This window comes from Caulobacter sp. GW821-FHT09H08, assembly GCF_059415885.1.
Window position 1 is genome coordinate 536,993 of the sequence record NZ_JBWKOC010000003.1, and the last position, 109,293, is coordinate 646,285.

The window sequence follows — 109,293 nt, forward strand, 5'->3', positions numbered from 1 at the left end:
GGGCGTAGCTCAGTGGTAGAGCACAACCTTGCCAAGGTTGGGGTCGAGAGTTCGAATCTCTTCGCCCGCTCCATTCTTCCGGACTTCTGGGGGAATGGAGCGACTATATATCTCGCGAATGGGCGGGCGTAGCTCAGTGGTAGAGCACAACCTTGCCAAGGTTGGGGTCGAGAGTTCGAATCTCTTCGCCCGCTCCATTCTCGAAAACCTTCCGAACATTTGAAGCGTCCGACAGTCGGCCCCGCCAGGGTCCGATCGACGATTCGCGTGTCGATCCCCGCCGGAGCTTCGCCTAAGCTCCGCCGCATGACTCGCATCGCATCCTGGCGCGCTGGCATGGCTGGCGTCTGTTTGGCCACGCTCATGGTCTCGGCCGCCTGGGCCGGCACGCCTTCGCCGGCGGTCCTGGCCAATCTGGTCATCCGCTACGAAGCCCTGGGCGACCCGGGCGAGGATCCCGATTCCGGTGGCGCGGCCGATGCGCGCTGGCGCCTGCCGGACGTCTCGCCGGCCGCCGACGCCGATCGCACCGCCAAGCTGAAGAAGATCCAGGCCGAACTGACGGCCATGGACATCAAGGGCCTCAACGACGACGAGCGCCTGACCCGCGACCTGCTGCTGTTCAGCCTACGCGATCGGATCGAGGCCGCCGGCTACGACGAGGCGCGGATGCCCTTCAGCAGCGACGGCGGCTTCGACGTCATGATGCTGTACCGGGCCAGCGGCATGAAGCTGCGCAACGAGGGCGAGGCCAGGCGCTGGATCGCCCTCCTGAACGGCATGCCGGGCTGGTACGCCTCGAACACCGCCAACGCCCGCCGGGGCGTGAGCACAGGCTTTGTCCAGGCGATCTCCACCGCCCAGGCCGTGCAGGAACGCGCCCAACGCGCCGTCACGACGCCCTTGGTCGACGATCCGCTGATGGCGCCGCTGCGCGCGTTGCCCGACAGCATCCCCGCCGCCACCCGCGCCGCCCTGGTCGCCGAGGGCGAGAAGGCGATGACGGACAAGGTCGCCCCGGCCCGCGCCGGCTTCGTCAAGTTCATGACCGAGGAGTACGTCCCACACGCCGCCAAGAGCCTGGCGGCCTCAGACCTGCCAAACGGCAAGACCTACTACGCGTTCCTGGCTCGTCGGCACACGACCACCGACCTGACGCCGGACCAGATTCACGACATCGGCCAGGCCGAGGTGGCCCGCATCCGCGCCCGCATGCAGGAGACCATGAAGGCCGCCGGCTTCCAGGGCGACCTGACGGCATTCATCGCCATGCTGCGCAAGGACACGCGCTTCTACGCCACCAGCCGCCAGCAACTGCTGGAGAAGTCCAGCGAGATCGCCAAGCGCGCCGACGACCAGCTGCCGGCCCATTTCGGCGTCCTGCCGCGCCTGACCTATGGTGTGCGCCCGGTGCCGGCCAGCATCGAGCAGGGCTACACGACCGGCCGCTATTTCGGCGGCGACGCCAAGGTCGGCCGGGCCGGCGGGCTGATGATCAACACCTCGGAGCTCGACCAGCGGCCGCTCTACGAGCTGCCCGCCCTGGTGCTGCACGAGGGCGCGCCGGGCCACCACATCCAGACCGCCCTGGCCGCCGAGCAGGTCAACGTGCCGGAGTTCCGTCGCAACCTCTACTTCACGGCCTTCGGCGAGGGCTGGGGCCTCTATTCGGAGTGGCTGGGCGAGGAGATGGGGATCTATCGCGATCCCTACGAACTGTTCGGCCGGCTGTCCTACGAGATGTGGCGCGCCTGCCGCCTGGTGGCCGACACCGGCATGCACTGGAAGGGCTGGAGCCTGGAACAGGCCCGCGCCTGCTTCACCGACAACACCGCCCTGTCGCCGGTGAACATCGAGGTCGAGCTGAAGCGCTACGTTTCCTGGCCAGGCCAGGCCCTGGCCTACAAGATGGGCGAGCTGAAGCTGATCGAGCTGCGCCAGCGCGCCGAAAAGAAGCTGGGCGACAAGTTCGACGAGCGGGGTTTCCACGACGCTGTGCTGCTGCATGGTTCGCTGCCGTTGTCGGTGCTGGAGACCCGCATCGACGCCTGGATCGCCCAGCAGGCCCAGCAATCGACCAAGACCAAGAAGAAGGGCTGACCATGGCCAAGATCACCGTCCTCGGCGAATGCATGGTCGAGCTGTCGCCGGAAGCCCCCCATGGGGCTCACGACGGCGGCCCGCCGCTGTACCGGATGGGCTATGCTGGCGACACCTTCAACACGGCGATCTACATGGCCCGCTTGGGCGACGAGGTCGCCTATTGCACGGCGCTGGGGCAGGGGGATCCCTTCAGCGAGGGCGTGCTGTCGACCATGCGCCGCGAGGTCATGGACACCCGCCTGGTCCGTCAGGTCGAGAACCGGCTGCCGGGCCTCTACGCCATCGTTCTGGACGATCAGGGCGAGCGGAAGTTCCACTACTGGCGTGAACGCGCCCCGATCCGTGACCTGTTCTCGGCCCACACCGCCGACCAACTGATCGAGGCGGCCAAGGCCAGCGACCTCGTCTATCTGTCGGGCGTCACCCTGGCGGTGATCGGCGACATCGGCCGGGCGCGCTTGCGGGATATCCTGACCTATGTCCACTCGCACGGCGTGGCCGTGGCCCTGGACTTCAACTACCGCCCGGCCCTGTGGCCCAATCCCGAAGCGGCCCGCGCGGCGCTGGACGGCGTCGTGCCGGCCTGCCGCTACATCTCGCTGAGCAGCGAGGACAGCCGCCCCCTCTACGGCCGCGAGGCCGAGGACCTGGCCGCCGAGTGGGCCGCCGCCGGGGCCGAGGTGGTGGCGCGCGACGAGAGCCACGCGGTCAATGTCCACCGCGCCGACGGCCGCACCGCGACGCCCGCGCCCGGTCGCGTGAAGGCCGTCGACACCACGGGGGCGGGGGACAGCTTCAACGCCGCCTATCTGTCGTCGCGCCTAGCCGGTCTTCCGATCGATGAGGCGGTTCGTCGCGCCCACGCCATGGCAGCGCTTGTGGTATCCCATCGCGGCGCGATTCTGCCCGCCGAGACTTCCCTTGAGGGCGTGCGCACAGCCTGAAGACAGTATGCTTGATTTCACTGAAAGCCTGGAGGTCGATCGCCTTCAGGCCGCTCTGACCCGACAGTTCCTGGTCCCCGCCTTGCCGGCCCTGGAAGCCATGTTCCTGGAGCTGCGCGCGCAGGCCGACCAGGCGCTGAGCGCCGAGACGGACGGCGGCTACGCCAAGGCCTATCCCAAGGGGCGCTGCATGGAGATCACCGCCGACGTCCTGGGACGCCTGCAGGGTCGCCTGGCGCGCCCGGTCTCGGCCGGCGAGAAGGCCTTGAGCGCCTTCATCAAGCGCGGCGGTCGCGTCAATTCGATGTGGGGCATCCTGCGGGAGCGCTACTTCCAGAACGCCATCCAGCTGGGCGCGCTCTATGTCGACGTCGCCAACGACACGGTCGACATCCGCAAGCCCAAGGTCGAGATCCTGCCGGTCGCCGATTCCGGCATGGCGCTGGTGCGCGACGCCGCTCACTTCGCCCAGATCGGTGAAAGCTACTGGGACGCGACCTTCTACGCCAACACGGCGCTGCCGGAGCTGGCGCCCTACTTCCCGATGATCCTGCTCCACCCGAAGGGCTATCTGCTGCTGGCGTCGCGCAACGCCTTCATGGTGCGCCTGTTCGCCCGTAACGGCTTCCGCCTGGCCGAGCAGTGGCTGAGCGAAGGGCCCCAGCTGTCGGCGGCGTCGATCGAGGCGCTGCGGGCGGCCTGCCCGCCGGACCTGCTGGGCGCCGATCTTGGGCCGGACGCGGCGCTGAACGCCTGCCGCCGGGCGCGGGGACGCAAGTGGGTGATGAACGCGGCTTCGGTGGCGAATCTCTTCGCGGCTTTCGACCGGATCCCACCGGTGAAGGCGCCGGCGGAAGACATCGCGAACGCCCGTCCGGCCGCGAGCGTAGTCATGGCTGCCGAGTAGGAAAATCAAAGGCTTAGGCCTTGGAGTGGTGAGGGGTATAGGAATATCTTCCTCTCATTGGGAAAATAAACCTATAGTCGTGTTCGCCGGTCGCACTCGCGGCCCGGAGGAGAGCACGCCATGCTGGTTCAAGCCCTTGAGGATATCTGGGCCATCTCGCCCGATCCCCGACGCGACCGCCTGACCGTCGGCTTCGTCACCCACCTGGTTTCCCTGGCCACCGGCGTTCCGGCGGCCGAGATCGCCGCCCCGAGGCGGGCCTCGCAGGCCGCCGTCCGCGCGCGGCAGTTGGCGATCTACCTGACCCACATCACCTTTCACTGGTCGCTGGCTCGCGTGGCCTTCGCCTTCGGTCGCGACCGGACCACCTGCGGCCATGCCTGCCGCAAGATCGAGGACATGCGCGAGGATGCGATCTTCGACCGCCGCCTCGCCGACCTGGAGGCTTGCTTGCGCCAGGCCCCGGCCCGCGCCGAGGATATCCCGCAATGAGCGTGGCGAGCGTCGATCAGGAGGTGGAGGCGCATCGTCTGGCCGAGCGCGCCATGCGGCTGCTGGCGAGGCCCGGCGCGGTGGTCGAGGCGCAGGGCCTGGGCTACGGCGTACGCCTGGGCGCCAGCCGCCGGCGCAGCGTGATGGTGACCCTGGATGAGGCGGCCTTCCAGGCCTTGGCGCGTGAAGCGACGCTGAAGCCGCGTCCGCAAGGCGGCTGGACCATGGCCGCGAGACCCGAACCTGTCTCTTCGCCGCCGCCGGGGCGGCCGGGCGTGATCGAGGAAGAGATCGTCCTGCCCGGAGGCGGAACGGCGAAGCGCAATCTTGGCGAGTCGCCGATCGCCTGGCTGGCCCGCCGCCGCGACGCCGAGGGCAAGCCCTGGCTGACGCCGGTCGAGGCTGCCGCCGGTGAACGCTTGCGCGAGGAGTTCGAGACCCTGGGAACCCAGGGCCGCACGACCATGCGCTGGGACCTGACGCCGCGCGTGTCCGGCGGCCGTCCGGGACTGGCCCCGGCCGAACGCGACCACGCCACGCGCGAGCGGATCGTCAGGGCCTTGCAGGCGGTCGGTCCGGGCCTGCGCGAGATCCTGGAGCGGGTCTGCCTGATGGGCTCGGCCCTGGAGACGGCCGAGCGCTCGCTGAAACTGCCGCGCCGGGCGGGCAAGACGGTCCTTAAACTCGCCCTGCAGCGCCTGGCGCAGCACTATCGGATGGCTTGAAGAGGTTAGCGGTTGCCGCCGGCCACGGCGATGATCTCGCCGGTGATCCAGAAGCTGTCCGGCGAGGCCAGGAAGGTCGCCACCGGCGCGATGTCCGAGGGCTGGCCCAGGCGGCCAAGCGGGGTCTGGGCGACCATCTGGGCTTCGAAGTCGGTGCCGACGATGCCCATGGCGTGGGTGCCTTCGGTCTCGACGCCGCCGGGCGAGATGGCGTTGACGCGGATCTTGCGCGGACCCAGCTCCTTGGCCAGCACGCGGGTGATCGAGTCCACGGCGGCCTTGGTCCCGGTGTAGACCGAAGCGGTCGGGATATCGACCGTGGTGGCCGCCGAGCTGATGTTGATGATGCTGCCGCCGTCCGGACCGAAGCGCTTGGCCGCTTCGCTGCTGGTCAGCAGCACGCCCAGGACGTTGGTGTCGAACTGGCGACGGTATTCGACTTCGCTGAACTCTTCGATCGGCGCGAAGGCGTAGACGCCGGCGTTATTGACCAGGATGTCCACGCCGCCGAAGGCCTTGGCGGTCTCGTCGAACAGGCGGGTGACATCGGCGCCGTCGGACACCGAGCCCTGGACCGCGATGGCCTTGCCGCCGGCGGCGACGATCTCGGCCACCACCTTGTCGGCGCCCTCGCGGCTGGAGGCGTAGTTGACCGTGACGGCGGCGCCGTCGGCGGCCAGGGCCTTGGCGATGGCCGCGCCGATGCCCTTCGAGGCGCCGGTGACGATGGCGGTCTTGCCCGTAAGCTTGCTCATGAATCTCTCTCCGTTCGGCCCAGGGCCGGTCGCCGTGATCGGCGTATGGTTCGACATTTAGATAATCATCGAAGTGATTCAATGAGCGGAGGGCGAGAGAATTTTTCGGCGACGTTCGATGGGTTCTATCGGCGACGCACGTTCTCGCTCCCATATGGGCGGGGAAGAGTTCGAAGGAGATGCGCAATGTCGACGACGGAACGTGCGGTGCTGGCCGGCGGCTGCTTTTGGGGGATGCAGGATCTGATCCGCAAGCGTCCGGGCGTGGTCTCCACGCGGGTCGGCTATTCGGGCGGTGACGTGCCGAACGCCACCTATCGCAACCACGGCACGCACGCCGAGGCGATCGAGATCGTCTTCGACCCGGCGGTGACCAGCTATCGCGAACTGCTGGAATTCTTCTTCCAGATCCACGACCCGTCGACCGCCAACCGTCAGGGCAACGACATCGGGCTGAGCTATCGTTCGGCGATCTACTACGAGAACGAGGCGCAGCGCGCCGTCGCGGTCGATACGATCGCCGACGTCGACGCCTCCGGGCTGTGGCCGGGCAAGGTCGTCACCGAGGTCGAGCCGGTCGGCGACTTCTGGGAAGCCGAGCCCGAGCATCAGGATTATCTGGAGCGGATCCCCAACGGCTATACCTGCCACTTCGCCCGGCCGGGCTGGCGGCTGCCGAAGCGGGCGATCGCCTAGATCTCGGCCAACTGCGCCAGGTAGGCGTTCAGCACGTCGCGCTGCAGCGACAAATAGGCGAACTTGCCCTGGCGGCAGATACGGATCAGCCCAGCGATCTCGAGCTCTTTCAGGTGATGCGACATGGTCGCGGCGGTGATCTCGTAGCCGGCGGTCAGCACGCCGCAGGGCGTGGGCTCGGCGGCGGCGCCGACGTCCCTGAGGATCTGGCGACGGCGCGGCTCGGCCAGGGCCTTGGCGATCAGGTTGATCTGCTTCTCGTCGAGAACGGGGCGGAGCGCGGCTTCCATGACCTTCATATGCGGTGGAGCGAGCACTGACGCAAACCGCGCTGCGAAAACCCCGCCCTTCGACAGGCTCAGGGTGAGGTTTTCGACTGAACGGCCCTGGCAGTAGTCCTCACCCTGAGCCTGTCGAAGGGCGGGGACGGGCCAAGATTCCTAGTGCTTCAGCATGTGCTTGATGTCGCGCATCTGGTCGTGGCCGGACTTCACCGAAGCCCAGGCCTTTTCGATCACCGCCCGGGTCTGGGGTTCGACGTCGGTGTCCTTCAGGGCCTTTTCGTACTTGGCCTTGATGTGGTCCTCGCCGGCCTCGACCTCGCTGACGACGGCCTCGTCGCCCTTGGTCACGGCGTCCTTCAGGTTCAGGAAGGCGCGGTGGGCGGCGGCCAGGAGGGTGCCGTCGTCCTTGGGCTCGCCGCCCAGGCGCCGGACCTCGTCCTGCAGTTCCGAAGCGACCGAGCGGCGCTCCTGGGCCCGGCGCTGGAACAGGTCCTGATAGCGCGAGGCGTCGGCGTCCTTGGCGGCCTCGGCATAGCCGTCGGCGCTGTCGATGGTGGTCTCGACCAGGCCGTTGACGAGCTTGATGTGGTCTTCGTTCGTATGCATCGCGCGGACTCCGCGTTGAGGAAGGGGAGCCGGGTCAACGCGGGGCGGGGGCGAACGGTTCAGCCGTCCTTGGCGGGTAGCTGGGCGCCGACATGGTCGATGCCCAGGGCCTCGCAGTGCAGGGCCTGGCGGTGGCGCTCGGCGGCGCTGGCCTTCTGTGCTTCCGTGCGCTGGTCATGGCAGGCCGGGCACGAAACGCCCTCGACATAGAGCTCCGAGGCCTGGCCCTCGGGGCTCACCGGCATCCGGCAGCCCCGGCACAGGACGTGGGTTCCGGGCGTCAGGCCGTGACCGACCGCGACGCGCTCGTCGAACACGAAGCACTCGCCGCGCCACAGGCTTTCCGGTTCCGGCACCTGCTCCAGATAGTCGAGAATGCCGCCCTTCAGGTGGAAGACGTCCTCGACGCCCTCGGCCTTCAGGAAGGCGGTCGACTTCTCGCAGCGGATGCCGCCGGTGCAGTACATGGCGACCTTCAGCGGCGCGGCGTCGGGGCCGCGCTCGGCTTCCAGGCCCTGGCGATAGCCGCGGAACCAGGCTGGGAAGTCCGAGAAGCTGGCCGTCCTGGGATCGATCGCGCCTTCGAACTGGCCGACGGCGACCTCGTAGTCGTTGCGGGTGTCGATCACCACGACGTCCGGATCGGCGATCAGGGCGTTCCAATCGGCGGGCGCGACGTAAGTCCCTGCGTCGGTCGGATCCAGGTCCGGCTCGCCCAGGGTGACGATCTCTTTCTTCAGCCGGACCTTCATCCGATAGAACGGCATGCGCTCGGCCCAGGCGGTCTTGGGCGCGAGATCGGCGCAGCCGGGCAGGGCGCGGATGTGGGCCAGCACCGCCTCGATGGCGGCGTCACCGCCGGCGATGGTGCCGTTGATCCCCTCGGGGGCCAGCAGCAGGGTGCCCTTCACGCCCAGCCCGCAGCACAGCGCCGCCAACGGCCCCTGGATCGCCGCCGGGTCGGGAAACCGCGTGAAGCGGTACAGCGCGGCGACGCGAACCTCAGCCAAGGCGAACTTTCGCGTCGTGCTGGATGCGGGCGACCATCGACTTCAGGCCATTGGAGCGCTGCGAGGACAGGGCGCCGGACAGGCCCAGCTTGTCCATCGCGCCCTTGGCGTCGAAGGCGGCGATGTCGGCGGGCATGCGGCCCGAATAGAGACGCAGCATGATGGCCACCAGGCCGCTGACGATGTGGGCGTCGCTGTCGCCCCGGAACTTCAGCGTACCGTCGGCTTGAGGTTCGGTGACCAGCCAAACCTGGCTGGCGCAGCCGCGCACCTTGTTCTCTTCCGAGCGCTCGGCGTCAGTGAGAGGCTCGAGCTCCTTGCCCAGCTCGATCACGTAGCGATAGCGCTCTTCCCAGTCGCCCAGGAGCTCGAACTCGTCGGCGAGGTCGTTGAGGGCGATGTCGATGGCGCTGGTCATGGCGGGCCAATTAGGGGGCGGTTTGCTGTATGGCAAGCGCAGCGGGTCCGTCCCCGCCCTTCGACAGGCTCAGGGTGAGGACCACTGTTGAAGCGCTTCAGTAGAAAACCTCACCCAGAGCTTGTCGAAGGGCGAGGTTTGCGGTCCTCAAGCCGCAGGCAGGATCAACCGCGCCAGGAAGCCCGCGCCCAGGCTTGACGACAGCTTCAACTGCCCGCCCATGGCGCGCGACAGCAGGTCGACGATCGGCAGGCCCAGACCCGCGCCCTCGTGGGCCCGCGTGAGGGTGGAGCCGCCCTGTTCGAACGGCTGCAGCAGACGGGGCAGTTCCGAACTCTCGACGCCCGGACCCTGGTCGCGAACGGTGATCTCCACCTCGCGTCCGATACGGGCTGCGGCAATGTGTACAACTCCCCCGGCGGGCGAGTGCGTAACGGCGTTCTGCAATAGGTTGGTGAGCATGGTCCGCAGGCCACGGCTGTCGGCCGCGACCGGGGGCAGGGCGCCTTGGCCGACCACGTGGACGATGACCTCGCGCCGGGCGATCTCGGCGCTCAGGCTCTCGATCACGTCCTCCAGCGCCTCGTCGACGGACTCCGGCGCGACCTCGATATCGGTGACGTGGCCTTCCAGTCGGGCGATCTCGACGATCTGGTTCACGAGCTTCAGCAGCTTCATGCCGCTCTCGTGCACGATGCCCGCATACTCCTTGTATTGCGGGCTTCCCAGCGGTCCGTAGAGCTCCTGGGAGAGGATCTCGGAGAAGCCGATCACGGCGTTCAGCGGGGTGCGAAGTTCGTGGCTGACCATGCGCAGGAACGAGCGCTTGCGCTCGTCCAGGGCCATGCGTCGACGCTCGGCCGCGGCCACCCGGCGCTCGGCCGGGGTGGGGTCCGCGAACGCGGGGTCGATCGAAGCGTCCATGGACGCCGGTTCTGGCATGGTGGGCTCCCGGACCTTCTGTCCGTGATGGCTTGAGCCCGGAACATGACCGACGGCGCTTACGAATCCGTTTCCGTCCACAACGAAGTGCATGGCGGGAGGTCGCTTAACGATTGTGCGGCCTTGGAGGGAACGGCCCCGCCGCGTTAAGGTTTGACGACGGTGAAACTTGTCCACCGCGCTGAAGTCGACCGGCCTTGGAAATCGAAACACTTCCAGACCCGATCCGACGCCCCGCCCCCCCGGCGGGGTTCGACCCCGCGCATGTCTGGCGCATGGGGTGGCTGGCGTTCATCTGTCTGGGCGGCGCGGCCGCGGCCTTCGCCCAGAACCCCGGCGGTTGGCCCGTCTGGGCCGCGCTGAGCGTCGGCGCGGTTCCGGCCATCGCCTCCCTGATCTTCACGCGCCAGGACGAGCGCACCCAGTCGCTTCTGCTGGTCCTGTGGGCCGTCGGCGGTTCGCTGGCGGCGGTGCTGACCGGGGGCGTCTCCGGCGCGATGGCCGCCTGGTGCCTAGCCCCGGTCGCGGCGGCCTCGATCCTGGACCAGCCCCGGCGTCTGGCCGAGGGCGCGGCCCTGGCCCTGATCGGCGGCTGCATCGCGGCCCTGGCCCAGCTTTCCGGCCTGGCCCCGCCGGCCCCGATCGGCCCGCTGGCCTTCGTCCTGGGCTTCCTGGCCCTGGTCACCACGGGCCTGGGCCTGGCCGCCGGACTGCTGATCGGCCGTCGCCGCCAGGGCGCGCGCGACGACCGCAACGCCACCGAGATCCTTTACCTGGAAACCCTGCTGGACGGTCTGCCTCATCTGGCGATCGCGGTGCGAGGCCAGGGCCAGATCACCGCCGCCCGAGGCGCGCCGCCGCCCGGGATCACGGTCGTCGATCTCGTCAACAAGGGCCTGATCGCCGCCGCCGCGCCGGGAGACCGCGCGCGCCTGACGGCCGCCATCGCCCAGGCCCAGCGCGACGGCGAGGCCTCGCTGATCTTCAATCCGGTGCTGGGCGTCGAGCGCTCGGTCGCCATCGACTTGCACCGCGTGGCCCCCAGCCAGCTGGTCGGCGTGCTGCGCGACGTCACCGTCGAGCGCAATCGCGAGACCGCCCTGGACCAGGCCCGCGCCGACGCCGAGGCCCTGGCCGCCGGCCGCGCCCGCTTCCTGGCCAATATGAGCCACGAGCTGCGCACGCCGCTGAACGCCATCATGGGCTTCTCGGACATCATGCGCGCCAAGATGTTCGGCACGCTCAGCGATCGTTATGCCGAATATGCCGAGCTTATCCACGAAAGCGGCGGCCACCTGCTGGACCTGATCAACGACGTGCTGGACATGTCCAAGATCGAGGCCGAGCGCTTCGAGCTGCAGCGCGGCGTCTTCGACGCCCGCGAGGCGGTGCAGGCGGCCATGCGCCTGCTGCGCGTCCAGGCCGACACCGCCAGCGTCCAGCTGCGCGGCGTGCTGCCGCCGGGCGATCTGGAGGTCGACGCCGACCGCCGCGCCCTGAAGCAGATCGTGCTGAACCTCGTCTCCAACGCCCTGAAGTTCACCCCGCGCGGCGGCCAGGTGACGGTCACGGCGCACGGCTATGACGGGGTGCTGGAGATCGTCGTCGCCGACACCGGCGTCGGCATCAGCCCGGAAGATCTCGAGCGCCTGGGCCGTCCCTACGAGCAGGCCGGCGGCGCCGAGCAGCGCTCGCGTGGCACGGGCCTTGGCCTGTCGCTGGTGCGGGCCTTCGCCAAGCTGCACGGCGGCGAGATGGTCATCGAGAGCCGCCTGGGCGCGGGCACCACCGTCTCGGTGCGCCTGCCGGTGCTGCTGGCCCCGCCGGCCGTCGAGGCGCCGGTCGCGCCGCCGATCGCCGTGCCGGTTCCGCCGACCATTCAGCAGGTCGCGGTGTCGCCGACGACCCTGGGCGACAACATCATCGCCTTCTCGCCGCGCGCCAGTGGCGAGCTCTGATCCGACCGCCTCGGCGCGGCCTTTCCTGCCCGCCAAGGACTTCGCGGTCAGCCGCGCCTTCTACCAGGCCCTGGGCTTTGAGACCTTGCTGGACGGCGAGGTGGCGATCTTCGGCATGGGCCAGACCGGCTTCATCCTGCAGCGCTACTACCAGCAGCAGTGGGCCGAGAACTTCATGATGCAGCTGATGGTCGACGACCTGGACGCCTGGTGGGCGCGTATCCAGAGCCTCGACCTGCCGGGCCGCTTCGACGTCCAGCCGCCCAAGGCTCCGGCCCTGCAGCCCTGGGGGCTGAAGGTCGCCTATGTCTACGATCCGGCCGGGGTGCTGTGGCACGTGTGCCAGCGCCGGCCCGGCGCGGTGCAGGACTAGCGTAGACTAGATCTACCGCAAGAAAGCCCGGCCGGCCGCGAAGTCGCCGACCTCGACATAGGCCTTGCGGGTCACCTCGTCGCCGCGACCGGCGAAGGCGAACTCCACCGTCACCGCCTCGCGCGGATCCAGCTGCGAGATCGCGTCGGCCACGGCCGGCGGGAAGCGGAAGGCCAGGCCCGTCTTGGCGCCGGTCGGCAGCAGGGTGAGGGGAGCCTCTTCCCGGGTCTCGGCCGTGAACACCAGGCTGGCGCTACGCGGCGCGACCTTGCCCGACAGGTTCCGGCCCGAGCGGGCGTCGATATAGGGACCCAGCGTGCGGTTGGTGTCGCGCACCACGATCCGGGCGACATAGGGCCGCTGGCCGTTTTCGAAGGTCGCGACGGCGGTCACCGCCTTGGCGCGGCCCGCGAGGCCGAACATCAGGCGGTCGGCGCCGAAGCTGGCCGGTTGCGACAGCCGCCATACGGGGATGGTCGCCGAGACCGAGCGCTCGGCCTTCCACGCGGCGACGTCGCCCGGATAGTTCATCGCCATCAGCTGCGAGTAGCCGTCGAAGGCCTTCTTCACGCGGCTGGCGGCCAGGGTCAGGTCCTTGGAGTCGCAGGCCGCGCCGGCGGCCTTGCCGCGCGCGCGTTGCTCCAGGGCGGTGACCTGCTGCTCGCTGGCGCCCGAGCGCAGCGTCGCGCCCCGGGCCTGGGCGCGGGAGGCGTCGAGCGCGGCCGAGATCGTGGGCGTGAACAGCCGGCAGCGGCCATCGGCCGCCGTCATCAGCGTGCGTTCGTAGAGCTGGTCGGCGGCGTTGGCGGCAAGCAGCGCGGTGGGAGCGGCCATGGCCACGAGCCCAATCGACACCCCGATCCATCGCGCCACGCGACCTTTCTGGTCGTTATTCGGCGTCATTTTCTCGTATGCTTCGAGACTTGAAGGGCGAGCTATGCGCCCCTTGTGGTTGCGGTTCGGTTAGCGATGCTTCTTTCGACGGATATCTGGGTCGGCGCTCTGATCCGCCGCGCCGAGCTGGGTGGCGCCTTCGCCATGGTGGCCCGCAAGGGCGATGCGCGGGCCGGGGCGGTGCTGGTCAAGATCGTGGACCGTCGAGCCAACACCGCCCGTCTCTACAGCGAGGCCATGCGCGGCGATGGCGAGCGCTTCTGGATGCAGCCGGTCCGCTCGGAGTTCGAGCCGGACCTCGACGCCTATGCCGAGCGCGCCGCCCGCATCGATCCCGATGTCTGGGTAGTCGAAATCGAGGACCGCGAGGGGCGGCATTTCCTGACGGAGCCGGTCGAGGCCTGAATCTCGATAGGCGGCTTGAATCTTATAAGTGGAGCGCGTGTGGACAACTCGACTCCTGGGCTACGTTAACCCTGCTCCTAAACCGGACCTAAAGCGTGTTGGCGGCATGGTGCGCGGGCTTTCGAACCCCATCGAACCCAGTAGCCGCCATGCTTTTCCTGATGAACGACGTCGTCCTGAGCTTCGAAGCGGCCGAACTGGCGCCGCCGATGACGCGCGACCGTTTCGCGGCGCTGTCGCTGAACTATGTCGGGGAACTGGGCAAGGAGCTCTTCGCCGAAGAGCCGCTGCTGCACCGCAAGGACCTGGAGCGCGTCCAGCGCCTGGCGGCCCTGATCATCGCCAAGGCCCCCGACGTCAATGCGGCTCTGTTCGTGGCGCCGGCGCGCGGGTGCCGGGTGGCCGATGTGCAGGTGCGTTACGCTCAGCTGAGCGTGGAAGTCATGGGTGCGCTGCTGCAGCGCCAGAAGGCCGGCGGTCTCACCAATGTCGAAGCCGACCGTCAGGTCTGGCGTCGCCTGGCCGCCTAGCCTCTCTTTTTTGGCGCACGTCCGGGCGGCGAACCGCCCACACTTCGCCTGACGTGCTTGTCAGCCAACCAGACTGATCAACCAGCTCAATGTCACCGCCAGGACGACTAGTCCGGCCAGGGTGACGCCGAAGCACAGCGCGCTGGTGGCCGGGTGCTGCCGGCTCGTGGCGCGATGATGATGGTCAAGCAGAGCCATCTTTCGATTTCCTCCATCCGCCCATCGATCTGACGTCGATAGTGCGTGATTGGGGAAGCATGACTCCAAACCCATTGTTCGAATAGGGGTATTTTGACGCAGTTCCGGGCAGGTCAAGTCGCCATACGGACTGGTTTGCCTTGCTAAGCGCGGGTCCCGCCGCCTAGCTTCAATTCGGGGTTGTGAATTGGGGGCGAGATGGTTTCGGGATTCGGCCGCGCGGTTCTGGGCGCGGCGCTCGGCGTGGTGATGCTGGGCGGAGCGGGCGCGGCCCATGCCGAGTGGCAGAAGGCAGAGAGCGCCCACTTCGTGGTCTATAGCGACGGCGGCGAAGGCGGCCTGCGCGACTTCACCGCCAAGCTAGAGGATTTCGACGCCCTGCTGCGCCTGTTCCACGGCCGGGCGGCCGACCAGGACGACGGCGCGCGCAAGCTGGACATCTATCTGGTGCGCAGCGCCGACCAGCTGCGCCGCGCCTTCCCGGAGGTCGAACATGCCGCGGGCGTCTATACGGCGGGGACGGGGGACATCTTCGCGGTGGCGATCCGCAAGTCGGACGGCCTGGCCGACGACTCCGTGCTGCACGAATACGTCCACCACTTCATGCTGCAGCACTATCCGGGCGTCTATCCGGCCTGGCTGGTCGAGGGCTACGCCGAGTACTTCATGACGGCGAACTTCGAGGACAAGAAGGTCCTGGTCGGCGCGCCGAACGGGGCGCGGGTGTCCAACCTGCTGAACGGGTCCTGGGTGTCGTCGCGCGACCTGCTGACCAAGCGCTCCAGCCAGCTGACCGACCGGCAGAGCGCCCTCTACTATGGCCAGGCCTGGCTGCTGGCCCACTACATGCTGTCGGACCCCGAGCGGAAGAAGCAGCTGTCGGCCTTTGTCGCTGCCACGGCGCGGGGCGACGATCCCCTGACCGTCTGGCCCAAGGCGACCGGGATCGCGGTCAACGATCTCGAGACCGTCATGCGCGGCTATCTGCGCAGCGCCATCCCCAACAAGACGTTGGTCCGTGACAAGCAGCCCGACTTCCCGATGACGGTCGCGACGCTGCCGGCCTCGGCGGGCGATCTGCTGCTGGAGAACCAACTGGCCAAGCGCGGTCCGCCCAAGGAGCTGGGCGAGCGCCTGCTGAAGACGGTCCGCGCCGACGCCGCCCGGTATCCGGGCGACCGCCTGGCGACCCTGGCCCTGGCGCGGGTCGAGGCCGGCTATGGCGATCGAGCGGTGGCGGACAAGCTGCTGGATGACTGGATCGCCGGCCACGCCGACGACGCCGAAGCCCTGCGGCTGGCCGGCGAAAGCCGCCTGGATGCGGCCAAGGCGTTGGAGGGCAAGCCGGAGAGCAAGGTCCTGGTCGCCGAGGCGGCCCGTTTCTTCGGTCGCGCCAACAAGGCCCAGCCGGACACCTACCAGACGCTCTACGACTTCGCCCGGACGCGCATGGGCGAGCCAGGCTATCCGACCGACAACACCCTGAACGTGCTGGAGCTGTCCTCGCAGCTGGCGCCCCAGGTGCTGACGATCCGCTTCACCGCCGGCCAGGCCCTTGCGGCGCGGGGACGCTATGGCGATGCGGTGCGGATGTTGGAGCCGGTCGCCAACAACCCCCACGGCGGCAAGAGCGCGGACGCGGCGGCCGAGCTGCTGAAGGCGATCCACGAAAAGACCGGCGCGGCGGCGAAGTAGGGCGGGCTGTCACAAAACGGCGCTTGAAGTCGCTCCAGAAAGCCGCATAGCCTCAATTTAAGATTGCGGTTGGGGTGGCGTGATGCGTCGGGGCGTGAAGATGGGTTGGCTCGCGGGTCTTCTGGCGGGCGCGGCGATGGTGCTTCCGGCGACCGCCCACGCCGAATGGAAGCGGGCCGAGAGCCAGCACTTCATCGTCTACGGACACGGCGAGCGATCCGTCCGCGAATACGCCGTGATGCTGGAGGACTTCGACGACCTGCTGCGCCGCCTGCACGGGCGACCCAAGGACGACGCGGCCGCGCGCAAGCTGCCGGTCTATCTGGTCTCGGACCTGTCGGACGTCCAGCGGGTCAATCCGAAGCTGGAGCGTGTGGCGGGCGTCTATTTCTCGGCCCCGGGCGAGGTGTTCGCCATGGCCATCCGCGACGTGGTCGGCGGCGACAACGACCAGAACCGCGGCGATGACGCGGTACTGCACGAGTACGTCCACCACTTCATGATGCGCTACTACCCCAGCGCCTATCCGGCCTGGCTCGTCGAGGGCTACGCCGAGTACTACATGACCGCCGATCTCGGGAAGCAACGGCTGACGGTCGGGGGCTTCAACGCAGGCCGCGCCCGCACCCTGACCCGTCCGGGCAGCTGGATTCCGATGGAAGACGTGCTGGGCAAGACCACCCAGCAGCTGAAGAAGGACGAGGGCGCGTCGTACTACGCCCAGGCCTGGCTGCTGACCCACTACATCGTCTCGGACCCGGACCGGTACCGCAAGCTCAAGCCCTACCTGGAGGCGGCGCGTACGACCCAAGACCCGGTGGGCGCCTGGAAGACGGTCTATGGCGACGACGCCGAGGGCCTGGGCCGCAAGCTGAAGAGCTACATGGGCAAGCCGATCGCCGCCGGGGCCCTGCCGCGCAACCCGGGCGACGAGGCTGGGATCACGGTGACCAGCCTGTCGCCGGGCGCCGACGACCTGCTGCTGGAGTGGCAGCGCCTGAAGCTGGGCGTGCCCGAGGCCGACCGGGAGGGATTCCTGGCCAATGTCCGCAAGCGCGCCGCGCGCCAGCCGGACGACCGCTTCTCGCGCCTGGTGCTGGCGCGGGCCGAGACCCGCTATGGCGATCGCGCGGCGGGGGAGGCGACGCTGAACGCCCTGCTGACCGCCGATCCCAAAGACCTGGACGCCCTGATCGTGCTGGGCGAGAGCCGCCTGAGCGCCGGCCGCGTCGACCAGGCCGCCCGGCCAGCCGCCTTCGCCGACGCCGGCAAGTTGTTCGCCCGCGCCTTCAAGATCGACCCGGACGACCCGGTGGTGCTACGCGGCTATGCCGACTCCCAAGCCTTGAAACCGATCGACGAGAACATCGTCAATGTGCGACTCAAGGCCCTGCGGGTCTCGCCACAGGTGGCGGCGTACCGGCTGGAGGCTGCCAAGGCGCTGATCGCCTTCAACGACCTGGACCTCGCCCGCAACGTCCTGACGCCGCTGGCGGCCAGCCCGCACGGCGGCGACAAGGCCGCGGCGGCCCAGGCCATGTTGAAGTCGATGCCGGAAGCCAAGCCGGCCGCGGAGAAGAAGGGTTGAGCATGCGTCGATCGATGTCGCGGCGGACATTCGCGGTCAGCGCCGCGATGGCGCCCCTGGCGCTTTCGACGGGCGCACGCGCCCAGACGACCGGCGACTGGCTGCATACCAGCACGCCGTCGTTCTCGCTCTATGGCCGGGTCAGCCAGAAGACCCTGGTCGAGATGGCCAACGACCTTGAGGACTTCGCGGGCCTGCTGCGCGCCCTGCACGGTCTGAGCGGCCCCGGCGACGAGCGGCCCCTGCCGATCTATGTGACGCCGCGACAGTCGGATCTTCTGCGCATCCGGCCGGACCTGGCTCCCTATATCGCCGGCTATTACAGCGCCTCGGTCGGCGATGTGTTCGCCGCGCTGAGCCTGGAGGGCGACGACGAACGCGGTCGGCAGGTGCTGTTCCACGAATACACCCACCACTTCATGAAGCAGCATGCGCCGGCCGCCTACGCCTCGTGGCTGGTCGAAGGCTATGCCGAGTACTTCATGACGGCGCGCTTCAAGCCGGATGTCGTGGAGGTGGGCGTCACCAGCCGGCGGGTCGCCTGGCTACGCGGCACCAACACCTGGACGCCGTTCGAGGAGATCCTGGGGCGGCGGGCCCTGACGGGGCGCCGGACCGACATCGCCGCCTTCTACGCCCAGTCCTGGATCCTGACCCACTACATGATGTCGGATCCCGAGCGCCTGGTCCGGCTGACCCGCTACGCCCAGGCCGTGGCCGACGGCGGCGATCCGGTGGCCCTGGCGCCCGAGGCGGTCGGCATGCCGCTGGCGGACCTGGAGCGCGTCCTCCAGCGCTACATGGGCTCGTTGCCGGGGCGGCGCATGGCGCGTCCGCCGTCGAGCGCCCGGCAGTTGACGGTCACGCGCCTGTCGGCCTCGGCGGACGACCTCCTGCTGGAGAACCAGCGGCTGAAGATGGGCGTGCCCAGGGAGAAGCGTCCCGAGGTCCTGGCCATGATCCGCGAGCGCGCGGCCCGCTATCCCGGCGATCGCCTGGCCGAGCTGACCCTGGCGCGGGCCGAGAACGACTTCGGCGATCGGAGCAAGGCCCAGGCCCTGCTGAAGCATCGCGTCGAGGCCGATCCGCGCGACGTGGAGGCGATCCAGACCCTGGGTTGGTCGTACATGCTGGAGGCCCGGGCCAATCCCGCCCAGGCGCCGCAGCTGCTGAAGGAGGCGCGCGACTGGTTCGGCAAGGGTTTCGCCGTCGACGCCAACAACGCGCTGCTGCTCTACGACTACGCCATCAGCCGCAACCGGGAGCCGGGCTATCCCAACGACAACGCCGTCAACGTGCTGCTGCGCGCCCAGCAGTTGGCGCCGCAGGTGGCGCAGTTCCGCATCGCCGCCGCCGACGCCCTGATGCGGCGCGACCGTTTCGACGAAGCCGCGGCCATGGTCGAGCCGGTGTTCAACGATCCGCACGCCGGACCCCAGGCGGCCGAGGCCAGGCGGCGTTTCGAGGAGGCCATCGCCCGGCGACGGCCGACCGGAGCCGCCGTGGAAGGTGACAAGGACGCTCCGGAGGGGTAGTCCCCCGCCATGAGCTCTTCTCCCGCCGCTGAAGCCGCCCGTCGGCGCACCTTCGCCATCATCAGCCACCCCGACGCCGGCAAGACCACGCTGACGGAAAACCTGCTGCTGGCCGGCGGGGCGATCCGGGCCGCCGGCGCCGTGCGCGCGCGCGGCCAGACGCGCCGGACCCAGTCGGACTGGATGAAGATCGAACGCGAGCGCGGGATCTCGGTCTCGGCCTCGGTCATGACGTTCGACCACGATGGCCTGATGTTCAACCTGCTGGACACCCCGGGCCACGAAGACTTCTCGGAAGACACCTACCGCACCCTGACGGCCGCCGACGCGGCGATCATGGTGCTGGACGCCGCCAAGGGCATCGAGCCCCAGACCCTGAAGCTGTTCGAGGTGTGCCGCCTGCGCGACATCCCGATCATCACCTTCATCAACAAGATGGACCGCGAGGCCCAGGACCCGTTCGAGCTCTTGGACGAGGTCTCGTCCAAGCTGGCCCTGGACCCCGCGCCGCTGTACTGGCCGGCCGGTTCGGGCGGCCGCTTCAAGGGCATGCTGGACCTGCGCAACGACAAGTTCATCCCCTACGCCAAGAAGAGCTCGACCGACGAGGAGGGGCATCCGGACCCGATCGCCTTTAAGGGCAATGCGGTGGTCCAGTACCTCGACCCCGATGAGCGGGCCGAGCTGGAAGACAACGCCATGTTGGTCACCGAGGCCGGCAAGCCGTTCGATGTCCAGAGCTTCCTGGAAGGCCACATGACGCCGGTGTTCTTCGGCTCGGCCCTGCGCCACTTCGGCGTGTCGGAGCTGCTGGGCGGCATCGGCGCCTATGCCCCGCCGCCGCATCCGGCCAAGGTCAGCAAGGGCGGCGTCGACACCCATGTCGCGCCCGGCGACAACGAGGTTTCGGGCTTCGTCTTCAAGGTCCAGGCGAACATGGACCCCAACCACCGCGACCGGATCGCCTTCCTGCGCCTGACCAGCGGCCGCTTCACGCGCGGCATGAAGCTGAAGGCCCAGAACACCGGCAAGGCCATGAGCGTCAACGCGCCGATCATGTTCTTCGCCAGCGACCGCGAACTGGCCGAGGACGCCTTCGCCGGCGACGTGATCGGCATCCCCAACCACGGCGTCCTGCGGGTGGGCGACAGCCTGTCCGAGAGCGGGACGATGCGCTTCGCTGGCCTGCCCAACTTCGCGCCGGAAATCCTGCGTCGCGTGCGGGTCAAGGATCCGCTGAAGGCCAAGCACCTGAAGAAAGCGCTGGAAGGCCTGGCCGAGGAGGGGGTCACCCAGTTGTTCCGGCCGATGATCGGCAGCGACTTCATCGTCGGCGCCGTCGGCCAGCTGCAGTTCGAGGTCATGGCCGACCGCCTGGCCAACGAGTACCAACTGGACTGCATCTTCGAGGCCAGCCCCTATGCCGAGGCGCGTTGGCTGGTCGGCGAGCGGGCCGACGTCGAGGACTTCATCAGCAAGCACAAGTCGGCCATGGGCCAGGACATCGACGAACAGCCGGTGTTCCTGGGCAAGTCGTCCTGGGAAATCGGCTACGTCGCCGAGCGCTACCCGAAGGTCCGCTTCGAGCGGACGAAGGAACGGGCGTAGGTCTGGGCTAAAGCCCCGCCAGGTCCCGGTCCATCGCCGCGCCGTCGAACGGCACGACGATGATCTTGCTGCCGTGGCCGTTGCCGCCGGTCTGGGCGTCCTTGGGGATGTCGACCACGGCGAAGGTCATGGCCACGACGTGGCCCTTCTCCATGACCACGCCGGGGCGCTCGAGCTTGTTCCAGTGGTTCGTGGCGCCGTTGGCGTAGCGGATGAAGTCGGCGCCGGGCTCGTAGGCCAGGCCCTGGACCTTCCACTGCGTGACCCCGTCGCGCGAGATCAGGTGATAGGCGCGGCGCTCGCGCCAGTGATTGACGACGATGTGGTACCAGCCGCCGCTGAACCACACGACGGGGTCCTCGAACGCCCGCATGTCGCGCTGGGGTATCCCGGCGACGTCCCGATAGACGCTGTCGCCCATGACGGCGTAGGGGCCGAGGATCCCGGTCTTGCTGATCAGGATCTGTCCTGAGCGGGGGACGATCTGATAGGCCCCGTCGGGTCGCAGCAGGACGCTGAAATTGGCCGCCTTCGCGGGCGTCGCCGTCGGCGTGTCCCGGATCGCGACGTCGCCCGGCGTCTTGACCAGCTGGAAGCGGCTCTGGTCGTAGCTGATCGTCCCCAGCTGGCTCCACGGGCCGTCGATCCTGTTCGAGACGAAGACGTCGCCGCCGCGCGTCTCGCTGACGACGGCGGCATAGCTCCCGTCATCCAGCCTGAGGGCGGTGACGTTGTGGCCCCGGCCGCCCTGGTTGTCGGGCCAGGTCAGGCCTTGGTCGCGATAGGGTCCGAGCAGGGTGTCGCTGATCGCAAGGGTCGCCAGGGAGTCGCCCCAGCCCTTGTGACCGCGCGCCTGGTCCCAGCGGCTGGCGAACATGCGGTACTTGCCATCGGTCCCTTTTAGGATCTGGCCGTCCCAGTAGTTCCACTGGGTCATCGCCGTGTCTTCGAGACCGTTGCGCGGGTCGCGCGGACCGACCTCCGCCGCGCCCCAGGCCGTCATGGACAGCTTCGCGGCCGGCATCGGCTTGAAGTAGTCGATGAACGCCTTCGGCCCCAGCGTCGGCGGCTTTTCGGCGGCGACCTCGGTCGGGGCCTGCGCCGCCCGGGAAGGGGCCGGGCCGACGAGGAGGCAAGTCAGCGCCGCGGCGGCGGCGAATCTGAGACGCACAGACATCGTCATCTCCCTTTCCCGGCCGACCTAGGCTTTCCGCAGTCCGTAGTCCCGCGCCATGCCGCGATAGAGGTCCAGCAAGGCGTTGGCGTCGTAGCGGCCGCCGTGGGTGCGTCTCGCGGGGCGCGGCGAGGGGGCGGCTTGAACGGCGCCTGGGGCCTCGGCGGCGTTGATGCCTTGCGAGAGCAGGTTCGGGCGCGGGCCCTCGCCGGCGTTGTGACCGTCCTGGTCGAAGACGGCCTCCTGGTGGCGCGTCGGCTCCCAGATGAAGGTCCCCCAGCCGCGCTGGTTTGGCGCGTTGTAGACGAGGTCGTTCAGGCAGCGCTTCCGGCTGGAATACTCCGCCGCGTAGAAGCCATGGTCGCGGTAGCGGGACGTGAAGCCGTTGAAGGTCTTCTCCCAGTCGCCCTCGGCCGCCTGCTGGTAGCAGGAGAAGCCCAGGGCATCGAAGCGCACCCCGCGCGAGAGCAGGCTGTCGGTCCAGTGCTGGACGATCGGCCAGTGGCGGCCCAGGTGGTTGTGCAGGCTGGTCTTGGTCTTCGGCGAAACCTGGCGCGTGGCGTCGAGGCCGCTGCTCAGCAGAGCCGCCAGCCTGTCGAAGCCGCCGGCGTCCGGAACGTTCAGGTGGACGGCGTCGGTGCTGGGATTGCCGGTCTTCATCGGCAGCGGCACGCGGCCGTCGGGCCACAGCAGGCCGAAGGTGATCTCGTTGCCGATGACCACCATGTCCGGCGTCGCCCCGGCCTTGTTCAGAGCCGAGAGCACGTCCCGGGTGTGGTCGCCGACGGCCTTCACGAGGCCGTCGAACGGCAGGTCCTTCCAGGCGGCGGGTTTCACCTGCTTCTGCGGGTCGGCCCAGTCGTCGCTGTAGTGGAAGCTGACCGTCAGGTGCATGCCGGCGGCCTTGACCCGCCTGGCCATGGTCACGGTCTGGTCCTTGCCGCACCAGGGATCGACGGCCCGGGCGCGGGAGTAGCCGTTGGCCGGATCGACGAAGACCCGCAGCTTGATGGCGTTCATGCCGGCGTCGGCCAGGATCGCCAGGATGTCCCGTTGCTGGCCGCCGACGGAGTAGGTCGCGCCGTCGGCCTCGTCCTGCGGGATCCACGAGATGTCGGCGCCCAACAGGAACGGGCCGGGCCGCGTCCCCTTCTGGGCCGCAAGAGCGCCGGGCGCGGCCGCCAGCAGGGGCAGGCCGGCCAGCAGGGCGCGGCGATCGAGCTGGAGCATGGTCGTTCCTCCCGCACCCGTTGTTCGGGCGCCTGTCTCATAAAATGAGACATCATTTCATTTTGTGAGTTTAGCCATGGGCGCCCGGCGAAGGGAAGGGCCTCGCACTGGCGGCGGCGCGACGAGTCGCTATACGGAGCCGGAAAACGCCGTTCGGGAACGCATCATGACCGCCCCTCTCGCCATCGGACTGGTCGCTCACGACGACAAGAAGGCCGAGCTGGTTGCCTGGTCCGTGGCCCATGCCGACTTCCTGAAGGACAAGGCGCTGTTCGCCACCGGCACCACGGGCGGCCGGATCCTGGAGGCGCTGCCGACGCTGAACCTGGTGCGGCTGAAGAGCGGCCCGCTGGGCGGCGACCAGCAGTTGGGCGCGATGATCGCCGAGGGCCGACTGGACGTGCTGATCTTCTTCGTCGACCCGCTGTCGCCCCAGCCGCACGACGTCGACGTCAAGGCGCTGATCCGCCTGGCGACCCTGGCCAATATCCCGTTCGCCTGTAACCCGGCGACGGCGGACCTGATCGTGGGTTGCCGGCCGGAATAGGCCAGCTTCTCGCCTCCTCTGCGGGAGGAGAGATCAGCGTGCTTACCCCCCGAACTTCATCAGGTTCGGCTTGGGGATCGCGGCCTTGAAGCTGCCGCGCGACTTCGCGGTATCCAGCCCGAACTCGGCCCAGGCGGCCAGGAAGCCGCTGGCGGCGTCGCCGGGCGTCGCGGGGACCAGGTTCAGGACGGGGCGGGCGGCGAGGGCCGCGCGGGCGGCGGCCCAGGCGTCGGGCTCGGCCGTGGCGTAGACGCCGTCCGAGGCGACCAACTGGCCGGCCAGGCCGGGATCCAGGAACTTCAGCGTGACGGAGGCATCGGTCGGCAGGTCAGACAGGCTGCCCAGGGCCTCGGCCAGGGCGGTCAGGCTCATCGCCGCGCCGGTGGTGCGCCGCTCGCCGCCGGCCGCGCCCTTGATCGCGGTCGGGTCGGTCCCGCCGTCCAGCTTCCGCACGAAAGCCCAGCCGCCATAGCCCGGATCGGGACGGCAGAGGCTGGCGATCCAGACGGTGACGGCGGCCATGGGCGGGCTCCAGAGAGACGACGATGTGGCCGTCTTCTAGCCTGCTTCGCCTAGGCGGGGAGAGGGGAGCGGCATATCGCCCGTGAACGAAAAGTAAACTGGGGATTAAATCTTAGGGTTAACGTCATTTTAAGTTCAGTGAACAATGTTCTAACAGGATGCGTTACCGCCCACCTCGCTGTGTATTCGCTAAAGCAAGAAGTGTGCCAATTCACTACATAATCGCCCATTTTGGTCGAAATTTAGATAAAGGTGTAAAAACATAGGAAATATTTATGGTTAACGCCGCATAAACACAGGTTAACCACTTGTTAAAGTCGTTGGCTCCGGTTTTGCTAATTACGCGTTGAACCTCCGTCGGTCTGTCCCGACGTGGGACGATCCGTAGGCGGAGTGCGCGAGGGATGTTCGAGTTCGGGCGGGATCTGAAGCGGTTGTTCGGCGTCGACGCCGAGGCTGGCTTCAAAGGAGCGTGGCGTGAGGGGCTGACCGGGGGCGATACGTCGCTGCTGGAGCTGCTGGACGTTCGCCTGCTGACCAATGAAGCCCGTTCGGCCGACGTGGTCGCCGGGCGTATCGGGGCCAAGGACCGCGGCGCGCGCCTTCTGGAGGCCGCCGTGATCTGGCGCGAACTGGCTCGCCGCAGCGGCGACGCCGCGGCTCTAAGGAAGGGCGCGGCTCAGGCCGAGGCCGCCGTGAAGATCTTCGAGACCGAGCGTCGTCATGACGCCCTGGCCGCCGCCCGCTGCGAGCAGGCGGTCCTGGCCATGCTGGGCTCGGACCTGTTCGGCGACGAGGGCCTAGTCGCCGCCGCCTCGGCGACCCTGGCCCGCACGCCCGTCAACCAGCGCACCGCGCTGTGTGGGGCGCTCTCCGCCGGCCTGGAAGGCCGGACGGCCCTGTCCCAGAATGATATCGACCGTGCCCTGGCCGCCGTGCAGGCCTATGAAGCGCCCCTGCGCGCCCTGGCGGCCGCCAAGCGCGTGAAGGGCGGGCCGGCGCGCCTGCTGCTGGCCGATCAGCGCGCCGCGCGCATCGAGCTGGTCCTGACCTGCGGCGAACGCATGAAGGATCGATCGCTGGCCGAACTGGCCGTGTCGGAGGCCAAGGCCGCCGCCGCCGTGCTGGATCCCGATTTCGAACCGCTGGCCTGGGCGCGGCTGGAAGGCCTGCGCGGCTCGGCCCTCGTCCTGCTGGGCGAGCTGGACGGCGAGCTGACCCACATCACCGCCGGCGCTGAAGCCCTGTTCGCCGCCGTCGAGGTTCTCTCTTCGGAACACAGTCCGATGGACTGGGCCCGTGCGGGCGCTTCGCTGGGCGCGGCCCTGCAGGCGCTGGGTGAGGCCTCGACCAACGAGCGCGCCTTCGAGCAGGCCGTCTCGGCCTACGATCGCGCCACCATGGTGCTGAAGGCCCAGCCGGCCCTGGCCCTGCGGGCCGTGGTCGCCAACAACCGCGCCCTGTGCCTGGCCCGCTGCGCCGAGCTGACCGCCGACCTGGCCGTGCTGGACGCCGCCGAACTGGCTTTCAAGGCCGAGCTCTCGGCCGCGCCGGGCGCGCGCGATCCGGCCAGCTGGGCCGTGGCCCAGATGAACCTGGCCCGTCTGTACGAAGCCCGTGTCGAGATCACCGGTCGCGACGACGGCCGTCTGGCCCGGGCCGGCGCGGCCCTGGCCTGCGCCTTCGACGTCTTCTCGGAACTGGGCCTGCGGTCGCTGACCGAGCTGGCGGCACAAAGCCTGCAACGACTGAAACAGGCCCACGCCGCCTGATCCGAAATGGAACACCGGCGGTAAGGGCCGCCGAAAAAGACAAGTACAAGAGGGATGAACACGTGATCGCTTCGCTCGCTCTGGCCGCCGCCCTGTCCAACGCCGCTCCGGCGAAGGGCGCGTCCGACATGCTCATCCCGGCTTCGGAGCCGCGCATGGCGGTGGCCGTGCTGAACTGCCTGGTCAAGAACGACGGTCGCCTGACGGCCTGCACCGTTCAGGACGAGACCCCGGGCGACCTCGGCGTCGGCCAGGCCGCGCTGTCGATGGCGTCGCAGTTCCAGGTCGACCTGCTGGGTCCGGACGGCAAGAGCCGCGCCGGCTCGTACATCCAAGTCCCGGTGCGCATTCGCATCCGGTAGTCGCCTAACAGTAATCTCCCAGAGGCGGGGAGCGACGACTGTCTTGTGGTGGGACAGAGCGTCGCGCCCCGCCTCTTCCCACTTCCCAAATCGCAAGTCCTAACGCCCTGTTAACCATAACGGGCGCATTTTCACGCCTCGAAACAACGCGGCCAGTACGGCCGAATCCGACGAGGCTTTGCATGACGGGCGCCGAGGTTCTTGATGTCGGTCGCGATGCGATCTGGCTGACGATCCAACTGGTCGCGCCCTGCCTGATCGTCGGCCTGGTGGTCGGCGTCGCCATCGGCCTTTTCCAAGCCCTGACCCAGATCCAGGAACAGACCCTGGTCTATGCGCCGAAGATCGTCGCCATCTTCGTGTCCCTGCTGATCTTCCTGCCGCTGATGGGCTCGCTGATGAGCGGCTTCATGCGCCAGATCGCCGCCCGCATCGCCGGCATGTAGGGAAGGGCGAGCGCTCCGTGAATTCCTTCGCCACGGCGTTTCAGGTCTATGTCGCCGCCCTCGTGTTCGCACGGGTGGGCTCCATGGTCATGACCATGCCCGGCATTGGCGAGCAGTCGGTGCCGCCGCGCATCCGCCTGTCCTTCGCCCTGCTGATGGCGCTCGTTTTGGGACCGCTGGTCTCCAACACCGTGCCGCCGATCCCCAACACCCTGGGCGGGCTGGTCGGCGCGGTGATCCACGAGATCCTGATCGGCCTGATGGTCGGCTCGGTCCTGCGCCTGTTCATGAGCTCGCTGACGACGGCGGGCGAAATCATCTCGATGCAGACCACCCTGTCGTTCGCCCAGAGCACCAACCCCTCGATGCAGGGCTCGAGCACGGCGGTGGCCACCTTCCTGTCGATGATGGGCCTGACCCTGGTGATGGCCACGGGCCTGCATCACCTGTTCATCGGCGCGATCGTCAAGTCCTACACCCTGTTCCCGTTCACTCGCCCGGTGCCGATCAACGACGCCGTCACCCTGGCGGTGCAGACCGTGGCGCAGTCGTTCACGCTGGGCGTCCAACTGGCCGCGCCGGTGATCGTGTTCTCTCTGGTCTTCAACCTCGCCACGGGCCTGGTCGGCCGGGTCATGCCCGCCTTCCAGATCTTCTTCGTGGCCTCGCCGCTCAGCGTGATCCTGGGCCTGTCTCTGCTGGCGCTGTCCCTGGGCGGCATCGCCATGGTCTGGACCGACCGCTACCGCGAACTCCTGAACGTGTTCAGCTAGGAGGCGCGCATGGCGGACGACACAGATCCAGAGTCGAAAACAGAAGATCCATCAGCCAAGAAGCTTTCGGATGCGCGCGCCAAGGGCGACGTCGTCAAGTCGGCCGACATCCCGCAACTGGCCTCGCTGGCCGGCGCGGTGTCGGTGATCCTGATAGCCGGCGGCTGGCTGACGCGCGACCTGGCCTCGGCCCTCTATCCCTTCATCGCCCATGCCGGGACGATCGACGTGTCCAGTGGCGGGGCGATGGTCGTGATGAAGCAGGCGACCCTGGCCGCCATGCCGCCGCTGCTGCTGGTGATGATCGTCACGGCCGTCATGGGCGTGGTGGCCAATATCAGCCAGACGGGCTTCATGCTGACGCCCGAAAAGCTGAAGCCTGACTTCAACAAGCTGGACCTGATGAAGGGCCTGGGCCGCATCTTCGGCATCGACGGCATGGTCCAGTTCGCCAAGTCGGTGGTGAAGTTCAGCGTCACCGGCATCATCGCCTGGATGGTGCTGAAGCCGCATATCGGCGAGGTGCGCAACCTGGTCGGCATGGACGTCGCGGTGATCCTGCCCGAGGCGATGAAGCTGTCGAAGAGCCTGTTCATCGCGGTGATCATCTTCCTCATCGGCACCGCGGCCTTCGACTACTTCTGGCAGCGCATGCGCTTCATGAACCGCATGCGCATGACCCTCCAGGAGGTCAAGGAAGAGTACAAGCAGTCGGACGGCGACCCGCACATCAAGGGCAAGCGCAAGCAAATCCAGATGCAGCGCTCGCGCCAGCGGATGATGCAGGCGGTGCCCAAGGCGACCGTGGTCGTCATGAACCCGACCCACTACGCCGTCGCGCTGAAGTACGAACCCGGCGAGACGCCGGCCCCGATGTGCGTGGCCAAGGGCGTCGACGAGCTGGCCCTGAAGATCCGCGCCATCGCCGAGGAGCACGGCGTGCCGGTGTTGGAAGATCCGCCCCTGGCGCGCGCCCTGCACGCCAGTGTCGAGGTCGATGAAGAGATCCCCGTCGAGCACTTCGAAGCCGTGGCCAAGGTCATCAGCTTCATCATGAACGGGAAGAAGCCGCAGGCTCGCGAGCAGGCCCGCGCGCGTCCGATGTGACGCTGACTCCACAAAAATGACCTACAGCGCGGGAAACGCTATGGTTTCCTCGATTGCGGGTGAGTCGCAGCCTCACCGTAGAAGGTAACATTGCCGCCCATGGCCGATTTCCAGCTCCAGGACAAAGCCTCCACCGGCGCATCGCGTCGGCGCTTCGATCCGTGGCTGATGGGCGCGGCGGTGTTCTTCGTGGCAGCGGCGGCGTTCTCGGCCGCCCCGGCGCTGAAGGCCGGGCCGACCACTCTGGCGGGTCTGCTGCTGCTGCTGGGCGTGGCCGGCGTGTCGATCCTGGGCCTGGTGGCCATTCGCGGCTCGGCCGCGTCGGGCAACGACGCCGACCAGGCCGAGGGTTTTATCGAGGCCCTGAGCGAACCCGCCGCCCTGGCCGCCGCCGACGGCCGCCTGCTGGCCGCCAATCCGACCTGGCGCGAGATGATGGGCGACAGCCGACGCCTGCCCAAGGGCGTGGCCGGCTCCAGCCTGTTCGCCGCCCTGGTCCAGGCCCGCAAGGGCGAGATGGCCGAGGGCGTCCTGCGCGCCGGCGAGGCCGACCACACCGCCAAGGTCTCGCGCCTTGCCGGCGGACGCCTGCTGATCCGCCTGACCCCGATCGTTGTCGCCGAGCCGGTGGTCGAGGTCGCGGCGCCCGCGCCCGTGGCCGAACGCGCCGCCCCGCCGCCCAGCTCGCTGGACGCCTTCGCCGGCGCCTCGCCGTTCGGCGCGGCCCTGCTGGAAGGCAGCGAGCCCTTCAAGTCCAAGGTGCTGGAAGCCAACCCGGCCCTGAACGCCATGACCGGCGCCAAGGCCGGCATGGTCTTCGGCGACCTGATCGACCCGGCCTCGCGCACCGAGGCCGAGACCCGCATGAACGAGGGCCGCGCCGGTCCGTTCGAGGTCCGCCTGGCCCGCGATCCCAGCCGGATCGTCCACCTCTATCTCTACCGCGCCGAGGACCGCGTGGTGGCCTACATGATCGACGTGTCCGAGCAGAAGCAGATGGAGCTTCAGTTGGCCCAGTCGCAGAAGATGCAGGCCATCGGCCAACTGGCCGGCGGCGTCGCCCACGACTTCAACAACCTGCTGACCGCCATCCAGCTGCGCCTGGACGAGCTGTTGCACCGTCACCCCGTCGGCGACCCGTCGTACGAGGGCCTCAACGAGATCCGCCAGACGGGCGTTCGCGCCGCCGACCTGGTCCGCAAGCTGCTGGCCTTCTCGCGCAAGCAGACCGTCCAGCGCGAGGTGCTGGACCTGGGCGAGCTGATCTCCGAGTTCGAGGTTTTGCTGCGCCGCCTGCTGCGCGAAGACGTCAAGTTGATCACCGACTACGGTCGCGACCTGCCGCAGGTCCGCGCCGACAAGAGCCAGCTCGAGACGGCGGTCATGAACCTGGCCGTCAACGCCCGCGACGCCGTGCGCGCGGCCAAGGGCGGCGGTATCGTGCGCATCCGCACCGCCCGCCTGACCCGCGACGAGGCCATCGGCCTGGGCTTCCCGGCGGCCGAGAGCGACTGCGCCTTCATCGAGGTCAGCGACGACGGCCCCGGCATCCCGCCCGACGTCATGGGCAAGATCTTCGACCCGTTCTTCACCACCAAGCCGGTGGGCGAGGGCACGGGCCTGGGCCTGGCCACGGTCTACGGCATCGTCAAGCAGAGCGACGGCTGGATCCACGTCCACAGCCGTCCGGGCGAGGGCGCGGCGTTCCGCATCTTCCTGCCGATCTACGAGGCCCCGGCCGGCGTCATCGCCGCCCAGCAGGCCGCCGCCGCCGAGCCGGTCAAGCCACGCGCCGCCCGCGACCTGTCGGGCGCCGGCCGCATCCTGTTCGTCGAGGACGAGGACGCCGTCCGCAGCGTCGCCGCCCGCCTGCTGCGCGCGCGTGGCTACGAGGTGTTGGAGGCCGCCGACGGCGAGGAAGCGTTGATCATCGCCGAGGAAAACGCCGGCACGATCGACCTCCTGATCTCCGACGTGATCATGCCCGGCATCGACGGCCCGACCCTGCTGAAGAAGGCCCGCGTCTATCTGGGCGCCGCGCCGGTGATGTTCATCTCCGGCTATGCCGAAGCCGAGTTCAGCGACCTGCTGGAAGGCGAGACCGGCGTGACCTTCCTGCCCAAGCCGATCGACATCAAAACCCTGGCCGAGCGGGTCAAGCAGCAGCTGCAGGCGGCTTAGGGCCGTCTAATCCTCCCCCTTGGGGGGAGGATTGTGAATCAGCGCTTCGCCTGCGCTACTTCCCTCATGTCGACGTTACCGCTAACTCGCCGCGCCGCCACAGGCCTCGGCCTCGCCTTTCTCGCCACGCCGGTCCCGATCTCAAGAGGTTGGGCCGCCGGCTCGACCGCCCCGCGTTGGGGCGTTCACGAGATCGCGCTGAAGGCGGCCGCCCCCGGCAATCCGTTCGACGTCGCGCTGTCCGCCACGTTCACCGACGGCAAGACCACCCTGAAGATCCGGGGCTTCTTCGACGGTGACGGGACCTGGCGCATCCGCTTCAGCCCGCCGACCGAAGGCCTATGGCGCTGGACGACAGCGAGCCCTGTCAAGGCGCTGAACGGCAAGACCGGGACGGTCACCGCCGTCGCGCCGCGCCCAGGCGACCACGGCCCGCTGCACGTCGTGGGCGGCTATCACTTCGCCCACGCGGACGGGACGCCGTACCGCCAGGTCGGCACAACCGCCTATGCCTGGGCGCAGCAGTCCGACGCGCTCTGCGACCAGACTCTGGCCACGCTGAAGGCCTCGCCGTTCAACAAGGTGCGGATGTGCGTCTTCCCGAACGTGGCGGCCGAGCCGATCCATCCGTTCGGGAAGGCCGGTGAGAGCTGGAACTACGACCGCCTGAACCCGGCCTATTTCCGTCGCCTGGAAGACCGCGTCCGGCGGCTGGGTGAGCAGGGGATCCAGGCCGACCTGATCCTGTTCCACCCCTACGACGCCAAGAGCGGCTGGCACGCCATGACCCCGGCGCGGGACGACCGCTACGTCCGCTACATGGTCGCCCGGTTTGCCAGCTTCTCGAACGTCTGGTGGTCGCTGGCCAACGAGTATGACCTGGTGAAGCCGAAATCCGTCGCCGACTTCGAGCGGATCGGCCAGTTGATCCAGCGCGAAGACCCGTACGGTCGCCTGCGCTCGATCCACAACTGGCGGGAGCTCTACGACAACGGCCGGCAGTGGATCACCCACGCCAGCATCCAGAACGGCTCGGCCGTGCTGGACGACACCAGCGCCGAGATCCTGCGCAGCGTGTGGCGCAAGCCGGTAGTCTATGACGAGGTCCGCTACGAGGGCGACATCGATCAGCGCTGGGGCAATCTCACGCCCCAGGGCATGGTCGAGCGCTTCTGGCACGGCCTGGTCGCCGGGACCTATGTCGGCCACGGCGAGATCTATAAAGGTCCCACTGGGGGCGGCGACGGCTGGACCGCCAAGGGCGGCAAGCTGCATGGCGAAAGCACGCCGCGCCTGGCCTTCCTGAAGTCGGTCATGGAGGCGGGGCCCAAGCCCGGCTTCGAGCCGATCGACAAGTGGTGGGACCAGCATCTGGGCGGCCAGGCGGGCTCGTACTACCTGCGCTACTTCGGCCAGGCCGCGCCGACGGAATGGGCCTTGGCCCTGCCCAAGGACGAGCTGAAAGGTGGCGAGCGGTTCCAGGTCGATATCCTCGACACCTGGAACATGACCGTGACGCCGGTCGAGGGCGCCTTCGTCATGGCCAAGAAGGATGCCTACTTCCTGCACGACCCCAACCGGCCGACTGTGGCGCTGCCCGGCCGGCCGTGGATGGCGGTGCGAGTGCGGCGGGTTTGAACGTCGAAACCCCGCCCTTCGACAAGCTCAGGGTGAGGGTTCGATTGAGGCGCCGCAAAAAGTAGACCTCACCCTGAGCTTGTCGAAGGGCGAGGGCGGCCCCTCACGCCTTCGCCGGCAGGAACTTCGGATTCCGCAGCAGGGCCGCGCTGACCAGAGCCACCAGCAGGCCGACCGGGAAGATCTCGGCGAAGGTCATCGGCATCCGGAACAGCGGGTTGGCGTATTGCACCTTCATGGTCTGCATCTCGGCCGCCAGCTTGGCGTAGTCGGCGGCGGAGATGCCCGCGGCCTTCTTCTGGGCCAGCATGCTGGCCGTGTACTCGTCCATGAAGCGGTAGTGGGTGAGGGCCAGATAACCCTCCCAGATCAGCACATAGGCGACGCCGGCGACCACCGCGACGCCCAGGCCGATCAGGAAGGCCGGCCAGAACTTGATCACCCCGCCCAGCACCTTGTCGCGGTGCTGCTTGATGGCCAGCAGGATCGCCGACAGGCCCACCAGCATGATCAGATAGCCAAGGAACAGGCTGTGCTTGGCGGACATGACGATGGTGGCGATCATGCCCAGGATGATGATCACGCCCGAGATCAGGCCGTAGGTCAGGATGGTGCGCTTCATGGTGTTCCTCCTCCGCGCCGCCCCCTGCGACGCGCCCTCAAGCTGCCCGTTCTCGTCGCCGGAACGGTATCGCCCAAACGGGTGAATTCGACCGTTTCGCGTCTTGGGGTGACGGTCAAGCTCGGCAAGGGGAGCCTAGGGGATCAGCGCCAGCTCGCGCGCCTTGCCGACCGCCTGGGTGCGGCGGCTGACCTCCAGCTTGCCATAGAGGTTGGCGACGTGGGTTTTCACGGTGTTGGGCGAGAGGCCAAGGTCGCGAGCGATCTCCTTGTTGGAGAGTCCGGCGGCCAGGCGCTCCAGCACCTTCACCTCCTGGCCGGTCAGGCCGAGCGACGCCAGGGCGGCGTCGTTGCGCGCGAAGGTCTCGGGCCGCGCCCGCGCCGCCAGCTTGAAGCCGACCCAGACCCCGCCTGCCGCGAAGGCCACGCCGACCAGGCCGACATAGGCTCGCCAGGGGAAGGCTTTCAGCAGGAACTGCTGCTCCAGCCATTGCAGGGCAAAGGCCCCGACGGCCAGGACCAGCGCCCAGACGAGGATGGTGCGGATCATCGGGGAAGGGTGCGTGATCGCAGCCCCGCGTCAACCAGGCTCAGCCCAGCCGCGCCTTGGCCTCGGGCGGGGCGACCTGGTCGAACAGGATGCGCAGGTGCTGGTCCTTGGCGTGGTCGTTGTGCAGCTCCCACGACAGCGAGACCGGCAGGCGCAGGCGGCCGCCGTCGGGCAGACGGGCGATCAGCACGCGCCACGAGTAACCATCGCCCGGATCGCCCAGCGGATCCTTGAACTCGACCGGCGCGGGGTCGCGCAGGCGGAACAGGCGCTCGGGATTGGCCTCGAACCAGACGCGGTCGGCCTCGGCGGCGGGATCTTTAATGACCTTGGCGGTGAGTTTACGAGCCATGAGGGCGTCCTAGCATCAAGCGCGCCGACTTCCCATCCGCCAGCGGCGGATGAGAAGCCGGTCAAACGCGTGATGGTCGCCTAGCGCCAGCGCGCGCCGGGACCGCTGAAATAGGTCCGGATCACGTGCCCCCAGGGGATGATGACCGGGAAGATCACGACCATCAGGCAGGCGAAGGTCACCGACCAGGTATTGGCGTCCATCTGGCCCGACAGCTGCTTGGGCAGGGCCACGGTGGTCAGCCAGATCACCTTCCAGGCGACCTCGAACATCAGCAGCGGCAACATGCGCAGCGGATGGCGCAGGCCCATGAACGCCACCAGCGACAGCGCCCCCAGCATGCACTGGACGACGCCTTGCATCAGCTTCCAGGACGCGTGGTCCTGAACGATGCCGGGCCAGACCTGGGCGCCCAGGGCGAAGGCGATCAGCGCGTAGCCCACGCGCAGCAGGTTGAGCCGCCAGGCGGGCAGGCCGCCGTTGACGGTGTCCGGGGCGGGATCGGTCCAGGCCTTGGCGGTGTCGACGGCGGCCATTATTCGACCTCCTTCAGGATCTTCTCGATGCCGGCCAGGCGAGCCTTGATCTCGTTCAGGCCGTCCAGCAGTTCCTGCTGCTTGTTGGCGTCCTGCAGCCGGGCTCGGGCCTGCACGACGGCCGCGCCGTAGCGCATGCCGAAGACCAGCAGGATGGTCAGCAGCGGCAGGGCAAGCGTCAGAAGAAATATAGGCTCGCGCATTCAACGCCCCTCTTTCTCGGGTTTGTGGGACAGCGTGACGACCGCCGCCGCGATGCTTTCGGGCGTCAGTTCGACGTGGAAGGGCTGGGCTTCGAAGTAGTTCAGCGCCTTGCCGTCGGCTGACAGTTCCAACTGGCTGGAGACCAGGCCGGCCTCTTCCAGCTTGTTCAGGTGCAGGTGGAGCAGGGGGCGGCTGATGCCGATCTCCCGCGCCAGCTGGCTGACATAGTTGCGTCCGCCGACCTTGAGCGCCGCGAGGATGCGGAGCCGATGCGGGTTGTCGAGCGCCGCCAGGATGGCGGCCAGCTCGTCTCCCGAGATCGCTGTCGGTTCAGATTTCATATGTCAGTTATTTCTGACATGTGAAAGTGAGTCAATGGGCGTCCGCGAAGCCTTTCAGCGGGAGGGCAGGGACGCTACCTCGCCACGACCCTTGGCAGGGCGGTGATCGGCTCCAGCACGATGTCGCGGAAGAAGGTCTCGGCGCCCTCCGACTGCAGCTGGATCGCGCCGTGAGTCAGGGGCTTACCGTCGGCGGTCAGGTCGCGGACCTCCATCACCGGCACGCCGTTGACGACATGGACCGCGCGGTCGCCCAAGACATAGAGGTCCAGGGTGTTCCACTCGCCGGCGGGCTTTTCGGCGTCGCTATGGGCCTCGACGTTCCAGTTCGCCGTGCCGCCCTTCGCGGCGAGGGCGCGGCCGCCGGGGGCGTAGCGCAGCTTCGGCGCGATCAGCGAGGCGTCGTCGACGCCGTCGGTCACGACCGCGATGGCCTCGCCGACAGGGACGACCATGCCGACCGAGCCGGTCATGATCTCGAACTCGACCGACTGGCTCCAGGTGCCCCAGACCACGCCCGGCGCGCCGTGTGTGTGGTATAGTAGGCCGTTGTTGGGCGCCTGGTCCTGGCGCGGCGCCCAGCGGCCCTTGCCCCACTTGTATTGCAGGCGCAGGTGGTAGTCTCGGAAGTCGCCCTTGTGGACCAGGCTGCCCCAGGTCTTGCCGTTGACGTAGAGGGCGGGGCGGCCGTCCTCGACCACGACCTTGAACATCTCCGCGCTCTGCACGGTCGCGCCGATCGGAGCGATGGGCGGGCGCTTGTAGGTCACGGCGGGATCGGCGTAGCCGAGCCAGGCGTCCCAGGCCTTGAGGTCCTTGCCGTTGAACAGCGAGACCGCCGGGCCGGTCGCCTGGGGAACGTCCGTCAGCGACAGCACGGCGCGGGGCTCGGCCAGGGCGGAGCCGGCGACGGCCAAGGTCAGGGCGAAGGTCAGGGTCTTCAACATGCGTCCTCCCGCGCCCACTCCGGGACGGCGCCTCACCGTATCTGGCAGCGCTGTCATATCAAGCCTCAAGCGGCGCGATGGGGACGCTCAGCGCCGACGTTCCATCACCACGATGGGCGCGCCCTTGAAGGTGGCATGGGTCTTCAGGGTGAAGCCGACCTTGGTCGCCAGGGCGATCGAGGGGGTGTTCTCGACGTCGATGATGCAGGGCACGACCGGCGGCGCGTGGACTTCGTCGATCCAGGCTAGGCCCGCGCAAACCGCCTCGGTCCCGAAGCCTTGGCCATGCGACCAGGCCGCCAGCACCCAGCCCATCTCGGGCAGGCCGTACAGGCTGGGCTGCAGCTCGCGGCGCAGGTCGGCGAAGCCCACCTCGCCGACATAGCGGCCGGTCGAGGTCTCGCGCACCGCCCAGTAGCCGAAGCCTAGGACTTCCCACAGGCCACGAGCCCGCATCAGGCGGGTCCAGCTCTCCTCCTCGGTGAAGGCCCGGCCGCCCACGTGCCTGACCACCAGCGGGTCGGCCCACATGGCGCGACTGTCCTCGAAGTCGGACAGCTGCGGCGGGCTCATGGTCAGGCGGGCGGTGGTCAGGGTCGGAGCAGGCATGACGACTCGGGTTTGCGAGTTGAGCGCGGGGCAAGCTACACCGGCTCGCCGATCAAAGAAGACCCAGGGCCTCATGACCACGCCGCAAGACGCCATCGCCGCCCGCCGCAAGCTGACCAACAAGCTGATCGCCGCCAAGGACGCCGCGCGCCTGCGGCCGTTCTTCGACCCGCGCGTGACGCTGATCGCCGGCGACGGCTCGCTGCTGCTGGGCGCCGAGGACGTGCTGGCCGCCTTCGCCAGCCAGTTCGCGGAGAAGGGTTTCGGCGCCTATGTCCGGACGACCGAGGAGATCTCACTGAACAGCGAGGGGACCCGCGCCGCCGAGCGTGGCCGCTGGGTCGGCTCCTGGAAGGACGCGCCCGAGCAGTCGGGGACCTATCTGGCGACCTGGAAGAAGGTGACCGGGCAGTGGATCATCGAGAACGAACTGTTCGTGACGCTGGCGTGAGCAACGGGCCGAGCGGGCGTTAGATGACAGGGAATTAATTTTTCCGTCCGGGAGAGCAGCCCTACGGCTTCGTCCTCCAATACGGTTCCCGGGAGGAACAGCCTTGCTCAATCGTCGCCATATGATGTTCGCCACCGCCGCCGCGGGCTTCGCCGCCACGGGCGGTCTGCCGACCCTGGCCCTGGCCCGCGAGGGTGAAGTCGCCAAGCTCAACGCCTTGTTCGACGACATCATGGCCAAGCAGCTGCGCCAGTCGCCCGAGACGGCGACGGGCCTGGGCCTGGACAGCGGCGACCTGGCCTGGACCAAGAGCCTGCTCAGCGACCGCTCGTCGGCCGCCATCAAGGCCGGCGCGGCCCAGACCAGCGATCAGCTGGCCGCCCTGCGCGGCATCGACCGTCGCGCCCTGAAGGGCATGGACGCCGTGAACTACGATACCGTCGAGTTCGTGCTGGCCGTCCAGGACGAGGGCAACAAGAAGTTCAGCTACGGCGGCGGCGGTTCGGGCGCGCCCTACATCCTCAGCCAGCTGACCGGCAGCTACCAGTCGATGCCGGACTTCCTGGACACCCAGCACGCCATCGAGACCAAGGCCGATGCCGACGCCTATCTGTCGCGCATGGAGGGCTTCGCACGCCTGATGGACCAGGAAACCGCCCTGGCCAAGCAGGACATGGCCGACGGCGTGATCCCGCCGGACTTCGTCATCGACAAGACCCTGATCCAGATGAAGGCCTTCGCCGACACCCCGACGGCCGAGGCGCCGCTGGTCAAGTCGATCGCCCGCCGGACCAAGGAGAAGAACATCGCCGGTGACTGGGCGGGCGAAGCGACCAAGGTCTACCTGAACTCGGTCCTGCCGGCCCTGAAGCGCCAGATCGCGCTGCTGGAATGGGCGCGTCCCAAGGCCGTGCACGACGCCGGCTGCTGGCGGCTGAAGGACGGTGGCGACTACTACGTCACGTCGCTGAAGAACTACACGACCTCGACCCTGACCCCCGACGAGATCCACCAACTGGGCTTGGACCTGGTGAAATCGATCTCGGCCGAGGCCGACAAGCTGTTCAAGAGCATCGGCATGAAGACCGGCACGGTCGGCGAGCGCATGCGCGAACTTGGCAAGGACGTTTATCCGAACACCGATGCGGCCAAGGAACAGCTGATCGCCGACCTCAACGTCAAGGCCAAGTGGATCGAGAAGCAGCTGCCGGCCTATTTCGGCGCGCTGCCGAAGGCCCCGCTGGAAATCCGCCGCGTGCCCAAGGCCATCGAGGCCGGCCAGCCGGCGGGCTACTACAATTCGCCGTCGCTGGATGGAAAGCGCCCCGGCATCTACTGGATCAATCTGCGTGACACCAAGGAACAGCCGAAGTTCTACCTGACCACCCTGACGGTGCACGAGGGCGTCCCGGGCCACCATCTGCAGCTTTCGCTGTCGAACGAGGCCCAAGGGCTTCCGATGCTGCGCAAGACCATCGGCTTCGCGGGCTACAGCGAGGGCTGGGCGCTCTATTCCGAGCAGCTGGCCGTCGAAATGGGCATCTACAAGACCGACCCGCGCGGCCAGATCGGCATGCTGCACGACGCCCTGTTCCGCGCGGTGCGCCTGGTGGTCGACACCGGCATGCACCACAAGAAGTGGAGCCGCGAGCAGGCCGTGAGGTACATGGCCGAGACCATGGGCGACGAGGAAAGCGGCTCGATCACCGAGATCGAACGCTACGTCGTGTGGCCGGGCCAGGCCTGCAGCTACATGATCGGCAAGATCGTCTGGCTGCGCGCCCGGGCCAAGGCCCAGAAGGCGCTGGGCAAGAAGTTCGACATCCGCGAATTCCACGACGCGGGCCTGCTCTCGGGCATGACCCCGCTGACCGTGCTGGAACGCGCGATCGACGACTACATCGTCGCCAAGGGCGGCAAGGCGTAGTCGTTCAAACACTGCCGTCATCCCGCGCTTTATGCGCGGGACCCATGGTTCAGCTTAGGTATGCACCTCACGTGCAGCGGACAAATGGGTCCCGCGAACAAGTCGCGGGATGACGGTGAGATTTTGAGAAGCTCGGGGAGCCCTAGCTCCAGCTGTCCGAAACGCCCGCGCGCCGCGCCACGCCCTTGACCGGCGCGCTGGGCCGCAGGGCCGCCGCGGGCTTGTCGCCCGGCTTGCCGTAGAGCCAGCCCTGGGCGAAGTCGACGCCGGCCTGGCGGACGATCTCCTCGACCTCCACGGTCTCGACCATCTCGGCCACCGTGCGGATGTTGAGGTCCTTGCACAGCTCCACGAGGCGACGCACCAGCGCGCCGTCGCGGCCGTTGTCGGCCAGCTCGCGGACGTAGCGGCCGTCGATCTTCACGATGTCCAGGTTCAGCTGCTGCAGATAGGCGAACGAGGACGAGCCGGCCCCGAAGTCGTCCAGGCAGACCATCGAGCCCATGGCGCGCAGGCTCTGGATGTGCTGGTTGGCGACCGTCAGGTTGTCGATGGCGCAGGTCTCGGTGACCTCGAAGATCAGCCGGTTCTTGGCCTCGTCGAACTTCGACAGCAGGCGGCCGACATGGTCGACGAAGGCCTCGTTGCCGATGGTCCGGCCCGAGACGTTCACCGCCAGGCGCAGCTTGCGCTCCTGGTCGTTGGCCAGCTTCTTGACCGCCTGCTCGACGATCGCGTGGTCCAGTTCCTCGATGAGGTCGAATTCCTCGGCCATCTTGATCATGGCGAAGGGGCTGCCGCCGTCCTCGAAGCGCACCAGCACCTCGTGGTGGTGGGCCAGGCCCGTGGCTAGCGAGACCACCGGCTGGAAGGCGAGGGTGAAGCGGCGCTGGCTGACCGCCACGCCCAGGGCGCCGGCGCGGGCCAGGGTGCGCTTGACCGAGCGATTCATCGCCTCCGACAGCGTCATCGGCGGCATGTCCTTGAGGCCTTCGCGCAGGAAGTCGTCGAGGGCGTAGCGCAGGGCGCGCAGGGAGCGGGCCGAGCCGCCGCCCTCCATCGGCACGACGTGGGCATTGGCCTCGGCGGCGACCATGCGGGTCAGGCGCTTGACCATGTTCTCGGGACGGTCGTCGCGCTGGCGCAGCAGGGCGAAGCGGTCCGGGGTGAGCTGGGTGGCGGCCGCGCCGCCGTGGGACTCGGCGCGCACGGCGCTGGCGACGCGCACGTCCAGGGCGGCGGCCTCGCTGGGCGTCAGGCCTTCGCGCATGGCGCCCAGGCCGGCGAACTCGACCATGGCCAGTTCCAGCTCAAGGCCGGTGACGCGGGCGGCCTCGAACAGGCCCTGGGCGATGTCGTCGAACGACTCGCGCGGTTGCAGGCTGCTGGCGCTCAGGGCCGGGCCGGCCGGCTGGGCGGCGGTGACGGCGCAGGAGACGCGGCCTTCGTTCTCGGGCAGGGCGCGCAGGACGACGCGGACATGGCGGCTGTCCTTGCCGGCGAGGCGCAACACGACGGGGCCCCGGCGCACGCTGTCGTCGGCGCAGGCCAGCATGGCTTGCATCAGCGGCTGGTCGTCGGGATCAAACAGGTCGGACCAGGATTGGCCGGTGAGCCCGACCTCGGTCATGCCCATGACCTTCTGCGCGGCGCCAAGCGCCAGGCGCACGCGGCCGTTCTGCAGCTCCACGAGTAGGTCGGCGCTGGCGAACGCCAGGCCGAGAAGGCGACGCGGATCGATCGACAAGGCGGCAGTCCCCCCAAGAAGCGGACAAGCTTGCACGGCGGGACTTAAGGACGGGTTTCGCCGCGCGGGTGCGACATTCTGTCAGGTCTCGGCGCGAACTTGGCCTTAGCTGACGCTATAGACGTACTCCGGCCGGCCATAGACGCCGATCAGGTTGACGCCGAAGTTGGCCCCGTCGGCCAGGTCCGTCAGAAACGCGGCGTTCGAGAGCGCGTAGGTGCCGACGTCGGCCTTCTCGGCCTCGGCCAGCAGCCAGCCGACCATCGCCGCCTTGGTCCCCAGGCCGTTCGCGCCGTCGCCGCCATAGTAGGCGAAGTACTGGGCGCGAGACATGGTCACGCCGTTCATCACGAACGTCGGGTCCAGCAGGGCGTGGAGCTTGGTGTCGCTGGGCGTGGCGCCGAAGATGGCCGCATAGGCCTGGCGGGTGGCCGCGAACAGGTCGAGCGAGCCATAGGCCGCCTGGAACTGCGCCTGGCCCGCGCCGACCTTGCCCAGATTGACGGCGAAGTTGATGTAGCGGTTCTCCAGCGAGAACAGCTGGTAGTAGGCCGAGTTGATGTTGTTCGGATTGCTGCCCGTCGGCGAGACCAGATAGTCGATGCCGCCCAGCGAGGGGATCGAGCCGGTGAAGAACTGATAGCTCAAGATCGCCACCGAGGTCGTGGCGTCCGCCGTCTTGACGATCTGGGCGATGGCGGCGGCCTGGGTCATGGTCCCGGCCCCGACCTTGGTCGCCAGGTCGGTGACCGTGGCGTTGCTGGTCTGGCGCAGGATGTTCGTCCCCGCCGTCAACACCACCTGCGACGGCTGGGCCGAGGCGATGTCGGCCACCGACAGCTTGTAGGTGCCCGTGCCCGAGGCGACCATGGACTGGGCGGACAGGTAGTACGTCCCGCTGGTCTGGACAGCGTAGCTGCCGCGAGAATTGAGGTTTGTGCCGCCATCGTCGTACGTGCCGATCAGCGCGCCCGTGCTTGAGCGCAGCTCCAGCACGGGATCCGCCAGCGTCCCGGCGCCGGTCGACGAGCCCTCGAGATCGAACCGGTAGGTGTGTCCGGCCACCAGGGTGACCTTGAACCAGTCGACGTCGCCGGCGATCTCGACCGTCCCTGTCGTGGAGCCCCCGACGGAGACCGCGCCCGTCGTCGCCGTGGTCGAAAGATAGTCGTCGACGATCGCCGCGCCCTTGGCGCCGTAGATCGAGGTGATCCCCGCGATGTCGTCGCTCGACAGCTTGCCGCTGAGGTTCTGGCTGTTGGCCAGGTAGTACATGACCGCGCTCATGATGGGGCTGTGTTCCAGTCCCAGCGCGTGGCCGATCTCGTGGACAGCGACCTCGTAGAAGGTGGTCGGGTCGTCATAGGCGTCGACGTCGAAATAGATCTGCGCCGTCGCGTAGTTGACCCCGCTGAACCAGGAGGCGGTGGTCCCCAGGGTCGATCCCTGGCCGGGGCCGGCGCGGCCGTCGATCGCCAGGTTGCCGACCCGGATGTTGACGCTGGCCGAGTCCGTGGCCTGGACGAAGTGGATGTTCGCCACGGCCTCCCAAGCGGCGAAGGCCGCCACGACCGAGGTCTGGTAGTTCACGTTGATCGGGGTGTCGAAGTCCTTGTAGCCCTGGTACGTCGTCTTCAGCGTGCTGTAGTTCGACGTCGCGAAGCTCCAGGTGACCGTGGTGGTCCCGCCGCTGGCCGCCCAACGTTCCCCAGACAGAACAGGCATGGCTCGGTCTCCGTGCGTCGCCGATGGGGCGCTTGGCGCCAGTCTAGGCCCGCACGGCCTAATCCGACCTTAAATTGGCTACGACAGAAACGGTCGTTTCTATGGGTGAGAACATCTTGCGAACTTGGAACAAAGCATGTACGCATTAAACATGTTCCACAGGCCGTTGTGGCGGGGCGCGGGAAGCGCCGATCGGGCGGCCGGAATCATGGGATAGAGGCGGATCAACAATGACAAGTCAGGCGGCTTTGAAACTCGTGGGCAAGGAAGAAGGCGACAAGCAACGCGCGCTAGAGGCGGCTCTCGCCCAGATCGACCGTGCGTTCGGCAAGGGCTCGGTGATGAAGCTGGGCGAAAAGGGCAAGGTCGAGATGGAGTCCGTCTCCACCGGCTCGCTCGGCCTGGACATCGCGCTCGGCATCGGCGGTCTGCCCAAGGGGCGGATCATCGAGGTCTACGGCCCGGAAAGCTCGGGTAAGACGACCCTGGCCCTGCACGTGGTGGCGGAAGTCCAGAAGGCCGGCGGCACCGCCGCCTTCGTCGACGCCGAGCACGCGCTCGACCCGTCGTACGCGCACAAGCTGGGCGTCAATCTCGATCACCTGCTGGTCTCGCAGCCCGACAACGGCGAACAGGCCCTGGAGATCACCGATACCCTGGTGCGCTCGGGCGCCGTCGACATCGTGGTCATCGACTCGGTCGCGGCCCTGACCCCGAAGGCGGAAATCGAAGGCGAGATGGGCGACAGCCTGCCGGGCCTGCAAGCCCGTCTGATGAGCCAGGCGCTGCGCAAGCTGACCGCCTCGATCAACAAGGCCAACACCATCGTCATCTTCATCAACCAGATCCGTCACAAGATCGGCGTGATGTACGGCAGCCCGGAAACGACGACGGGCGGCAACGCGCTGAAGTTCTACGCCTCGGTGCGCCTGGACATCCGCCGCACCGGCTCGGTGAAGGTCCGTGACGAGATCATCGGCAACAACGTCCGCGTGAAGGTCGTGAAGAACAAGGTGGCCCCGCCGTTCCGCGAGGTCGAGTTCGACATCATGTACGGCGAGGGCATCTCCAAGCTGGGCGAAGTCATCGACCTGGGCGTCAAGGCCGGGATCATCGACAAGGCCGGCTCGTGGTTCTCGTACGGCAGCCAGCGCATCGGCCAGGGCCGCGACAATGTCCGCGAGTTCCTGAAGACCAATCCGGACGTCGCCGCCTCCATCGAGGCCGCTGTCCGCAAGTCGTCGCAGAAGATCGAGGAAGAGCTCCTCGTCGGCGGTCCGGAAGAGGGCGAAGAGGACTAGTCCTCGGCCCCAAGAGTTCGCGGCCTTCGCCCGTTTTCGCGGGCGTCCCCGCCTTCAACACGCCCGCGGCGGACCGCCGCGAAGGCCGCGATATCAGGCCGCCTGGACCCCATGCCAGGCGGCCTACTCTTTTGTCCTCCCCCTTCATGGGGGAGGTGGCCCGAAGGGCCGGAGGGGGCAGCGTAGGCGCCATGTCTTTTTCCCCTCCCCCTCTGGGGGAGGGGGACCGCCGAACGGCGGTGGAGGCCTTCGCCGCCGCCAAGCCGCCAGACCCCCTAAACCCCGCTGCGCACCCCGTTGCCCCAACGGCAAGCCGCGCCACATCGCGCCGCAATCGGCTCTTTTTCTCCCCAAGCCGGGGCGCTGCCTCGGACTCGGTTTCCCCTTCGCGAAAAACCGCGCTATGCAGCGCGCGACTTCCGGCCGCTCGCCGGACCGGTATGCAAGACTTTGAGACGCTCATGCCCAGCTTGAACGAGATCCGCAGCACCTTCCTCGACTACTTCGGCAAGGCCGATCACGCCGTGGTTCAGTCCGCGCCGCTGGTGCCGCAGAACGACCCGACCCTGCTGTTCGTCAATGCCGGCATGGTGCCGTTCAAGAACGTGTTCACGGGCGCCGAGACCCCGGCCCATCCGCGCGCGGCCAGCTCGCAGAAGTGCGTCCGCGCCGGCGGCAAGCACAACGACCTGGACAATGTCGGCTACACCGCCCGCCACCACACCTTCTTCGAGATGCTGGGCAACTTCTCGTTCGGCGACTACTTCAAGGAACAGGCGATCCACCACGCCTGGACGCTGCTGACCGGCGAGTTCAAGCTGCCCAAGGAAAAGCTGCTGGTCACGGTGTATCACACCGACGACGAGGCGGCGGACCTGTGGAAGAAGATCGCCGGCCTGTCGGACGATCGCATCATCCGCATCCCGACCAGCGACAACTTCTGGTCCATGGGCGACACCGGCCCGTGCGGCCCGTGCTCGGAAATCTTCTTCGACCACGGCCCCTCGATCCCCGGCGGCCCTCCCGGCAGCCCGGACGAGGACGGCGATCGCTTCATCGAGATCTGGAATCTCGTGTTCATGCAGTTCGAGCAGCTGGCCGGCGGTGACCGCATCAGCCTGCCCAAGCCCTCGATCGACACCGGCATGGGCCTGGAGCGCGTCGCGGCCGTCCTGCAGGGCGTGCACAACAACTACGACGTCGACCTGTTCAAAACCCTGATCGCCGCCAGCGTCGAGCTGACCGGCGTCAAGGCCGAAGGCGCCGAGGCCCCGTCGCACCGCGTCATCGCCGACCACCTGCGTTCGTCCTCGTTCCTGCTGGCCGATGGCGTGACGCCGTCGAACGAAGGCCGTGGCTACGTCCTGCGCCGGATCATGCGCCGCGCCATGCGCCACGCCTATCTGCTGGGCGCGCAAGAGCCCCTGATGCACCGCCTGGCCCCGACCCTGGTGGCCGAGATGGGCCAGGCCTATCCGGAACTGCGCCGCGCCGAGGCCTCGATCGTCGAGACTCTGCGCCAGGAAGAAGAGCGCTTCCGCGTCACCCTGGGCCGCGGCATGGGCCTGCTCGACGACGCCACTGCCAATCTGAGCGCCGGCGGCGTGCTGGACGGCGAGACCGCCTTCAAGCTCTACGACACCTACGGCTTCCCGCTGGACCTGACCCAGGACGCCGTGCGCGCCAAGGGCCTGACCGTCGACACCGACGCCTTCGACGCGGCCATGCAGAAGCAGCGCGAGATGGCGCGCGCCAACTGGGCCGGCTCGGGTCAGCAGGCCGGCGCCGCCGCGTGGTTCTCGATCAAGGAAAAGGCCGGCGCCACCGACTTCGTCGGCTATGAGAACACCGAGACCACGGGCGTCGTGAAGGCGATCCTGGTCGACGGCGTCGAGGTCGAGAGCGCCTCGGCCGGCGTGACCGCCGAGGTCGTGCTGGACCGCACCAGCTTCTACGCCGAGAGCGGCGGCCAGGCCGGCGACACCGGCGTGATCGAGGCCAATGGCCGCGAGAGCCGCGTCATCGACACCCAGAAGCAGGCCGGCGAGCTGTTCGTCCACCGCGTCGAGCTGTCGGGCGACCTGAAGGTCGGCGACCAGGTCGTGGCCTCGGTCGACGCCGAGCGCCGCCACACCACCCGCTCCAACCACTCGGCCGCCCACCTGGTGCACGCCGCCCTGCACCATGTGCTGGGCCCGCACGTCGCCCAGAAGGGCCAGATGGTCGATGGCGAGCGCATGCGCTTCGACTTCAGCCACGGCGGCCCGCTGACCGCCGACGAGCTCGACCGCATCGAGGCCGAGGTCAACGAAGTCATCCGCCAGAACGTCCCGGCCGAGACCAAGGAAATGGCCCCGCAGGAGGCCATCGAGGCCGGCGCCGTGGCCCTCTTCGGCGAAAAGTACGGCGACAGCGTCCGCGTGCTCACGCTCGGCAAGTCGCTGGCCGACAACGCCAAGGCCTATTCGGTCGAGCTGTGCGGCGGCACCCACGTGGCCCGCACCGGCGACATCGCGCTCTTCAAGATCGTCTCGGAGCAAGGCGTCGCCGCCGGCGTGCGCCGCATCGAGGCCCTGACCGGCGAGGCGGCCCGCCGCTTCCTGCTGGACCAGGCGGGCGTGGCCAAGTCGCTGGCCGATCAGTTCAAGACCCCGGTCCTGGAAGTCGGCGCTCGCGTCGAGGCCCTGATCGCCGACCGCAAGCGCCTCGAGAAGGAACTGGCCGACGCCAAGAAGCAGCTGGCCCTGGGGGGCGGCGGTGGCGCTGCGGCCGGTCCTGAGGACGTGAACGGCACGGCCCTGATCGCCCGCGTCCTGGACGGCGTCGGCGGCAAGGAGCTGCGCGGCGTGGCTGAAGAGTTCAAGAAGCAGCTGACCTCGGGCGTCGTCGCCCTGGTCGGCACCTCGGACGGCAAGGCCGCCGTGACCGTCGCGGTCACCGCCGACCTGACCGGCAAGTTCAGCGCCGCCGACCTCGCCAAGGCCGCCGTGATCGCCATGGGCGGCCAGGGCGCCGGCGGCAAGGCTGACTTCGCCCAGGGCGGCGCCCCGGACGACAGCAAGGCCAACGAAGGCCTCGCGGCCGTCAAGGCGGCGCTGGCTGGCTGATCAGGCCGCTAGCTTATGAATGACGAAGGGGGCGTCGGGAGACGCCCCCTTTTTCATGTCCGAGATGGTCGCCGCTAGTTGGCCTTCGCGGGAGAGGCGCACGGCACGTCGTTGGCCGTCCAGTCGAAGTCATAGGTGGCCGGCACCTTCTCGCCGCCGCCGACGGCCCCCTTTCGGCCCGAGGGATTGAAGGCGATCCAGCCCATGCTGTTGTCGAACGCGGCGATCCGCTCGTTGTCACGCCGTGCGACGCTGGCGTCGATCTCCGGCTGCTCGATGCGCGATCCTCGGACCATGCGTATCGACCCGTCACGCAGCTCCCAGGCGCGGTAGTAGTTCCGCCCGAACAGGCGCGTATCGAAACTTGCTTTCGAGGACCATTGCTTGGCCTGGGTCGTACTCGGCAGTCGCACCGTCGTGACGTGGCAGCTGTATTCGGACTCGGTATAAAACGGCGCGTCCTGGTTAGGGCCCGCTGCTCGAATCCGCCGCTCGGGCGGACTGAATCCGCCGCCGGGAAGCGCCAGCGACCTGGCGCCGCCGCCGTCATCGTCCCAATCGACCGCTCCGGTTCCGCTGATGGTGAGGATGCTGGCGCCCGCCTTCAGGTCATAGCGCCACTGAACGTCGTCGATCGTCTGCCACACATCCCCGACGGCGCGCTGCCGGAAGGCGTCCAACAGCTGTCCGGTCGATACAGTGGAGAACTGCATCTGCTGCTGCAGGCCTTTGACGCCGCGAACGATTTGGGTCGACACGATCCGCGCCGGCTTGTCGAAGCCTGCCCGTGCATCGATCTCGTACAGATTGATTTCGTCGGGAGTCGTCGGCGGCTGCCACGCCAGCTTCTCCAGTGCGCTGCCTTGCGCGGTCAGCGGCAGGACCCAGTTCACCGGAAACACCGGCCGGGCGCTCGCCAGGGCCACGGACGGCAGCGTCCCGTCCAGCCAATAGGCAGCGCCATCGATACGCGCGCGCACGAGCACATGATCGAAATATTGCGGAACCGGCAGGCGCTGCCCCAGGCCGTCATCGGCGCCGGTTGAGTTTATGAGGACGGGCTCCGCATCGATCCCCAGTTCGTGAAGCAGCGCCAGAAGCAGCGTGGTCTTGCCCTTGCAGTCGCCGTAGCGGCGCTGCCAGGTCTCTTCCGCCGGAGCCGGGGTCAGATTGCGGCCATTGAGACCCACATAGATGTATCGCACATCCTGCTGGACCAGCTTCAGCGCGGCCGCGGCGCGATCGAGAGGGCTTGCCTGCGCCGCCGCGATGCGGGCGGCCTCGCGCTTGATCGCGGAGTTTGCGTCCAGCTTCGCGGCCTTCGCATAGAGGGGCGCGAAATGGCGCGAGAGAGACGGCCAGTCGGCGAAGTCCGTATATTCGACAGCGCGCTGCCACTGGTAGCGCGCCGGCGCGTCCTTCGGCGGTGAAAGCACGGCCGGATTGTCGAAGCGAAACTGGACCGCGCGCTCGCTCGCCGCCATCGCCGGCGTCATGTCGTCGGTCATTTTCAGGTTGGGCTTGTGGCCTTGATCCCAACTGAGTCCGAGGCGGTACCGACCCGGCGAGGGGGCCGGCGTGAGGATGAGCAGGCCAGCTTCATTGGGGCCCAGCGTGGGGTCGCTCGCGAAGGTGGTCAGATCCACCTCCAGTTCGTCGCCGACCCGCAGATCGGGAATGCGAAGGACCGCCGTCAGCGTCCCGTCGAGCTTTGCCATTTCCAGCTGGTCTTCGCGCCGCAAGATCTCGAACGACGAGTCTTTCAGGACATCGATGATCTGATCGTCGCGGAAGATCTTGATCTCATGCACGATGGGCGCATCGGAAATCGGGTCCCAGGCAATCGAAATGTTCCCGAGTTGCAGGGCGCTCGACTGCAGAATCTTGATCCGATAGCCGAAGTATTGCGCCTGTCCCTTGTCGCCGAGATGGATCTCCAGATCCTGGCGGCGAACGAAGACCGGACCGCTGACGTTCTCCGGTGTCGAAAGTAAAGCGGAGGGCGTGACCCATGTCGGGGCAGGACCTCGGCGAACCTGCACGGACTGTGCGTACGCAGAACTGGCGACCAACATAGACGCCATGACGATTACGGAAACGCGCACCGCTTTACCCCATCCCACTTCGCGCCATTGTGGCGAGCGCGAGATCACTTTCAAGTGGCGCTTGTGTCTCGTTGCAAGCGAAAGTGTTTCCCTGCGTGACGCGGCGCGGTCGCTCGCGAGGCCTATGCCTCAGGTCGCGTGCTCCCATTCCGCATCCGCCATGGCTTGACGAAACCGCGTCGAGCGCCTCAATTGATTTACAAATGTAGTTCAAACCTTGGAGGCGCTCGTGGCGCGAAAGGCTCTTCAGTGGGGGATGCTGGCCCTGGCCGCCGGCCTGTCGCTCGCCCTCGGCGGCTGCGGGGCCAAGGAAGGCCAGCAGGAAGCGCAGTCCCTGAAGGACAAGTCCCTGGCCCCGCCCGCGCTTTGGCGGGTCGAGGTCGTCGAGGACTCCGGCGGCCAGACCGGCGCCACCGAGGTCTGCGCGCATCCGGAACTGGTCGCCTCGTTCAGCCGCGTCGAGGCGCGAGTGAATGGCGCACTCTGCGAGCCCTACGGCAAGGCGGCCAAGGACAGCGCCGACGAGCATATCGGCCGCTGCCAGGCCGACGGCCTGCGCTACGGCCTCTATGTGACCACGACGCGCAAGGCCGCGGACGACTTCACCGTCCGCTTCGCCCTACAGCCGCTGCAGATGGAGGGCGGGAAGGTCGTCCAGGCCCGGCGCTATCACCGCGTGGGGCCGTGTCCCGCCGGCTGGAAGGCCGGCGACCAAGGCAAGCCCGGGGCTTACGGAAAGACGGGCGGCGCGCCGACCTCCAGCCTGCTGACGGGGCAGGGCGCCACGATGCGGCCGTAAGGGCGTCAGCTCTTCAGGAACGCCGCCAGCTTGTTGCCGTCCGGATCGCGGACATAGGCCAGGTAGTAGCCCTCGCCATAGGCCGGGCGCGGACCGGGCGGGCCGGCGCACGCGCCGCCCAGCGCCAGGGCCGCGGCGTGGAAGGCGTCGACCTGTTCCGATGTCTCGGCCTTCAGCCCGACCATGATGCCGTTGCCCGCCTTGGCCGGCAGGCCGTTCTCGGGCGCGCAGATCATGACGGTGGCGTGTTCGGGATCGGGGCCGTAGCCGATCCAGTCGCCCTGCCGCCACAGGCGCTCGCTGCCCAGGGCGCCCAGCACGGCGTCGTAGAAGGCGCCGGCGCGGTCGATGTCGCTGGCGCCGATCGTGATGTAGCTGATCATGGGGTCTCCTCCTGACGAAGGAGCATAGGAGACTAGCTGCCGTGGGCTGTCAGCAGTAGCGCAACCACCGACAGGGTGATCGCCGAAACGGCCGTGGTCAGGGCCACGGTGCGGGCTGCCCCTCGGGAGAAGACGCCGTAGGCGCGGGTCTGGATGAAGACGTTCACGGCGGTCGGGGCCGCCGCCAGCAGGGTCGCTCCGGCGCGGAAGGCCGGCGGCGCGGGCGTCAGGCCGATGGCGAACCAGGCCAGCAACGGGAACAGGACCAGCTTGGCCAGGGCGCCCAGCAGGATCGGCGTGTTGGCGGGCGCGGCCTCGCCCTCGGTCTCGCGCAAGCCCAGCGCCGCGCCGAGGGCCACGAGGCCGACAGGGCTGCCAGAGGCGGCGGCCATGCCGACGGCGCGGTCCAGGGGCTCGGGCAAGGCCAGGTCCAGCAGGGCCAGGGCGACGCCGGCCAGGGCGGCCGCCACGACCGGGTTGCGGAAGGCCTGCACCGTCGAGCGCCAGACCGACCGGCCCGCCGCCCAGCCCAGCAGGCCCACGCCCGTGGCGGCCAGGACCACGAAGTCGATGGCCACCGCGCCGGCGACCAGGCGAGCGGTCTCCGCGCCCAGGACGGCGGCGGTGATCGGCAGGGCCAGGAAGGCGCTGTTGCCGACACCCGAGGCCATGGCCGCCCCGGCCCGTTCGGCCTTGCTCCAGCCCAGCACGCGGCCGGCCAGGATGACGGCCGCCATGACCAGCAGCCCGGCGCCGGCATAGACGGCCAAACCCGTCAGCAGGTCATGCCCGGGCCGACCCAGCCTCGACAGCGAATGGATCAACAGGGCGGGGAAGCCGACCCAGTAGACATAAGCGGATAGACCTTGGGTCATCCGCGCGTCGAGCAGACGCAGACGGCTCAGGGCCAGGCCCGCGCCGACCAGCAGGAAGAAGGGCCAGACCCTGGCCAGGACGTCGAGGACGAGGGCGGTCACAGGGGATCGATCAGCCTTGGCGCTCGTCGCCTGGCAGGCGGATGTGGACCAGCTTCCAGGTGAACAGCTCGCGCCGCTCGAACGTGAAGATCGTGACCTTGCCGCCGCCGTTCGGACGCTTGATCGAGATACGCACCCGGTTGGGGTCCCAGTATGCGATGCCGGGATAGGGACCCCGGATCGAGTCGCGGACCTGTTCGCCCAGCGAAGGCTCGGTCGTCGGGGAGGGCGGGACCTGCCCCGGCGCATAGCCGCGCGTCAGCGCCGACAGGCCCGCCACGGTCAGGTAGCGGTCGACCTTGGGCTCGGGCGGGGCGATGGGCTCGATAGCCTTCTTCAGCGCGCCCAGCGGATCGCGCCAGACCGACGGCGCTTCGGGCTGGGCGGCCGGGGTGTCGGCGGCCAGCTGGCCCGTCAGGCTGCTGCGGACGGCGGGGAAATCGACCAACTCGCCGATCGCCTGCACGTCCTCGTACTGGGCGGCGGCCTTGAGCGCGCGGAAGGCGAACCACGGCGCGGTGGCGAACGCGGCGGCGAAGACAAAGATCGCCAGCACGATCAGGTCCCAGATCCGCTTCTGCAGGGTCATGCCGCCTCCCTAGAACCTGCCTTGGACAGGTTCTAGATTCCAAGGATGCGAGCGCGTTTAGCGGGCGAAACCGGGCACACTTTCGCCCAACGCGCTCGAAGGTTAACGGGGGTAGATCAAATCCCAGGCCGCGCCGCAAGGTTGCTCGCCTGGCGAGCGGGGCCAAAAGAAACGCCGCTTCCCGGGGCGGAAGCGGCGTTGAAGGGAGATCCGACGGGGAGGAGTGTTCTCGACGGATCTTGGGCGATGCTTGAGCCCAGTGAGCCGCGTCGGCTCCAGGCCAGTTGAATCCATACTGGTTGTATGTGTCAATTATCGCCTGATAATTGTATTTGGCGCGACAAACCGCGCCTCGCGCTCGCCGGCGGGGACTGGTATCAGGCTCTCGGGGGACGCTTTCAGTACCGAGAGTAACGACACATGTTGTGCCGTCCCGCGACGCGTCTGCGCGCCGCCGCTGCGTTTCTCGCGGCCGCCTTCCTGCTTCCCGCCATCGCCGCCCACGCCGCCGACCTGGATCAGGACGTCCTCTCCGAGATCAACTATGTCCGCGCCAACCCGACCGAATATGCTCGCGAACTGCGGCGCGCGCCCGACTGGGTGTTCGAGCGGGAAGAGTCCGGAGCGGTCGAGGAGGCCATCGCCTTCCTCGAGCGGCAGCAGCCCCTGCGGCCGCTGAAGGGCGACCAGCGCCTCGACGCCGCGGCTCGCCAGCACGCACGGACGCAAGGGCCGCGGGGCGACGTCGGCCACGGTCCGGCGGGCAGCCTGGGCGTCCGTCTGCGGAGCAACGGCGTCTATGCGGGCCTCTCGGCCGAGAACATCTCGTACGGCTATGACGACGCGCGGGCCATCGTGCGGCAGTTGGTCATCGACAGCCGCGTCGCCGGGCGAGGCCACCGGCGCAATATCTTCACCGCCAGCTACACGACCGCCGGCGTCGCGTGCGGCGACCATCGGCAGTGGGGCTCGATGTGCGTCATCGACTTCGCCGGGGCGCTGATGGAGCGGGGCCGGGCGGAATAGCCGGCAACGAAAAACGCCCCGGAGGCAGTCCTCCGGGGCGTTCTCGTTTCAGGCCGAAACCTGGAAGCTTAGGCCATGGCCTTCTTCAGGTTCTCGTCGATCTTGTCGAGGAAGCCTTCGGTCGTCAGCCAGCCTTGCTTGTCACCGACCAGCAGGGCCAGGTCCTTGGTCATGTAGCCTTCCTCGACGGTGTCGATGCAGACCTTTTCCAGGGTGGCGGCGAACTTGGCCAGCTCTTGGTTGTCGTCCAGCTTGGCGCGGTGGGCCAGGCCACGCGTCCAGGCGAAGATCGAGGCGATCGAGTTGGTCGAGGTGCTCTCGCCCTTCTGATGCTGGCGGTAGTGGCGGGTGACGGTGCCGTGGGCGGCTTCGGCTTCCACCGTCTTGCCGTCCGGGGTCATCAGCACCGAGGTCATCAGGCCCAGCGAGCCGAAGCCCTGGGCGACGATGTCCGACTGCACGTCGCCGTCGTAGTTCTTGCAGGCCCAGACATAGCCGCCCGACCACTTCAGCGCCGAGGCGACCATGTCGTCGATCAGGCGGTGCTCGTAGTGGATGCCCTTGGCCTTGAAGGCTTCGGCGTACTCGGCGTCGTAGATCTCCTGGAAGATGTCCTTGAAGCGGCCGTCATAGGCCTTGAGGATCGTGTTCTTCGTGGAGAGGTAGACCGGATAGCCGCGGTTCAGGCCGTAGGCGAACGAGGCGTGGGCGAAGTCGCGGATCGACTCATCCAGGTTGTACATCGCCATGGCGACGCCCGAGCCCGGAGCCTGGAACACTTCGTGTTCGATGACTTCGCCGTCTTCGCCGACGAACTTCACCGACAGGGTGCCCTTGCCCGGGAACTTGAAGTCGGTCGCGCGGTATTGGTCGCCGAAGGCGTGGCGGCCGACGATGATCGGCTGGGTCCAGCCCGGCACCAGGCGCGGAACGTTCTGGCAGATGATGGGCTCGCGGAAGATCACGCCGCCCAGGATGTTGCGGATCGTGCCGTTCGGCGACTTCCACATCTTCTTGAGATTGAACTCGGTGACGCGTTGTTCGTCCGGCGTGATGGTCGCGCACTTGACGGCGACGCCGTGCTTCTTCGTGGCGTTGGCCGCGTCGATGGTCACCTGGTCGTTGGTGGCGTCGCGGTTCTCGACCGACAGGTCGTAGTAGTCCAGTTCCAGGTCCAGATACGGGAAGATCAGCTTATCCTTGATGAGCTTCCAGATGATCCGGGTCATTTCGTCCCCGTCCATATCGACGACGGGGTTGGCGACTTTGATCTTGGCCATTGCGGGGATGTTCCTCTGGCGGTGGCGCGCCTGTGGCGATCTGGCGCACAGGGCCAGGAAGCGGCGCGGACGGGGAGGCTATAGACTGTTGCGTCGCGACGGAAAAGCGGATCGGTTGCAGGTCCTTAGTAACTTCAGCGTTGGAATGTCGGGAATCTGCGCAATAGCTCGCGGGGGGCGAGCCCGAAGCGCGTTTTTGAAACGCGCGTCGATTGTTTAGCTGCTGAGCCAGTCTGCGGGCAGACTGGCTCTGGGAGGGGGTTTGAACAACGGTTCAGCCGTGATCGCCGGAGTGACGGAGCCGCTGGCCAGGCGGCTGCTGATCATGGTCGCTATCCTGTCTATCGCCGTGACGGGCGTCGCGACGGCGGCGGCCTTCGTCTTCGTGCGCAAAAGCGCCGCTGACACCCAGACCCGGCACCTGGCCGAATATGTCGGCGAGCGGGTCAAGACCGAAGACCGCCTGTTCTCAGACCTCGTGAAGGTGCATGACGCCGCCGCCGAGGCCCTGACCCGGCGCCTGGCCATGGGCGACGACCCGGCGATCCACGCCCAGTTCGAACGCCTCTTCCCCGAGAAGGGCGACGGCACCCGGCGCTCGATCCCGGGCCTGTTCAACGGCGCCCGGATCGGCAACCGCTACATCTACGGCATCGGCTCGTACCTGCCCCAGGCCGACACGATGAGCCTGCCCGAGCAGGAACTGTTCGTCGCCGCCACGGACGTCGTGGCCTCGACCGGCGAAACCGAGATCCGCCACTACGACAACTTCTACTTCTTCACGCCCAGGACGCGGCTGGTGATGTTCGGGCCCAACCGCCCGGACAAGCTGATGTACTACCGGCGCGACGCGCCGCCGAACCTCAGCATCGCCGAGGAGGAGATGACGACCCTGACCCTGCCGGAGAACAATCCGACTCGGGTCATGAAGTGCACCAAGCTGCGGCGGCTGATCTCCGACCCCAGCGGCCGGGGCCGCAACGCCGCGTGCATGACGCCCTTCTACTACAAGGGCCAGTTCATGGGGGCGTTCGGCACCAGCCTGTCGCTGGACAGCTACCTGCTGCGCGCCGTGGCCGACGCCTTGCCGGGCGGCCGCAACATGATCGTGGCCGACGATGGCGAACTGGTCGCCGCCGCCGGTCTGGCCCGCAACGGCGCGATCGACGTCGGGGTGCTGCGCAAGTTCGAGGTCGATAACGACCTGAAGAACCTGGTCGATGTCGTCCGCGCTCAGAAGCGCGACGTCGGCACGGTGATGTCGCCCAAGGGCGACCGCCTGGTGGCCTATGGCCGCCTGATCGAGCCGGGCTGGTGGTTCCTGATGACCTTCCCGTCCAGCGACATCGTCTGGTCGTCGCTGAAGACCGCCTCGTGGGTGCTGTTGTTCGGCTTCGTCGGCGTGCTGCTGCAGGTGCTGCTGATGTACCGCCTGACCAACCAGATGGTCGCCACGCCGCTGCAGGCCCTGGCGGAGGCCCAGCGGGTGGGCGATCCGCAGGCCGCCGAACCGATCGAGAAGCGCCCCGACGAGATCGGCTCCCTCGCCCGCGCCCTGCGCGGCCAGCGCGAGCGGAACGAGGAGCTGCGCCGCTCGCTGGAGACCCGGGTGGCCGAGCGCACCGCCGAACTGGAGCGCGCCAACCAGGCCAAGTCGGTGTTCCTGGCCAACATGTCCCACGAACTGCGGACGCCGCTGAACGGGGTGATCGCCATCGGCGACCGCCTGGCCGACGAGCAGAACCCGGAGGTGCGCCGCGAACTGGCGGCTCTCGTCACCTCGTCGGGCCGTCTGCTGGAGCAGGTGCTGGGCGACATCCTGGACGTCTCCAAGATCGAGGCCGGCGAGTTCCAGCTGACCCTGGCGCCGTTCGACCTGACCCAGCTGGTGCGCGGCATGGCCGAGCTGCACGCGGCGGCGGCCGAGGCCAAGCGCCTGGCCTTCCGCTGGTCCGTCGCGCCCGAAGCCGCCGGGACCTATGACGGCGACGCGGGCCGGATCAGCCAGATCCTCTCCAACCTGCTGGCCAACGCCGTGAAGTTCACCGCCCAGGGCGAGGTCTCGCTGGAGGTCGACCGGGTCGGTGAACGTGTCCGCTTCACGGTCCGTGACACCGGGGTGGGTTTCGACGACGCGGTCCGTGATAGGCTCTTCAAGCGCTTCGTCCAGGCCGACCAGTCGATCACCCGCCAGTTCGGCGGCACGGGCCTGGGCCTGTCGATCTGCGCGGCTCTGGCCGGGATGATGGACGGCGAGATCTCGGCCGAGGCGACGCCGGGCGAAGGCGCGCGGTTCTCGGTCGTGCTGCCCCTGCCGCGCTGCGCCGAGGCCGAGGCCAAGCCGGCGGCCGCCGACGACCGCGAGATTTCCTTCGAGGGCATGCGGGTGCTGGTGGCCGAGGATCATCCGACCAACCGCAAGGTCGTCGAGATCGTGCTGCAGCCGTTCGGCATCGACTTGACCATGGTCGAGGACGGGCAGGCGGCGCTGGACGCCCTGGAAGCCGCCAGCTTCGACGCGGTGCTGATGGACATGCAGATGCCGGTGATGGACGGCCTGTCCGCCACCCGCGCCATCCGCGCTCGCGAGAAGGCTTCGGGCGCGCCGCCGATCCTGGTGGTCATGCTGACCGCCAACGCCATGGAAGAACACGTCGCCGCCGCCGAGGCCGCCGGCGCCGACCTGCACCTGGCCAAGCCGCTTCACCCGGCCCAGCTGCTGGAAGCCCTGGCGCGGGTGCGCGGCGGCTAAAGGCTTTGCGTGATCCCCGCCCTTCGACAGGCTCAGGGTGAGGATCAAGACATCGCACTGGAAACCTCATCCTGAGCTTGTCGAAGGACGAGGTTTCGGCTCGCCTAGAACTCGTCCAGCACCGCGCGACCGACCTCCGCGATCAGTCGCTCGCGGGCGACGGCGTCCGCCGTGGACGCGGTCAGGAACACCGCCAGCGCGATGCGGCGGCCGTCCTTCAACTCGATCACCGCCAGGGCGTGGGTCTGCGGCGTGACGCCCAGGTCCGGGCTGGCCGAGCCGGCCGCCTGGGCCAGCGCCGCGCCCTTGGGCAGGACCGCCGCCAGGTAGCCGCCGTCGTGTCCCAGCAGTTGGTTGAAGTCGGGCGCCACGCCCAGTTCGCGCGTGTCGAAGGCTTCCAGCAGGCGGGCCATGCCGACCGGCGTGGCGGTGTCGCGCGGATCGCCCTGGCGCTGGTCGGCCGCCCGGGCGCGGTCGGCGGCCGAAACAGCCTGGACCTTGCCGCGCCAGACGGCCTCGCTCTTCCACTCGGCGCGGAACGAGGCCAGGCCACGGCTCTCGGTCTCGACCTGGCGGCGATAGCGGTCGACGCTGACGCCCTTGATCCCGCGCACGTCCAGCCAGCCATTAACCCCGCCCGGCCCGCCGATGCGACGGGTCAGAAGGTCGAGCGCGGTGGTGTCGCCGTGCAGGGCCAGGGTCTCCAGGTCGGCGACGGTCCAGGTCTGGCGACCGGGCCACGCGTCGGCCACGGCGCTGGGCGGCGGCGACAGGTCGACGTCGCGGACGGGCAGCACCTCGGTGAGCGGCAAGCGGCCCGCCGCCGTCTCGGCCATCACCGCCGCCAGGATCGGAACCCGCGCCCCGGCGCCCAGGGGAAAGATACGGTCGCCGTTATGGGCCCACAGCTGGCGGGTGGTCAGGTCCTCGACCGCCACGCCCAGCACGGCCGGCGCGGCGCGGACGGCAATGGCGTCGATGCGCTTGTGCAGCCGCTTGGGCTTCATGGTCGGTTCCTGCTGCCCCAGCATCGGCTTTTCGCCGCAGGCGGCGAGGACAGGCAGGGCGAGAAGGGCGGTCAGGACGGCGCGGCGCGACATGCCGTTTGAACGCGGCGCTGGCGGTTCGGCTGCGCTGAACACTTGCATCCGGCGCTCAGTCGGCGGCAAAGGGTGCGGATGACCGACGAAGCCGTGACCAAGCCCATCCCTCCCTGCGTGATCCTCAACGAGCCCCAGCTGGCCGAGAACATCGGCTCGGTGGCGCGGGTGATGGCCAATTTCGGGCTTTACGAGCTGCGCCTGGTGCGGCCGCGCGACGGCTGGCCGCAAGAGCGGGCCTGGGCCAGCGCCTCGGGCGCCCACTGGCCGCTCGACGACGCCAAGGTGTTCGATACCCTTGAGGAAGCGATCGCCGACCTGAAGCTGATCTACGCCACCACGGCCCGCCCGCGCGAGACGCGCCTGCCGGTCTACACCCCCCGTGAGAGCGCCGCCCACCTGGCCGAGGAAGTCGCGCAAGGCCGCAAGGTCGGCCTGCTGTTCGGCGGTGAGCGCGCGGGTCTGGAGACCCACGACATCGCCCTCTGCCAGGCCATTGTCTCGATCCCGATCGACGAACGCTTCCGCTCGCTGAACCTGGCCCAGGCGGTGTCGATCAACGCCTACGAATGGAAAATGACCCAGGACGACCGGCCCTGGAAGAAGTTCGAGCACAATGTCGAGGAGCCCGCCGATCAGGCGATGCTGCTGGGCCTCTACGAGCATCTCGAGGGCGAGCTGGACAAGGCGGGCTTCTACCATCCGCCGGAGAAGAAGCCCTCGATGGTCCGCAACCTCCGCGTCCCGCTGGCCCGGGCCCGCCTGACCGACCAGGAGGTTCGCACCTTCCGGGGCGTGATCACCGCGCTCAGCAAGGGCCGTGGCCGCGTCCTGGCGAAGCTGGCCGAGAAGGCCTCGAAGAAGGACTAACTATCGGCACGCCTCTTGCCGAAAGTCGGTTCGCGCGCTCAAACTCGCTCCAAACAAATGTTTGGGAGGGCGCCATGAACCGTCGGGAACTGCTGGCCGTGGCCGGCATGCTGGGCTTAGCGCCCACCTGGGCGCCGACCCTGGCGCGCGCGGCGGACGGCGATCCCATGGCCGCGCGGGACGCCTATCTCTACGCCCTGCCGCTGATCGAGATGGCCACCACTCGGGCGCGTCTGCTGAAGGCGCCCGGCGCGGCGATCAACACGCTGAACCACACCCGCACCCTGTCGGACCACAAGGCCCGCTGGGTGACCACGCCCAACAACGACACCCTCTATTCCTCGGCCTTCCTGGATCTGACCAAGGGGCCGGTGACCCTGACCATCCCGCCGCTGGGCAAGCGCTACTACTCGGTGGCGGTGATGGACATGTTCACCAACAACAACGTTGTGCTGGGCTCGCGCACGGTCGGCGGGGAGGGCGGGACCTTCACCCTGGTCGGGCCGGGCCAGGCCTCGACCGGCCCCAACCCGACGCGGATCGCCACCCCACACGCCTGGCTGCTGATCCGCACCCTCACCGACGGCGGCGCCGACCTCGACGCGGCGCACAAAGCCCAGGACGGCTTCGTGCTGAAGGGCCCCGCCGGTGGACCGGTGGCGACCTACGCCGCCCGCGACGCCAAGCCGGCCGACTATTTCGCGACCGCCCGCGCGCTGCTGGCCAGCGATCCCGCGCCGCCGACCGACGTGAAGGCGCTGAAGCGCGCCGCCGCCTTCCTGGGCGCGGGACCCTATGACGATGCGACGGCCGTGACCGGCGTCGAACAGGCCCGGATGATCACCGTCTTCGCCAAGGGGCGGCAGACCTTCGTGAACGGCTGGTCGTATCCGCGTCCGAACCTGGGCGACTACGGCCAGGACTATCTTTATCGCGCCATCGTCGCCCTGCAGGGCCTGGGCGCGCTGCCGGTGGCCGAGGCCATGTACATGAAGGCGGCCGGCGACGACGGAGCGGGGAACTTCACGGGCGACGGCCTCTACCGCCTGACCATGCCGGCGCAGCTGCCGCTGGACGGCTTCTGGTCGCTGTCGATGTACGAGGCCACGGCCGACGGCCAGTTCTTCTTCACCGACAATCCGATCAACCGCTACACGGTCGGCGACCGCACGGCGGGCCTGCAGCGCAATGCAGACGGAACCCTGGACGTCTGGATCGGCCGCTCCGATCCCGGCGGCGACAAGAGCGGCAACTGGCTGCCGGCCCCGAAGTCCGGACCGTTCGCCCTCTATCTGCGCGCCTACCTGCCGCGCGCGGAGCTGCTCGGCGGGGCGTTCCGGTTCCCGGCGGTGGTCAAGCTCTAGTCCTGGACCGCCAGCCCCCGCTCCAGGTGCTCGACCAGCAGGCGGACCTTGGCGGGCAGCAGGCGCAGGTGGGGATAGACGGCCCAGACGCCTTCGTCGGCCGGACGGTTGGCTTCCAGCAGCGGTACCAGTCGACCCTCGGCAATGGCGGCGTCGACATAGAAGTTCGGCAGCTGGCAGATCCCCAGGCCCCGTAGCGCGGCGTCCAGCACGGCATAGCCGCTGTTGCAGCGCCAGCGACCCTGCGGCTTGAAGGCGATCTCGCGCTCACCATCTCGGAACGGCCAGGTGTCGGCGGCCCCCAGCACGCAGGCATGGCTGGCCAGGTCCGCGATGGCTTGCGGCGCGCCGGCGCGGGACAGATAGGCGGGCGCGGCGCAGAGACGGCGGGTGCGCGAGGCCAGGCGCTTGGCGATCAGTCGACTGTCCGTGAGCCGCCCGAAGCGGATGGCCAGGTCGAAGCCCTCGCTGACGATGTCGCGCACGGCGTCATTCAGGTCGATCTCGATGGCCAGCTTGGGGTGAGCCAGGGCGAAGGCGTTGATCGCCGGGACCACGAACCGCTCGCCATAGGCCGCCGAGCAGGTCATGCGCAGCTGGCCCTTCAGTTCGGCGTCCTCCTCGCCGACGGCGGCCAGGGCCTCGTCGCGGTCCAGGATCAGCTGGCGGCAGCGGACCAGGAAAACGCGGCCGGCGTCGGTCAGGCTGACCCGGCGGGTGGTGCGATAGAGCAGGCGGGTCTGCAGCCGCTCCTCCAGCCCGGCGACCGCGCGGCTGACGCCCGAGGTCGAGAGACCCAGGCGCTGGGCGGCGCGGGAGAAGCTCTCGGCCTCGGCCGTGGCCACGAATTCGTCGATTCCGTCCCAGCGGCTCATGGCGAGGGCATGCGCTAATTGTCCCTATTGAGCAACAATGTTTTGCGCGTATCGGGATTATCGACGCGGACCGCGAGGCGTACCAAGATCGCTCGAAATCTCGAGGGAGCCTCTGATGAAAACCCGCGCCGCCGTCGCCTTCGCCCCCAAGCAGCCGCTGGAGATCGTCGAGGTCGACCTGGAAGGCCCGAAGGCCGGCGAGGTCCTGGTCGAGATCAAGGCCACGGGCGTCTGCCACACCGACGCCTACACCCTGGACGGCCTCGACAGCGAAGGCCTGTTCCCCTCGATCCTGGGCCACGAAGGCGCGGGCGTGGTGGTCGAGGTCGGCGCGGGCGTCACCTCGGTGGCGGTCGGCGATCACGTGATCCCGCTCTACACGCCCGAATGCCGCCAGTGCAAAAGCTGCCTTTCGGGCAAGACCAACCTCTGCACGGCGATCCGCGCCACCCAGGGCAAGGGCCTGATGCCGGACGGCACCAGCCGCTTCTCGTACAAGGGCCAGACCATCCACCACTACATGGGCTGCTCGACCTTCTCGAACTACACGGTCCTGCCCGAGATCGCGGTGGCCAAGATCCGCAAGGACGCGCCGTTCAAGACCGCCTGCTACTGCGGCTGCGGTGTGACCACGGGCGTGGGCGCCGTTACCAATACCGCCAAGGTCGAGCCGGGCGCCAACGCCATCGTCTTCGGCCTGGGCGGCATCGGCCTGAACGTCATCCAGGGCCTGAAGCTGGTCGGCGCCAACATGATCATCGGCGTCGATCTCAATCCGGCGCGGGAAGAGTGGGGCCGCAAGTTCGGCATGACCCACTTCGTCAATCCGAACGACGTGCAGGGCGATCTGGTCGCCCACCTAGTGGCCCTGACCGACGGCGGCGCGGACTACACCTTCGACGCCACCGGCAACACCGGCGTCATGCGCACGGCGCTGGAAGCCTGCCACCGCGGCTGGGGCGAAAGCATCATCATCGGCGTGGCCGAGGCGGGGAAGGAGATCTCCACCCGCCCGTTCCAGCTGGTCACCGGCCGGGTCTGGAAAGGCACGGCCTTCGGCGGCGCGCGCGGCCGGACCGACACGCCCAAGATCGTCGACTGGTACATGGACGGGAAGATCCAGATCGACCCGATGATCACCCACGTCCTGCCGCTGGAAGACATCAACAAGGCGTTCGACCTGATGCACGCGGGCGAGAGCATCCGGACCGTGGTGACGTTCTAGGTCTTCCTCCTTCTCCCCTTGCGGGAGAAGGTGTCGCCGCAGGCGACGGATGAGGGGTTGAAGGTGCGATCAGCCGCGCACGGCGAGACCGGTGCGACCCCTCATCCGACCTGCTCCGCAGGCCACCTTCTCCCGCAAGGGGAGAAGGACACTCGAGTAAACCGATGACCATCGAAACCACAGCCACCCACCGTGTCGCCGGCGGTACGCTGCGCTACTGCAAGCACGCGCCCGCCAGCACCGGCACGCCGATGAAGTTCACGGTGTGGACGCCGGACGGTGAGGGCCCGTTCCCCTATCTCGTCTGGCTGTCGGGCCTGACCTGCACCGAGGACAATTTCACGGTGAAGTCGGGCGTCTACGCCCATGCGGCCAAGCACGGCGTGGCCATCGTCGCGCCGGACACCAGCCCGCGCGGGGAAGGCGTCGCCGACGATCCGGCCTACGACCTGGGGCAGGGCGCGGGCTTCTATGTCGACGCCACTCAGGCTCCGTGGGCGCCGCACTTCCAGATGTACTCGTACGTGACCAAGGACCTGCTGGAGGCTATCGACGGCGCCTTCCCGCTGGACACCTCGCGGCGCGGGATCTTCGGCCACTCGATGGGCGGCCACGGCGCGCTGACCATCGCGCTGCGCCAGCCTGACCTCTTCAAGTCGGTCAGCGCCTTCTCGCCGATCGTCTCGCCGCTGAACTGCCCGTGGGGCGACAAGGCGATGACCGCCTATCTGGGCGAAGATCGCGCAACGTGGCGCAAGCACGACGCCTGCGCGTTGATCGAGGATGGGGCAGGGGAGAGCTTCGACGAGATCCTGATCGACCAGGGCCTGGCCGACAACTTCCTGGAAAGCCAGCTGAAGCCCGAACTGATCGAAGCCGCCGCCGCCAAGGCCGGCCGCAAGGTCACGGTCCGCCGCCAGGACGGCTACGACCACAGCTACTTCTTCATCTCGACCTTCATCGGCGATCACGTGGCGCATCACGCTCAAAGGTTGTAATTTTGATCTCTCGACCGTTGAAGGCGCATGGTATTCTGCTATGCTGTCTTCATGGTCGCTGAGCCCTCCATCTTCGAGGTCGACGAGGAAGCCGAAGCCGAAGCTGCGGCCGACGCCGAAGGCATGGCCGATATCGCGGCCGGTCGGGTCGTTCCGCATGAGGAAGTGGCGGCTTGGCTCGATACCTGGGGAACACCGGACGAGAAACCCGCGCCTGAGACGTGGCGCAAGTAGTCTGGACGCGGCCGCGGAAGGCTTGGCCGATCATCCTCTACGCGGTCGCCTGGCGACGGCGACGCTGCGAGAACTGGTCGTCGTTTCGCCCTACGTGATCCGCTACCATGTAGGCGACGGCAGATCGTCCGTGTCCGCCACGCAGCCCGCGTGTGAACTTTCGGTAATTCATCCTGGGTTCAGGCGGCGGACGGTCCCCTCACGGTCAAGCTGACTGGAGGGGAAACCAAATGAAGCTCGTATCGCTTGCCGCCGTCGTCGCCATGGGCCTGAGCACCTCGGCCTGTGTGTTCATCGACGCCGACGAGGCCCACCCGAACATCGCGGTCACCAAGAGCGACGGCGCGCCGCTGGAGGCCCTGCAGGCCGCGCGGGTCGACAAGGACGACCTGGTGATCCGCGTCTCGTCGAACGGCTGCACGCGCAACGAGGACTTCGCCGTCGAGAGCAGCCGTCGCGACGGCCTGACCGCCTTCACCTTCGTACGCAAGCGCCCCGACATGTGCCGCGCCCTGCTGCCTGAGGGCGTGGAGCTGCGCTACCCGCTGGACGCCTTCGGCGTCGAGCGCGGCGGTCAGGTCCGCGTGCGCAATCCGCTGAGCCGTCCGTAGCCGGCCCGGGGGGCGGGGGAGGTCACATTGACTCCCCCAGCCTCTTCCCCCATAAGCCACCCCTTCACGCCGCCGGCTCGCCGCGCGGCGCGGAACTTTATGACGGATTGACCCGACGCCGCCGTTGAGATCGCACCTCCTTTGGGGGAGCCGGCACGGATCGAATAGAAGAGTGACCTATGTCCAAGCGCCATAGCGCCAAGTACAAGATCGACCGCCGCATGGGTGAAAACCTGTGGGGCCGTCCGAAGTCCCCGGTCAACCAACGCTCGTACGGTCCCGGCCAGCACGGCCAGCGCCGCAAGAGCAAGGTTTCGGACTTCGGTCTGCAGCTGCGCGCCAAGCAAAAGCTGAAGGGCTACTACGGTAACCTGACCGAGAAGCAATTCTCGCGCACCTACGAGGAAGCCGCCCGTCGCAAGGGTAACACCTCGGAGAACCTGATCGCTCTGCTCGAGTCGCGCCTGGACGCCATCGTCTATCGCGCCAAGTTCGTGCCGACAGTGTTCGCCGCCCGCCAGTTCGTGAACCACGGCCACGTGACCGTGAACGGCAAGCGCGTGAACATCCCGTCGTACCGCTGCAAGGCCGGCGACGTGATCCAGGTCCGCGAAAAGTCGCGCAACATGGCTCTGGTTCTCGAAGCCGTCGCTTCGAACGAACGTGACTTCGCCGAGTACGTCTCGGTCGACGCCAAGAGCCTGTCGGCCACCTTCGTCCGCGCTCCGGAACTCTCGGAAGTTCCGTATCCGGTGAAGATGGAACCGAACCTGGTCGTCGAATTCTACGCTTCGTAAGCGTCGGATCCGAACACAGATACGGAAAAGGCCCCGGAGCGATCCGGGGCCTTTTTTGTTGTCGGCGATGGTCCCTTGGGATCAGCCGTACTTCTTGGCGAACGCCTGGTCGGTCATGGTGACGTAGATGATCGCCTCGACGAGGGCGACGACCGACGGGATGAAGGTCCAGCAGAACACCAGATACAAAATGCCCGTGCCGATGCGGCCCAGGTAGAACTTGTGGCCGCCGATACCGCCCAGCAGCAGGGCCAGGACGATGGCGATGACGCGGCTCTTGTTGCCCACGGGGGCGACGTCGGCCTGCGGCGCGCCGCAGTGCGGGCAGGCGGGCGCCGACTTGTGCAGGCTCTTGCCGCAGCCCAGGCAGTATTTCTGTTCGGTCAGGCCCGGCGCCGCGACGGCGTCCGGCTTCGGCACTTCGATCGTATCGGGTTCACTCATGAACACCCCCCAGTTCCATAGAGTGAGGAAGCTTAGGCGAAGGTTCTACTTAAGCTAGCGTAAATGTATAACACTCGCTTCGGCCGGGGCGGCCCTTAAGGGACGGAGGGGTCTTGAAAGCCGCCAGGCGCTCTCCCACCTTAGTCGGGCGGGACCGGGCCCCTCTGGCAAGCGATGCAAGCGCTTGTGATGTCGGACCGCATCGGGTGTTCTCGATGTCTGGGTCCGGCTGCCTAGCCCCCCTCCCCAAAGGCGCCGCCTCTCGTCGAGGACACCCGATCCAATTCTTTTGGACCGGAGGCTCCGACCATGCCCCTTCTGATGTGCCCCAACTGCGACGGCTCCATGCAGACCGTGCAGCGCGCCGGCGTCGAGTTCGACATGTGCCCGCGCTGCCGTGGCGTCTGGCTGGACCGGGGCGAGCTGGAAAAGCTGATGACCCTGGAACGCGAGGAGGCCCAGGCCGCCTACGCCCAGCCGCGCCCGTACAGCCGTCCCGACCACCACCACGACCACGGTGATCACAGCAAGCGTTACGACGACGATGACGACGACCGCCGTCGTCACGGCGGCGCGTACGGCCAACACAAGAAGAAGCGTTTCGATCTCTTCGACATCTTCGACTGACGATCATGAACCACTTCAAGACCTACATGCTGCTGGCGGGCCTGACGGCCCTGTTCACGGGCGCGGGTTTCCTGATCGGCGGGCCGACCGGCATGCTGATCGCCCTGGTCCTGGCCCTGGCCATGAACGCCTTCTCCTACTGGAACGCCGACAAGATCGTGCTGCGGACCTACGGCGCGGTGGAGGTCGACGAGAGCCATCCCGAGCCGCTGATCCGAAACTACGTCGTCGACACGGTCGAGATGGCTCGCAAGGCCGGCCTGCCGCGTCCGCGCGTGACGGTGATCGACAGCGCCCAGCCCAACGCCTTCGCCACCGGCCGCGACCCGGCCCATGCGGCCGTGGCCGCCAGCACGGGCCTGCTGCAACTGCTGACCCGCGAGGAGATCCGGGGCGTGATGGCCCACGAGCTGGCCCACGTGAAGAACCGCGACACCCTGGTCATGACCGTCACGGCGACCATCGCCGGCGCGATCTCGGCCCTGGCCAATTTCGCGTTCTTCTTCGGCGGCGGGCGGGACGAGGAGGGCAATTCCAACGGCGTCGGCGGCCTGATCGGCGCGATCGCCATCGCCATCCTGGCTCCCATCGCCGCCATGCTGGTGCAGATGGCCATCAGCCGGGCCCGCGAATACGAGGCCGACCGTATCGGCGCCGAGATCGGCGGCGACCCGGCCGCGCTCGCCCGCGCCCTGGAGAAGATCGAGGCCTACGCCCGTGGCGGCTACGTCAACCACGAGGCCGAGCGCAATCCGGCCACGGCCCACATGTTCATCATCAACCCGCTGAACGGGAAGGGCGCGGACAACCTGTTCTCGACCCACCCCTCGACCCACAATCGCGTCGAGGCCCTGCTGCGGCTGGGCGTGGGGCAGGGGACGCGCCATCCGGCCGTCGCCGCGACCACCACCGTCCCGGCCAGCCGCGAGACCCGTAGCCCGGGGCCCTGGAGCTAAGGCGCTCCCAGCCCCGCCGTCCTCGCCGCCCCCACAGCGAGGACCCATGGCGACGTCAGGCGAAGAGCATCCGCCTGGCGTCGCCATCTTGGCCTAAGGCGCGACCGGGAGCTTGCGGCTGTACTCCCAGGGCCACGGCGTCCCGAGATCCCCCAGCACCGACTTGACCAGCGTCGGGACGATGCGCTGACCGACGCCGCTATTGGTCAGCACGACAACGCAGCGCTTGCCCTTCTCGACGCAGCTGACGTGGTTGTCGGTGATGTCGTTGTGGCCGCCCTTGAAGAAGGCGTGGCCCTGCGGCCCGTCATAGACGACCACGCCGATGCCGGCGGCCAGCCCGATCTTGGCGTTGTCGGGATTGTCCTTGATCAGGAACGGCGGGAACTGGGCCTCGCTGACGATCGGGAAGCTGGCCTTGGCGAACTCGGCGCGGGTCTTGGGCGACAGGCCCCAGCCCGAGACCATCGCCGCCGCCAGCTTGCCCATGTCGGCGATCGTGGTGTCCAGCGAGCCGGCCGCCCGGACGCTGGAGCGGTCGTCGTGATCCTCCCACTTGCCGTCCTCGTGGATGCCGTCGGCCAGATTGCCCTTGAAGTCGTCGCGCCAGATCATGCTGGAGCGGGTCATGCCCAAGGGCTGGAACAGGCGCCGGTTCATCTCGTCGCCGACCTTGAGGCCAAGGCTCTCCTCGATGACGAACTGCGCCAGGTTGATGCCCTCGTTGGAATAGGCGTAGCGGCTGCCGGGCTCGAGGTTGAAGCGGAACTTGTTCTCCGGATCGTAAAACCTCTGGTCGGCCAGGCCCGAGCTGTGGGTCAGCAGGCGGCGCAGCGTGATCGTCTTCCAGCGCTCATCGACGCCGAGGTCGGCGTATTTCGGATAGGCGGGCAGGGGCTTGGGCAGGTAGTCGGCGACCGACCTGTCGAGGTCGACCTTCCCCTCGTCGACCAGCATCATGACGTAGTAGGCGAAGGCGGTCTTGGTCAGCGAGGCCGCGTACATGATCGTGTCGGTCTGCAGCGGATCGCCCTTGGCGTTGCGGACGCCCTTGGCGACCACGTGGACGACCTTGCCGTTGTCGATGACGGCCACGCCGACGCCAGGGACCTTGCTGGTCGCCAGCAGCTGGTCGATCTCGGCGTCGAGCTTCTTGAAGTCGCCAGTTCTGGATTCTGGGGCGGCATAGGCCGGTGCGGCGAGAACGCTGGCCAGGGATGCGGCCAGGAAAGCTGAACGAAGACGCACGATACGCTCTCCAACTGTGTGAAGACCAAAGCCCGACCGGCTTCGGGGCTGGTCAGGTCGCCAGCGGTGGGCGATCTTCAACTGAAGTTTGGCGGTTCGTACAGAGGTCGATGACCGGCGTTCACTCTCGCAGAGGTTTTTTGTGCGCCGGAGCGGCCCTGACGCTGGCCGGCTGCGCCACGACGCCGACGCGGGTGGCCGCCCAGCCCGGCGAGACCTGGCCCGAGCTGGAAACCCTGCTGTCCGTGGAGACGATCGCGGACGTCGTGACGCTTCGCGTGGCGTCGAAGGGCTGCACGGACCGCGCCGACTTCGTGTTCTGGGTCGAACGCTGGGACGACCACGCGGTGGTCGCCTTCGCCCGGCGCCGGCTGGAGACGTGCAAGGGGGCGAAGAGCGCGGCGACCGTGGCGTTCAGCTATGCGGAGCTGGGGCTGGCGCCCGGCCAGCGGATCGTCATCGCCAATCCGCTTTCGCCCGAACGACACTGACGGAGGCGCGCGGCATGTTCGGCAAGATCCGCAAGGCGTTCGACGGCTTCGTCGAGGACGTGGCCCGTGAATCGCGCGAGTGGAAGATCCTGTGCACGTCGTGCGGCCGCCAGAAGTCGCTCGCTTCGGTGGGCGGGATCCGCTACGGCGCGTCCGGGACCAAGTACACGCTGGGGACCTGCTCGAAGTGCGGCGGTTTCCGGATACTGCGGATCTACAAGCCCGAGAAGCCGCCTAACCCTTCGGCGTGAACCGCTCGATCATCCAGGGCATGACCCGCGCCGGTCGCTTGGCGGCGATGTCGATCAGCACCCAGTCCGTGCGGCACTGGGCGCACATCTCGCCGTCGGGGCCGTCGATGCGAACATAGCGCTCGAAGCGCGGCCCCTTCAGCTCCCCGACCCAGGTGTAGCCGGTGGCGATCTCGTTCGGCAGCAGCTCGCGGCGGTAGTCCACCTCGTGGCGCCGGCAGATCCAGCTCCACGGCGCGCGCTGCTCGGCGTCGGCCCAGGCTTCCCAATGAGCGATCGCCAGGTCCTGCGCCCACGACAGGTAGACCACGTTGTTGACGTGGCCGTTGGCGTCGATGTCCGACGCCTTGGGCTCGAAGGTCAGGGAATAGGCGTCAGCCGGGGGCGTGAAAAGTCGGCTCACGCCGCGATGACGCCCTGCTCGGTCAGGAAGGTCTTCAGTTCGCCCGACTGGAACATCTCGCGGATGATGTCGCTGCCGCCGACGAACTCGCCCTTCACGTAGAGCTGCGGAATGGTCGGCCAGTCGGTAAAGGTCTTGATGCCCTGGCGCAGGTCGTCGTCCTGCAGGACGTCGACGCCGATGAATTCGACGCCCAGGTGGTCGAGGATCTGCACGACGACCGACGAGAAGCCGCAGCGCGGCTGGTCCGGCACGCCCTTCATGAACACCACGACCGGATGATCGGCCACGGTCTTGGCGATGAAGTCGAGGGCGGGGGAGGAGGCGACGTCGGTCATTGGATAATCAAGTCTCTGTGCTTAGAGCGTGACGGGCGCCGAAACCGGTGGCCACTTTCGGCTGTCACGCTCTCCGGCGGAAGCTTTCAGCTAGGCGCCAAGGGGCTCCGGGTCAAGTGCGGCGGATCAGCTGCGGCTGGCCGCCTTCTCGCGTTCCTGGGCCGAGAAGCGGGCCATCTCGATCTGGGCGCAGACGCCGTTGGGCATGTCGCGCTCGACCACGGCGGCCAGGCGCTCGACGTCGGCGCGGGTCTCGGCGGTGATGCGCACGGTCGACAGCGACGGCTCGGTCAGGGCGTAGCCGAGGCAGATGGCCTCGGCGTCCCAGCCCAGCGTGTTGTGCAGGAACTCGTAGCCGCCGACGTCGGCCAGCGGATCCGAGCGGCGACGCCACAGCGAGGGCTTGGGCGCCGCGCTCTCGCCGCCTTCGCGCAGGGCCTGGGGCCAGAAGTCCTCGCCGATCACGGCGAAGTCGTGCTGGATGGCGTGGCGGATGCGGTGGCGCTCGGCCCAGCCCGACGACAGGTTGAACGGCGAGGAGATCGCCGTGACCATCTCGTTCTTCAGCAGGCGCGGATCGATGTCGCTGCGGCTGGCGATGCCGACGCCGCGTATGGCGCGGCTCTCGTGCAGTGAGCGCAGGCCGGCCTCGAAGGGCAGCGGCAGGGTCGGAGCCAGGGGATCGTTGATCAGCACCAGGTCCAGATAGCCCAGGGACAGGCCGTCGAAGGCCGAGCTCAGCAGGCTGTCGACCGCCTTCTGGCCGAGCTGGGCCGCGTCGCCGCGCACCCGCCAGGTGATGAACAGCAGTCGCCGCTCGACCGAGGCGAAGGCTTCGCTCGCGCCCTTCAGCAGCTCGGGCGAGTCACCCTCGACCTGGAAGCTGTTGATGCCGTTTTCCAGCGCCGTGAACACCAGGGCGCGCCAGTCGTTGGCCCGGAGGCGCGAGCTGTCGGCCAGGCGCAAAGTGAGCGCCGAGACCGCCATGCCGGAGGCTCCGAAGGGGCGATAGCGCAACCTGAGTGCTCCTAGTCGGCGGGGGCCAGGGTTTCGAGCGCCAGGGCGTGTAGGGTCCCGCCCAGCACGTCGGCCAGGGCCTTGTTGACCAGCTGATGCTGACGCACGCGCGGCAGGCCCTTGAAGGCCGGAGAGACGATCCGGGCCTTCCAGTGGTCGTTGTCGCCGGCCAGGTCGGTCAGCACGATCTCGGAATCCGGAAACGCCGCGGTGAGGCGGGCTTCGAGCTCGGCATGGGACATGGGCACGGGGAGATACTCCGATCGGTGACGATCCTTATTACCGTTAAATCTTAAGGACCCGCGCATGCCTGTGGAATGGGTGTTTTTCTACTTGCGATCTCTCGGTGATCACGAGATCATCACGCCGGCGTGATAATTCCGTGATGTCCTGTGAGGTCACCAATGAAGCGCGTTCTGCTGCTTGGGCTGGCGGCAATGCTGCTGAGCGGGTGCGGGCCATTCGTCTATTCATCTCAGCCGCTGTTCGAACCTGCGGATGCCGGTGCGGTCTCGCCGCTTCGGGCCGGCATTTGGGTCTCCGATGATCCAGATGACCACTGTCGGCCTCGTCCACAATTGCCGCTGCGGCGCTGGAGGGGATGCGAGAGTTGGATGCTGGTGGGCGACCGTGACATCGCGCAGGTCGACGACAAGGGCGTCTGGACCAGCACGCGTCCTGTAATCGTCTCGGGAACGCCTATGATCTGGCAATACGGACCGGACGAGGATGGGAGCGACCCTGATCGCCGCTACGGCTATTTCGGAATGAGGCCTCTCGCGCAGGATTCCGAAGGGCGGGTCACGCGTCTGATGATCTGGGCCGCGTTGTGCGGCGAGCCGAAGCAGGAAGCCGGTCGGCCTGCGTCAGAGACGCCCTTGAAACTCGATCCCGCTGCGCTCCTGCCTGGCTTGGCGCTTTCGGAGTCTGGCTCGGACTGTGTGGCTTCCGATCAAGCTGCGGTTCGACGTGCGGCGACGTTCGGGGGCGAGCATCCCGAATGGACCTTCGGCTTTGGCATGCGCTGGGTCCGCGAAGCCCGCCCGGACGACTTCGCGTCTCACTGACCAAGGTTACGGCAAATTCATTGCGCTTTGGGCGAGGGGGAGGGCATCTACGGCGGATGACGTCCTTCAAGTTCGGCGCCCTGGCCGCCGCCCTCTCCCTCGCCGCCGCCACCTCGGCCTTCGCCGGTCCCGGCGACAAGGCCATCGACGATGTCCGCATCTTGTCGGCCGACGACATGCAGGGCCGCCTGGTCGGCTCGCCCGGTTCGGAGAAGGCGCGGGCCTACATCCTGTCGCGGTTCGCCGAGATCGGTCTCGCGCCGATCGGCGACAAGTTCGAGCACACCTTCGAGTTCGCCAAGCGCGATGGGACCAAGGTCACGGGGACCAACCTGGTGGCCCGCATCAAGGGGACCAAGCCCGGCAAGGCGCTGGTCGTCTCGGCCCACTACGACCACCTGGGCGTCCGCAATGGCGAGACCTACAACGGCGCCGACGACAACGCCTCGGGCGTGGCCGGCCTGCTGGCCGTGGCCGAAGCCTTCAAGGCCAAGCCGCCCAAGCACGACGTGATCCTGGCGGTGGTCGACGCCGAGGAGGGTGGCCTGCGCGGCGCCAAGGCCTTTGCAGCCAACCCGCCGGTCCCGCTGGAAAGCATCGCGCTGAACATCAATTTCGACATGATCAGCAAGAACCCGAAGAACGAGCTCTACGTCTCCGGGACCTCGCCGTTCCCCTATCTAAAGCCGATCCTGGTCAAGGTGGCGACGACCGCGCCGGTGACCCTGAAGCTGGGCCACGACACCGACGAGGGCGGCAAGGAGAACAACTGGACCACCCAGTCGGACCACTACGCCTTCGGCGAGAAGGGCGTGCCGTGGGTCTATTTCGGCGTCGAGGATCACCCCGAATATCATAAGCCAACGGACGATTTCGCGACCGTGCCGCAGGACTTCTTCAAGCGCTCGGTGGCCACCGTGGTGCAGGCCAGCGTGGCCCTGGAAAGAAATCTGGACGACGTCGTCAAGTCGTCGGGACGCTGACAACCCGGTTTGAGGAATTCAAAACGCGGCGAATTGTCACCCGACTGGCGCCAGGAGGCCATCTCTCCTTAAATTAGGCAGGTTCTTCCTGAGTCTGCCCCCGAGGAGTGCGCGATCAATCTGGCCGTCGTGAGAACCCGGATCTTCAAGACCGCGCCGACGGTGGGCCTCATCGTGGGCGCGGCGATGGTGACGGACTACGTCGTCAACATCCTGTTGCTCAACGATCCCGCCGCCTACACGCCGGCCACGACGCTGCTGATTTCGCTGATCGTGGCCACGCCGCTGGCCTACTGGCTGACCAGCCAGCGCATGCGTCTGGAGCAGATCCAGACCGAGCTGACGGCCAGTCTCGACGCCAAGCAGCGCGCGGTCGAGGACGCCGAGAACGCCCTGGCCAAGTATCGCGAGGCCGACCGCCTCTACCGCCTGCTGGGCGACAACCTGACCGACCACGTGGCCCTGTGGACCGCCGGCGGGGAGCGACTCTACAGCTCGCCCAGCATCGAGCGGATCACCGGCTACACGCACGAGGAGTTCATGGCTCTGCCGCCGACCGCCATGGTCGGCGAGGAGGACTTCAAGCGCGTCCAGGCGATCATCCGGGGGCTGGTCCCCGGCGGCAAACCCGAGAGCACCGACTACGAGTGCTTCCGGAAGGGCGGCGAGGCCATCTGGCTGGAAAGCACCTATTCGCGGCTGGGCGACGGCTCGGGCATCCTCCTGGCCACCTCGCGCGACATCACCGAGCGCAAGCGGCTGGAGTTGGACCTGGCCAAGGCCCTGGAGCTGGCCGAGGCCGGCTCGGCGGCCAAGTCCGACTTCCTGGCCAACATGACCCACGAGCTGCGCACGCCGCTCACCGCCATCATCGGTTTCGCGGAGGTGCTGCGGCGCTCGCGCAGCCTGAACAAGACCGCCGCCCGCCAGGTCGGCCACATCCTCGACGCCAGCGGCACCCTGCTCAGCGTCGTCAACGACGTGCTGGACTTCTCGCGCCTGGAGGCGGGCGGGCTGGAGCTGGATCCGGGCCCGTTCGACCCGGCGGCCATGGCTTCGTCCTGCGCCGCCCTGGTCGAGGAGCGCGCCACGGCCAAGGGCCTGGCGGTGCGGGTCGAGATCGACAAGGACCTGCAGCCGATGAGCCTGGACGGGCCGCGCCTGTCGCAGGTGCTGCTGAATTTCCTCTCCAACGCCGTGAAGTTCACCGCCCACGGGACGATCACCGTCGCCCTGCGCCAGACGGTCGAGGGTGATCAGGCGGTGCTACGCGGCGAGGTCACGGACACAGGCATCGGCATCGCGCCCGAGCATCGCGAGAACATCTTCGACCGCTTCTCGCAGGCCGACGCGGCCGTCTCGCGCCGGTTCGGCGGCACGGGCCTGGGCCTGGCCATCTCGCGCCGGATCGTCGAGCGCATGGACGGCCGGATCGGCGTCGACAGCGTCGAGGGCGAGGGCTCGACCTTCTGGTTCGAGGTGCGCGGTCCGCTGGCCGAGCTGCCGGCGCCGGGCGAGGAGGCGGTGTCGCCGCTCGACGCCGACGCGGGCGTGCGCCTGCTGCTGGTCGAGGACAACGCCGTCAATCGCGAGCTGATCCGCACCATGCTGGAGCCCTTCGGCATCGGCGTGGAGACCGCCAATGACGGCGTCGCCGGCGTCGAGGCCATGCGCCAGGGCCAGTACGACCTCGTCCTGATGGATGTGCAGATGCCGGTGATGGACGGCCTGACCGCCACTCGCGAGATCCGCGCCATGGAAGGCGCGCGAGGGGCCGCGACGCCCATCGTCGCCATGACCGCCAACGTCCTTCCCGAACAGATCGCCAACTGCCTGGCCGCCGGCATGGACGACCACCTGGGCAAGCCGATCAACCCGACCAAGCTGCTGGAGACGGTGGCGCGCTGGTCGGGCCGGGTGCACGCGGCCTAGGGCGTGCTGCAAAAACCTCGCCCTTCGACAGGCTCAGGGTGAGGTTTTCGAATGACGTGAAGTCGTCCTCACCCTGAGCCTGTCGAAGGGCGAGGACGGCCCTCAATCCACGCAGATCGCGCCGGTCGTCTTGCCGTTCACGACCTTGGCGTAGCAGCCGAACTGGCGATTGGTCTTCTGGCACTGGCCGGTGACCTCGCCCGTGGCTTCCAGGTTGCCTTCCAGCACGCATGCGCCCTGGCACTGGCTCTTGTCGGTGCAGGCCTTGCCGGCGTCGGCGTAGGGAACGACGCAGGTCGGGATCTGGGCCTTGCCCACTGGGGTGATCGCGCCGCCCTTGGCCGAGCAGGCCTTGGCCAGGGTCTCGGCCGACGGAGCGGCCGGTTCGGCCGTGGGCGCGCAGCCGGCCAGCACGAGGCCGGCCAGCGCGGTCAGGATCAGGGTACGCATACTGAGAACTCCGAGGATCAGGCCTTCGGCGCGTTCATGTAGCCCGGCAGCCAGGCCTCGTGCGCGGTGCGCAGGGCGTCCAGCGGGATGCTGAACAGGCCCTTGGACGCGAAGGCTTCACCACCGGCGACGCCGGCCAGGTTGGCGTGGACGCCGGCCGCCTTGGCCGCTTCCAGCACCGCGTCCGGGTCGGGCGTGGCGATCAGATAGCGGGCCTGGTCCTCGCCCAGCAGGTAGGGGTGGGCGTGGGCGGCGCTGGTGGCGTTCAGGGTGACGCCGACCTTGCTGGCCAGGGCGATGTCGGCCGCGGCGATCAGCAGGCCGCCGTCCGACAGATCGTGGACGCCGGCCAGCAGGCCCGAGCTGATCAGCCCGCGCACGAAGTCGCCGTTCTTGCGCTCGACGGCCAGGTCGACCGGCGGCGGGGCGCCGTCCTCGCGGCCCAGGATCTCGCGCAGATAGATCGAGGCGCCCAGTTCGCCGTGCGTCTCGCCGATCAGCACCAGGGTGTCGCCTTCGGTCACCGAACCGAAGCCGGTGCGCAGGTCGAAGTCTTCCAGCAGGCCCACGGCGCCGACGGTCGGGGTCGGCGGGATGGCGACGCCGTTAGTCTCGTTGTAGAGGCTGACATTGCCGCTCACGACCGGGAAATCGAGCGCGCGACAGGCCTCGGCCATGCCGTCGGTGGCGCGGACGATCTGGCCCATGGTCTCGGGCTTTTCGGGGCTGCCGAAGTTCAGGTTGTCGGTGATGGCGATCGGCAGGGCGCCGGCGGCCGTCAGGTTGCGCCAGGCTTCGGCCACGGCCTGCTTGCCGCCCTCATAGGGGTCGGCCTGGACGTAGCGCGGGGTGCAGTCGCTGGTGACGGCGATGGCCTTGCCGGTGCCATGAATGCGGACGATGCCGGCGTCACAGCCGGTGGCGCTGTCTTCCAGGGTGTCGGCCATGACGTGGCGGTCGTACTGCTCCCACAGCCAGCGCTTGGAGGCCATGTCGGGGCAGCCGACGATCTTCAGGACGGCTTCGTTCCAGTTGATCGGGGCGGGGATCTTGGCCGGGTCGAGGCGGGCGTCCAGCTTGGGCTGCACCCACGGACGATCATACAGCGGCGCGTCGTCGAACAGCGGGGCCAGCGGCACGTCGCAGACCGTCTCGCCGTGGTGCTTGAGCACCAGGCGGCCGGTGTCGGTGGTGTAGCCGATGACGGCGGCGTCCAGGCCCCACTTCTCGAAGATGGCGTGGCCGTCCTGCTCGCGGCCGGGCTTCAGGACCGCCAGCATGCGCTCCTGGCTTTCCGACAGCATCATCTCGTAGGCCGACATGCCGGTCTCGCGCTGCGGGACCATGTCCATGTTCAGCTCGATGCCGACGCCGCCCTTGCCGGCCATCTCGACCGACGACGAGGTCAGGCCCGCCGCGCCCATGTCCTGGATGGCGGCGACCGCGCCGGTGGCCATCAGTTCCAGCGTGGCTTCGATCAGCAGCTTTTCGGCGAAGGGGTCGCCGACCTGGACGGTGGGACGCTTCTCTTCGGAGTCCTCGGTGAATTCCGTCGAGGACATGGTCGCGCCGTGGATGCCGTCGCGGCCGGTCTTGGAGCCGAAATAGACGACCGCCAGGCCCGGACCCGGGGCGGCCGAGTAGAAGATGCTGTCGGCCTTGGCCAAGCCCACGCACATGGCGTTGACCAGGATGTTGCCGTTGTAGCCCTTGTGGAAGTTGGTCTCGCCGGCGACCGTGGGCACGCCCACGCAGTTGCCGTAGCCGGCGATGCCGGCGACCACGCCGTCCACCAGGCGCTTGGTCTTCGGGTGCGAGGGATCGCCGAAGCGCAGGGCGTTCAGCAGGGCGATCGGCCGCGCGCCCATCGTGAAGACGTCGCGCATGATGCCGCCCACGCCCGTCGCCGCGCCCTGGTAGGGCTCGATGTAGGACGGGTGGTTGTGGCTCTCCATCTTGAAGATGATCGCGTCGCCGTCGCCGATGTCGATGACGCCGGCGTTCTCGCCCGGACCGCAGATGACGCGCGGCCCGTCGATCGGGAACTTCTTCAGCTGGTTCTTCGAGGACTTGTACGAGCAGTGCTCGGACCACATCACCGAGAAGACGCCCAGCTCGACCAGGTTGGGCTCACGGCCCAGGCGGTCCAGGACGACGGCATACTCGGCGGGTTTCAGGCCGAACTCGGCGGCCAATTCGGCCATGGGCTTTTGGGGCGTGCTCATGGGCGCGCCTTCTAACCCGGTCGGTCGGATTCCGCCACAGTCCGTGGGGACTTCTTCACGCGAAAGCGCAGCCTTTCGGCGCGAACGGCGCCGTGGCAGCCTGATCGCCTCGGGGAGACTTGCATGATCCAGCGTATCGACCGCCGCGCCGTCCTGACCGCCCTGGCGGCCGCGCCTCTCTCGGGCGCGGCGCGGCCGCGCGAGGTGCGGGTCAAGATGGTCACGGACAAAGGGACCATCGTCATCGCTCTCGACCTGGCTCGCGCGCCGATCACGGCCGGCAACTTCCTGGCCTATGCAGACAAGGGGATGATGGCCGGCGGCAGCTTCTATCGGACCGTCTCGCCGAAGAACGACAATAACCCGGCGACGATCAGCGTGATCCAGGGCGGGCTGGGCGATGGCGGGAAACGCCTGCCGCCGATCGCCCACGAGACGACCAAGGTCACCGGCCTCAAACACAAGGACGGCGTGATCTCGATGGCGCGGGATATGCCCGGCTCGGCGACCTCTGAGTTCTTCATCTGCCTGGGCGACAACCCGGCCCTCGACTATGGCGGGGCGCGCAACAAGGACGGCCAGGGCTTTGCCGCCTTCGGGCGGGTGGTGCAGGGCATGGACGTGGTCCGCGCCATCCACGAGGCCGCGACGGTCACGCGAGCCGACGATCCCTACATGAAAGGGCAGATCATCGAGAAACCCGTGCGAATCCTTGAGCTTAGCCGGAAATAAGGCGGCTTGGCCGGAGGAACGGGGTGACTCCGAGCCCGTTCTTCTACCGTGCGTCATGAGCGCGCTGTGTAGAAGGAGTAAGCCCGATGGCTGACAACAACCGCAACCCGCAGCAGCAGCAGAACGACCAGCAGCGTCGAGCCCCGGACCAGCAGCAGAAGCAGGGCGAGCAGCGCCAGAGGGAGCCGGCGCCGAACGAAGCGGGCCGCGACCCCGGCGGACAGGCCAGCCAGGATGAGAACGTCAGGCGCGGCGACCGCTGACCTTTTGAATGTCTCTCCGTAGAGGAAGGGCCGGCGGTAATCCGCCGGCCCTTTCTGCTCCCCCTCTGGGGGAGCTGTCGGCATAGCCGACTGAGGGGCTAATGCGGCCCGAGCAGAGCTGCCCCCTCCGGCCCGCTGGGCCACCTCCCCCAGAGGGGGAGGAGAACTACTTCGCGTCCACCACCGGCAGCTCGATGAAGCTGGCCGTATCGCCCGCGTGGAACACCCGCTGCGTCGCCTTCACGTAGTCGGCGGGCTTGGCGAAGAAGATGTTCGGCACGAAGGTCTGCGGGTTACGGTCGTAGAGCGGGAACCAGCTGGACTGGACCTGCACCATGATCCGGTGGCCCGGCTGGAACGTGTAGTTCGCGGTCGGCAGGATGAACTGGTACTTCAGCGGGGTGTTGGGCGTCAGCGCCTTGGGCGCGCTGAAGCTCTCGCGATAGCGGCCGCGGAAGATGTCCATGCCCACGGCCAGCTGATAGCCGCCCAATTCGGGCTGGCTGGGGACCTCGTCGGGGAACACGTCGATCAGCTTGACCACCCAGTCGCTGTCGGTGCCGCTGGTCGAGGCCGTCAGGTTGACCTTCGGCACGCCGGCGATCTTCATCGGCGCGGTCAGGGGCTCGCTGACATAGGTCAGGACGTCCGTGCGGCCATCGACGGCGCGCTGGTCGGTGACCAGCCACTGCTTCCAGCGATCGCTGTCGGCGAAGCGCACCGGACGCGACAGGTACGGCACCGGTTTGGCCGGGTCGGAGACATACTCATCATAGGCCGCCGCGCCCTTGGCCGCCGCCGGGGCCTCGAAGCCCAGGCCGCCATTGGGCTCCAGATAGAGGTTCTTGGTCTTCCCCTGGGGCCAGCTGGCGTAGCGGTTCCACTTGTTGGCGCCCGGGTCGTAGATCAGCACCGGCGGCGTGTCGGCCTTGGGGCCGTCCTTCAGGTGCTGGTCGAAGAAGGGTTTCAGCACGTCGCGGCGGAACTGCAGGGCGGTGTCGCCGTCCCACTTGAACGGACCCAGGTTGTAGCCGTCGTAGTTCACCTGGCTGTGCCGCCAGGGGCCCAGCACCAGGAAGTTCTTGTCGTTGGCGGTGTCCTTGGACTCCAGCGCCGGATAGGCGTGCACCGCCCCCCAGATGTCCTCCTGGTCCCACAGGCCCTGGATCCACATGGTCGGCACCTTGAGCGGCGTCTTTTCCATGGTCTTGTCCAGAGCCTGCTCGCTCCAGAAGCTGTCATAGGCCGGGTGCTCGCTGACCTTCTTCCACCAGGGCAGCTTGTCCAGGCCGTGGTTCTTGGCGTAGTCGCCGGCCGAGCCCTCGCGCAGGAAGTTGGCGTAGTCGTCATAGCCCTGGCGCTGCACGCCTTCGCCAGCGCCGCGCACGGTGGTCTGGCCGGTGAAGTAGTCGAAGTTCACCTGCCGGAAGGCGCCGAACTGGAACCAGTCGTCGCCCATCCAGCCGTCGACCATCGGGCTCATCGGCGCCGCGGCCTTCAGGGCCGGGTGCGGATTGACCAGGGCCATCACCACGGTGAAGCCCTCATACGAGCTGCCCATCATGCCGACCTTGCCGTTGGTCTCGGGCACGTTCTTCACCAGCCAGTCGATGGTGTCGTAGGCGTCGGTGGAGTGGTCGACCTCGGACGAGTTCAGCGGCCCCTTCAGCGGCCGGGTCATCACGTACTCGCCCTCCGAGCCGTACTTGCCCCGGATGTCCTGGAAGACGCGGATATAGCCGCCATCGGCCACGAACGGCTCGTCGCCCTGGGGCAGGATGCCCAGCATGCGCGGGCTGTCGGCGCGGGCGGCGCGCTTGGCGGCGTTGTAGGGGGTGCGGGTCAGGATGATCGGCAGGCTCTTGCCGCCCTTGGGGACCACGATGACCGTGTAGAGCTTGGTCCCGTCGCGCATCGGCACCATGACCACGCGCTTCTCGTAGTCGTGGTTGATCTTGGTCTGAACGTACTTGCCGTCGATGTCCGGCATCATCGCCGAGGTTTGAGCCTGCGCGGCAGTGGCGAACATCGAAACGGCTGCAGCGGCCAGCAGACCGGCGCGCAGGGTGGAGACGAGACTCATGGATGGCCCTCCTACTGAGGCGGGCACCTTATGCTCGGGATTTTGGAGCTGCTACAGTGTAACAGCGCGCGTCAGCCCACTTTTTGATCAGTGGGCGGTGAGAGGAGGGCGACGATCGGACGCTTGAGCCGGAACTGACGGCATGATCTATCGAGACGATCGGAGGTTGTCTTGCGCTCACTGCTCGTCCTTTTTGCGCTTTCCATCCTGAGCGCCTGCGATCGGGCGCCGGTTACGGAAACCAAGCCTCAAGCCTCGCCGGGTCCGACGCAGCCAGCCGCTTCGCCCAAGGCGCTCGCCGGAAGTGTTTTCGAGGCCGACTACCAAAAAGCACTGTGCAACTGGCCAAGCGGGGCATGGGAACAGCATCTCGACTCGTTCAAGACCGCGCCAGAGTCTCCCTCGCCCGAGAAAGCGCTGGCGGATACACGCGCCGCCGAAAAACGCTTGCTTGCTTCGACGCTTGGCCGGGCGCGACGCGAGGGCTCCGTGCTGATCGTTTCGGGCGGGCGCTTTGCCGACAATCCGGAGGAGGGGGATGGTTGGGGCGTCTATGACTATCTCGGGCGCTTGGCGAAGGCGCCGTTCGACATTGTCCACGGCGCCCACTGGGAGTGGGATGCTTGGTATGTCGTCGACGCCAAAGGCGCCCATGTCGCTCTGGGTGGGCCTCCGGTCCCTTCCCCGAACGGGTTTGCCTTCGCCGCCACCGGCGATGACGTCGAGGGTGAAAGCCTGAATGGCATCGAAATCGCGGACTACGCGGGCGGCGGCTTCCGGCGCACGCGGCTGGAGGTCCTGGCGCCCTGCAATCCGCGCTGGATCGACGGCGATACGTTGGAAGTGAAGCTGTTGCCTGACTCGGCGCGTGGCGAAGCTGGCCTGGTGAAGGCCGAACCTTCCGACTGGAAGACCGCTCGGGCCGTGCGTGATGGAAAGGGCTGGAAGCTGATTCCGCCCGCTACCTGACGCTACGCGCTCTGGAAGATGCTGCGGAACAGCACCGCGCCGTCTTCCGAGCCGAGGTCGGCGTCGAAGGCGCGGTCGGGGTGGGGCATCAGGCCCAGGACGTTGCCGCCCTTGTTGACGATGCCGGCGATGTTGCGAGCCGAGCCGTTGGGGTTTTCCTGGTAGCGGAACACCACCTGGCCTTCGCCCTCGATCCGGTCCAGCGTCTCTTCGTCGGCGAAGTAGTTGCCCTCGCCGTTGCCGACGGTCATGACCGCCTGGCGCTGCTCGCCATAGCCGGCGGTGAAGCGGGTCTGGCCGTTGACGATGTCGAGGCCGACGGGCTTGCAGACGTACTTGAGGCCGGCGTTGCGCAGCAGGGCGCCGGGTAGCAGGCCGACTTCCGTCAGCACCTGGAAGCCGTTGCAGATGCCGACGACGGCGACGCCGTTGTTGGCGGCCGTGACGACTTCCTTCATGACCGGGCTCTGGGCCGCCATGGCGCCGCAGCGCAGGTAGTCGCCGTACGAGAAGCCGCCGGGCAGGACGATCAGGTCCAGGTCGTCCGGCAGGGCCGTCTCCTGGTGCCAGACCATTTCGACACGGGCTCCGGCGGAGCGCTCGATGGCGACCTTGCAGTCACGATCGCAGTTCGAACCGGGGAATACGACGACGGCGGCTTTCATGGCGCGGGCCTGTAGCACCGTTCGTGACGGATGTCAGTCCCGATCCCCAATATCCGCTCATCCCCGCGAAAGCGGGGTTGAGCGGTGGCGAGGGTCAGGCGCACTCGTCCAGTTCAGGCGCGACGGGCTCGCCGGTCGGGGCCGGAAACGGCGTCTTGAAGGTGAAGGCGGCCGGGGTCGGGCCGTGAGCCTTCAGCAGGGCCAGCTTTTCCAGCGCCTCCTCGACGGTCGGTTCGTGGCCGGCCGGCACCCACCAGAGCGCCATGTAGGTGTCCATGTGCTCGAACCATTCCTTGCGGCGGCGCATGATCTCGATGTGGCCGCTGCGATAGACGAAGGCGCCGAGGGCGGGGATATCCTCCCAGACCGACAGGTTCGGAATGAACAGCGGGTCGCCACCGATCGCCATGTCGGTGGCGTTGTTGCCGTCGCCCTTGAGGCGCCAGACGAAGCCCGGCGAGCTTTCGGCCAGGGCGTTGATGCGGTCGAGATTGTCCGCGAAGTCCTTGATCATCGGGTGGTCGATCGGGGCCCTCAGGCGTCCGACATTGACCTCGGCCAGGTGGAACTTCGCGCTCATCGACGTCTCCCTTTCGGTGATGCTCGCCGAACATTGTGCGGCAAAGCTGGGTCCGAAAGGGGCGGGGCGGATTAAATTCCGCTACTGGGGGAGCCGAAAACCCCGCCCTTCGACAGGCTCAGGGTGAGGTTTTCTAGTGAGCCGCCTTTGCAGTAGTCCTCATCCTGAGCTTGTCGAAGGACGAGGACGGGCCCTCTCAGGCGATATCGATGCGGTAGCTTTCGATGACCGTGTTGGCCAGCAGCTTCTCGCACATGGTCTTGACCTCGGCCTTGGCGGCTTCGGCGTCCGTGGCGTCGAGATCGAATTCGATGACGCGGCCCACGCGGGCCTCTTTCACCGACGGCCAGCCCAGGCCGTGCAGGGCGTTCTCGACAGCCTTGCCCTGGACGTCGAGCACGCCGGGCTTCAGGAACACGTGGACGGTGGCTTTCACTGACAAGTTCTCCCTTCGCGGCGCACGGCGTCGCGACAATTCCAACAGAAGGCTTAGTGCACGCCGCCTTGGATGACGGTCGGCATTTCCTTCATGATGCCGAGGCGGCGGGCCACCTCGGTGTAGCTTTCGATGACGTTGCCCAGGTCGCGACGGAAGCGGTCCTTGTCCAGCTTCTCGTTGGTGGCGGCGTCCCACAGGCGGCAGCTGTCGGGGCTGATCTCGTCGGCCAGGATGATCCGCGAGAAGTCGCCCTCATAGATGCGGCCGAACTCGACCTTGAAGTCCACCAGCGTGATGCCGACGCCGCTGAACAGGCCCGACAGGTAGTCGTTCACCCGCAGGGCCATGGCCATCATGTCGTCGATCTCCTGGGTCGCAGCCCAGTTGAACGCGGTGATGTGCTCCTCGGTGACCATCGGGTCGCCGAGCTTGTCGTCCTTGTAGTAGAATTCGATGATCGAGCGGGGCAGGGGCTGGCCCTCGGTCAGGCCCAGGCGCGTGGCGATCGAGCCGGCGGCGATGTTGCGCACCACGACCTCGAGCGGGACGATCTCGACTTCCTTGATCAGCTGCTCGCGCAGGTTCAGGCGACGAATGAAGTGGTTCTGGACGCCAATCCCGTTCAGGCGAGTCATGATGTACTCGCTGATCCGATTGTTGATGACGCCCTTGCCCTCGAGAATAGCCTTCTTCTGGGCGTTGAAAGCGGTCGCGTCGTCCTTGAAGTACTGGATCAGGGTGCCGGGTTCGGGACCCTCGTACAGAATCTTGGCCTTGCCTTCGTAGACTTTCTTGCGACGGGTCGTCATGGCTCTCGGCGAGGCCCTTCTGGGAAGCGTGCGACCTGTCAAAGAAACGAAAAGCGCGCGCGGCGGATAGCTGCGCGCGGCGTTCGACTCAAGGCCGCTCACTAGAAAATGTCCTGTGGAACCTACCTGAATGAGCGCTGTGGCGCAAACACGGGCGGGGTTTTTCGGTCTATGCTCCGACCTTAAACGTCACCTGCGGCTTATCCGCCGATTGCAGCGGAGGGCGGCACGGGATATGCAGCCGGCTCACGAGCATGATAGCCGAAAGTGGATGCCGGTTTCGGCGACTATCATGCTCCAAATGTTTAGAACTGGAGCCTGTCGCCGCCAGACTGACTTGTCTGGCCGCGACAGGCTCCGGGCGCACTTGGGGCCTTCATGACCACCTTCGACGAACGCGAACAGGCTTTCGAACGCAAGTTCGCGAACGACCAGGAACTTGAGTTCAAGGCGACCGCGCGCCGCAACCGCCTGCTGGGCGAATGGGCTGCCGGCCTGATGGGCCTGGCGACGGTCGAGGAATATGCGCGCGCCGTGGTGAAGTCGGACTTCGAACAGCCCGGCGACGAGGACGTGTTCCGCAAGGTCTTCCAGGATCTGTCGGGTTCGGGCGTCGCGGCGTCCGAAGGCGAGGTTCGCATGAAGATGGCCGAACTGCTGGCCGTCGCGCGCGAACAGCTGAAGGCCGGCGAGTAAGCTTCTCGCTTAAGCCGAACGAATGAGGCCGCCCCAAAGGGCGGCCTTTTTCTTTTGAGCTGTCATCCCGGGCGTAGCGCAGCGAAGATCCGGGACCGCAACAGGCTCAGAGTTTCCGGCGGTCCCGGATCGCGCCAGGGCGCGTCCGGGATGACAACGGAAGGCGCCTACCAGATCCGCGAGCGCTTCTCCGGCGGCAGGTAGAACTTGTCGCCGGCCTTGACGCCGAACGCCGCGTACCAGGCGTCGACGTTGCGCGTCGGGCCGATGACCCGGAAGTTCGACGGCGAGTGCGGGTCGGACGCCATCTGCTGCTTCAGCGAATCGTCGCGCGACTTGTCCTGCCAGCTCTGGGCAAAGGCCAGGAAGAAGCGCTGGTCGCCGGTCATGCCGTCGATGGTCGGGGCGGGCTTGCCCTTCAGCGAGGCGTGGTAGGCGTCGTAGGCGACCTGCAGGCCGGCCAGATCCGCGATGTTCTCGCCCATGGTCAGGGCTGGGTTGATCTTCATGCCCGGCACCGGCTCGTAGGTCCCGTACTGACCGCCCAGCACCGCCGCCTGGGATTCGAAGCGCTTGGCGTCCTCGGCGGTCCACCAGTCGCGCAGCTTGCCGGTGTCGTCGATCTTGCGGCCCTGGTCGTCGAAGCCGTGGCTGATCTCGTGGCCGATGACCGCGCCGATCGCGCCATAGTTCACGGCCGCGTCCGCCGCCGGGTCGAAATAGGGCGCCTGCAGGATGCCGGCCGGGAACACGATCTTGTTCTCCAGCCCGCCGTTGTAGGCGTTCACCGTCTGCGGGGTCATGGCCCACTTGCCGTGGTCGACCGGCTGCCCCAGGTCCTTCAGGGTGTAGGCCCACTCGAATTGACCGCTGCGGCGGACGTTGCCGTACAGGTCGTCGGCGTCGAGCTTCAGGCCGGTATAGTCGCGCCACTTGTCGGGATAGCCGACCATCACCGTCATCTTCGACAGCTTGGTCAGGGCCGCCTGCTTGGTGGCCGGGGCCATCCACGGGGCCTTCTGGATGCGCTCGGCCATCGCCACCTTCAGATTGGCGATCAGCTCGACCATCTGGGCCTTGGACGAGGGCGGGAAGTACTTGGCGACATAGGCCTGACCGACCAACTCACCCAGGCTGCCGTCGACCAGCTGCACGCCGCGCTTCCAGCGGGGACGCAGCTGGGTCTGGCCGCTCAGGACCTTGATGTAGTCGAAGCGGCTGTCGACGAAGCGCTTGGAGAGGTACGGCGACATCTCCAGCACGCCCTGCACGGTGCGCCAGGCCTTCAGGGTCTCCAGCGGGGTGGCGGCGAACAGCTTGGCGAGATCGCGGACGGCCGTGTTCTCGCCCAGCACCACCTGGCTGCGGCCCGTGATGCCGGCGGCGGCCAGGTAGTCGGCCCACGGCACTTCCGGCGCATAGGCCTGCAGCTCGGCCATGCTGACGGGGTTGTAGACCTTGTCGATGTCACGGCGGTCGGCGACGGCCCAGCTGACCTTGGCGATGGCGGTCTCGAAGGCGACCACGTCGGCGGCGGCCTTGGCCGGGTCGGCGTAGCCCGCCATCTTCAGCGCCCGCTCGGCGAAGGCCGCATAGGCCGCCAGCTGCGGCTTGAAGCCGTCGGTCAGGTAGTAGTCGCGGTCCGGCAAACCGAGGCCCGACTGGCCGATATAGAGCGTGTTGAGCTCAGGGTTCTTGGCGTCCGGATAGATGTCCAGCGAGAACAGGTCTGGGCCGAAGCCGCCGTGGGCCTGGCCCATCGACTTGGCCATCTCAGCCTTGGACGAGATCGCCTGGATCGCGGCTAGATCGACCTTCAGCGGGGCGTCGTCGACCTGCTCGACCTTGGCCTCGTTGGTGAAGCCCTTGTAGAGCGCGCCGATCGGGGTCGAGGCGTCGGCCGTCTCGATCAGGGTGCGCAGCTGGTCCTGCGAGCGGTTGTAGACGTCGTAGCCGACGCCGGCCGAGGCCTGGTCGGCGGGGATGGTCGTCTTCTTCTCCCAGGCGCCGTTGGCGAATTTGTTGAAGTCGTCGCCCGGCTTCACCGCGACGTCGCGGGCCGTCAGGTCGACGCCCCAGGCGCCGTACATCGGCTTTTCGGCGGCGAAGGCCGCGCCGGAGATCGCGGCGACCGAAACGGCGGCCAGCAGGAAGATGCGCATGTGTAGGATCCCAAACCCCTCAGAAGCGGGGATGCTGCACCATGCGCACCGGCGGCGCAGATGAAAAACTTGTAATCTCCCAAGCGCAGGGCCGATCGCCCTCCCGGCGAGCGAAAAGGGATTTCCCTCTGCCCGGTTCAATGGTCTGATCTCCCAAAAGATTGGTCAGGCCAGGCTGGCGCGTGGAGGAAACGATGAATGACCTTGCGAGCCGACGGGCTTTCATGATGGCGGCCGGTGTCGGCGGGGCCGCTCTGGCGGGCGGCGAGGCCCTGGCGCAAGCGGTGCAAGAGGTCGCCGGACCCGGTCCGGTCGTGACGTCTCGGCACAAGATCAGGTTCGCGGTGATCGGCCTCGACCACTACCACATCATGAGCATGACGGCGGCCGTGAAGCGGGGCGGCGGCGAGTGCGCGTGGGTCTACGCCTACGGCAATGACGCCAAGCAGCTGGCCGACTTCAGGAAGCAGCACGGCGACGTGCCCGTGGCCGCCAGCATCGACCAGATCCTGAACGACAAGTCGATCCAGCTGGTCGCCGCCGCCCCGATCCCCGACCAGCGCACGCCGCTGGGCCTGAAGGTGATGGCGGCGGGCAAGGACTATCTCGCTGACAAGCCGGGCATCATCACCCTGGAGCAGTTGGCTCAGGTGCGCGCGGCGGTGAAGAAGACCGGCCGCAAGTACGCGATCATGTACTCCGAGCGGCTGGAGGTGCCCTCGGCGATCAAGGCCGCCGAACTGGTCCAGGCCGGGGCGATCGGCAAGGTCGTGCAGACGGTGAACCTGGCGCCGCACCGGATCGGGACCGGCCGTCCGGACTGGTTCTGGGACAAGGCCCGCTACGGCGGCATTCTCACCGACATCGGCTCGCACCAGGCCGACCAGTTCCTGTTCTACACCGGCAGCAAGACCGCCAAGGTCGTCGCCAGCCAGACCGGCAACATCGCCAACACCGACCATCCCAAGTTCGAGGACTTCGGCGACATGACCGTCGTGGGCGATGGCGGCACGGGCTATGTCCGGGTCGACTGGTACACGCCCGACGGCCTGGGCGTCTGGGGCGACGGGCGGCTCTTCATCCTCGGGACCGAGGGCTATATCGAGCTGCGCAAATATATCGACCCGACGGGACGGCCGGGCGGCAACCACCTGCTGATCGTGGACCGCAAGCAGGCCCGCTACATCGACTGCAACGCCGTCACCCTGCCGTTCGGACCGCAGTTCGTGAACGACATCGTCGAGCGCACCGCGACCGCCCAGGACCAGGACCAGGCCCTGCTGGCCGCCGAGCTGGTGCTGACGGCGCAGAAGACCGCGACCAAGCCGGTCCTGGGTTAGGGGAGGGGACGATGAGCAAGCTTACGCGTCGTGGCGTCATGGCCGCCGGCATCGCCTTCCCGACCATCGTGCCGGCCACGGTCTTCGGCCAGAACGCGCCGTCGAACCGGATCAATATCGGCGTCATCGGCGTGGGCCGCATCGCCCGCGGCCACGACATGGCCGAGACCTTCAAGTACGACCATGCCCAGATCCTGGCGGTCTGCGATGTCGACTCCAAGCGGCTGGCCCTGGGCAAGCAACTGGTCGACGAGACCTATTCCAAGAAGTTCGGCCGCCCCTGGGACAGCGCCCGGACCTATGCCGACTATCACGAGGTGCTGGCCGCCAAGGATCTGGACGCGGTCATCATCGCCACGCCCGACCACCAGCACGCCATCCTGGCCACCCACGCGGTCAAGGCGGGCAAGGACGTCTACCTGCAGAAGCCGGCCTCGCTGACCATCGCCGAGGGCCGGACCATGGCCGACGCGGTGGCCAAGACCGGACGCATCCTGCAGATCGGCTCGCAGCAGCGCTCGGACAAGCCCTGGCCGCAGTTCCGCCGCGCCTGCGAGCTGGTCCGCAACGGCCGCATCGGCCAGCTGAAGCATGTCGAGGTCGGCCTGCCGGGCGATCCCTCCGGCCCCGAGGCGCCGCAGCAGCCGATCCCGGCCAACCTGAACTACGACGCCTGGCTGGGCTCGACGCCGGAGGCCTACTACACCGAGATTCGGGTACATCCGCAGGACAGCTTCGACCGGCCCGGCTGGCTGCGCTGCGAGCAGTTCGGCGCGGGCATGATCACCGGCTGGGGCACCCACCACGTCGACACCGCTCACTGGGGCATGGACATGGAGCACTCCGGCCCGATCGAGGTCTGGGGCTCGGCCGAGTTCCCCAAGAGCGGCCTGTGGAACGTGCACGGCAAGTTCCTGACCCATGCCCGCTACGCCAACGGCGTGACCATGGACATCTCGGGCGACTTCCCGAACGGGGTGAAGTTCATCGGGACCGAGGGCTGGATCTTCGTGGCCCGCGACGCGGCCGTGACGTCCAGCGATCCCAGCTTCGGGGCGAAGCCGATGCCGGCGCTCAGCGCCAGCAGTCCTAAGATCCTGGACAGCGTCATCGGCCCGAACGAGGTCCATCTGCGCCGCTCCGAGGAACAGCACGGCGACTGGCTGGACTCGATCCGCACGCGCAAGCCGCCGTCGGCGCCGGCCGAGGTCGGCCACCGCGCGTGTTCGACGTGCCTGCTGCACCACGCGGCCATGAAGACCGGCCGCCACCTGCGCTGGGATCCGAAGGCCGAGCGCTTCATCGGCGACGACGAGGCCAACGCGATGGTCAGTCGCCCGCAGCGCAAGCCCTACACGTTCTAGGGGATGGCGATGATCACCCGTCGCGACATCGCGATCGCCGCTGGGGCGGTGGTGCTGACCTTGGCCGGCGTGGCCGTCGCCCAGGCGCCCAAGCCGGACCTGCTGGGTCCCTCGGTCTGGCGCTGGGACGACCTCAAGCCCCACGACACCGACGTCGGCGCCTACGCCCAGATCGTCCGTGCGCCGACCGCGACGCTGGACGAGCTGGAGATGCACGTCACCACCCTGAAGCCGGGGCTGAGTTCGCACGCGCCGCATCAGCATCCGAACGAGGAGCTGGTGATCATCCGCGAGGGTGAGGTCGAGGTGCTGTCGGGCGGGGTCTGGAAGAAGGTCGGGCCGGGCGGGGTGGTGTTCAATGCGAGTAACAGCCCGCATGCGTTGAAGAACGTGGGGACCACGAACGCCGTCTATCACGTGATCAACTGGAAGCCGCCGACGCGCTAAAAATCCCTCTCTCTATGAGAGAGAGGTTCTAAGGGCCCCCCAAGCTTCCGCTTTCTGCTTGAACGTCCGCGCCGCATGCGCCGGAGACGACGAGGGCAGGGCGATCGTCGCTATGCGCTCGCCGATCAGCCGCCCACCCAGCTTCGCCGCCGTGCCACCGTTGAACGCCACCACCCGCAGCGCCGGCAGGCCTTCAATCAGCTTCACCAGATCATTCGCCGCCGGATCACGGATCGCCGCGTCCAGGCTCCCGGGCCGCTCGGCTTCGGCGATCACGTCCCAGAGGCCGACGCCGTGCGCCAGCAAGGCCGCCAGCCGCGCCTCGTAGTCCAACGGCACGAGCGCCACGTCCAGCACGCCCTCCATCAGCCGCCAGAAGGCGTTCCTGGGATTGCCGTAGTACTGCTGAACCGCCAGCGAGGCCTCGCCCGGCAGGCTGCCCAGGATCAGGACGCGGGTATCCGCGTCGACGACCGGCGGGAAGCCTGATTTGCGCAAGGGACTGGGTTGGAACTGCGTCATGCACAACCATACCCGTCATTCCCGCCCTTGTGGCGGGAACCCCTCTATCCGCCGCAGGTGCGGGAGGGGCGGACTGCTGAGCAGTCCGCTTGCATCTCACGTGTCAGCTGAACCAGAGGTTCCCGCCACGAGGGCGGGAATGACGGTGATTTTTGATGGCTCAGCGCAGAGTGGTCCCTAGCCCTGTTCCCCGAAGACGCGCTTGAAGATCACGTCGACGTTCTTGGTGTGGTAGCCGAAGTCGAACAGCTCCTCGAGCACCGCGTCCGACAGGGCCTTGGAGACCACCGGGTCGGCCTTGAGGAAGTCGATGAAACGACCCTCGCCGCGCCACACCTTCATCGAGTTGCCCTGCACGGCGGCATAGGCGTCCTCGCGCGACACGCCTTCCTGCGTCAGGGCCAGCATGACCCGCTGCGAGAAGACCAGGCCGCCCAGCTTGTCCAGGTTCTTGGCCATGTTGTCGGGATAGATGTTGAAGCGCTCGATCACCCCGGCGAGACGGCGCAGCGCGAAGTCGAGGTGGATGGTGGCGTCGGGGCCGATGCCGCGCTCGACCGACGAGTGGCTGATGTCGCGCTCGTGCCAGAGGGCGACGTTCTCCATCGCCGGCACCACGGCCGAGCGGACCAGGCGGGCCAGGCCCGTCAGGTTCTCGGTCAGGATCGGGTTACGCTTGTGCGGCATGGCCGACGAGCCCTTCTGGCCCGGATCGAACGGCTCTTCGGCTTCCAGCACCTCGGTGCGCTGCAGGTGGCGGATCTCGGTGGCCAGGCGCTCGACCGACGAGGCCACGACGCCCAGGGCCGCGAAATAGGCCGCGTGGCGGTCGCGCGGGATCACCTGGGTCGAGACCGGCTCGACGGCCAGGCCCATCTTGTCGGCCACGTGCTGTTCGACGCGCGGGTCGACATTGGCGAAGGTGCCGACGGCGCCCGAGATCGCGCAGGTGGCGATCTCGAACTTGGCCATCGCCAGGCGCTCCTTGGCGCGCTGGAACTCAGCGTAGTAGCCAGCCAGCTTCAGGCCGAAGGTCAGGGGCTCGGCGTGGATACCGTGGCTGCGACCGACGCAGACGGTCATCTTGTGCTCGAGCGCACGGCGCTTCAGAGCGGCCAGGACCAGGTCGACGTCTTCCAGCAGAAGGTCAGTGGCCTTGCTCAGCTGCACGGCGAAGCAGGTGTCCAGCACGTCCGAGCTGGTCATGCCCTGGTGCAGGAAGCGGGCTTCCGGACCGACGATCTCCGACACGTGGGTCAGGAAGGCGATGACGTCGTGCTTGGTGACGCGCTCGATCTCGTCGATGCGGTCGCTGTCCCAGACCGCGTCGCGGCCCTTTTCCCAGATCGTCTCGGCGGCGAGCTTCGGGATGGTCCCGATCTCGGCCATGGCGTCGGCGGCGTGGGCCTCGATCTCGAACCAGATCTTGTACTTGGTCTGGCTGGACCAGATGGCGGCGGCTTCGGGGCGGGCGTAGCGGCTGATCATGGGCGGGCGTTTCGGCCGCTCGGGCCGGTGAGTCAAGGGAAGAGACTTATTACTTGCCCCCTCCGCGCTGCGCGCTCCTCCTCCGGAGGGGGAAGAAGACGCCGCGATCCTTCTTCCCCCTCCGGGGGAGGAGGATGCGCAGCATCCGGAGGGGGCAAGTAGGCGACTAAGCCCCCGCGCGTTCCTTCATGTGCTTGACCATGCCGATCGCGGCCAGGGCGTAGTGGACGCCGGCCCAGGCGTAGAAGCACAGCGAGACGATGATGCCCTGCTGGCTCGAAACGGCCAGGGTGGTGCGGCAGTGGGCGGCCAGCTCGGCCGGGGAGCCCTTGGGCGCGACGCCGCCGGGACAGGTCGCCGCGAAGCTCTGGCCGCCTTCCGCCCCGAACGAGGCCATCACGCTTTGGACCACGCCGCCGGCGTTCGGGGTGTTGAAGTGGAACTGGGCCAGGTGATCGATCAGCCAGCCGGCGAAGACCGGGCCGCCGCCCAGGGCGATCAGGTTCAGGAAGAAGAACAGCAGGGCCGTGGCGGTGGCGCGGCGGCGCGGCTCGAACGAGTTCTGAACCACGGCGAAGGTCGGGGCCAGGTAGACGTAGTGGAAGATGCCCGGGACCAGCAGGATCATCGCCGTCGCCTTCCAGTCGCTCTGGAGGTAGGCGAGGATGTAGATCGGCGTGCAGATGATCAGGCCGATGGCCGGCACCCAGGCGTACCACTTGACGCTGCGCTTGCCGGCCCAGTCGCTGATGAAGCCGCCGACCAGGGTGCCGACGCCGGCCGAGAAGCCGCCGATCAGGCCGGTGATCAGGCCTACCTGCGCCAAGCCTAGCCCGAAGGCCCGCACGAAGTAGGACGGCACGAAGGCGCCCGAACCGTACGAGCCGAACGAGGCGATGGTCACGCCCAGCACCATGTTCAGCACGGGCCACTTGAAGAACAGCACCTTGAAGACGGCCCACAGTTCGGAGAACTCGGTCGCCATGGAGAAGGCCGGCTTCGGCGCCGGTTCGACCACCAGGGCCTCGGCCTCCAGCGGGCGCTCGACGACCTCGGAATGGCCGCGCGGCGGCTCCTTGACCACCAGCTTGACGATCAGGGCCAGGATGATGCCCGGCAGGCCGACGATGACGAAGGCCACGCGCCAGCTGAACTCCTGGGCCAGCCAGCCGCCGGCCACCGCGCCGAACATGGTGCCCAGCGGGATGCCGAACGAATAGATCGACAGGGCCGAGGCGCGCTTCTTGGGCTCGTAATAGTCGCTGATCAGCGAGTGGCTGGGCGGCGAGCAGCCGGCCTCGCCGACCCCGACGCCGAAGCGGTAGAGGGCCAGCTGGGCGAAGCTGGAGGCCGAGCCGCACAGGGCGGTGAAGCCCGACCAGATGACCAGCGACAGCGAGATGATGCTGACCCGGTTCCAGCGCTCCGCCAGGCGGGCGATCGGGATGCCCAGGACGGTGTAGAGCAGGGCGAAGTAGAGGCCGCCCAGCAGGCCCAACTGGGTGTCGGTGAGCCTCAGGTCGACCTTGATGGCCTGGCCGATGGTGGCGATGATCGTCCGGTCGATGAAGTTGAAGGTATAGGCCGCCAGCAGCAGGCCCAGCACCGTCGCCTTGTAACCGTTTGAATAAAGCGGCGGTTCGCCGCCGGACGCACGCGCGTCGGCCATCCTGACTCTCTCCCTTCAAACATTTGTTCTACTGTTTGAAGGGACTGTAGACGTTGCGGAAGGCGAAGCGCCAGAGGCTAAATTTCGAGCCTCCGGCGCCTCGCGAAATCAGGCCACCATCTCGTCGCGAATGGTCTTGCGGGCCGCCCAGAACAGCCCGAAGGCGGCCAGGCCCAACGTGGCCGAAACCATCAGCGCCCAGCGGACGCCCTGCGCCTCGCCCAGCCCCATCGGGCCGGCCAGCACGTCGCTGAGGATGCCCACGGCCAGCGGACCCAGACCCAGGCCGATCAGGTTGATGACCAGCAGCAGCACGGCCGAGGCCGTCGCCCGCAGCGCCGGATCGACGATGCTCTGGGCGGTGGCGTAGACCGGGCCGTACCACAGGGTTCCCAGCAGGGCGTTGATGGCCAGCAGGCAGATGGCGGTCATCGGCGCATCCAGGCTGACGGCGGTGATGAAGATCGGGATGGTGATCAGCGAGGCGACGGCCGGCACGGTGACATAAGCCCGCAGGTCCTTGGCTCCCAGGCGGTCGGCGAAGACCCCGCCGAGCCAGGCGCCGATGACGCCGGCCGTGCCGCCGATCAGGCCCAGCGCCAACCCTAAGAAACCGGCCGACTTCAGGCCGAACATGGACGCCAGCTGGGCGAGCTCGGGGCCGTGGTTGCGGAAGAAGAACGAGGAGGTGAACGGCGCGTGGCCGTAACCGATGAAGGCCTTGATCGAGGCGGCCAGGGCCACCAGCCAGAAGGTCTTCTTGGTCGCCAGCACCGCCAGGGCGGCGGCGAAGCTGATCTGGGAACTGGCGCGGGCGGCCATCTCGGCGGCCAGCTTCTTGCGCGGCTCCACCAGGGTGAAGGCGGCGATCAGGGCGAAGATGACCCCCGGCGCGCCGGCGACCATGAAGGCCACGCGCCAGCCATAGGCGTCGGCGATCAGCCCGCCCATGGCCATGCCGGCCAGGGTGCCGAGCGGCGTGCCGATCGAATAGAAGGCGATGGCGCTGGCCCGCTTCTCGCGCGGCACATAGTCGGTGATCAGCGAGTGGGCTGGCGGGGTGCAACCGGCTTCGCCGACGCCCACGCCGATGCGGGCCAGGATCAGCTGCCAGAAGTTCTGGGTGAAGCCGCACAGCACCGTGAAGGCGCTCCAGGCCGCCACCGAGGCGCCGATGATGAAGGGCCGGTTCCTGGTCTCGGCCAGCCGCGCGATCGGGATGCCCAGCACGGTGTAGAAGATGGCGAAGGCGAGACCCGTCATCATGCCCAGCTGCCAGTCGGCCAGGTTCAGGTCGCGCTTGATCGGCTCGGCCAGGATGTTGACCACCTGCCGGTCCAGGAAGTTCAGGGTGTAGATGATCAGCAGAACCCAGAGGGCGTAGCGGCGATAGGCCGTCGAGACGGGGGCGATAACGGGTGACGGCGTGGCGGCTTCCGCCATGGACTCTCTCCCTCGAACATTTGTTCTAATCGTTGAGGCCACCTTAGACGCACGGTAAGCGGAAGCGCCATCCGGCAATTGCGTCAGGGGAAGAGAGCTCATGGAACTCGTGATCGGCACCAAGGCATGGTCCACCTGGTCCTTGCGTCCGTGGCTGGCGCTCAAGCGCACCGGCGCGGCGTTCGAGGAGATCGAGGTCGAACTGCGCCAGGGCGAGGTGACCACGGCCAGGATCGGCGAGATCTCGCCCAGCAAGCTGGCCCCGGCCCTGAAGGACGGCGACCTGGTGGTCTGGGACTCGCTGGCGATCTGCGAATACCTGGCCGAGAAATTCCCCGAGGCGAAGCTGTGGCCGGCCGACCCGACCCTGCGCGCCCTGGCCCGCTCGTCGGCGGCCGAGATGCATTCGGGCTTCCAGTCCCTGCGCGGCGAATGCCCAATGGCCCTGGACGAGGCGCCCCGCAAGCTGGACCTCTCCGAGGCGACCCAGAAGGACGTGCGCAAGATCGTCGAGCGCTGGAACCAGCTGCTCGCGCGCTCGGACGGGCCGTTCCTGCTGGGCGACTGGTCGATCGCCGACGCCTTCTGGACGCCGGTGGCGACGCGCTTCCGCACCTACGGGATCGCGCTCGCGGACCATGGCGACGCGGGGGCGGCGCAAGCCTATGCGCAGCGCCTGCTGGAGACGCCGGAGTTTTTGGCGTGGGAGCGGGCGGCGAAGGGGTAGGGGCGGTTCGCAGTTCGCCACCCATATTTCCTCCGTCATTCCCGCCCTTGTGGCGGGAACCCCTCTGTCCGCCGCAGGTGCGGGAGGGGCGACGTGCTGGGCACGTCGCTTGCGCTTCACGTGCCAGCTGAACCAGGGGTTCCCGCCACAAGGGCGGGAATGACGGCGGTTTTAAAGGTAGAGATGACCCGGGAGCGTTGTCGGCCCTAGCCCTTGCGCGGCTTGTGCAGTTCCGGCTGCACCAGCGCGTGGATGTCGATGCCGTAGATCGTCAGGCCCTCGATATTGGCGTTGTCGATCGAGACGCCCGACATGTTGATGTCGTCGAAGCGCGCGCCGCTGAGATTGATGTCGGTGAAGCTGGCCTTCGACAGGTTCACGTTCTCGAACCGCGCCTGAACCATGCCGCAGTTGACGAAGCTGATGCCGCCCAGCCGGCGGTTCTCGAAGCACGGCGCTTCTGGCGGCTTGGGCGCCGCGAGCGGCTGGCCAACGTCGATACGGTTGCCGTCCAGGTCGGCGAAGACGAAGGCCCGCAGGCCGTAGTCCTTGTCCTGTAGCGACTTGACGATCCGCGCCCCGGCCGCGACCAGGCGCTCATGCAGGGCGTCGACATCGTCGACCATCAGATGGGCGATATTGGTCGTCGAGGCCTTGTGGTCCTTGACCAGGTTCAGATGCAGCTCAGCGCCGTCCTTCTCCAGGATCATGAAGCCGACCGGGTCGCCGTTCTCGAAGGTCTTCGTAAAGCCCAGGACGTCTCTATAGAAGGCGTAAGCGGCCTGGATGTCGCGCGTGAAGGCGGACGCGGCCAGGCGGCCGAACCGGATGGTCGAGGTCGATGAGGTCATCGCTCGTCATGTCCCTATGGAAGGGCAGGGGCGGCGGTGCGCATGCCCGGGTGCGGAGCGGTGTCCGGCTCCGACCCTGCCATAGGGAGATTGGGAGGCCTAGAGCCCTTCGGGGACGCCGTTCTTGACCGGCGGCGGGCTGCAGCGGCCGGCGCGGGCCTGGACCACGTAGAACAGCGCGCGGCCCTGGGCGAAGGCGCTGTGCTCGGCCAGCGGGTTGGTCGGCTGGCCGGTGGTCAGGCTCAGGGCCTGCTCGCCGTTCGGCGCGGCCTGGCCCAGCGAGGCCTGGTTCCATTTGCTGAGCGCCGGCGCGCAGGCGGCGACCACGGCCTCGGCGACCACCTCGGCGCTGTCGCGCGAGCCGGCCAGGCTATAGGCCCAGCGGCGCGCGCATTCCTCGACCGGAGTGGACGGATCGGCGGCGGCGGTGACCCCGGGCGCGGTCTTGAAGTCGGCGCAGATCTTGGAGTTGGCCATGCCCTCATGCGGGTTCTCGCATGCGACGAGGCCGAGGGCGGCGAAGGCCAGGACGGCCATCACAGGTTTGCGGATCATCTTTGGATTTCCGTCACTTAGCGGGGGCAGATCTGGACGGCGCGCGAGTTCAGCTTCCCGCGTTCGTCGTAGTACGAGATCGTGGCGTCGCGGCAAACGCCGCCGCCCGTGGTGTTGGAGACCTGCTGATAGGTCCCGCCGGTGTTGGTGGCGACCGGGTTGCCCATGTGGTCGTAATAAACCTGACGGACCTGTTGGGGCTGCGGCCGGGCCTGATAGCTCGACGCACCGCGCGAGCCGCCGCTGTAGTAGGCCGTCCGGGTGCGGCAGCCGCTCTTGCCGATCTCGCGACCGACCAGGGCGCCGCCCAAGCCGCCCACGATCAGGCCCGTGCCGCCACGCTTGATGGCGTTGCCGACCAGCGCACCGCCTAGGCCGCCGATCACGGTGCCCGTGGCCTTGCGGCTGCGGCAGGTGGCGGCGTCCGCGTCGGTGGGCGCCAGAGCCGGCAGGGCCATGGCGCCGATGGCCAGGCCGATGACGATGAGCCGGGTCATGTCATGTCCTCGTCGTGAAAATCCCTCGGGCTCACAACGCGGCTGGCGTGCAGAAGGATGCGAGGGAGTGTCGGCGAGGCGACTTGGGGGGGCGGCCCTAGATCCCTCTCTCATGGAGAGAGGGAGGGGCCCGCGCCGTAGGCGTGGGAGGGTGAGTGGGTAGGCGAAGCCCGTGGACGATCCTGGCGCTGTTGCGAGCTATGTGCCGGCACGCCGGCTGAGGGTGTAACCACTCACCCTCCCATGCTGCGCATGGGCCCCTCCCTCTCTCTAAGAGAGAGGGGGTTGTGCGCGGTCTATCCTCGGCGTTCGCGATCTCGATCTCAGCAAAATCAACCACTTCTCACTTTTATGCGCCCGCCAATCATCCGCGTTCAGCCCTGCCCCATACTCTTCCTCACCTGATGGCTTGAAAGGGACGTCCGGCCGGCGACTTGGGCGGCTGTCAGGGGTAGTCGAGCGGGAAGCGCTCGCCGGGTCTCTTCGGAGACTCGCCTTCGCGACGGATCCAGAAGCGGGTTCCCTGAAACATCGGGACGAAGCCCTGGCGGCAAAGGCTTTGGCGAGCGCGGCAGGCACGGGCTGAAATCGCCTGTGTATCCGGGACTGGGGTCGCCACCTCAGCCCGCCCGTCGGGGGCCTCTTCCGGAGCGGGTTAAGACCCCGCGCCCCGGAGGCTCATCGGATAACGGCTGCGCGGAGCGTTCGGCCCTCGCCGAAACCGGTACTCCAAACTCACATCCTCCGGGCGACGCCCGGCGCTCCGCGGTCCCTTTCGAACTTCAGCGGTTTCCGCGTGAAGCGGCTTCAGCGCGACCAATCGTCCCGGATTCACAATTAACCTGGATTCACCACACCTGGGGACACCGCCTTAACCATCCGACCCCATGCTGTATTGAAATGGGATTGGAGGGGCGGATGGCCCAGCACGTGGAAACCTTGGTGATCGGCGCCGGACCGGCCGGCCTGACGACCGCCTACACCCTGGCCAAGGAAGGCCGGGGCGTGACCGTGCTGGAGATGGATCCGACCTATGTCGGCGGCATCAGCCGGACCGTGGACTACAAGGGCTTCAAGTTCGACATCGGCGGTCACCGCTTCTTCTCGAAGAGCAAGGAGATCGTCGACCTCTGGAACGAGATCCTGCCCGACGACTTCATCGACCGGCCCCGTCTGTCGCGGATCTATTACCGCGAGAAGTTCTACGCCTATCCGCTGAAGGCCTTCGAGGCCCTGGCGAACCTGGGCGTCTGGACGGCGACCAAGTGCATGGCCTCGTTCGGCTGGGCCAAGCTGAAGCCGATCGAAAACCCGACCACCTTCCACGAATGGGTCCGCAACCAGTTCGGCGAGAAGCTGTTCTCGATCTTCTTCAAGACCTACACCGAGAAGGTGTGGGGCATGAGCTGCGACGAGATCTCGGCCGACTGGGCCAGCCAGCGCATCAAGGGCCTGGATCTGGCCTCGGCGATCATCGACGGCCTCAAGCGCTCGCTGGGCGTCAAGGCCAAGACCGGTGAGGGCGCGCCCAAGACCCTGATCGAGAGCTTCCGCTATCCCCGCAAGGGCCCCGGCATGATGTGGGAGGCCTGCGCCGCCAAGATCGCCGCCCTGGGCGGCCACATCCACATGGGCCGCAAGGTCGACGGCCTGCACTACGACAAGATGGCCAAGATCTGGACCGTCAGCGTCACGGGCGCCGACGGCAAGAAAGAGATCTACACGGCCAATGACGTGGTCTCCTCGGCCCCGATCCGCGAGCTGATGCAAGCCGTCAGCCCGACCCCGATCAGCGTCTTCCACGCCGGCGAGCTGATGTACCGCGACTTCCTGACCGTGGTGCTGATCGGCAAGCCGCAGAAGGAACTGCCGGACAACTGGATCTACATCCACGACCCGTCCGTGAAGGTCGGCCGCGTGCAGAACTTCCGCTCGTGGTCGCCGGAAATGATCCCGGACGGCGTCTCGACCTGCCTCGGCCTGGAATATTTCTGCTTCGAGGGCGACGGCCTCTGGACCACCTCGGACGAGGACCTGGTCGCCCAGGCCAAGCGCGAGATCGCCAAGATCGGCCTGATGGATCCGGAAGACGTCTACGACGCCTGCGTGGTGCGCCAGCACAAGGCCTATCCGGTCTATGACGACGCCTATGCCGAGCACATCAAGATGATCCGCCTGGACCTGAAGATGCACTTCCCGGGCCTGCACCTCGTGGGCCGCAACGGCATGCACAAGTACAACAACCAGGACCACGCCATGATGACCGGCCTGCTGACGGCCGAGAACATCATCGCCGGCGAGATCGTCCACGACGTCTGGGAAGTGAACGAGGACGCCGAGTACGGCGAAGCCGGCGTCTCCGGCGCTCGTGAAGCCCTGCGCAGCGAACGCGCGGTGCCCAAGAAGGTCGCCGCCTGATCATGACCCTGGTCCTGCAGCTCTGGCGGCGTCTGCCTGAAGGGCTGCGTGAGCTGGTCCTCTACGGCTTCGCCAGCGCGGCGGCCCTGGCCGTCGACTGGGGCCTGCTGCTCCTGCTGACCAAGTTCGGCGTGAACTATCTGGTCGCCTCGGCGACGGGCTTCACCAGCGGCATCGGCGTGGCCTACGCCCTGTCGGTGCGGATGGTCTTCGCCCACCGCCCGATCGCCGACCGCAAGCGCGAGTTCATGGGCTTTCTCGGCGTCGGCCTGGCCGGTCTGGTCCTGACCCAGGGACTCATGGCCCTCTGGGTCGAGATGCTGCACATGACCCCGGGCCTGGCCAAGATCCCCACCGCCGGGATCGTCTTCGTCTTCAACTTCGCCGTCCGCCGGGCGCTGCTGTTCCGCGCCCCCCGGATCGACGCCGCGCGGCCGTGAGCCGTCTGGAACGCTTGCTGAAAGGGCCGTGGCTCGGCCTGCTGGCGGCGTTCGGCCTGTTTCTGCTCAGCCGTCCCTATCAAGGCATCCGCCACGACGGCCGGCTCTATGTCGCCGACGCGCTGGGCAAGCTCGATCCCGGCGGGGTCGGCAAGGACCTGCTGTTCGTCCACGACGGGCAGTTCGGGTTCAGCCTGTTCACGCCGATGCTGGCCGAGCTGATCCACGCTCTGGGCCTGTCGGGCGGAGCGATGGCCATCGTCGCCTTGACCCTGGTCATCTGGTTCGCCGCCGTCGCCCTGCTGGCCCACCGTTTCCTGGCCGACAGCCCTCCCGCCGTGCGCTGGGCGGCCCTGGTCTTCATCGTCGCCCTGCCGTCGCTGTACGGCCCCATGGACGTCATAGGCTTCGGCGAGCCCTACGCCACCCCGCGTGGCCTGGCCGAAGCGGCCGGCCTGCTGGGCATGGCCGCTTACCTCTCCGGACGCCGCGTACTGGCCCTGGCGGCCTGCGTTCCGGGCATGCTGTTCCACCCGATCATGGGCCTCTGCGCCGCCGCGGCCATCGGTCTCGCCATCTGCATCGAGGACCGCCGCTGGCTATGGGCCGGCCTGGCCGGCGCCGTCGTCCTGGCCGCGGCAGCCCTGCTGCACCTGCCGGTCGCCGACCGCATCGTCACCGTCATGGATCCGGCCTGGCGGGCGGTGGTCGAGATGCGCAGTCCGATCCTGTTCCCCTCGCTGTGGTCGATCGACACCTGGGGGCGCCTGACCGTCCATGCCTGCACCCTGGCCTCGGCGGCGTTCGTGTTGCACGGCGCGCCGCGTCGGCTGGCGCTCGGCGCGCTGATCGCCGGCGCCATCGGCGTCGCGGCGACCTGGCTGTTGGGCGACAAGCTTTCGCTGCTGCTGTTCCTGCAGGTCCAGGGCTGGCGGACGCTGGAGCCCCTGGCCGTGCTGTCGGCGGCGGGCTTGGCGCTGCTGTGCTTCGAGCTGCCCAAGCGCGGTCCGTCAGGGCTGCTGGGCCTGGCCCTGCTCGGCGTCGCCTGGATGTTCCGCGACAGTGGGGACCTCGGCCTGCTGGCCGCGCCGGTCGGGCTGCTGTTCGTGCTGGTCGGCGGGACGATGAAGTTCCGCAGCCCGGCGCTGTTCTCGCGAATCGCTGTTGGCTTCCTGGCTATAGCGGCCCTGACCTATGGCGCGCTGCGCGGCGTGGCCCTGGTCGCGGCCCTGGAGCGGATGCCGCCGGCCTGGCCGTTCAGCCACGGCTTCGTCTGGAGCAGCGACCTGCCCAGCCTCGCCATAGCCCTGGTCATCGGCCTGTGGCTGGCGCGCGGCTGGAAAGCGCCGCCGCTCGCCGTCCGCATCGCCGCCGTCGCGGTGGTCGGCGTGCTGGCCGTGATGCTGTGGGACGACCGCTCCGCCTTCGTCCGCGATCGCGACCAGGGCAGGGACCCCGACCTCGTGGCCATCACCGCCTGGAAGCCGGGCGAGGTGCTGTGGATGGTCGGCGATGTCGAGCCCTGGACGCTGATGGGCCGGCCCAGTTGGTCCAGCAAGGTGCAGAGCGCCGGGGTCGTCTTCTCGCGACCGCTGGCCCTTGAACTCGCCCACCGCGCCGAGCGCCTTCAGGCGGCGGGCCTGGCCGGACGTGATTGGATGCGAGCGCTCACCGTTCCGAACCAGCGCACCGCAACGCCGAGCCTCGCGAAGGTGCGCGCCTTCTGTGCCGCGCCGGACGCCCCGGCCTGGATCGTATGGCCACGCTGGGACGATGAGAAAACGCCGCTGGATCGCGGCCTCAACGCCCGGGACTGGACGCCCAAGGCGTCCTTCGTTCAGGACATGGCCGACGGTTCGGGAAGCCGCTGGCTGGCCGCTCGGCGCTACGCCGTGATTCCCTGCGCCGGCGGCTGAGGCCCTTCGGCGCTGGTCTTCGGTTCTGTCAGCCGACCAAAGCCCCAGCACACGAAATGCACCAGCATGTCGGCGACGCCGGCCATCGCCGCCAGCATGAAAACGCCCGAAATCAAGAGGATCGCCAGAACCGACATGGTGGACTCCCGTTCGTAGCAACAAGCCGAAGGGCGGGGTCCGGGTTCCTCTGGCGGGACCCTAAATCGTGGAAAAACCACGACTGTGGTTGACAACGTTGTCACGCTTCCGGTGAATGTCGCGTCCGCGAAAAGACGGACTCACAAAATATCGTCACTAGGGAGTGGTGCAGTGATTGCGGTGAAACACAGCCTCGAGGGCGCCGTCCGATGACCGACGCCGCGATCGCGAATTCCACGCCTAAGGGCAACGGCGTCAAGCTGGCCGTCGTCTACGTGACCTGCCTGTTCTTCATCTGGGCCCTGGTCACCAACCTGCTCGACCCGCTGCTGAAGACCATGAAGACGGTCTTCACGCTCAGCCCCGTCGAAGCCAACCTTACCGGTTTCGCCTTCTTCATCGCCTATGGCGTCATGTCGATGCCCTCGGCCGGCTTCCTGTCGAAGTTCGGCTACGCCAAGTCGGTGATGGTCGGCCTGGGCGGCATCGTCGTCGGCTGCTTCATCGCCATCGCCGCGGCCAAGCTGCACACCTTCGCCCTGGTGCTGACGGCGCTGTTCGTCATGGCCTCGGGCATCACCCTGCTGCAGGTGGCCGCCAACCCGCTGATCGCCTCGATGGGCCGTCCCGAGGACAGCTCGTTCCGCCTGAACCTGTCGCAGGCGTTCAACTCGCTGGGCGCGGCCTGCGGCCTGTGGTTCGGCGCCAACTTCCTGCTGAAGGGCCAGATCTTCGAAAAGGGCGTCACGATCACCGAGGCCATGCGCGAGCAGGCCCTGGGCTTCGTCTCGAACGTCTATCTCGCCATCGGCGTGGGCCTGGCCCTGTTCATCCTGGCGATCTTCTTCGTTCGCCATCTGATCACCGAGGCCGCGCCGAAGACCGGCCACTTCGTCAATCCGCTGACGGCCCTGTCGTCGAAGTGGGCGAACCTCGGCGCCATCGGCATCTTCCTCTATGTCGGCGCCGAAGTGGCGGTCTCGCTGAACCTGCTGCTGTTCATCGAGCAGACCCACGTCCTCAACATCGCCGCCGAACAGGCCGGCAAGATGACGACCTTCTTCATGGTCTTCGCCATGATCGGCCGCTTCGCCGGCTCGGCCCTGCTGAAGTCGATCAAGGACTACGTGCTGCTGACCGTTGTCGCCGTCGGCGCGATCGCGCTGTGCGCCGTGGTGATCCTGACCAAGGACATGGTCCCCAGCGCCCACACGGGCGAGCTGAACCTGCTTCTGGCCACGGTGCCGGTGACCAGCGGTCTGATCCCGGCCTTCGCGGCCCTGCTGATCGGCCTGTTCAACTCGATCATGTTCCCGACCATCTTCACCCTGACCCTGCAGCGCTCGTCGGCCCCGGCCTCGGCGACCTCGGGCCTGCTGTGCATGGCCATCGTCGGCGGCGCGTTCCTGCCGCTGATCTTCGGCGCGATCGAACAGGCGACGGGTTCCAAGTCGCTGGCGTTCGCCGCTCCGCTGGTCTGCTACCTCTACGTCCTGTGGTTCGCGATCGTGGCCAAGAAGGCCCCGACCCACGAGATCGAGGAAGGCGTGGCGAGCGGCCACTAGGCCGCCTCCGACCTTCCAAAACGGAACTACCTGCAAGCCCCCCGGGAAGCTCGTCTTCCCGGGGTTCTTTTTGGCCGGGGTTCTTTTTGTCCGGCTCAGTGCGCGTCGGGCGGTGGCGCCGCGCCGGTCAGGGGCGGCGGCTTGCAGAAGGGGGCCATGACCAGGGCCGCCAGGAACAGCACCGCCATCACCCGGAAGACGTCGTTGAAGGCCAGGGTCAGGGCCTGGCGGCCGACCACCTTGGCCAGCTCGCCTTGCATGATCAGCGCCGCTTGGGCCGCGTCCGGCGTGCGCTCGGCGATCCGGGAGGCGAGGGCGCCCAGGGCCTCGGTCCCGGAGCGACCGGCTTCGCCCAGCGCCTCGCCGAAGCGGGCCACGTGGATGCGGGCGTTGTCGCCCAGCCAGGTGTTGACCACGGCGATGCCGATCGCCCCGCCCAGGTTGCGCATCAGGTTGAACAGGCCCGAGGCGTAGCGCAGCTCGGTCATCTCGAACCCGCCCAGGGCCAGGGTCACGCTGGGCACGATGCAGAGCATGATCGCGAAGCCCCGCAGGGCCTGCGGGCCCAGCAGCGCCATGAAGCCCCACTCCGACGTCATGTGCGAGGTCAGCCACAGGGCGGCGGCGAACAGGGTCAGGCCGACGCTGACGACGATGCGCGGATCGACCTTTGTCGACAGCCGCGCGGCGATCACGGTCGACAGGATCTGGGCGATGCCGGTGACGAACACCGTCGTGCCGATCTCCAGGCTGTCATAGCCACGCACGCGGCCCAGGAAGACCGGGATCAGGTAGGTCGACGAATAGAGCCCAAAACCGATCACCAGATTGAAGGCGCAGGCGAAGGCGAAGGTCGGTTTGCGGAACGGCGACAGCTTGACGATCGGCCCGCCGGACCGCAGCGAGCGCTCGATGAACAGGGCCAGGGCCACGACCGTCACCCAGGCGACGATGGCGATGCCGGTGTCCTCGAACCACTGCTTGCGGGGGCCTTCCTCCAGCACGTATTCCAGCCCGCCCAGGAACACGGCCATGGCCGCCAGGTGTGAATAGTCGATGGTCTTCAGCATCGACAGCTTGGGCCGATCGACCTTGATGACGTTGATGGCCAGCAGGGTGACCAGGGCTCCGGGCACGATGTTGATGTAGAAGATCGAGCGCCAGCCGATGGCGTCGGTCAGCCAGCCGCCGACCGTGGGGCCCAGGGTCGGGGCCAGCACCGAGACCATGCCCAGGATCGCCGGGATCATCGCTCGCTGTGGTCCGGAGAACATCGCAAAGCCCGTGGCGAAGACGGTCGGCACCATGGCTCCGCCGGTGAAGCCCTGCAGCACCCGGAACAGGATCATCGAGTCGATGTCCCAGGCCATGCCGCACAGGGCCGAGGAGATCGTGAAGAGGCCCGCCGACAGAGCGAACAGCCAGCGCGTCGACAGCGCCTGGGCCAGGAACGCGGCGAACGGGATCATCACGAGCTCGGCCATCAGATAACCGGTCTGCACCCAGCTGATCTCGTCGGGTCCGGCAGAGAGGCCTGCCTGCACCTGGTTCAGCGAGGCGGCGACGATCTGGATGTCGATCAGGGCCATGAACTGGCCGAACGCCATGACCGCGAAGATCAGGAACTTGGTCCGGGTGGGCAGGGCCCCCGGATCGATCGGCTGCTGGTCCGCCATGGGGCGCCCCTTGAAAGTATGATGGCCATAATATTATATGCGTCATGTAATCGAGGGTGCAAGATGCGCTACGACGCCGAACACAAGGCCAAGACCCGGCAGAAGGTGCTGGACGAGGCCGCCAACGCCATCCGCGAGGAAGGGCCGTATCGCCTGGGCGTGGCCGGGGTCATGGCCCGCGCGGGCCTGACGCACGGGGGCTTCTACGCCCACTTCCCGTCGAAGGAGGCGTTCGTCGCCGAGGCAATCGCCCACATGTTCCAGGGCGGGCCGATCCAGCTGCTCGAAAGGGTCAAGGCGCTGCCGCCGCGCGAGGCCCTGACCGGCTACATCGATTTCTACCTGTCGGCCCGGCACCGCGACTCGCGGTCGGGCGGCTGTCCGCTGCCCTACCTGGCCGTCGACGCGCCTCGGCTCTCCGAAGAGTCCCGCGCTCGCTACGCCCGAGGCGTCGCGCACCTGACCGGGATCATCGCCACCCATCTGGCGGCGCTCGGCCGCGACCATGCCGAGTATGAGGCCAGCTCGACCCTGGCCGAACTGGTCGGCGCCCTGACCCTGGCGCGGGCCGAGCCCGACGCCGACCGCTCAGACGCCATTCTCGAACGCTCGCGGACGCACCTGAAGCGCCGCCTCGGCCTGGAGGCCGCCCAATGACCGACGCCACGTTTAAGGAAGGCCTCGTCGACGCTCCCGCCGCCAAGGCCAAGAAGGCGCCGTTCTCGCGCAAGACCGTGCTGGCTGTGGGCGGAGCGGTGGTCGTCGCCGTGGGCGGCAGCGCGCTGATCGCCATGCCCAAGGGCTCGGTGTCGACCGACGCGGCCTATATCCAGGCCGACAGTTCCAGCGTCGCGCCCAAGGTGCGCGGCCTCGTCGCCCAGGTACTGGTCGGCCATAACCAGACCGTCAAGCGCGGCGACCCGCTGGTCCGCATCGATCCCGAAGAGTTCGACGCCCGCGTCGCTTCGGCCGACGCGGATATCGCCAATGCCGAGGCCGCCGCCGCCAGCGCCCGCGCGGCCCTGATCTCGCTGGACGCCGAGCAGCGCCTGGCGGGCTCGACCATCCGCGCCGCCCAGACCGCGATCGCCGCTGCCGACGCCGAGAACGTTCGCGCCCAGGCCGACCGCAAGCGCTACGAAGACCTGGCCGATAGCGGCGCGGTGGCCCGGCGCGACGTCGAGCGCTTCCGCGCCACGGCCGTCGGGGCTCAGTCGGCCGCCGATCGCAGCCGCGCTCAGCTCTCCGTCACCCAGGACCAAGCCGCCGTCACCGCCGCCAAACGCGCCACTCTGCAAGCCAGTCTCGCCCAGGCCGAGGCCGCCGTGGCCCGTGCTCGCGCCGCCCAGATCCTGGCCCGCCAGGACCAGAGCCACACCATCGTCGCCTCGCCGATCGACGGCGTGGTCGGCGACCGCCAGGCCGAGCCCGGCGACTACGTCCAGCCCGGCACGCGGCTGATGACCATCGTGCCGATCAAGGCCCTCTACGTGGTCGCCAACTTCAAGGAGACCCAGGTGGCGCGGATGCTTCCGGGTCAGGAGGCGACGATCAAGGTCGACGCCTTGGACGGCAAGGCGCTGAAGGGTCGTGTCGAGAGCTTCGCCCCGGGGTCTGGCTCGCAGTTCTCGCTGCTGCCGTTCGAGCCGGGCACGGGCAATTTCACCAAGATCGTCCAGCGCGTGCCGGTGCGCATCCGCCTGGATCCCGGCCAGGCCGAGGTGGCTCACCTGCGGCCGGGCCTGTCGACGACGGTGAAGGTTCGGCTGAAGGACTAGCCGCCCTTGCGGCTGCGTGGGCTGGCGCCGGTCCAGCGTTTGAAGGCGCGGGAGAAGGCGCTGGTTTCGGAGAAGCCGACCAGATAGGCGGTCTCATTCACCGACAGCTTCTCCAGATAGGTCTCGGCCATCCGCTGGCGCAGGGCGTCCAGCACCTGGTCGAAACTGACGCCCTCGGCCTTGAGCCGGCGGTAGAGGGTCTGGCGCGAGAGGCCGAGCGCCCTGGCGACGTCGTCCATGGCCAGTTCGCCCGTGTGGAGCAGGGGGATCAACAGCGCTTCCACCCGACCGCGCATGGTCTTGGAGTCTTCCAGGCTTTTCAGCAGCGTGTCGGCATGGCTGTTGAACATGCCGAAGGCGTAGCGGTTGGGCCGGTGGATCTCGAGGTTCAGCCAGGCGGGCTCGATCTTCAACGCGTTCCAGGCCGCGCCGAACGTGACCGGGGCGCGCAGGATCGGCTCGTATTCGGCGGCGTGGGCTGGACGAGGGCGCTTGAGATGGGCGGCCAGCACGAACACGAAGTCCGGATAGTGCCGCGCCACCTCGCACGAGAAACGGGCCAGTCCGGCTTCGACGAGCTCCGGGAAGTCCTCGACCGCGCAGTGGTCCACGATCCACAGGCCGTCCTCGCGCGGCGTCAGCTGGAAGCGCGGACCGTCGGAGACGCCCTCGACCTCGATGACGAGGCGCGAATAGCGGTTCAGCTGCTTCAGCGCCCCGCCCATGGTGTCGGCCGCCTGGCAGATCAGGCCGACGATCGAGATCTGCTCGAAGCGGGTGGCCTCCGGGAACTTCAACGCCAGGGCCGGCTCGCCGGTCAGCTCCTGGCCGGCGCGGTAGAGGGCCTTGTAGGCCGACAGCGGGATGCGGGCGTCCTGGTCGGCGAAGTCGGTTTCGGCGACGCCGGTGCGGGCCAGGAGCGTCGCGCGGTCCGCGCCCAGCGACACGGCGAACGCCAGCAGGGCCCGGAAGAACCCGCCCGACACCGTCGCCTGAACCGTACTGACCATGGCCGACCGGTAGCAGGGTGATCGCCGGGGTCAAGTTCGTGGCGCCGCGCGTCATGGCTCCGCTCTCTCCGGCTCCCTAAGCCTCGTGTCCGAGGGACTTAATCGTCGGGACTTGAACACGCATGAAGACGACCGCCGCCAAGGCGCTGAGCCTTTCGGCCGCCGCATGGTTCGTCGCCCTGGTCGCGGGGCTGTGGGCTTTCGGGATCTACATCGTCGCGATCTATGGGATCGGCGCGATGACCGGGAACTGGGAGCGCTGGAACGTCGTGCTGCCCAAGGGGCACGGCTACAATCCGGGCGACATGGCGGGAAACCTGGCGCTGGGCGCGCATCTGCTGATGGCGGTGTTCGTGGCGTTCGCCGGCGCGCTGCAGTTGGTCCCGGCGATCCGGACCAAGGCGGCGGCCTTCCATCGCTGGAACGGGCGGGTGTTCATCTTCGTGGCCTTCGCCATCGCTGGGTCGGGTCTCTACATCGCCCTCACGCGTGGCGCGGTGGCGGGGACGTGGATGGCCGCCGGCAACACGCTGAACGTCGTCCTGCTGATGGTCTGCGCCGCCCAGGCCCTGCGGTTCGCCCTAGCGCGCCGGTTCGATGTCCACCAGCGCTGGGCGCTGCGGACGTTCGTGCTGATGCTGGGCGTGTTCTTCTATCGGCTGGGCATGATGCTGTGGTTCGTCGCCAACCGAGGGCCGGTCGGTCACACCGACGCGTTCGACGGACCGTTCGACATCTTCCTGGCCTTTGGCCACGTGCTGCTGCCGCTGGCGATCTTGGAGCTCTACCTGCTGGCGC

General features: G+C 67.8%; 110 protein-coding genes, 1 tRNA gene and 3 pseudogenes (1 of these 114 running past the window's edge). 61 read left to right on the top strand and 53 right to left on the bottom strand.

Annotated elements, in window-relative coordinates:
* Window positions 1–122: 122 nt before the first annotated feature.
* The 6 genes from AC07NN_RS12115 to AC07NN_RS12140 all read left to right on the top strand — a co-directional run bounded on the left by AC07NN_RS12115 (window position 123) and on the right by AC07NN_RS12140 (window position 5,171).
* Window positions 123–197 (top strand) — tRNA-Gly (locus tag AC07NN_RS12115).
* 109 nt (window positions 198–306) lie between these two features.
* Window positions 307–2,100 (top strand): DUF885 domain-containing protein, encoded by a 1,794-nt coding sequence (locus AC07NN_RS12120; protein WP_494640998.1) that lies wholly within the window; start codon window positions 307–309, stop codon window positions 2,098–2,100.
* 2 nt (window positions 2,101–2,102) lie between these two features.
* Complete coding sequence (locus AC07NN_RS12125; protein WP_494641000.1) at window positions 2,103–3,047, top strand: sugar kinase; 945 nt, start codon at window positions 2,103–2,105, stop codon at window positions 3,045–3,047.
* 7 nt (window positions 3,048–3,054) lie between these two features.
* Complete coding sequence (locus AC07NN_RS12130) at window positions 3,055–3,954, top strand: hypothetical protein (RefSeq protein WP_494641002.1); 900 nt, start codon at window positions 3,055–3,057, stop codon at window positions 3,952–3,954.
* Between the two features lie 120 nt (window positions 3,955–4,074).
* Window positions 4,075–4,446: a gene transfer agent production transcriptional regulator GafY/HdaB gene (gafY, locus tag AC07NN_RS12135; RefSeq protein ID WP_494641004.1), complete on the top strand. Its 372-nt coding sequence runs from the start codon at window positions 4,075–4,077 to the stop codon at window positions 4,444–4,446.
* A complete protein-coding gene (locus AC07NN_RS12140) occupies window positions 4,443–5,171 on the top strand; it encodes a DUF6456 domain-containing protein (RefSeq protein ID WP_494641006.1) in 729 nt (242 codons plus the stop codon). The genes gafY and AC07NN_RS12140 overlap by 4 nt, the downstream gene beginning before the upstream one ends.
* A gap of 5 nt (window positions 5,172–5,176) precedes the next feature.
* Here AC07NN_RS12140 and AC07NN_RS12145 read toward each other — a convergent pair whose 3' ends face one another.
* Window positions 5,177–5,926, bottom strand: a complete 750-nt coding sequence (locus AC07NN_RS12145; protein WP_494641008.1) for a glucose 1-dehydrogenase — start codon at window positions 5,924–5,926, stop codon at window positions 5,177–5,179.
* Between the two features lie 186 nt (window positions 5,927–6,112).
* Between AC07NN_RS12145 and msrA the strand changes: the two genes are divergently transcribed.
* The gene (gene msrA / locus AC07NN_RS12150) at window positions 6,113–6,622 is read left to right on the top strand and encodes a peptide-methionine (S)-S-oxide reductase MsrA (RefSeq protein ID WP_494641010.1); all 510 of its coding nucleotides are present in this window, start codon (window positions 6,113–6,115) and stop codon (window positions 6,620–6,622) included.
* On the opposite strand, the gene AC07NN_RS12155 is transcribed toward msrA, so the two are convergent.
* The 5 genes from AC07NN_RS12155 to AC07NN_RS12175 all read right to left on the bottom strand — a co-directional run bounded on the left by AC07NN_RS12155 (window position 6,619) and on the right by AC07NN_RS12175 (window position 9,882).
* On the bottom strand, window positions 6,619–6,912 hold the full coding sequence (locus AC07NN_RS12155) for an ArsR/SmtB family transcription factor (RefSeq protein ID WP_494641012.1): 294 nt from the start codon (window positions 6,910–6,912) through the stop codon (window positions 6,619–6,621). The genes msrA and AC07NN_RS12155 overlap by 4 nt on opposite strands.
* A 150-nt stretch (window positions 6,913–7,062) precedes the next feature.
* Window positions 7,063–7,512: a PA2169 family four-helix-bundle protein gene (locus AC07NN_RS12160; RefSeq protein ID WP_494641014.1), complete on the bottom strand. Its 450-nt coding sequence runs from the start codon at window positions 7,510–7,512 to the stop codon at window positions 7,063–7,065.
* Window positions 7,513–7,571: 59 nt separating this feature from the next.
* On the bottom strand, window positions 7,572–8,522 hold the full coding sequence (gene trhO, locus AC07NN_RS12165; protein ID WP_494641016.1) for an oxygen-dependent tRNA uridine(34) hydroxylase TrhO: 951 nt from the start codon (window positions 8,520–8,522) through the stop codon (window positions 7,572–7,574).
* Window positions 8,515–8,940: a SufE family protein gene (locus tag AC07NN_RS12170; protein WP_494641018.1), complete on the bottom strand. Its 426-nt coding sequence runs from the start codon at window positions 8,938–8,940 to the stop codon at window positions 8,515–8,517. The genes trhO and AC07NN_RS12170 overlap by 8 nt, the downstream gene beginning before the upstream one ends.
* A 147-nt stretch (window positions 8,941–9,087) precedes the next feature.
* Window positions 9,088–9,882, bottom strand: coding sequence for a sensor histidine kinase (locus AC07NN_RS12175; protein WP_494641020.1), 795 nt, complete (start codon window positions 9,880–9,882; stop codon window positions 9,088–9,090).
* Window positions 9,883–10,079: 197 nt separating this feature from the next.
* Here AC07NN_RS12175 and divJ point away from each other — a divergent pair, with 197 nt between their 5' ends.
* Both divJ and AC07NN_RS12185 read left to right on the top strand, forming a co-directional pair.
* Window positions 10,080–11,840: a cell cycle sensor histidine kinase DivJ gene (gene divJ / locus AC07NN_RS12180; RefSeq protein ID WP_494641022.1), complete on the top strand. Its 1,761-nt coding sequence runs from the start codon at window positions 10,080–10,082 to the stop codon at window positions 11,838–11,840.
* On the top strand, window positions 11,827–12,213 hold the full coding sequence (locus AC07NN_RS12185; RefSeq protein WP_494641024.1) for a VOC family protein: 387 nt from the start codon (window positions 11,827–11,829) through the stop codon (window positions 12,211–12,213). Before divJ ends, AC07NN_RS12185 begins: the two co-directional genes overlap by 14 nt.
* A gap of 12 nt (window positions 12,214–12,225) precedes the next feature.
* Here the strand turns inward: AC07NN_RS12185 and AC07NN_RS12190 are convergent, their stop codons facing one another.
* On the bottom strand, window positions 12,226–13,116 hold the full coding sequence (locus tag AC07NN_RS12190) for a hypothetical protein (RefSeq protein WP_494641026.1): 891 nt from the start codon (window positions 13,114–13,116) through the stop codon (window positions 12,226–12,228).
* A gap of 66 nt (window positions 13,117–13,182) precedes the next feature.
* Between AC07NN_RS12190 and AC07NN_RS12195 the strand changes: the two genes are divergently transcribed.
* Both AC07NN_RS12195 and AC07NN_RS12200 read left to right on the top strand, forming a co-directional pair.
* The gene (locus AC07NN_RS12195; RefSeq protein ID WP_494641027.1) at window positions 13,183–13,512 is read left to right on the top strand and encodes a DUF1491 family protein; all 330 of its coding nucleotides are present in this window, start codon (window positions 13,183–13,185) and stop codon (window positions 13,510–13,512) included.
* A gap of 149 nt (window positions 13,513–13,661) precedes the next feature.
* Window positions 13,662–14,042 (top strand): hypothetical protein, encoded by a 381-nt coding sequence (locus AC07NN_RS12200; protein WP_494641029.1) that lies wholly within the window; start codon window positions 13,662–13,664, stop codon window positions 14,040–14,042.
* Between the two features lie 60 nt (window positions 14,043–14,102).
* Here the strand turns inward: AC07NN_RS12200 and AC07NN_RS12205 are convergent, their stop codons facing one another.
* Window positions 14,103–14,240, bottom strand: coding sequence for a hypothetical protein (locus tag AC07NN_RS12205; RefSeq protein WP_494641031.1), 138 nt, complete (start codon window positions 14,238–14,240; stop codon window positions 14,103–14,105).
* 198 nt (window positions 14,241–14,438) lie between these two features.
* Here AC07NN_RS12205 and AC07NN_RS12210 point away from each other — a divergent pair, with 198 nt between their 5' ends.
* The 4 genes from AC07NN_RS12210 to AC07NN_RS12225 all read left to right on the top strand — a co-directional run bounded on the left by AC07NN_RS12210 (window position 14,439) and on the right by AC07NN_RS12225 (window position 20,666).
* Window positions 14,439–15,935, top strand: a complete 1,497-nt coding sequence (locus AC07NN_RS12210) for a DUF1570 domain-containing protein (RefSeq protein WP_494641033.1) — start codon at window positions 14,439–14,441, stop codon at window positions 15,933–15,935.
* Window positions 15,936–16,035: 100 nt separating this feature from the next.
* Window positions 16,036–17,523, top strand: a complete 1,488-nt coding sequence (locus AC07NN_RS12215) for a DUF1570 domain-containing protein (protein ID WP_494641035.1) — start codon at window positions 16,036–16,038, stop codon at window positions 17,521–17,523.
* Between the two features lie 2 nt (window positions 17,524–17,525).
* Window positions 17,526–19,058 carry a tetratricopeptide repeat protein gene (locus tag AC07NN_RS12220; RefSeq protein ID WP_494641037.1) on the top strand — a complete coding sequence of 511 codons (1,533 nt, stop codon included), beginning with the start codon at window positions 17,526–17,528 and terminating at the stop codon, window positions 19,056–19,058.
* Between the two features lie 9 nt (window positions 19,059–19,067).
* Window positions 19,068–20,666 (top strand): peptide chain release factor 3, encoded by a 1,599-nt coding sequence (locus AC07NN_RS12225; protein WP_494641039.1) that lies wholly within the window; start codon window positions 19,068–19,070, stop codon window positions 20,664–20,666.
* 7 nt (window positions 20,667–20,673) lie between these two features.
* Here AC07NN_RS12225 and AC07NN_RS12230 read toward each other — a convergent pair whose 3' ends face one another.
* Together AC07NN_RS12230 and AC07NN_RS12235 are read right to left on the bottom strand one after the other, a co-directional pair.
* Complete coding sequence (locus tag AC07NN_RS12230; protein ID WP_494641041.1) at window positions 20,674–21,843, bottom strand: glycoside hydrolase family protein; 1,170 nt, start codon at window positions 21,841–21,843, stop codon at window positions 20,674–20,676.
* Between the two features lie 24 nt (window positions 21,844–21,867).
* On the bottom strand, window positions 21,868–23,070 hold the full coding sequence (locus tag AC07NN_RS12235) for a glycosyl hydrolase 53 family protein (protein ID WP_494641043.1): 1,203 nt from the start codon (window positions 23,068–23,070) through the stop codon (window positions 21,868–21,870).
* A gap of 166 nt (window positions 23,071–23,236) precedes the next feature.
* Here AC07NN_RS12235 and AC07NN_RS12240 point away from each other — a divergent pair, with 166 nt between their 5' ends.
* On the top strand, window positions 23,237–23,617 hold the full coding sequence (locus AC07NN_RS12240) for a methylglyoxal synthase (RefSeq protein WP_494641045.1): 381 nt from the start codon (window positions 23,237–23,239) through the stop codon (window positions 23,615–23,617).
* A gap of 42 nt (window positions 23,618–23,659) precedes the next feature.
* Here AC07NN_RS12240 and AC07NN_RS12245 read toward each other — a convergent pair whose 3' ends face one another.
* Window positions 23,660–24,139 carry a ribonuclease H family protein gene (locus tag AC07NN_RS12245; protein ID WP_494641047.1) on the bottom strand — a complete coding sequence of 160 codons (480 nt, stop codon included), beginning with the start codon at window positions 24,137–24,139 and terminating at the stop codon, window positions 23,660–23,662.
* Between the two features lie 404 nt (window positions 24,140–24,543).
* Here AC07NN_RS12245 and AC07NN_RS12250 point away from each other — a divergent pair, with 404 nt between their 5' ends.
* From AC07NN_RS12250 to AC07NN_RS12280, 7 genes are all read left to right on the top strand, one after another.
* Window positions 24,544–25,911: a hypothetical protein gene (locus tag AC07NN_RS12250; RefSeq protein WP_494641049.1), complete on the top strand. Its 1,368-nt coding sequence runs from the start codon at window positions 24,544–24,546 to the stop codon at window positions 25,909–25,911.
* Between the two features lie 62 nt (window positions 25,912–25,973).
* Window positions 25,974–26,273, top strand: coding sequence for a hypothetical protein (locus tag AC07NN_RS12255; protein ID WP_494641051.1), 300 nt, complete (start codon window positions 25,974–25,976; stop codon window positions 26,271–26,273).
* Window positions 26,274–26,455: 182 nt separating this feature from the next.
* On the top strand, window positions 26,456–26,719 hold the full coding sequence (fliQ, locus tag AC07NN_RS12260) for a flagellar biosynthesis protein FliQ (protein WP_494641052.1): 264 nt from the start codon (window positions 26,456–26,458) through the stop codon (window positions 26,717–26,719).
* Window positions 26,720–26,736: 17 nt separating this feature from the next.
* A complete protein-coding gene (fliR, locus tag AC07NN_RS12265; protein ID WP_494641054.1) occupies window positions 26,737–27,492 on the top strand; it encodes a flagellar biosynthetic protein FliR in 756 nt (251 codons plus the stop codon).
* 9 nt (window positions 27,493–27,501) lie between these two features.
* Window positions 27,502–28,599 carry a flagellar biosynthesis protein FlhB gene (gene flhB / locus AC07NN_RS12270; protein WP_494641056.1) on the top strand — a complete coding sequence of 366 codons (1,098 nt, stop codon included), beginning with the start codon at window positions 27,502–27,504 and terminating at the stop codon, window positions 28,597–28,599.
* A 99-nt stretch (window positions 28,600–28,698) separates the two neighbouring features.
* The gene (cckA, locus tag AC07NN_RS12275) at window positions 28,699–30,780 is read left to right on the top strand and encodes a cell cycle histidine kinase CckA (RefSeq protein ID WP_494641058.1); all 2,082 of its coding nucleotides are present in this window, start codon (window positions 28,699–28,701) and stop codon (window positions 30,778–30,780) included.
* 66 nt (window positions 30,781–30,846) lie between these two features.
* On the top strand, window positions 30,847–32,418 hold the full coding sequence (locus AC07NN_RS12280; protein WP_494641060.1) for a DUF5605 domain-containing protein: 1,572 nt from the start codon (window positions 30,847–30,849) through the stop codon (window positions 32,416–32,418).
* Window positions 32,419–32,521: 103 nt separating this feature from the next.
* Here the strand turns inward: AC07NN_RS12280 and AC07NN_RS12285 are convergent, their stop codons facing one another.
* From AC07NN_RS12285 to AC07NN_RS12320, 8 genes are all read right to left on the bottom strand, one after another.
* A complete protein-coding gene (locus AC07NN_RS12285) occupies window positions 32,522–33,040 on the bottom strand; it encodes a DUF4199 domain-containing protein (protein ID WP_494641061.1) in 519 nt (172 codons plus the stop codon).
* 135 nt (window positions 33,041–33,175) lie between these two features.
* Window positions 33,176–33,589, bottom strand: a complete 414-nt coding sequence (locus tag AC07NN_RS12290) for a helix-turn-helix transcriptional regulator (protein ID WP_494641063.1) — start codon at window positions 33,587–33,589, stop codon at window positions 33,176–33,178.
* Window positions 33,590–33,629: 40 nt separating this feature from the next.
* Window positions 33,630–33,941, bottom strand: coding sequence for a hypothetical protein (locus AC07NN_RS12295; RefSeq protein ID WP_494641065.1), 312 nt, complete (start codon window positions 33,939–33,941; stop codon window positions 33,630–33,632).
* Window positions 33,942–34,021: 80 nt separating this feature from the next.
* A complete protein-coding gene (locus AC07NN_RS12300; RefSeq protein ID WP_494641067.1) occupies window positions 34,022–34,477 on the bottom strand; it encodes a hypothetical protein in 456 nt (151 codons plus the stop codon).
* The gene (locus tag AC07NN_RS12305; RefSeq protein ID WP_494641069.1) at window positions 34,477–34,680 is read right to left on the bottom strand and encodes a hypothetical protein; all 204 of its coding nucleotides are present in this window, start codon (window positions 34,678–34,680) and stop codon (window positions 34,477–34,479) included. Before AC07NN_RS12305 ends, AC07NN_RS12300 begins: the two co-directional genes overlap by 1 nt.
* Complete coding sequence (locus AC07NN_RS12310; RefSeq protein ID WP_494641071.1) at window positions 34,681–35,022, bottom strand: ArsR/SmtB family transcription factor; 342 nt, start codon at window positions 35,020–35,022, stop codon at window positions 34,681–34,683.
* 74 nt (window positions 35,023–35,096) lie between these two features.
* Window positions 35,097–35,987 carry a 3-keto-disaccharide hydrolase gene (locus tag AC07NN_RS12315; protein WP_494641914.1) on the bottom strand — a complete coding sequence of 297 codons (891 nt, stop codon included), beginning with the start codon at window positions 35,985–35,987 and terminating at the stop codon, window positions 35,097–35,099.
* A 69-nt stretch (window positions 35,988–36,056) separates the two neighbouring features.
* A complete protein-coding gene (locus tag AC07NN_RS12320; protein WP_494641073.1) occupies window positions 36,057–36,578 on the bottom strand; it encodes a GNAT family N-acetyltransferase in 522 nt (173 codons plus the stop codon).
* Between the two features lie 73 nt (window positions 36,579–36,651).
* Between AC07NN_RS12320 and AC07NN_RS12325 the strand changes: the two genes are divergently transcribed.
* Together AC07NN_RS12325 and AC07NN_RS12330 are read left to right on the top strand one after the other, a co-directional pair.
* Window positions 36,652–37,029, top strand: coding sequence for a nuclear transport factor 2 family protein (locus AC07NN_RS12325; RefSeq protein WP_494641074.1), 378 nt, complete (start codon window positions 36,652–36,654; stop codon window positions 37,027–37,029).
* A 103-nt stretch (window positions 37,030–37,132) separates the two neighbouring features.
* Entirely contained in the window at window positions 37,133–38,956 is a 1,824-nt protein-coding gene (locus AC07NN_RS12330; protein WP_494641076.1) for a DUF885 domain-containing protein, read from the top strand.
* Window positions 38,957–39,098: 142 nt separating this feature from the next.
* Here the strand turns inward: AC07NN_RS12330 and AC07NN_RS12335 are convergent, their stop codons facing one another.
* Window positions 39,099–40,703 (bottom strand): EAL domain-containing protein, encoded by a 1,605-nt coding sequence (locus AC07NN_RS12335; protein ID WP_494641078.1) that lies wholly within the window; start codon window positions 40,701–40,703, stop codon window positions 39,099–39,101.
* A 105-nt stretch (window positions 40,704–40,808) separates the two neighbouring features.
* Window positions 40,809–42,428: a matrixin family metalloprotease gene (locus AC07NN_RS12340; RefSeq protein WP_494641080.1), complete on the bottom strand. Its 1,620-nt coding sequence runs from the start codon at window positions 42,426–42,428 to the stop codon at window positions 40,809–40,811.
* A gap of 230 nt (window positions 42,429–42,658) precedes the next feature.
* Here AC07NN_RS12340 and recA point away from each other — a divergent pair, with 230 nt between their 5' ends.
* Both recA and alaS read left to right on the top strand, forming a co-directional pair.
* Window positions 42,659–43,729 carry a recombinase RecA gene (gene recA / locus AC07NN_RS12345; protein ID WP_494641082.1) on the top strand — a complete coding sequence of 357 codons (1,071 nt, stop codon included), beginning with the start codon at window positions 42,659–42,661 and terminating at the stop codon, window positions 43,727–43,729.
* Window positions 43,730–44,190: 461 nt separating this feature from the next.
* Window positions 44,191–46,836 carry an alanine--tRNA ligase gene (alaS, locus tag AC07NN_RS12350; RefSeq protein WP_494641084.1) on the top strand — a complete coding sequence of 882 codons (2,646 nt, stop codon included), beginning with the start codon at window positions 44,191–44,193 and terminating at the stop codon, window positions 46,834–46,836.
* 74 nt (window positions 46,837–46,910) lie between these two features.
* Here alaS and AC07NN_RS12355 read toward each other — a convergent pair whose 3' ends face one another.
* Window positions 46,911–48,989: a DUF3857 domain-containing protein gene (locus AC07NN_RS12355; protein ID WP_494641920.1), complete on the bottom strand. Its 2,079-nt coding sequence runs from the start codon at window positions 48,987–48,989 to the stop codon at window positions 46,911–46,913.
* A gap of 181 nt (window positions 48,990–49,170) precedes the next feature.
* Here AC07NN_RS12355 and AC07NN_RS12360 point away from each other — a divergent pair, with 181 nt between their 5' ends.
* Window positions 49,171–49,740, top strand: coding sequence for a hypothetical protein (locus AC07NN_RS12360; RefSeq protein ID WP_494641086.1), 570 nt, complete (start codon window positions 49,171–49,173; stop codon window positions 49,738–49,740).
* 5 nt (window positions 49,741–49,745) lie between these two features.
* Here the strand turns inward: AC07NN_RS12360 and AC07NN_RS12365 are convergent, their stop codons facing one another.
* From AC07NN_RS12365 to AC07NN_RS12375, 3 genes are read right to left on the bottom strand one after another with little or no spacing between them, the layout of a single operon-like run.
* Window positions 49,746–50,123: a VOC family protein gene (locus tag AC07NN_RS12365; protein WP_494641088.1), complete on the bottom strand. Its 378-nt coding sequence runs from the start codon at window positions 50,121–50,123 to the stop codon at window positions 49,746–49,748.
* Window positions 50,124–50,155: 32 nt separating this feature from the next.
* On the bottom strand, window positions 50,156–51,100 hold the full coding sequence (locus tag AC07NN_RS12370; protein ID WP_494641090.1) for an AEC family transporter: 945 nt from the start codon (window positions 51,098–51,100) through the stop codon (window positions 50,156–50,158).
* Window positions 51,101–51,110: 10 nt separating this feature from the next.
* The gene (locus AC07NN_RS12375; RefSeq protein ID WP_494641092.1) at window positions 51,111–51,689 is read right to left on the bottom strand and encodes a DUF2939 domain-containing protein; all 579 of its coding nucleotides are present in this window, start codon (window positions 51,687–51,689) and stop codon (window positions 51,111–51,113) included.
* A gap of 420 nt (window positions 51,690–52,109) precedes the next feature.
* Between AC07NN_RS12375 and AC07NN_RS12380 the strand changes: the two genes are divergently transcribed.
* Window positions 52,110–52,715, top strand: coding sequence for a CAP domain-containing protein (locus tag AC07NN_RS12380; RefSeq protein WP_494641094.1), 606 nt, complete (start codon window positions 52,110–52,112; stop codon window positions 52,713–52,715).
* A 68-nt stretch (window positions 52,716–52,783) separates the two neighbouring features.
* Here AC07NN_RS12380 and AC07NN_RS12385 read toward each other — a convergent pair whose 3' ends face one another.
* Window positions 52,784–53,995 (bottom strand): NADP-dependent isocitrate dehydrogenase, encoded by a 1,212-nt coding sequence (locus tag AC07NN_RS12385; RefSeq protein WP_494641096.1) that lies wholly within the window; start codon window positions 53,993–53,995, stop codon window positions 52,784–52,786.
* Window positions 53,996–54,320: 325 nt separating this feature from the next.
* On the opposite strand from AC07NN_RS12385, the gene AC07NN_RS12390 reads away from it, so the two are divergent.
* Window positions 54,321–56,747: an ATP-binding protein gene (locus AC07NN_RS12390; RefSeq protein ID WP_494641926.1), complete on the top strand. Its 2,427-nt coding sequence runs from the start codon at window positions 54,321–54,323 to the stop codon at window positions 56,745–56,747.
* Between the two features lie 13 nt (window positions 56,748–56,760).
* Here AC07NN_RS12390 and AC07NN_RS12395 read toward each other — a convergent pair.
* Window positions 56,761–56,839, bottom strand: a pseudogene (locus AC07NN_RS12395) (hypothetical protein); the annotation flags it as partial.
* A 12-nt stretch (window positions 56,840–56,851) separates the two neighbouring features.
* Complete coding sequence (locus AC07NN_RS12400) at window positions 56,852–57,847, bottom strand: serine hydrolase (RefSeq protein ID WP_494641098.1); 996 nt, start codon at window positions 57,845–57,847, stop codon at window positions 56,852–56,854.
* Between the two features lie 78 nt (window positions 57,848–57,925).
* On the opposite strand from AC07NN_RS12400, the gene AC07NN_RS12405 reads away from it, so the two are divergent.
* Entirely contained in the window at window positions 57,926–58,717 is a 792-nt protein-coding gene (locus AC07NN_RS12405) for an RNA methyltransferase (RefSeq protein ID WP_494641100.1), read from the top strand.
* Between the two features lie 74 nt (window positions 58,718–58,791).
* Window positions 58,792–60,081 (top strand): DUF1254 domain-containing protein, encoded by a 1,290-nt coding sequence (locus AC07NN_RS12410; protein ID WP_494641102.1) that lies wholly within the window; start codon window positions 58,792–58,794, stop codon window positions 60,079–60,081.
* On the opposite strand, the gene AC07NN_RS12415 is transcribed toward AC07NN_RS12410, so the two are convergent.
* Complete coding sequence (locus AC07NN_RS12415; RefSeq protein ID WP_494641104.1) at window positions 60,078–60,956, bottom strand: LysR family transcriptional regulator; 879 nt, start codon at window positions 60,954–60,956, stop codon at window positions 60,078–60,080. The genes AC07NN_RS12410 and AC07NN_RS12415 overlap by 4 nt on opposite strands.
* 115 nt (window positions 60,957–61,071) lie before the next feature.
* Here AC07NN_RS12415 and AC07NN_RS12420 point away from each other — a divergent pair, with 115 nt between their 5' ends.
* From AC07NN_RS12420 to rpsD, 5 genes are all read left to right on the top strand, one after another.
* Window positions 61,072–62,181, top strand: coding sequence for an S-(hydroxymethyl)glutathione dehydrogenase/class III alcohol dehydrogenase (locus tag AC07NN_RS12420; RefSeq protein WP_494641106.1), 1,110 nt, complete (start codon window positions 61,072–61,074; stop codon window positions 62,179–62,181).
* 164 nt (window positions 62,182–62,345) lie between these two features.
* Window positions 62,346–63,179, top strand: coding sequence for an S-formylglutathione hydrolase (gene fghA, locus AC07NN_RS12425; protein ID WP_494641108.1), 834 nt, complete (start codon window positions 62,346–62,348; stop codon window positions 63,177–63,179).
* Window positions 63,180–63,230: 51 nt separating this feature from the next.
* On the top strand, window positions 63,231–63,413 hold the full coding sequence (locus AC07NN_RS12430) for an antitoxin (RefSeq protein WP_494641110.1): 183 nt from the start codon (window positions 63,231–63,233) through the stop codon (window positions 63,411–63,413).
* A gap of 230 nt (window positions 63,414–63,643) precedes the next feature.
* On the top strand, window positions 63,644–64,024 hold the full coding sequence (locus AC07NN_RS12435) for a hypothetical protein (RefSeq protein ID WP_494641112.1): 381 nt from the start codon (window positions 63,644–63,646) through the stop codon (window positions 64,022–64,024).
* Between the two features lie 179 nt (window positions 64,025–64,203).
* The gene (gene rpsD, locus AC07NN_RS12440; RefSeq protein WP_291877282.1) at window positions 64,204–64,821 is read left to right on the top strand and encodes a 30S ribosomal protein S4; all 618 of its coding nucleotides are present in this window, start codon (window positions 64,204–64,206) and stop codon (window positions 64,819–64,821) included.
* An 81-nt stretch (window positions 64,822–64,902) separates the two neighbouring features.
* Here the strand turns inward: rpsD and AC07NN_RS12445 are convergent, their stop codons facing one another.
* The gene (locus AC07NN_RS12445; RefSeq protein ID WP_494641114.1) at window positions 64,903–65,265 is read right to left on the bottom strand and encodes a TM2 domain-containing protein; all 363 of its coding nucleotides are present in this window, start codon (window positions 65,263–65,265) and stop codon (window positions 64,903–64,905) included.
* Between the two features lie 309 nt (window positions 65,266–65,574).
* Here AC07NN_RS12445 and AC07NN_RS12450 point away from each other — a divergent pair, with 309 nt between their 5' ends.
* Window positions 65,575–65,892 (top strand): TFIIB-type zinc ribbon-containing protein, encoded by a 318-nt coding sequence (locus AC07NN_RS12450; RefSeq protein ID WP_494641116.1) that lies wholly within the window; start codon window positions 65,575–65,577, stop codon window positions 65,890–65,892.
* Window positions 65,893–65,897: 5 nt separating this feature from the next.
* The gene (gene htpX / locus AC07NN_RS12455) at window positions 65,898–66,848 is read left to right on the top strand and encodes a zinc metalloprotease HtpX (protein ID WP_494641118.1); all 951 of its coding nucleotides are present in this window, start codon (window positions 65,898–65,900) and stop codon (window positions 66,846–66,848) included.
* A 93-nt stretch (window positions 66,849–66,941) separates the two neighbouring features.
* Here htpX and AC07NN_RS12460 read toward each other — a convergent pair whose 3' ends face one another.
* On the bottom strand, window positions 66,942–68,096 hold the full coding sequence (locus tag AC07NN_RS12460; RefSeq protein ID WP_494641120.1) for a serine hydrolase domain-containing protein: 1,155 nt from the start codon (window positions 68,094–68,096) through the stop codon (window positions 66,942–66,944).
* A gap of 110 nt (window positions 68,097–68,206) precedes the next feature.
* On the opposite strand from AC07NN_RS12460, the gene AC07NN_RS12465 reads away from it, so the two are divergent.
* Window positions 68,207–68,587, top strand: a complete 381-nt coding sequence (locus AC07NN_RS12465; protein WP_494641122.1) for a hypothetical protein — start codon at window positions 68,207–68,209, stop codon at window positions 68,585–68,587.
* A 14-nt stretch (window positions 68,588–68,601) separates the two neighbouring features.
* The gene (locus AC07NN_RS12470; RefSeq protein ID WP_494641124.1) at window positions 68,602–68,838 is read left to right on the top strand and encodes a hypothetical protein; all 237 of its coding nucleotides are present in this window, start codon (window positions 68,602–68,604) and stop codon (window positions 68,836–68,838) included.
* Here the strand turns inward: AC07NN_RS12470 and AC07NN_RS12475 are convergent.
* The 4 genes from AC07NN_RS12475 to AC07NN_RS12490 all read right to left on the bottom strand — a co-directional run bounded on the left by AC07NN_RS12475 (window position 68,822) and on the right by AC07NN_RS12490 (window position 70,844).
* Window positions 68,822–69,241, bottom strand: coding sequence for an acyl-CoA thioesterase (locus AC07NN_RS12475; protein ID WP_494641126.1), 420 nt, complete (start codon window positions 69,239–69,241; stop codon window positions 68,822–68,824). The genes AC07NN_RS12470 and AC07NN_RS12475 overlap by 17 nt on opposite strands.
* Window positions 69,238–69,579 carry a Grx4 family monothiol glutaredoxin gene (gene grxD, locus AC07NN_RS12480; RefSeq protein ID WP_494641128.1) on the bottom strand — a complete coding sequence of 114 codons (342 nt, stop codon included), beginning with the start codon at window positions 69,577–69,579 and terminating at the stop codon, window positions 69,238–69,240. Before grxD ends, AC07NN_RS12475 begins: the two co-directional genes overlap by 4 nt.
* Window positions 69,580–69,705: 126 nt before the next feature.
* Window positions 69,706–70,596, bottom strand: a complete 891-nt coding sequence (locus tag AC07NN_RS12485; protein ID WP_494641130.1) for an aldo-keto reductase family protein — start codon at window positions 70,594–70,596, stop codon at window positions 69,706–69,708.
* An 11-nt stretch (window positions 70,597–70,607) separates the two neighbouring features.
* Complete coding sequence (locus AC07NN_RS12490; protein WP_494641132.1) at window positions 70,608–70,844, bottom strand: BolA/IbaG family iron-sulfur metabolism protein; 237 nt, start codon at window positions 70,842–70,844, stop codon at window positions 70,608–70,610.
* 156 nt (window positions 70,845–71,000) lie between these two features.
* Between AC07NN_RS12490 and AC07NN_RS12495 the strand changes: the two genes are divergently transcribed.
* The 3 genes from AC07NN_RS12495 to AC07NN_RS12505 all read left to right on the top strand — a co-directional run bounded on the left by AC07NN_RS12495 (window position 71,001) and on the right by AC07NN_RS12505 (window position 74,578).
* Complete coding sequence (locus AC07NN_RS12495; protein WP_494641134.1) at window positions 71,001–71,663, top strand: hypothetical protein; 663 nt, start codon at window positions 71,001–71,003, stop codon at window positions 71,661–71,663.
* 56 nt (window positions 71,664–71,719) lie between these two features.
* On the top strand, window positions 71,720–72,646 hold the full coding sequence (locus AC07NN_RS12500) for a M20/M25/M40 family metallo-hydrolase (protein WP_494641136.1): 927 nt from the start codon (window positions 71,720–71,722) through the stop codon (window positions 72,644–72,646).
* Between the two features lie 114 nt (window positions 72,647–72,760).
* Window positions 72,761–74,578 carry a PAS domain-containing hybrid sensor histidine kinase/response regulator gene (locus AC07NN_RS12505; protein WP_494641931.1) on the top strand — a complete coding sequence of 606 codons (1,818 nt, stop codon included), beginning with the start codon at window positions 72,761–72,763 and terminating at the stop codon, window positions 74,576–74,578.
* 102 nt (window positions 74,579–74,680) lie between these two features.
* Here the strand turns inward: AC07NN_RS12505 and AC07NN_RS12510 are convergent, their stop codons facing one another.
* On the bottom strand, window positions 74,681–75,028 hold the full coding sequence (locus AC07NN_RS12510; RefSeq protein WP_494641138.1) for a hypothetical protein: 348 nt from the start codon (window positions 75,026–75,028) through the stop codon (window positions 74,681–74,683).
* Window positions 75,029–75,045: 17 nt separating this feature from the next.
* Window positions 75,046–77,253, bottom strand: a complete 2,208-nt coding sequence (gene purL, locus AC07NN_RS12515) for a phosphoribosylformylglycinamidine synthase subunit PurL (protein WP_494641140.1) — start codon at window positions 77,251–77,253, stop codon at window positions 75,046–75,048.
* Between the two features lie 123 nt (window positions 77,254–77,376).
* Here purL and AC07NN_RS12520 point away from each other — a divergent pair, with 123 nt between their 5' ends.
* Together AC07NN_RS12520 and AC07NN_RS12525 are read left to right on the top strand one after the other, a co-directional pair.
* Window positions 77,377–77,985 (top strand): peptidylprolyl isomerase, encoded by a 609-nt coding sequence (locus tag AC07NN_RS12520; RefSeq protein WP_494641142.1) that lies wholly within the window; start codon window positions 77,377–77,379, stop codon window positions 77,983–77,985.
* A gap of 86 nt (window positions 77,986–78,071) precedes the next feature.
* Complete coding sequence (locus AC07NN_RS12525) at window positions 78,072–78,248, top strand: hypothetical protein (RefSeq protein WP_494641144.1); 177 nt, start codon at window positions 78,072–78,074, stop codon at window positions 78,246–78,248.
* A gap of 166 nt (window positions 78,249–78,414) precedes the next feature.
* Here AC07NN_RS12525 and AC07NN_RS12530 read toward each other — a convergent pair whose 3' ends face one another.
* A complete protein-coding gene (locus tag AC07NN_RS12530) occupies window positions 78,415–80,331 on the bottom strand; it encodes a CocE/NonD family hydrolase (protein ID WP_494641146.1) in 1,917 nt (638 codons plus the stop codon).
* Between the two features lie 171 nt (window positions 80,332–80,502).
* Between AC07NN_RS12530 and AC07NN_RS12535 the strand changes: the two genes are divergently transcribed.
* Window positions 80,503–81,300, top strand: coding sequence for a hypothetical protein (locus AC07NN_RS12535; protein WP_494641148.1), 798 nt, complete (start codon window positions 80,503–80,505; stop codon window positions 81,298–81,300).
* A gap of 2 nt (window positions 81,301–81,302) precedes the next feature.
* On the opposite strand, the gene purQ is transcribed toward AC07NN_RS12535, so the two are convergent.
* The 4 genes from purQ to purC form a co-directional block, all read right to left on the bottom strand.
* A complete protein-coding gene (purQ, locus tag AC07NN_RS12540) occupies window positions 81,303–81,965 on the bottom strand; it encodes a phosphoribosylformylglycinamidine synthase subunit PurQ (protein ID WP_494641149.1) in 663 nt (220 codons plus the stop codon).
* A 94-nt stretch (window positions 81,966–82,059) separates the two neighbouring features.
* Entirely contained in the window at window positions 82,060–82,545 is a 486-nt protein-coding gene (locus AC07NN_RS12545) for a DUF3291 domain-containing protein (RefSeq protein ID WP_494641151.1), read from the bottom strand.
* Between the two features lie 196 nt (window positions 82,546–82,741).
* Window positions 82,742–82,981 carry a phosphoribosylformylglycinamidine synthase subunit PurS gene (gene purS, locus AC07NN_RS12550; protein WP_494641153.1) on the bottom strand — a complete coding sequence of 80 codons (240 nt, stop codon included), beginning with the start codon at window positions 82,979–82,981 and terminating at the stop codon, window positions 82,742–82,744.
* 53 nt (window positions 82,982–83,034) lie between these two features.
* Window positions 83,035–83,793 (bottom strand): phosphoribosylaminoimidazolesuccinocarboxamide synthase, encoded by a 759-nt coding sequence (gene purC / locus AC07NN_RS12555; protein WP_494641155.1) that lies wholly within the window; start codon window positions 83,791–83,793, stop codon window positions 83,035–83,037.
* A gap of 378 nt (window positions 83,794–84,171) precedes the next feature.
* Here purC and AC07NN_RS12560 point away from each other — a divergent pair, with 378 nt between their 5' ends.
* Window positions 84,172–84,489 (top strand): DUF1476 domain-containing protein, encoded by a 318-nt coding sequence (locus AC07NN_RS12560; protein ID WP_494641157.1) that lies wholly within the window; start codon window positions 84,172–84,174, stop codon window positions 84,487–84,489.
* A gap of 167 nt (window positions 84,490–84,656) precedes the next feature.
* On the opposite strand, the gene AC07NN_RS12565 is transcribed toward AC07NN_RS12560, so the two are convergent.
* A complete protein-coding gene (locus AC07NN_RS12565) occupies window positions 84,657–86,651 on the bottom strand; it encodes a M13 family metallopeptidase (protein ID WP_494641159.1) in 1,995 nt (664 codons plus the stop codon).
* Between the two features lie 194 nt (window positions 86,652–86,845).
* On the opposite strand from AC07NN_RS12565, the gene AC07NN_RS12570 reads away from it, so the two are divergent.
* The 3 genes from AC07NN_RS12570 to AC07NN_RS12580 are packed head-to-tail and all read left to right on the top strand — an operon-like array spanning window position 86,846 to window position 89,802.
* Window positions 86,846–87,991 carry a Gfo/Idh/MocA family protein gene (locus AC07NN_RS12570; protein ID WP_494641161.1) on the top strand — a complete coding sequence of 382 codons (1,146 nt, stop codon included), beginning with the start codon at window positions 86,846–86,848 and terminating at the stop codon, window positions 87,989–87,991.
* Window positions 87,992–88,002: 11 nt separating this feature from the next.
* Window positions 88,003–89,355 (top strand): Gfo/Idh/MocA family protein, encoded by a 1,353-nt coding sequence (locus AC07NN_RS12575; protein WP_494641162.1) that lies wholly within the window; start codon window positions 88,003–88,005, stop codon window positions 89,353–89,355.
* A 9-nt stretch (window positions 89,356–89,364) separates the two neighbouring features.
* A complete protein-coding gene (locus AC07NN_RS12580) occupies window positions 89,365–89,802 on the top strand; it encodes a cupin domain-containing protein (RefSeq protein ID WP_494641164.1) in 438 nt (145 codons plus the stop codon).
* A 12-nt stretch (window positions 89,803–89,814) separates the two neighbouring features.
* Here AC07NN_RS12580 and AC07NN_RS12585 read toward each other — a convergent pair whose 3' ends face one another.
* Entirely contained in the window at window positions 89,815–90,324 is a 510-nt protein-coding gene (locus tag AC07NN_RS12585) for a DNA-deoxyinosine glycosylase (RefSeq protein ID WP_494641166.1), read from the bottom strand.
* Here AC07NN_RS12585 and AC07NN_RS12590 point away from each other — a divergent pair.
* Window positions 90,310–90,469: pseudogene (locus AC07NN_RS12590) on the top strand (hypothetical protein); the annotation flags it as partial. The gene AC07NN_RS12585 and the pseudogene AC07NN_RS12590 overlap by 15 nt on opposite strands.
* A gap of 32 nt (window positions 90,470–90,501) precedes the next feature.
* Here AC07NN_RS12590 and purB read toward each other — a convergent pair.
* From purB to AC07NN_RS12605, 3 genes are all read right to left on the bottom strand, one after another.
* Window positions 90,502–91,812 carry an adenylosuccinate lyase gene (gene purB, locus AC07NN_RS12595; protein ID WP_494641168.1) on the bottom strand — a complete coding sequence of 437 codons (1,311 nt, stop codon included), beginning with the start codon at window positions 91,810–91,812 and terminating at the stop codon, window positions 90,502–90,504.
* A gap of 166 nt (window positions 91,813–91,978) precedes the next feature.
* A complete protein-coding gene (locus AC07NN_RS12600; RefSeq protein ID WP_494641170.1) occupies window positions 91,979–93,481 on the bottom strand; it encodes a spinster family MFS transporter in 1,503 nt (500 codons plus the stop codon).
* A gap of 108 nt (window positions 93,482–93,589) precedes the next feature.
* Complete coding sequence (locus AC07NN_RS12605; protein ID WP_494641172.1) at window positions 93,590–94,924, bottom strand: spinster family MFS transporter; 1,335 nt, start codon at window positions 94,922–94,924, stop codon at window positions 93,590–93,592.
* Window positions 94,925–95,024: 100 nt separating this feature from the next.
* Here AC07NN_RS12605 and AC07NN_RS12610 point away from each other — a divergent pair, with 100 nt between their 5' ends.
* Entirely contained in the window at window positions 95,025–95,651 is a 627-nt protein-coding gene (locus tag AC07NN_RS12610) for a glutathione S-transferase family protein (protein WP_494641174.1), read from the top strand.
* A gap of 23 nt (window positions 95,652–95,674) precedes the next feature.
* Window positions 95,675–95,816, top strand: a pseudogene (locus AC07NN_RS12615) (hypothetical protein); the annotation flags it as partial.
* Between the two features lie 41 nt (window positions 95,817–95,857).
* Here the strand turns inward: AC07NN_RS12615 and AC07NN_RS12620 are convergent.
* The 3 genes from AC07NN_RS12620 to AC07NN_RS12630 form a co-directional block, all read right to left on the bottom strand.
* Window positions 95,858–96,502 (bottom strand): VOC family protein, encoded by a 645-nt coding sequence (locus AC07NN_RS12620; RefSeq protein WP_494641176.1) that lies wholly within the window; start codon window positions 96,500–96,502, stop codon window positions 95,858–95,860.
* Window positions 96,503–96,601: 99 nt separating this feature from the next.
* Window positions 96,602–97,057, bottom strand: coding sequence for a hypothetical protein (locus AC07NN_RS12625; RefSeq protein WP_494641178.1), 456 nt, complete (start codon window positions 97,055–97,057; stop codon window positions 96,602–96,604).
* A gap of 17 nt (window positions 97,058–97,074) precedes the next feature.
* Window positions 97,075–97,554, bottom strand: coding sequence for a hypothetical protein (locus AC07NN_RS12630; protein ID WP_494641180.1), 480 nt, complete (start codon window positions 97,552–97,554; stop codon window positions 97,075–97,077).
* A 918-nt stretch (window positions 97,555–98,472) separates the two neighbouring features.
* On the opposite strand from AC07NN_RS12630, the gene AC07NN_RS12635 reads away from it, so the two are divergent.
* The 3 genes from AC07NN_RS12635 to AC07NN_RS12645 are packed head-to-tail and all read left to right on the top strand — an operon-like array spanning window position 98,473 to window position 102,328.
* Window positions 98,473–99,972 carry an NAD(P)/FAD-dependent oxidoreductase gene (locus AC07NN_RS12635; RefSeq protein ID WP_494641182.1) on the top strand — a complete coding sequence of 500 codons (1,500 nt, stop codon included), beginning with the start codon at window positions 98,473–98,475 and terminating at the stop codon, window positions 99,970–99,972.
* Window positions 99,973–99,974: 2 nt separating this feature from the next.
* Complete coding sequence (locus tag AC07NN_RS12640; RefSeq protein ID WP_494641184.1) at window positions 99,975–100,412, top strand: GtrA family protein; 438 nt, start codon at window positions 99,975–99,977, stop codon at window positions 100,410–100,412.
* A complete protein-coding gene (locus tag AC07NN_RS12645; RefSeq protein ID WP_494641186.1) occupies window positions 100,409–102,328 on the top strand; it encodes a hypothetical protein in 1,920 nt (639 codons plus the stop codon). The genes AC07NN_RS12640 and AC07NN_RS12645 overlap by 4 nt, the downstream gene beginning before the upstream one ends.
* Here the strand turns inward: AC07NN_RS12645 and AC07NN_RS12650 are convergent.
* The gene (locus AC07NN_RS12650; protein WP_494641188.1) at window positions 102,298–102,465 is read right to left on the bottom strand and encodes a hypothetical protein; all 168 of its coding nucleotides are present in this window, start codon (window positions 102,463–102,465) and stop codon (window positions 102,298–102,300) included. The two genes, AC07NN_RS12645 and AC07NN_RS12650, sit on opposite strands and share 31 nt — an antisense overlap.
* A gap of 210 nt (window positions 102,466–102,675) precedes the next feature.
* On the opposite strand from AC07NN_RS12650, the gene AC07NN_RS12655 reads away from it, so the two are divergent.
* Complete coding sequence (locus tag AC07NN_RS12655) at window positions 102,676–104,031, top strand: sugar MFS transporter (RefSeq protein ID WP_494641190.1); 1,356 nt, start codon at window positions 102,676–102,678, stop codon at window positions 104,029–104,031.
* A gap of 95 nt (window positions 104,032–104,126) precedes the next feature.
* On the opposite strand, the gene AC07NN_RS12660 is transcribed toward AC07NN_RS12655, so the two are convergent.
* On the bottom strand, window positions 104,127–105,707 hold the full coding sequence (locus tag AC07NN_RS12660) for a DHA2 family efflux MFS transporter permease subunit (protein WP_494641192.1): 1,581 nt from the start codon (window positions 105,705–105,707) through the stop codon (window positions 104,127–104,129).
* Window positions 105,708–105,770: 63 nt separating this feature from the next.
* Here AC07NN_RS12660 and AC07NN_RS12665 point away from each other — a divergent pair, with 63 nt between their 5' ends.
* A complete protein-coding gene (locus AC07NN_RS12665; RefSeq protein ID WP_494641194.1) occupies window positions 105,771–106,364 on the top strand; it encodes a TetR/AcrR family transcriptional regulator in 594 nt (197 codons plus the stop codon).
* Complete coding sequence (locus tag AC07NN_RS12670) at window positions 106,361–107,485, top strand: HlyD family secretion protein (protein WP_494641196.1); 1,125 nt, start codon at window positions 106,361–106,363, stop codon at window positions 107,483–107,485. The genes AC07NN_RS12665 and AC07NN_RS12670 overlap by 4 nt, the downstream gene beginning before the upstream one ends.
* Here the strand turns inward: AC07NN_RS12670 and AC07NN_RS12675 are convergent.
* Entirely contained in the window at window positions 107,482–108,495 is a 1,014-nt protein-coding gene (locus tag AC07NN_RS12675) for an AraC family transcriptional regulator (RefSeq protein ID WP_494641198.1), read from the bottom strand. The genes AC07NN_RS12670 and AC07NN_RS12675 overlap by 4 nt on opposite strands.
* A 122-nt stretch (window positions 108,496–108,617) precedes the next feature.
* Between AC07NN_RS12675 and AC07NN_RS12680 the strand changes: the two genes are divergently transcribed.
* Window positions 108,618–109,293: the 5' portion of a DUF2306 domain-containing protein gene (locus AC07NN_RS12680; RefSeq protein ID WP_494641200.1), read on the top strand. It continues 119 nt past the right edge of the window; 676 of the gene's 795 nt are visible here — the first part of the coding sequence; it begins with the start codon at window positions 108,618–108,620; the stop codon falls past the right edge of the window.

Bases quoted from the DNA above. Each gene is read 5' to 3' on its own strand.
- AC07NN_RS12120 (WP_494640998.1), top strand. From the start codon at position 307: ATGACTCGCATCGCATCCTGGCGCGCTGGCATGGCTGGCGTCTGTTTG.
- AC07NN_RS12125 (WP_494641000.1), top strand. From the start codon at position 2,103: ATGGCCAAGATCACCGTCCTCGGCGAATGCATGGTCGAGCTGTCGCCG.
- AC07NN_RS12130 (WP_494641002.1), top strand. From the start codon at position 3,055: ATGCTTGATTTCACTGAAAGCCTGGAGGTCGATCGCCTTCAGGCCGCT.
- gafY (WP_494641004.1), top strand. From the start codon at position 4,075: ATGCTGGTTCAAGCCCTTGAGGATATCTGGGCCATCTCGCCCGATCCC.
- AC07NN_RS12140 (WP_494641006.1), top strand. From the start codon at position 4,443: ATGAGCGTGGCGAGCGTCGATCAGGAGGTGGAGGCGCATCGTCTGGCC.
- AC07NN_RS12145 (WP_494641008.1), bottom strand. From the start codon at position 5,926: ATGAGCAAGCTTACGGGCAAGACCGCCATCGTCACCGGCGCCTCGAAG.
- msrA (WP_494641010.1), top strand. From the start codon at position 6,113: ATGTCGACGACGGAACGTGCGGTGCTGGCCGGCGGCTGCTTTTGGGGG.
- AC07NN_RS12155 (WP_494641012.1), bottom strand. From the start codon at position 6,912: ATGGAAGCCGCGCTCCGCCCCGTTCTCGACGAGAAGCAGATCAACCTG.
- AC07NN_RS12160 (WP_494641014.1), bottom strand. From the start codon at position 7,512: ATGCATACGAACGAAGACCACATCAAGCTCGTCAACGGCCTGGTCGAG.
- AC07NN_RS12170 (WP_494641018.1), bottom strand. From the start codon at position 8,940: ATGACCAGCGCCATCGACATCGCCCTCAACGACCTCGCCGACGAGTTC.
- AC07NN_RS12175 (WP_494641020.1), bottom strand. From the start codon at position 9,882: ATGCCAGAACCGGCGTCCATGGACGCTTCGATCGACCCCGCGTTCGCG.
- AC07NN_RS12190 (WP_494641026.1), bottom strand. From the start codon at position 13,116: ATGACGCCGAATAACGACCAGAAAGGTCGCGTGGCGCGATGGATCGGG.
- AC07NN_RS12195 (WP_494641027.1), top strand. From the start codon at position 13,183: ATGCTTCTTTCGACGGATATCTGGGTCGGCGCTCTGATCCGCCGCGCC.
- AC07NN_RS12200 (WP_494641029.1), top strand. From the start codon at position 13,662: ATGCTTTTCCTGATGAACGACGTCGTCCTGAGCTTCGAAGCGGCCGAA.
- AC07NN_RS12205 (WP_494641031.1), bottom strand. From the start codon at position 14,240: ATGGCTCTGCTTGACCATCATCATCGCGCCACGAGCCGGCAGCACCCG.
- AC07NN_RS12210 (WP_494641033.1), top strand. From the start codon at position 14,439: ATGGTTTCGGGATTCGGCCGCGCGGTTCTGGGCGCGGCGCTCGGCGTG.
- AC07NN_RS12215 (WP_494641035.1), top strand. From the start codon at position 16,036: ATGGGTTGGCTCGCGGGTCTTCTGGCGGGCGCGGCGATGGTGCTTCCG.
- AC07NN_RS12220 (WP_494641037.1), top strand. From the start codon at position 17,526: ATGCGTCGATCGATGTCGCGGCGGACATTCGCGGTCAGCGCCGCGATG.
- AC07NN_RS12225 (WP_494641039.1), top strand. From the start codon at position 19,068: ATGAGCTCTTCTCCCGCCGCTGAAGCCGCCCGTCGGCGCACCTTCGCC.
- AC07NN_RS12230 (WP_494641041.1), bottom strand. From the start codon at position 21,843: ATGTCTGTGCGTCTCAGATTCGCCGCCGCCGCGGCGCTGACTTGCCTC.
- AC07NN_RS12235 (WP_494641043.1), bottom strand. From the start codon at position 23,070: ATGCTCCAGCTCGATCGCCGCGCCCTGCTGGCCGGCCTGCCCCTGCTG.
- AC07NN_RS12240 (WP_494641045.1), top strand. From the start codon at position 23,237: ATGACCGCCCCTCTCGCCATCGGACTGGTCGCTCACGACGACAAGAAG.
- AC07NN_RS12245 (WP_494641047.1), bottom strand. From the start codon at position 24,139: ATGGCCGCCGTCACCGTCTGGATCGCCAGCCTCTGCCGTCCCGATCCG.
- AC07NN_RS12250 (WP_494641049.1), top strand. From the start codon at position 24,544: ATGTTCGAGTTCGGGCGGGATCTGAAGCGGTTGTTCGGCGTCGACGCC.
- fliQ (WP_494641052.1), top strand. From the start codon at position 26,456: ATGACGGGCGCCGAGGTTCTTGATGTCGGTCGCGATGCGATCTGGCTG.
- flhB (WP_494641056.1), top strand. From the start codon at position 27,502: ATGGCGGACGACACAGATCCAGAGTCGAAAACAGAAGATCCATCAGCC.
- cckA (WP_494641058.1), top strand. From the start codon at position 28,699: ATGGCCGATTTCCAGCTCCAGGACAAAGCCTCCACCGGCGCATCGCGT.
- AC07NN_RS12280 (WP_494641060.1), top strand. From the start codon at position 30,847: ATGTCGACGTTACCGCTAACTCGCCGCGCCGCCACAGGCCTCGGCCTC.
- AC07NN_RS12285 (WP_494641061.1), bottom strand. From the start codon at position 33,040: ATGAAGCGCACCATCCTGACCTACGGCCTGATCTCGGGCGTGATCATC.
- AC07NN_RS12290 (WP_494641063.1), bottom strand. From the start codon at position 33,589: ATGATCCGCACCATCCTCGTCTGGGCGCTGGTCCTGGCCGTCGGGGCC.
- AC07NN_RS12295 (WP_494641065.1), bottom strand. From the start codon at position 33,941: ATGGCTCGTAAACTCACCGCCAAGGTCATTAAAGATCCCGCCGCCGAG.
- AC07NN_RS12300 (WP_494641067.1), bottom strand. From the start codon at position 34,477: ATGGCCGCCGTCGACACCGCCAAGGCCTGGACCGATCCCGCCCCGGAC.
- AC07NN_RS12305 (WP_494641069.1), bottom strand. From the start codon at position 34,680: ATGCGCGAGCCTATATTTCTTCTGACGCTTGCCCTGCCGCTGCTGACC.
- AC07NN_RS12310 (WP_494641071.1), bottom strand. From the start codon at position 35,022: ATGAAATCTGAACCGACAGCGATCTCGGGAGACGAGCTGGCCGCCATC.
- AC07NN_RS12320 (WP_494641073.1), bottom strand. From the start codon at position 36,578: ATGCCTGCTCCGACCCTGACCACCGCCCGCCTGACCATGAGCCCGCCG.
- AC07NN_RS12325 (WP_494641074.1), top strand. From the start codon at position 36,652: ATGACCACGCCGCAAGACGCCATCGCCGCCCGCCGCAAGCTGACCAAC.
- AC07NN_RS12340 (WP_494641080.1), bottom strand. From the start codon at position 42,428: ATGCCTGTTCTGTCTGGGGAACGTTGGGCGGCCAGCGGCGGGACCACC.
- recA (WP_494641082.1), top strand. From the start codon at position 42,659: ATGACAAGTCAGGCGGCTTTGAAACTCGTGGGCAAGGAAGAAGGCGAC.
- alaS (WP_494641084.1), top strand. From the start codon at position 44,191: ATGCCCAGCTTGAACGAGATCCGCAGCACCTTCCTCGACTACTTCGGC.
- AC07NN_RS12365 (WP_494641088.1), bottom strand. From the start codon at position 50,123: ATGATCAGCTACATCACGATCGGCGCCAGCGACATCGACCGCGCCGGC.
- AC07NN_RS12375 (WP_494641092.1), bottom strand. From the start codon at position 51,689: ATGACCCTGCAGAAGCGGATCTGGGACCTGATCGTGCTGGCGATCTTT.
- AC07NN_RS12380 (WP_494641094.1), top strand. From the start codon at position 52,110: ATGTTGTGCCGTCCCGCGACGCGTCTGCGCGCCGCCGCTGCGTTTCTC.
- AC07NN_RS12385 (WP_494641096.1), bottom strand. From the start codon at position 53,995: ATGGCCAAGATCAAAGTCGCCAACCCCGTCGTCGATATGGACGGGGAC.
- AC07NN_RS12390 (WP_494641926.1), top strand. From the start codon at position 54,321: ATGGTCGCTATCCTGTCTATCGCCGTGACGGGCGTCGCGACGGCGGCG.
- AC07NN_RS12400 (WP_494641098.1), bottom strand. From the start codon at position 57,847: ATGTCGCGCCGCGCCGTCCTGACCGCCCTTCTCGCCCTGCCTGTCCTC.
- AC07NN_RS12405 (WP_494641100.1), top strand. From the start codon at position 57,926: ATGACCGACGAAGCCGTGACCAAGCCCATCCCTCCCTGCGTGATCCTC.
- AC07NN_RS12410 (WP_494641102.1), top strand. From the start codon at position 58,792: ATGAACCGTCGGGAACTGCTGGCCGTGGCCGGCATGCTGGGCTTAGCG.
- AC07NN_RS12415 (WP_494641104.1), bottom strand. From the start codon at position 60,956: ATGAGCCGCTGGGACGGAATCGACGAATTCGTGGCCACGGCCGAGGCC.
- AC07NN_RS12420 (WP_494641106.1), top strand. From the start codon at position 61,072: ATGAAAACCCGCGCCGCCGTCGCCTTCGCCCCCAAGCAGCCGCTGGAG.
- fghA (WP_494641108.1), top strand. From the start codon at position 62,346: ATGACCATCGAAACCACAGCCACCCACCGTGTCGCCGGCGGTACGCTG.
- AC07NN_RS12430 (WP_494641110.1), top strand. From the start codon at position 63,231: ATGGTCGCTGAGCCCTCCATCTTCGAGGTCGACGAGGAAGCCGAAGCC.
- AC07NN_RS12435 (WP_494641112.1), top strand. From the start codon at position 63,644: ATGAAGCTCGTATCGCTTGCCGCCGTCGTCGCCATGGGCCTGAGCACC.
- rpsD (WP_291877282.1), top strand. From the start codon at position 64,204: ATGTCCAAGCGCCATAGCGCCAAGTACAAGATCGACCGCCGCATGGGT.
- AC07NN_RS12445 (WP_494641114.1), bottom strand. From the start codon at position 65,265: ATGAGTGAACCCGATACGATCGAAGTGCCGAAGCCGGACGCCGTCGCG.
- AC07NN_RS12450 (WP_494641116.1), top strand. From the start codon at position 65,575: ATGCCCCTTCTGATGTGCCCCAACTGCGACGGCTCCATGCAGACCGTG.
- htpX (WP_494641118.1), top strand. From the start codon at position 65,898: ATGAACCACTTCAAGACCTACATGCTGCTGGCGGGCCTGACGGCCCTG.
- AC07NN_RS12465 (WP_494641122.1), top strand. From the start codon at position 68,207: ATGACCGGCGTTCACTCTCGCAGAGGTTTTTTGTGCGCCGGAGCGGCC.
- AC07NN_RS12470 (WP_494641124.1), top strand. From the start codon at position 68,602: ATGTTCGGCAAGATCCGCAAGGCGTTCGACGGCTTCGTCGAGGACGTG.
- grxD (WP_494641128.1), bottom strand. From the start codon at position 69,579: ATGACCGACGTCGCCTCCTCCCCCGCCCTCGACTTCATCGCCAAGACC.
- AC07NN_RS12495 (WP_494641134.1), top strand. From the start codon at position 71,001: ATGAAGCGCGTTCTGCTGCTTGGGCTGGCGGCAATGCTGCTGAGCGGG.
- AC07NN_RS12500 (WP_494641136.1), top strand. From the start codon at position 71,720: ATGACGTCCTTCAAGTTCGGCGCCCTGGCCGCCGCCCTCTCCCTCGCC.
- AC07NN_RS12510 (WP_494641138.1), bottom strand. From the start codon at position 75,028: ATGCGTACCCTGATCCTGACCGCGCTGGCCGGCCTCGTGCTGGCCGGC.
- purL (WP_494641140.1), bottom strand. From the start codon at position 77,253: ATGAGCACGCCCCAAAAGCCCATGGCCGAATTGGCCGCCGAGTTCGGC.
- AC07NN_RS12520 (WP_494641142.1), top strand. From the start codon at position 77,377: ATGATCCAGCGTATCGACCGCCGCGCCGTCCTGACCGCCCTGGCGGCC.
- AC07NN_RS12525 (WP_494641144.1), top strand. From the start codon at position 78,072: ATGGCTGACAACAACCGCAACCCGCAGCAGCAGCAGAACGACCAGCAG.
- AC07NN_RS12530 (WP_494641146.1), bottom strand. From the start codon at position 80,331: ATGAGTCTCGTCTCCACCCTGCGCGCCGGTCTGCTGGCCGCTGCAGCC.
- purQ (WP_494641149.1), bottom strand. From the start codon at position 81,965: ATGAAAGCCGCCGTCGTCGTATTCCCCGGTTCGAACTGCGATCGTGAC.
- AC07NN_RS12545 (WP_494641151.1), bottom strand. From the start codon at position 82,545: ATGAGCGCGAAGTTCCACCTGGCCGAGGTCAATGTCGGACGCCTGAGG.
- purC (WP_494641155.1), bottom strand. From the start codon at position 83,793: ATGACGACCCGTCGCAAGAAAGTCTACGAAGGCAAGGCCAAGATTCTG.
- AC07NN_RS12560 (WP_494641157.1), top strand. From the start codon at position 84,172: ATGACCACCTTCGACGAACGCGAACAGGCTTTCGAACGCAAGTTCGCG.
- AC07NN_RS12565 (WP_494641159.1), bottom strand. From the start codon at position 86,651: ATGCGCATCTTCCTGCTGGCCGCCGTTTCGGTCGCCGCGATCTCCGGC.
- AC07NN_RS12570 (WP_494641161.1), top strand. From the start codon at position 86,846: ATGAATGACCTTGCGAGCCGACGGGCTTTCATGATGGCGGCCGGTGTC.
- AC07NN_RS12575 (WP_494641162.1), top strand. From the start codon at position 88,003: ATGAGCAAGCTTACGCGTCGTGGCGTCATGGCCGCCGGCATCGCCTTC.
- AC07NN_RS12580 (WP_494641164.1), top strand. From the start codon at position 89,365: ATGATCACCCGTCGCGACATCGCGATCGCCGCTGGGGCGGTGGTGCTG.
- AC07NN_RS12585 (WP_494641166.1), bottom strand. From the start codon at position 90,324: ATGACGCAGTTCCAACCCAGTCCCTTGCGCAAATCAGGCTTCCCGCCG.
- purB (WP_494641168.1), bottom strand. From the start codon at position 91,812: ATGATCAGCCGCTACGCCCGCCCCGAAGCCGCCGCCATCTGGTCCAGC.
- AC07NN_RS12600 (WP_494641170.1), bottom strand. From the start codon at position 93,481: ATGGCCGACGCGCGTGCGTCCGGCGGCGAACCGCCGCTTTATTCAAAC.
- AC07NN_RS12605 (WP_494641172.1), bottom strand. From the start codon at position 94,924: ATGGCGGAAGCCGCCACGCCGTCACCCGTTATCGCCCCCGTCTCGACG.
- AC07NN_RS12610 (WP_494641174.1), top strand. From the start codon at position 95,025: ATGGAACTCGTGATCGGCACCAAGGCATGGTCCACCTGGTCCTTGCGT.
- AC07NN_RS12620 (WP_494641176.1), bottom strand. From the start codon at position 96,502: ATGACCTCATCGACCTCGACCATCCGGTTCGGCCGCCTGGCCGCGTCC.
- AC07NN_RS12625 (WP_494641178.1), bottom strand. From the start codon at position 97,057: ATGATCCGCAAACCTGTGATGGCCGTCCTGGCCTTCGCCGCCCTCGGC.
- AC07NN_RS12630 (WP_494641180.1), bottom strand. From the start codon at position 97,554: ATGACCCGGCTCATCGTCATCGGCCTGGCCATCGGCGCCATGGCCCTG.
- AC07NN_RS12635 (WP_494641182.1), top strand. From the start codon at position 98,473: ATGGCCCAGCACGTGGAAACCTTGGTGATCGGCGCCGGACCGGCCGGC.
- AC07NN_RS12640 (WP_494641184.1), top strand. From the start codon at position 99,975: ATGACCCTGGTCCTGCAGCTCTGGCGGCGTCTGCCTGAAGGGCTGCGT.
- AC07NN_RS12650 (WP_494641188.1), bottom strand. From the start codon at position 102,465: ATGTCGGTTCTGGCGATCCTCTTGATTTCGGGCGTTTTCATGCTGGCG.
- AC07NN_RS12655 (WP_494641190.1), top strand. From the start codon at position 102,676: ATGACCGACGCCGCGATCGCGAATTCCACGCCTAAGGGCAACGGCGTC.
- AC07NN_RS12660 (WP_494641192.1), bottom strand. From the start codon at position 105,707: ATGGCGGACCAGCAGCCGATCGATCCGGGGGCCCTGCCCACCCGGACC.
- AC07NN_RS12665 (WP_494641194.1), top strand. From the start codon at position 105,771: ATGCGCTACGACGCCGAACACAAGGCCAAGACCCGGCAGAAGGTGCTG.
- AC07NN_RS12670 (WP_494641196.1), top strand. From the start codon at position 106,361: ATGACCGACGCCACGTTTAAGGAAGGCCTCGTCGACGCTCCCGCCGCC.
- AC07NN_RS12675 (WP_494641198.1), bottom strand. From the start codon at position 108,495: ATGGTCAGTACGGTTCAGGCGACGGTGTCGGGCGGGTTCTTCCGGGCC.